Source organism: Marinomonas sp. A3A (assembly GCF_018336955.1).
GTDB classification, from domain to species: Bacteria; Pseudomonadota; Gammaproteobacteria; order Pseudomonadales; family Marinomonadaceae; genus Marinomonas; species Marinomonas lutimaris.
Genome location: NZ_CP025532.1, coordinates 2,208,276 through 2,323,618, shown reverse-complemented (window position 1 = coordinate 2,323,618; position 115,343 = coordinate 2,208,276). Strand labels below are relative to the sequence as shown.

Sequence of the window (115,343 nt, the reverse complement as noted above, 5' to 3'; positions counted from 1 at the left end):
AGCCACCGATTAGTGTGCTAGCCGACAAAGTGTCTTCTATTTTTGTACCAAGCGTAGTCATTATCGCTATTTTGACGGCACTTTTGTGGTTTAACCTTTCTATATTTGGTGTGGGCAATGAATCCGTCTTCTCATATATGTTGGTAACGACCATCTCGGTACTGATAATTGCTTGTCCGTGTGCTTTGGGGCTAGCAACACCTATTTCTACCATGATAGGGATTGGTAAAGCGGCAGAATATGGTGGCCTTATTCTAAACGGTGAAGCCTTACAAAGAGCGAGTGAATTGACCGTTGTCGTGCTGGATAAGACTGGCACGATTACAGAAGGTAAACCGAAAGTCGTTAATGAAATATTAAGTGAGCAAGTTCATAAAGGTTTGGTGGCACAAGTCGTTTCAGCTCTAGAGGCGCGAGCCAATCATCCTTTGGCGGATGCTTTATTGGAGCATTGTCAGAAGGATGCAGCAGAAAAAGAAAGTGTTGCTCTCGATGAGTTTGAGTCACTGGTTGGTTTAGGTGTGAGAGGAAGTATTGAAGGGAAGGCTTATTATCTTGGTAACGAGCGCCTGATGAAAGAAAAGGGCATCTCTATAGATTTGCTCGCTTCTGATGATCTACATAATGCAGCAACCCGTGTCTATCTCTCGGATGAAGCTGCGTTAATGGCTGTTTTTTATATTGAAGATCCCATTAAGGAAGGCGTCAAATCGGCTATTTCGAACTTCAAACAACAAGGCCTCAAAGTTGTCATGCTGACTGGCGACAACCCAGAAACGGCTGCTTCAGTTGCCAACATGGTAGGTATTGAAGATTATCATGCGCAACTGATGCCAGACGATAAACTGAACTGGGTTAAGAAACTTCAGTCTCAAGGTGACGTGGTTGGAATGGTTGGTGATGGCATTAACGATGCGCCAGCTTTAGCTCAGGCAGATGTGGGCTTTGCGATGGGAGCAGGAACCGACATTGCGATGGAAAGCGCAGATATCACTTTGATCCATAATGACTTAAACGGCGTCGCAGATGTTATTCAGATAAGTACCGCTACGTTAAGGAATATCAAACAAAATTTATGGGGGGCATTTGCTTATAACAGTTTAGGTATTCCTATTGCAGCAGGGATTTTATTTCCGTTTACGGGATGGTTGTTGAGTCCAGTTATTGCTGGTGCTGCAATGGCCCTCTCGTCTGTAACGGTTGTCACTAATGCTAATCGACTTAGATGGTTCCGTATTTCTCGCTCTAATCTAGAAAGTACTGAGGAGGTTAAATGAGCATACTCATTAATGCGCTAGGTGTTTTGCTAATCCTATTTGTTGTCTATTGGTTTTGGTGGCCAACCCACCAGAAGCAGACTAAAAAGCACAGCAAGAATAAGTAAAGGCATCTTTCAATAAGCAATGGCTCAGCAAGTGTTGTAAAATAACCTCGAAGATCAATAAGCCAAGAGCACAAGCTCTTGGCTTATTTCGTTTTCAATCTTAAATCGTCACTCTTGTTTATTAATCTTGAATCAAATATCGGAGCTTTTATGCTTGCTTATCAGTGGGGGATTTTTGCCATTGCCCTGGGTACTTTCGGAATAGGGACAACTGAATTCATGCCCATGGGCTTGTTACCAGTTATTGCTGATGGCGTGAATGCATCCATTCCGGCTGCGGGTTTATTGATTAGCGCCTATGCTGTCGGTGTCATGATAGGTGCGCCATTAATCACTTTATATTTAACGCGTTATAGCCATAAAACGTCTTTGCTCGCCTTAATGGTGGTTTTTGTCGTTGGTAACATACTTTCTGCAATTTCTGTTAATTACGAGACCTTCTTGGTATCACGAATTATTACCAGTCTTTCCCATGGTGCTTTTTTCGGGATTGGTGCTGTTGTCGCTATGAATTTGGCACCTTTTCATAAAAAAGGCTCAGCGGTAGCGTCGATCTTTTTGGGCTTAACCATTGCCAATATCGTTGGTGTTCCGATTACCACTTGGTTAGGGCAAAATTTTGATTGGCGTATTTCATTTGCAGTGACAGCTTTATTGGGTGTGGTGGCTTTTTTCGGTATTAGCCGCAGCTTGCCCGTTATGCCACGAGCTGAAAAGCCTAATGTGAAATCAGAACTTAAAGCGATCATGCAGCCAGCAGCACTGCGCGCTTTTGCGACTACGGTGATGTGTGCAGGTTCAATGTTTACGCTTTATACCTATATCGCGCCGATCATGCAGACATTGGCTCAAGCTTCAGATAACGCTATTGCAACCATGCTAATGCTGGTCGGCATTGGTTTTACCCTAGGGAACTACATAAGCGGAAAAGTGACCGATAAATCGCCAGATCTTGCCTTGTTTGTTTTTTTAGGATTACAGGTGCTTGTTTTGTTGATGTTTCGTTTTACCGCAACGACGCTAATTGGGGCTGGCGTAACAACTTTGTTATGGGGTGTTGTTATCTTTGGCAGCGGACCGCCATTACAAATGCAGGTAATGAAAATCGCAGATCAAGCACCAGGCTTAGCATCTTCTATAAATATTGGTGCATTTAACTTAGGAAATGCTTTAGGGGCGGCTCTGGGTGGATTGGTCATTAGTATTGGTTTCAGCTTTGATTGGATTCCAACCGCGGCAGCAGTGTTGTCTTTCCTCGCACTTGTTATGGTTTGGTTGAATCGTCGTAAATCTAACAATATCACTAAAGATAATCTAGAAGAAAAGTCTGTTTAAAATGTTATAGCGGAAAAGAGGTGCTGAACGTGCCTCTTTTTTTATGCTATAACTTCAAGCGTAGTATGAGTGAGTAATTCGCTCGCAGACTTAAACCAATGTAATGGATGTACAGTTTGACCGCATTAAAAAGTAAATTCCTAAAACTCAATCGACTTATTTTATTTTTAGCACTAACCGCCACTGTTTTAACCTTTGTAAATAGCTTTTATTCGAATTACGAAGTTCAAAAAGCGCAATTGATACAGCAAACAATAGAAGTTAATAGAGCCTATGCCAGTAAATTATCTGATACGACAGAGGTGTTCATTACTTCTTCCAAGCAGCAACTTGTTTATGCGGCAAACTCACTGTTTGACAAAATGAACAATGAAGAACGTTTAAAGGAAGAGGCCAATAGGCTTAAATTTCAAACTGATAGTTTTAATTCTGTGGTCATTAGTGATGCATCAGGTCTAACTCAAGCGGCTTCACCAGAGACTCTAGATTTAGTCGGAAGACGGCTTACCTCTGCCGGTAGTTTAGAAGCTATAGAGGAAAAAACGCTACTTATTAGTAGTCCATATCTTTCTACTCTAAAGAATTTGATTGTTTTCCTTTCTGCTCCTGTATTTGATTTTCAAGGAAATTATTTGGGTTTTCTCGGTGGGTCTATCTATTTAAAAAGCCCTAACATTTTGAGCGAGATATTGGGTGAACATAATTACAAAAATGGCTCTTATATCTATGTGATAGACCAAGACAAGCAGGTCCTTTATCACCCTGAAAAAGATCGAATTGGTTCATTTGTCGCCGAAAATGATGGTGTTGATGAAATTGTCGCCAAAAAAGAAGGAGGGTTGTTACTGACCAACAGTAGAGGGATTGATATGTTGGCAGGTTTCTCAACTATTCCTAGTACTGGCTGGATTGTCGTTACACAGAGTCCTTTAGAGTCCACATTAGTGCCTTTAACAGGCATTATGGAAAAAGTTATTTTACGTACTTTGCCCATGGCTTTAGCCGTTTTTCTATTTATTTGGCTATTTGCCCGAGCGATTTCTCGACCTCTTCAGCAGTTAGCTGATAGAGCGAGATCACTTGATAGTCCAACTGTGAATGAAGACATAGAAAGTATAGACTCTTGGTACGTGGAAAGTTTAGGTCTTAAAAAAGCCATGTTGAGTGGTGTAAAGCTTATCCATAATCAGATTGGGGAGCTTAAGCGAGACGCCGAAACCGACCCATTGACTGGTGCAAATAACCGCAGAGCTTTTGAGTTTAAACTAAAGCAGTTAGCCTTACTTGAAATGCCTTTTTCAATTTTAGCCTTGGATATTGATTATTTTAAGCGTATCAATGATAGCTATGGTCATAGTGTGGGCGATGATGTTCTTAAACAGCAAACGCAAATATTGAACCGGTTTTGTAGAGATGGCGACATGGTCGCCAGAACTGGCGGTGAAGAATTTGTGTTGTTATTGAAGCAAACTTCTTTAGAGGATGCTTTTATAATAGCAGAGCGGTTACGTGTCGCAATTTCTGATGAAACATTTGACGTCGTTGGAAACATTACGGTTTCAATTGGTATTTCAACGTGGTCAATATCAGACGGTATCAGCATAGAGAGAACGCTTTCATTAGCTGATAAAGCACTTTATCAGGCTAAAGAACAAGGTAGAAATCGCTGTATTATCGCATGATCTAAACGGTATTGGATTTTTAGGAAGAGGGTGTTTATGGTAATTCATAGACACCCTTTTTTTATCTAATCTCAAATACCAGTTTAGTAGATATACAATCAGCTCAAAACGTGATCAATAGGTTTGATTTGAGGCGGTAGATCAGTTTTTCCAAGGGCTCTATGAACATCTCGCTCAATGATTCGAACCATTGAATCGGTTGGTAAGTCATTTACATCATTGCCAAACGGATCTTCTAATTCATTGCCAATTGCATCTAATCCAAAGAACGTATAGCTGATTATTGTCGTAAATATAGGTGCTAGCCAACCTAGCGGCTCAGCCATTGCAAATGGTAACAGCAAGCAAAAAACGAATGTTGTTCTATGTAATAGAAGTGTATATGGGAATGGTAGTGGCGTATTTTTGATTCTTTCACAGTTGGCCTGAGCTTCAGATAATCCTATTAAGCGTCTTTCAAGTTCTAAATAGCGCCATTCACTTATAACACCAGCGGAAGCTAGTTTTGAGCATTTTTCACCTATCTTGCTTAAAATTGTATCTGCAGGATTATCGATAAAAGTGAGCTTATCATCAGTTATCCATTTGTTAAGGGAGATAGACTCATTATTGCCTTTTAACTTTGAATTGAGAGCATGGGCAAAGGCACAAAGCATTTTTAATAGTTCCTCGCGAGTTTGTGTATTTGATATCACAATGCTTTCGCGGCAAAAAGCACGTACTTCAATAATGATTTTCCCCCACATTTTTCTGCCTTCCCACCATCGGTCATAACATGAACTGTTCCTGAAGCTCAAACGGTAATTAACAACACACGTAAAGCTATGCGTTTGGCAATCGAGCCTTTAAGCGTCGTAAGTATAACTATCCAATTTGGATTTGGGCGAACAATCATAGGAAAGCCTAAGAGTAAGATACATTTAATAAAAAAGTTATTTGTCAGGCCAAGACTTGCTGAATTTACTCAGAATAAACATTCAGAGGGATGATTGTTTAGCATTTCAATAGAAGGATGAGTTGGCTCGCGAATGATAGAACCAGCGATCGTGGGTTCCAAGCATTAGTAATCATTAGCTGAAAATAGTCATTATGCGTATAAAACATATATTTATACTATTTCCGATAATAACATTTATCGGAAATAGTGAATGTTATTCTAATCCTATTAAGTGGCATATTTCTAAATTGTGCAAAAAAATAGCTCGTTAAATCGTTTCGTCATTTTTTTGTAACGCAATTCTTTCATTATGAGTTTTTAACTTTTAAACAATCTACTTTTGTATAGGTATTCTTATGAACAAAAACAAACTGATTATCGCTGCTTTGCTTGCTGGATCTCTTAGCGCTTGCTCTTCAATGTCTTCTGACACATCTGCTGCTTCAAAATACGATGTCGATGGATTCACTACAAAAGTTGAAGATGGACGCCTTTGGGTTTTTGAGGAAGGTTCTAAGGAATTAGAGTTCTTTAAAGAACATGGTGAGCCTGCCAAACAGTATACAAATATCGGTGCTGGCCCAGACGGTATGACGGTTAAATCCGCAAGCCAAGAAACTTTAGATAAGTATTTGTCTGCTACTAAAAAATAAGTAATAAAGACGACTCAGCTAATATACTTACGGTTAACCCCATATAAACTTTGTTGAGTTTATATGGGGTTTCTGCATTCTGGGCTATTTAGAGCTAGATGCCCTATTTAGAATTTAACCAACTCTGTAACTCAACCAGTGAACGGATTTGGTGAGTTGGTGTTATCTCTTTTGGATGCTCTTTGTTGTGATGGTTAAGCCAGCATGTATCAATGCCAAAGTTGTTTCCTCCTAAAATGTCTGACTCCAAGGTATCGCCAACCATAAGTACGTGTTCTTTGTTTGGTGAGCCCATTTGTTCAAAAGTATGTTCGAATATTTTAGGGTGTGGTTTAGCAACACCAACGGACTCTGAAGTAACCACGGGTGCGAAATATGGTAAAAAACCTGTTCGCTCTAGTCGTACTGCTTGTAACTGGACAAAGCCATTGGTGATTATGCCCATCTTGATATTGTTTGCATGCAAATACGACACGAGTTCTACCGCGCCTGGTAATGTCTTACAGATTTCCGCCATGGAATCTAAAAATTGCTTGTTAAGCTCTTTGGCGCTGATGGCTAGTCTGTCGCTCCATAATTTAAAACGACGTGTTTGTAGTTGTTCTGCATTAATCTGATTATTTTGATAATCCACCCAAAGCTGTTTGTTTACAACCTGGTATTCATCGTATTCAACTTTTTCAAAAGTGACACCATGTCGGGCAAACATGTGTTTTAAACCTGCGAAATTATCGAAATGAAAAAGCGTTTCGTCGGCGTCAAATAGGATCCATTTATATTTCATTGTTTCTACTTCTGTGCTCTTAATTTATGTACATTAATAATGTTCAGGATGAATTGCAGGCGCTAACGCAAGCACTAATGCTTGGGTGTACACGCTTTCTCTTGTCGCTACGTGATTGGTAAACAAGCCTATGGCGCCGCCTTTTTGTCGAATGTTATCAGTATTAAACAGCTCATCCATTACTTGCCCTAATTCTTCATTTGCTTGTAAGCGTTGATAAACCTTATTTGGCAGAGGTAAATTTGCTGAACGTCCTGTCATTAAATCGCCATTGCTAGCTAAAACAGCAACATAAGCAAAGGTCGCTGCGCCCTCCTCGAATTCATCGACGCCACCTTCCATGGCAACAAAGAAGTTCATATCGTTACTAGTTCTATGTTCGGAGCAATATCTGGCACGGTTTTGTGCACCAAGGCGAGTTTCCGCTTCTGTCATAGGTTGATCGGCAACACCAGACGGCGCATGCATCTCTTCACAATGAATGATGTGATTTGGAAATGCCTGCGAAAAAGCCTGTCTTGCCGCATTTACTTTGACGGGATTAGTTGATCCAACACAAACTCGAATGACAGTAGAGCCTAGTTTGATGGTCATTTACGCCTCAATTTCAAAAATAAAAAATAAAAAAAGCCGCTATGTTGTGAATAGCGGCTTGGTATTTAGTCTACTCTAGGCCTACGCTTGCCCTTTAATAATTGGCGTTGGGCAAACCACGTCGGCATTTTGCGCTCTGTGTCTTAGCAAATGATCCATAATGGTCAAAGCTAGCATTGCTTCAGCTATGGGCGTAGCGCGAATACCTACACAAGGATCATGACGACCTTTGGTAATCACTTCTATTGGATTACCAGCACGGTCGATACTTTTGCCTGGGATAGTGATGCTCGATGTTGGTTTTAGCGCCATGTGAACAACAATATCTTGTCCAGATGAAATACCGCCCAATACCCCGCCAGCGTGATTGCTTAGAAAGCCTTCAGGCGTCATTTCGTCTCGGTGTTGGCTGCCTTTTTGCTCAACAACATCAAAACCGTCACCAATTTCAACCCCTTTGACGGCGTTGATGCTCATGATGGCTTTAGCAATATCAGCATCTAATCGATCAAAAACAGGCGCTCCTAAACCAGGCATCACATTTTTAGCGATAACCGTGATTTTCGCACCGACAGAATCGCCTTCGCGACGAAGTGCAGTCATATATTCCTCAAGTTCCGGAATAGCATCGGGGTCTGGGCTAAAAAAACTGTTTTCATAGACTTGGCTTAAATCTTTGACTTCCAGTTTGATTGGACCAAGTTGTGACAAGAAACCTTGGATTTCGATACCAAATTGTTGCTTCAAGTATTTTTTGGCAATGGCGCCAGCAGCTACACGCATGGCGGTTTCACGAGCGGATGAGCGACCGCCACCACGATAATCGCGGAAGCCGTATTTTTGATCATAGGTGTAATCAGCATGAGCAGGACGGAAAGTATCTGCGATGTTGCCGTAATCTTTTGAGCGTTGATCTGTATTTTCTATTATTAAGCCAATTGGTGTGCCAGTAGTTTTGCCTTCAAATACACCAGACATAATTTTGACTTCGTCAGCTTCACGACGTTGTGTTGTATGCTTCGATGTACCAGGTTTACGCAGATCCAAATCGCGCTGTAAATCTGCTTCGCACAGCTCAATGCCTGGAGGGCAACCATCTACAATGGCGCCAAGCGCAAGACCATGACTTTCACCAAACGTGGTGACTTTAAAAAGTGTTCCAAATGTATTACCAGACATAGTTTATTTCTGCTCTTGTAATAGTTCGCTAAGTTGTTCTTTAGTTAGGATAAAAACACCATTACCACCCTGCTCTAATTCGACCCACATAAAAGGAATGTTCGGGTAAGCAGCTTGTAAGGCTATTTCGGTGTTTCCTACTTCGTATACTAATATACCGCCATCTTGCAGATAATGCGCGACTTGGGCTAAAAAATCATGGGTAAAATTGAGGCCATCTTCACCTGATGTTAAAGCTAATTCCGGTTCATTATGGAATTCCGCTGGAGCATTTTTAAAATCTTCGGCATCCACATAAGGTGGATTGCAGATAATTAGATCGTATTTTTTACCCGCTAAGCTTTTAAACATATCTGAATGAATAGCATGGACTCTGTCTTCGACTTGATGACGCAGAATATTCTGATTGGCAACTACTAATGCGTCTTCACTGATATCTGAGATATCGACTTCTGCGTCTTCAAACACTAAGGCAGCAGCAATGCCTAAGCAACCAGATCCGGTACACATATCTAAAATATTCAACGGATAGTTTTTAAGCCAAGGTGCAAATTCGCTTTCTAATAGAGAAATAATCGGAGAGCGCGGAATCAATGTGTCTTTGGTGACTTTAAACGGTAGTCCCATAAACCAAGCTTCCCCTAGAAGGTAAGGCAATGGCTCACGTTTGGTTATGCGAGTTTGCACTAGCTTAAGAATATGTTTCTTTTCATTGTAGGTCAGCGCGCAATCCAACATATCACGATCAAAGTCGAGTGGAAGTTTTAATGCGCCCATAACAAGATGAATGGCTTCATCCCATGGGTTGTCTGTGCCATGACCGTAAAATAAGTCGGCCTGTTTAAAGCGGCTAAAGGTCCAACGAATGAAGTCTTTGATGGTGGATAAATCACGAACGGCTGATTGTTTGTAGCTCATCTTCTCTTCTTAATTATGAATGCGCGGGTATGGCGAGTAACGCATTATAACGGTTATTGTTTCGTGCCTCTATCTTTGCGTTGCATGGTTTTCACTGAGCTGGTTAATGCATCGAGCTTTTTTGTCATTTCTTGCCACTTTTTCGCGTCTTCTTTTGTTTTGTTATGTTGAACTTCGTCTAGCGTGGCTGTTAGTTTCGCATTTTCCTCAACTAGCTTTATGAGCTGGTTATCTTGCTTGGCAAGATCTACTTCTTTTTGAGAAAGGTTGATTCTGAGCTCGGTGATTTCTTTTTGCTCTTGTTTGATCTGGGTGGTCAGCACTGCGTTTTGAGCAATCACCTCTTGGTACCTTTGTTCACTGAATGCAAGTTTCTGTTTAAATGTTTCTGCTTCGTCACTTACTTTCTTGTGCTCTGACGTTAATGAGTCATGTGCTGCTTGTAATTCGATTAATGCTGAAGATAAAGATAGATAACCGCTTTGTGTTGCTTCTTGCTTGAGTATTTGGTGTTGCTCAATTTCGGATGATTTCTCATCGAGCAATTTTCCGAGATTTTGAGTTACTTCTCTTGAGAAACGTTTAAAGACAGGAAGCAATACATCATTGAGTTCGCTTAACTCATGTTGTTGCTGTTCTTTGTAGGCTTCTTCCCAGTCAGTGATCGCATTTAGGAAGGTAGTGTTTGAGCAGCGCCGACCGTCCTTTTGTAGGAAATATTCGGTTAAACGAGGAATATTTGGAAAGTTGTTTTTTTCTATCAACTCCCAGCAAGCTTGGTGAATTTCTTCTCTTGCTATGTTTGCTTTACGAGCCATAGTTCATCCTACTGGTCGTTTAAGATTTAAATTAAATAAATAACGAAATTATTTTATCAAACTTATCTTTTTTGTAAAACAAGATGGCGGAATTATTGCAGCTTTCATTTTTTGCTTTGGTATATTTTAGACAATAAAAAAGCTCCCGTAGGAGCTTACTGATACTGAACTGATCTTAATGTCGAGCTGATGTTTATTGAATGCTGGTAGTATTTATGACTCTTGTTGCCATTTCAACACCAAACTCTTTGGCTAACTCTTTCCAAGAATCTTGTTTTGGCTCATAAACAACAGGCTCCGCATCGGGAAAGCGTGAGTCTAATATTTCGTTTACGCTTGCTAAGCCATCAATCAAACCAATCTTAATTGCTTGTGAACCGGTAAATACCATACCTGAGAACACATCATCCGTAATAACAAGTCTATCGCCGCGGCCTTCTTTGACTGCATTAATGAACTGTTGATGAGTTTCATCTAGTACTGCCTGCCATTTTACTTTTGCTTCTTCAGTCATTGGAGCAAATGGATCAAGAAATGCTTTGTTACGACCTGCCGTAAAAGTGCGTCGCTCTACACCAATCTTTTCGAGTAAATTACTTGCATCAAAACCGGAGGAAATAACGCCAATAGAACCAACTAAGCTGGCTTTATCTGCGTAGATTTCATTTGCGGCGGACGCTATGTAGTAGCCACCTGAAGCGGCCATATCTTCAACAACTACTAGAACTGGAATGTCTGGATAGTTTTGCTCTTTGGCGCGGATAGCATCGTAAATAATGCCCGAATGAACAGGACTTCCGCCTGGGCTGTTCATTTCAATGACCACACCTTTGAGACGAGAGTTCTGGTAAGCTGCATCAAGCAAGCTAACAAACTCAGAGGATTCAATCTCGTTATCGGCACCGATAACGCCCCGCATTGGAATCATAGCAACTACATCACTTTCTAAACTAACGTCTTGAAAGTTAGATTTTGCAAACCAGCCACCAACTACCGCCAAGAAGATGGCAAGTGTGGTAAAACGAAAGAAGATTCTCCAACGTCTAGCACGACGTTTTTCAATAAGGTTTTCGCTGAGTGTTTTTTCTAGTAAGGACCAAATCTCTTTATTTGGATCTGTTGTCTCTATTTCGGGCTTTTTCTCAGTATGTGCATGCTCGCTTGAGGTTTCGTTAAGCGACTGTTTGCGGTCTTCGTCTTCTGTCCAGCTCATTTTCTATAACCCTAAAATGTTTGATAATTGATTGAAATCGTTTATTAGCGCGTGCGGTTGGCAAGCTCTTAGTCGTTCTTCTTGATGTGCGCCATAAGTTACCCCAATGCTTTTTATTCCAGCATTGGTTGCCATGTTTAGATCGTATTCCGTATCGCCAATCATAATGGCGTGCTCTGGCGAAATATTTAGCTCTGCTAATATTTGCTCTAGCATTAAAGGGTGTGGCTTTGAAATCGCTTCATCGGCGCAGCGAGAAGCAACAAAGTAATCTCTTGTATTGGTTAGAGACATTACCCTTTCGAGTCCTCGGCGACTTTTGCCAGTTGCTACCGCCATTTGCATGCCTGTGGCTTGCAGTTTATTCAGTACATCTATTACGCCAGGGTAAGCCAATGGCGGGGTTTGATCTGACGCGACATAAATAGTCTTATAGTGTTTGATTATTGCATTTTGCTCATTGGAAGATAGTTCTGGCCAAACCGTGTTGATGGCTTTATCTAAGGATAAACCAATGATGTTTTTTATATCGTCTTTTGTTCTTTGCGGTGCGTTTGCCAACTGTGCAGCTTGTAACATGCTGTGACATATATTGTCGATGGAGTCGAATAAGGTACCGTCCCAATCAAAAATTACCAACTTAACCATAGATACCTCTTAAGAATAATTCAGCGAAAGTGTACCATAACCGAAAATGACAAAATAAGGATTGGTAATGACTACTGGTTATACGTTAGAGCAACTTTCAATTGATCAAAGTGTTGAATATCGCAAAGTGGTTACACAAGCAGATGTACAAGCTTTTGCAGACGTGACAGGCGACACAAACCCCGTTCATTTGGATGCTGAGTATGCAGCGACAACCTCGTTTGGCAAGCCTATTGCTCATGGCATGCTAACCGCTGGCTTTATTTCGGCAGCCATTGGGACTAAATTACCAGGGCCTGGCTGTATTTATTTAGAGCAAACGTTGAAGTTCCGCTCTCCCGTTTTTGTTGGACAAGAAGTGGTTACCAAAGTAACGATTACAGATATTAACGAACGCCGTCGTCGTGCAACACTCAAAACAGTGTGTGAGTGTGATGGTAAGGTTGTGGTGACAGGTGAAGCTACGATAATGTTGCCTGCATAAGGGATCTATTAAACAGTAATGATGCTTAAAAAGAGCATTGCTGATGCGGCAATGCTCTTTTTTTCGCGCTGTGTAATAGTACTTGTTTCACAAGGAAAGTCGTGGCGTAAGCTTTTTACGCCCTTTTTGATTAATCACTCTTATTTGCATCACAATTTTTAGGCAAAGCGTGTGATCGTGAAAATATGCGGCATTTTGTAAAAAAGGCTGTGATTTACCGAAGTGCAGGCCTATATTTATTAGACAGATCAAGGACTAGGTGTTGCCATGAAAATTCAATTGCTAATGATCATTGCGGTTTTTATATCGTCTATATTGACGATATCTCAGCGCGCCAATGCTCAAGAAGTAAATCAGTTTCGCTGGCTAGAACCTACTATAGAGCAAAGATGCGATGAAATCGTTGTCCCAGATCAAGGCAATGGATCAGATAACAGTTTTGTTTTATTTACTTCATCCCAAAACCACGTACCTACTTTAACTTCTACGGCTTTTTTAAGTTATCGTTTACCTGTTATTACTAAAATTAGTACTAGCATAAACCCAAGAGCCCCACCGTTTTCATTGATATAACCCATCCAATTGCTGTTTATATTTTATTCTTTACTGGGGATTTATCATGAAAACTTTAACTTATGTATCTACAAAAGACGTTAATAATCTAACTTGGCCTGCAACTACAGAGAACATAAATCTTTATTCTCCTGCATTGTCTGTATTTACTGACTTTCAAACCGCTGGGCCGCGAGTTATTGAATCTAATACTCGTGCAGATGAGCTTGTTCAATTAATGAGAAAAGAACACGTACGCATGAAAATAGTGGTAGATGCGGACAATCATTTTGTCGGCATTATTAGTCTCGAGGACCTATCTGAAGATGTGTTTATCAAGCAAGTTGCTAACGGGTTTAAACGTTCAGAGTTGATGGTTGCTGATTTGATGAGAGCGAAAGAAGTGTTACTTGCTCTATCGTATACATCTCTTAAGCATTCAGATATTGAATCACTTTTGTTTAGTCAGCGTAACAATAAGCTGCAGCATTTACTTGTTATTGATGAAGATACCAAGGCTATTCGAGGTTTGATTTCATCTAACGATGTTGCCCGTCAGCTTCGATTGGATATTGATGTTGCTTTCTCTAGTTTTGCACATACTTACCAAAGCGCTATTCTTGGTCAAAAAGAGCCTGCAAAAAAGTTAAAAGTAGCTTAACTCACGATCAATTTTTTGAGCTAGTTACTTAAAAGAAGCCCAGATTATTAATTAGATAATCTGGGCTTCTTTTTGTTTGCTCTTCTTTCTTATCTTTTTATGGGCCTTTCTTTTCGATCCAATAGTAATAAGTACCCCCTTCTTGTTCCTGCTTAGTAAGCTTGTGGCCAAGAAACTGGCAGAACTTCGGAATATCTCTCGTTGTGGATGGATCTGTTGCAATAACCTTCAATATTTCTTTCGCCGAGAGTTTTCGCATCTCTACATGAAGCATCATCACGGGTTCAGGGCAAAGTAAATCTGTTGCATCAAGTATGGCTTGGTGTTCCATAATATTTCTCTCTATTTAGATGTTCTTTTCTAGCCAGTTTTTAGTGTGAATAGCTAACTCTAAAACGGTGTCTTCTATGTTTTTATTGTATTTTTTTAGTGTTTTAAAGTCATGATCCGCGCCTTCTATCCACAGAATTTCTATATTCTCAGGCAATGATTGCTGACTAACCCAATCATAAGAACCAAGTTGATCTCTGGTACCTTGAATAATTAGGCATGGTGCCTTTAGCTCAGCAAGAAAAGACAGTCGGTGTTTCTCCGGTTTTCCAGCAGGATAAAAAGGAAAACCAAAACACACGACCGCCTTTACCATAGCTAGATTCGTTAGCTGTGTGGCCACTCGCCCCCCCATGGATTTTCCAGCCACAACACAGCTGCTGTTATGTTCAATATACTCAGCATATTCAGGAACAAGGGTGGGGAATTTGGGTGGTGGCCTCTTCTTTCCTGAGCGCTCTTGCTCTTTCATATATGAAAAAGTAACAGGTATAACTGCTTGTTGTCGTTGCTCGGATATGGCTTCACAAAGTTGCTTTAAAAAAGAGTTGCTGTGGCCAGCACCAGCACCGTGTGCAAGATATAAAGGAAGAGAATTCATGCTCATAAATTTCAAAAATACTATTAGACCAGATCCGATGAATGGTTAAAACCTTACTCGATATATTATTGCAGACTCTACAGTAAAAGGTTTTATCTACAGTATGAGAATTCTTGATCTGGGTCAGCAAATGACTTTTCACTAAAGTGTAAACTTCTATTAGAAATTTTAATAGGAACGCATCATGATCTGGGATTCTTCACTTATCGCTAAGTACGATCTATCCGGGCCCCGTTACACTTCTTACCCGACAGCACCGCAATTTGACGCAAGTATTAGTAAAATTGCGCTTATTGATAAAATGTTAATGCCTTCCGAGGCGCCTCTTAGCCTCTATTTTCATATTCCCTTTTGTGCCAACCTTTGTTACTACTGCGCTTGTAATAAAATTGTAACTAAGCAGTACGAAAAAGGGGCCGAGTACGTTGAGTTACTGGGCGAAGAAATGAGATTGCGTAGTCTGATGCTTGACCATTCAAGAGAAGTGACGCAATTGCATTTTGGTGGCGGCACGCCTACTTTTTTGACGGAAGAGTTAATTGACGCGCTGTTTGATAATATCCAGCAGCATTTCAACTTAATCAATGATGGCACGCAGGATTACAGTGTTGAAATTGATCCTCGGGAGATCAGTCTATCTAAATTGAAGCTGTTAACAAAAAAGGGAATTAATCGAATTAGTATTGGTGTGCAGGATTTTGACATCAAGGTTCAAGAAGCTATTCACCGTGTTCAGCCTGTTGAGATGGTAGCCACTCTTGTTGACGATGCTCGAAAATTAGGCATTAGGTCGATTAATTTCGATCTAATTTATGGCTTGCCATACCAGTCTATCGAAGGTTTTAAAAAGACCTTGGAACAAGTGATTCAATTATCTCCTGAGCGTATATCGCTTTTTAACTACGCCCATTTACCTGATAGATTTCGTGCTCAAAGACGAATTTCAGATGAAAGCTTACCTATATCAAGCATGAAGCTTGAGCTATTGAGGATGAGTACAGAATATTTAATCTCTGCTGGTTATGAATATATAGGCATGGATCACTTTGCAAAACCAACAGATAGCCTAGCGATTGCTCAAAAGCAAGGTCAGCTACAGCGCAACTTTCAGGGTTATACAACGCATGCTGGTACCGATTTGGTTGCTTTTGGCGTTTCCGCTATTAGCGATTTAAATGGTGTTTATATTCAGAACCATACAGACTTATCAATTTATAGGAGTAGTATTGAGAAAGGCCAATTGGCAATCGCTAAAGGTTATATTAGTGATCTGGATGATAGAATCCGTCATCAAGTGATAATGACATTAATTTCTCAATTTGAGCTGAATGTTGTTGTTATTGAAAAGAAATACAATATTGATTTCTTTGAGTACTTTTCTGAAGAGATGGAAAGGCTAACTCCCATGGTAAAAGATGGTATGTTAGATATTGACTGTAGTGGAATGCAGACCACTATTAAAGTAACAGAACGCGGTAGATTACTAATTCGCTGTATTTGTATGGTCTTTGATAAATACCTTAATGGCGCCATAAAATACTCAAAAGTTATATAGATCGAGATCAGGGAGATTTACATGTCAATGACACACACACAGTCACGATTCAACAGCACCCTTACTTCGCAGTGTCAAAATTGTAGCCTAAGTGCTCTTTGTCTCCCAATTGCATTGGCTGATGAAGATATTAATAGATTAGATCAGATTATTGAGCGCAAAAAGCCACTTAAAAAAGGTGAGTTTTTGTTTCGCCAAGGCGATACATTTGATTCTGTTTACGCTGTTCGCTCTGGTACTTTAAAAACATTCAACATCACATCAGTTGGCGAAGAGCAAATCACAGGTTTTTATTGTCCTAGTGAATTGGTCGGTTTAAGCGGGATTGATTCAAATGTCTATCCGGTTTCTGCAAAGGCACTGGAAACCACTACAGTGTGTGAGATTCCATTTAGTCACCTTGAAGAGTTATCTTCACAGATTCCTTCTTTGAAACATCAAATATTTAAGGTGATGAGTCGAAAAATATCCGATGATCAACAGATGATGGTTTTGTTGGGGAAAAAAAATGCCGATGAGAAAGTGGCATCTTTCTTATTAAACCTATCTAATCGATTTAAAAAACGTGGCTATTCCGCTAGTTCTTTTCGCCTTTCCATGTCTCGCGGGGAGATTGGTAACTACCTTGGATTAGCAGTTGAAACAGTTAGTCGTGTCATTACACGTTTTCAAAAAAATGAACTAATACATGTTGATGGGAAAGAAATTGAGATTGTTGACTTCCCCGAAATGCAAAAACTCGTGGGGGTTGCGAGTGATTGTGGTAAAATCGCCAATATTTGATTGATATAATGAGGCTCAACTGGAATGCTTTACGACGATTTTTACGTTAAATCACTAATACAAACAATAGAAGACTGGCCAAAACAAGGTATTAGCTTCCGAGATATCACCCCTATTTTCAGTGACCCTAAAGGTATGAGAATGGTCGTTGATGCCTATGTACATCGCTATATCGCAACGGATATCACTCATATAGCCTGTATCGATGCCCGTGGTTTTTTGATTGCAGCGGTTCTGGCTTATGAACTTCAAAAGCCTCTTATCTTAGTGCGTAAAAAAGGTAAGCTTCCAGGAAAGACTATTTCACAAAAATATGCGCTGGAATATGGTGAAGCAGAATTAGAAATCCAAGAGGGAGCTGTAAAAGCGGGCGATGAAGTATTGTTGTTTGATGATCTGATTGCGACTGGCGGCACCCTATTTGCTGCAATCAAGTTATTGACTAGTCAAGGCGCAAATATCAAAGAAGTCGCTGCTATTATAGATTTGCCAGATTTGGGTGGAAGCCAAAAACTAAGAGACAGTGATATACCTGTTTTTAGCCTTTGCGCTTATGATGGCGAGTAAGAATTGAACGAATAATAAAAAAGGTGGCCTCAGCCACCTTTTTTATTATTAAGCGTAAATAATTTACTGCTATTAAAAATCTACTGTTGCGCCAACAGAAAGACCTTTATCGATTTCTTTACGAGAATCGTCTTCAAATACAGTCACTGTTTTACCATAACTAATGAATGCACGAGCGTTACGCATTGTCATATATTCAGCACGGAATTCGTAAGTGTACATGTGGTCAAGATTTGAAATAGCCAGTACTTCCGGCGAGTAATACACAGAGCCATAGATACTCACACGATTTGCTTCAGGTAAGGTGTACCGATACCAGCCACCTAAAGCAAGTGCAACAGATAGGTCATCATTCTTCTCTGAATCTGCATCAATAGCGTATAGTCGAATACCAATCCCTGCTTGAAGTGGGCCACTTGTGTCTGAATCCTCTACCGTTACACCAATATGTCCAGTTGAGGTATTTTCATCATCATTATGAGTAATTCCGCCATTTACGCCGAAAGCCCCCATATTTAAGTTGATATTACCTTTCACTGTGTCGTTTGTTAAACTAACTCCAGCGGATGACGCATTTACGATAGAAGATCCTAAAATGCCGGCGGTTAACAATAGTGCTTTATGTGTTAGGTTCATTTCTATTACCCTATAGTGAAATAATATTTAATCGGTCAAATGCCTCAGGTGACTGCTTCAACCCCTTGAAGTCGAATAACTTTGTGTCTGCCAAATGTGATGGAACAACATTTTGTATAGCAGAGAACATGGTTTCTGTTCTACCCGGAAATTCTTTTTCCCACTTTTGCAACATGTCTTTTACGACCTGTCTTTGTAGGTTTTCTTGAGAGCCACACAAGTTGCAAGGAATGATAGGATATTCCTTCATTACCGCGAAGGATTCAATGTCTTCTTCTTTGCAGTAAGCCAAAGGACGGATAACAATGTGTTTTCCATCATCGCTTAATAACTTTGGCGGCATAGACTTTAATTTACCACCAAAAAACATATTCAAGAATAATGTTTCCAGAATATCATCTCTGTGATGGCCAAGTGCAATTTTAGTCGCTCCAATTTCCTCAGCAAAACCGTACAAGGAGCCACGGCGCAAACGAGAGCATAAACCACAAGTAGTTTTACCCTCTGGCACAATTTCCTTTACGATACTGTAAGTGTCGCGCTCTAAAATGTGAAAATCCACTCCTAGCTCTTCCAGATAAGCAGGTAAAATATGCTCGGGGAAACCAGGTTGCTTTTGATCTAAATTCACAGCAACGATACTGAATTTTATAGGTGCGCTAGCCTGAAGATTTCGCAAAATCTCAAGCATAGTGTAAGAGTCTTTTCCTCCAGATAAACACACCATTACTTTATCGCCTTCTTCAATCATATTGAAGTCAGCAATAGCTTGGCCTGTTAATCTGCGAAGGCGTTTTTGGAGCTTGTTTAGCTCTAACTTTTCTTTAGGTCGAGTAGATAAATCCATCATAAGTACGCTGTAAACAAAACGCGCCTATATTACTATAAGCATGAAGCTATCGCATCAAAAATGGATAATATAAGGCAAAAGTGTATAAAAAATCACTATCTTACTGTTTTGATGGGTTGTCAGTTATCTTTGCTTATAAATTGTAACGTTGAACGACAGCCTTTGCAGATGTATTCAACACCACTTTGAGCCCTAGTATGGCGCCGTTTAGTGAATTGGTGTTTTTGGCAGGAGCAGCGGTATTCATAAGCCTGTTTTTGCGGTGGAACATCAAAAGTATGCGTTCTACTTGGTCGGATACCGTATACCTTCAGCATGACTGCCTGCCACTCTTTTCCGTGAGGCTTCACCGTGTTGCCATAGATTTGAAACACAACAATATGAGCTACTTCATGTGGAACAACGGTGCCTAAGAATTCAACTGGGTCTTGCTGATACATAAAATGGTTAAAGCGCAACTCATTTTTTTGCAAATGAGCTGTACCTGCAGCCCGTCCTCTTTGCTTTAAATTGCATGTTGAGCGTTTAAATTTATTACCAAAAAACGCATCGGCTTTATCAAAGCAGTGATTAGCTGTTTGAGCAATTACGCTTAGCGCTTCTTCTTCGTAGTTTAAGCTTGTCTGTCGAGAGGTTAAGGACATGCTGCAACGGCCTCTTTTGGTTCTACCTCATGGAGAATTTTTAATAGAGCCTCTGCAAAGTCGGCTACCTTCTCTTTTGATAAACCAGTCAAACGACTTAATGACGCAATCGAATTTGGCTTATGTAGACAAATTAACCTAAGTTGAGTATCACTCAAGTCCAACTTTTCGTAGTTGTATTTCCAAGCTAAGATTTTATGCCAATTTATGCTGTCGATTGCAAGATGCTCTTCCTGAAGTGTCGGATAGTAATGCTCAGCAGGAATAATTATTTGTGTTTTTCCTTGAAGTACACTGCGAGATTTTTCGTTGATGTGTACAGTAAAAGCACTAAACACCCCAAGAGTGATGTACTCATATGCTATTAAGTGCCTGATAACAGATTTCCATTGCACCTCGCTCAGTTCTTTTCCTTTGCCAAATAGCGGCAGAAACTCGGCTTTAATTGCACTAACAGGTTTAGATTTTTTCCCGAGTAAGATTTGGATAAGTAATGAAAAAGGCTGAAGTCCTTTTGTGTGATAAATCAGAGATAACAGTTTCTGGCTAGCTGTCGTCATATTTTGTTCAGATTTGTTGGAAAGGCATCTATCGCAATGCTGACAAGCCGGAATGCTTTCATTAAAATGTGATAATAAATTTTGTCGACGGCACCCTCTCCCTTCTAAAATGCGAAACAAACTGCCCAAATGTTGTAATTCTTTTTCTGCTGCCAAAGGCTGCATTGCAGCTAGTTGTTGTGCTTGAATCATATCTTGCAAACCATAGAGCAACAAAGACTTAGCGGGTTTTCCATCGCGTCCAGCACGTCCAACTTCTTGGAAATAGGACTCAGGGCTACTTGGCAAGTCTAAATGAACAACAAATCGCACATGAGCGATATCAATACCCATACCATAAGCGGTAGTTGCAACCATAATGGTTCCTTGTTGCTCTGCAAATATCTTATGATGCTTTTGTTTGTCTTCTTCTAGCATGGCTGCGTGATAACTTAAACTTGACAATCCAAGCTCGCTTAACCAATTTGCCAGCTCTTCGGTTTTTCTTCTTGACCGGCAATAAATAATCCCTGTCTCTCCGGGCACTTCGTGATGGAGGAAATACAAAATCTGCTGCTTGGCTTTACGTTTTTGAGCTATTTGTATTTTTATATTGGTGCGATCAAAACTGTTGCGTAAAACCAGGCAATTTTTAAGTTGCAATGACTCTTGAATCGTCATCATGGTTTTTTGATCAACGGTACCCGTAAGCGCAATAATAGGAATGTCAGGAAAAGAAGATTTCAGCTGACCAAGTTGGCTGTATTCAGGCCTGAAAAAGCTACCCCACTGTGAAATACAGTGGGCTTCATCGATGGCGAATAACGAAATATCAAAGCTGTGCAAAAAGCCAATAACCGATGGTTGAACAAGCTTTTCTGGTGATAAGTACAGCAAGTCAATATGCTGGTGTCGCAGCGCCCATACCAGGTCATCTTGTTCGCCTGGGTTCAAGGTAGAATTCAGAAACTTAGCGCGTATACCTTTTTTATTTAATTCTTCTACTTGTTGTGACATTAGAGATAATAAAGGGCTGACAATGACAGCAACGCCATTTCGTATCAATCCAGCGGCCTGGTACGCTAGAGATTTACCGCCACCAGTAGGTGCTGCTAGCAAAACGTCTTGTCCTGCGCATAAAGCATCGATCGCCTGCTCTTGCAAAGGGCGATATTCAGAGTAGCCTAGACGTGAAAGTGTGTGCTTCTTTAAATTCATTTGCGAATTATCCCTTAACACAGCGCTTTCTGCATCGATTTTTCGCCTTCTTTTCGCTAGAATCAGTCACTTAATTTGTATTAGGGAAACATTTACATGGCACACCAACCTCTTGATGATCTTGAGTTAGAGACGTTAGAAAATTTTTTGGAGTCGGATCAAGTTCATGAGGAATGTCAGAACTTCGTTATGGCTCATGGCTTCTTAACGGCACTGTCTATTTGCCCTGTTTTGACAGCCGAAGATAAATGGCTACCGGTTATTTTTGAAGACACACCAAACTTTGAAAATGAAAAACAAGAAAGGCAAATACTTCAGTATCTATCACGTCTGTTTGTTGATATTCAAAAAGAGTTAGAATCAGAAGATGGCTTTATGGTGCCTTGTGAGCTTGAAATGGGCTCTTCACCAGAAGAACTAAGTGAGTTGCAGGAATGGGCTACCGGTTTTATGGAAGGCGTATTCATGACTGAACAATACTGGTTTGAGTCTGAAAAGGAAGAAGTTGTTGCAGAGCTTTTGTTGCCGATTATGGTAGCTTCTGATTTGTTTGATGATGAAGAAGTTGTGCAAATTCGCGAAAGCGAAAAGCTAACTAATTCGTGTATTGCTCAAATCCCAGAAGTGGTTACTGATTTATTCTTAGTTTTACGTACTGAGCCTGAAAAGCGTCCATTTCCAAAGGCTCAACCTAAAGCGAAAGGCAATAATAACAAGAAGAAAAGTGGTAAAAAATCTTAATCTAAATCTCCTGCTTGCATCCCTATTATTGCAAGCAGGTACTTCTTAGAGCAACAAGAGTAATGTCATCTAATTGCTCTGATTCACCCAGATATTCGGCTAGCTTTCTTTCAGTTATTTGCTGTGCGGATATTAGGCTTTTTTCTGCGTATGCGTTTGAAATAATAACTCTGGCTTGATTGTCTCCAAGCATTTCATCATGACAATTTTTAAGCTCCAAAACCCCATCCGAGACAATAATCAAGGTGTCTCCCGCGTTTAATTTATTGCTTTGTAAATCTGCTTCGAACTCACTGCCCGAAAGAATACCAAGCGGCATATGATTGGATTGCAAATAATCCACTGAGCCATTAGAACGTCGTATAAAAGCATTAGGCATTCCACCTCCCCAGTAAGCAATGTCACCACCCGGTGTCATGAGAATTAGATAACCAGCACAAAACATATAATCGGGCAGTATACTGAAAAGTATCCGATTGATTCGGACTGCCAGCTCATTTACGCAAAGCAAATCATCTACTGCATCGAAGAATGTCTGCATAACTGGCAACGCTCCAATCGAAGCCGGCAAACCGTGACCAGTGAAGTCTCCAACAAACACAAGACGAGCGCCATCTGAGCGGGTTTTAACTAAGGCTAAATCTCCATTAAAGCTGGCCGCAGAAAGCCTAGTAATAGCGACTTGTTCGGAGTTTTTTTCACTTCGCGTTTGAATATGATCAAGGACATGATGAGCCATTTCATGTTCTCGCTCTATCATGGTTTGATAATAGGTTAGAGCTTTGTTTTTACGGTACATTTCTTTCATTAGTTCGACATGGCGCATATGCGTTTTAAGTCGAATATTGAAAAGTACTTCATTGAATGGCTTGGGAATAAAATCGTCAGCGCCAGCCTTAAAGCACTTGTCCATAACAGAATCAGCGGTATGAGATGCTAGGAAAATCATTGGTACAAAACGACTTCCAGATAAGGCTTTCAGTTTTTGGACCAAATCATAACCACTGCCGCCTTTCATAATGACGTCCAAAGTAACGATATCCGGATCATAGCTTTCGAAGGCAATAAGGGCCTCTTCATAACTGGCCACACTTTTGACCGTCACACCCTCTTTTTCTGCGCATAGGGAAATAATTTCGCGATAAACGGGCTCACTGTCTACGCACAATAATTTCATCTGTTTGGCCTTTATTGAATGTCAAAACGTTTATCAAAACGAGATATCATGAGAATGTTTTTAATAAAGGAATTGGCCCCTGATAGCTGAATGTTGCTGTCTGGGTCGATGGCATTGCGCATGCTCAATAACATACCAAGTGCTGCACTATCTAAGTACTCGACCATACTCATATCAACTATATAGGTTTTATAAAGTTTAGTTAGATCGGAGTAGCCCGCTCTAAACTCATTAAATAAAGAGAAATCAAAACTTCCAACAATAGTTATCGTTGCAATATCTTTAGCGTCATCAACAGTGATTGAAATACTCATTAGCTAATCGAGTTAGGGTTATTTGCCCTGCTCGCCTCCGTGGCATTTTGGCGATGAAGGAGCAAGCGCATTGCGCTCGCTCCACTCTTTAATTGAGTATAGATGCATGGCAAGAGCGTGAATCTTTGTCATCTCGTCTTGTAATACAGCATAAACAAGCTGATGGCGTTGAACCAGTCTCTTACCTTCAAAAGCATCGCTCACTAGAACCAGCTTAAAATGTGACTCGCTTCCTGCAGGTACATTATGCATATAACTCTCATTTTCGAGCGTCATATGATGTACATCCAATTTTTCATTGATACGTTGATCTATCTGATTTTGTATGATCATGCCATTCTCTATCAAGCTGGAGTTGCTAAGTTGTCCAATTGTCCATTTAGTAACACTTGGCCTTTTTCTTTCGGGTAAGCTACGTCAATAGATACTGCTCCGCCTTCACGCCACACACTAATGATAGTATCCATATTAGCAGCCATAACAGCACGTTTATCATCTGGCGCTGCAGCGATAACCTGCAAGCCGATGTCTTTCATGAAGCCCATACAAGTAGACGTCTTCACCATGTCTATCTTGTTGAAGGCCTCATCGAACATCGCCAGAGAGAAACCACCAACGATTTCGCCTTCCATGGTTTCATGTAAGCGATAGGTCGTAGACAAAGCCGCAGCAATCGCCAAGTAGAATGGGATTTGATGCTCACCACCAGAACCGGTTTGAATTCGTTGGCTCAGAGTTGTTTTCTTATTACCTTCTGCGTCTAAAATGTCTACTTCGAAGTTATAGAATTTACGATAGTCTGCAAGATCTTGTTGTTTTTCATCGTCAGATATCAGCTCCTGAATCGATGCAATAGCGCGGATATGATCAGGGTCATTGCTTAAATGTGGATCAAATAATCCGCCTACATTAGCTTGATCTTGCGCACTGAAACGTTCAACAAGATCCAAGATGTCTTTCATATCGCCATTTGGATAATAACGGAATTGATAGATTTCTTGGTTGAATGGACGACGCTTTAAGCTGTGGTTCAGCTCGCGAATAATGTGTGCTACCTGGTCAAGAGAGTCTTTCAGCTTAGATACATAGTCAGAACGGAAGGTTTCTTCCGCTTCTTTACGAGCCAGCTCCGCACGCTTAGCGTATTTAGCTAATTCAGTTTCACTCAAAATTTCAATTTGATAAGAAACATAGTGTTCAAACTCTTCAAATTTAGACTCCAAATAATCCAACTGGACATCATTGTCTAAATTTGCATGGTGATATTTGCCATAATGATCCGCCACTTCCTTACGAACCTTCTGATCAAAACTACGCGCTTTTTCACTGGCCTTGTCTGCTCGACTAATGGCTTCTTTATAGATGGCTGCGCCATTTACCATGCTACCCTCTAACAAAGAGTAACGCTCGCTGGCAAATTCAGCATCGTATTTTGGATTTGATGTTAAGCGATTACGTTCTTCATCAAGAGCGGCCAATGCTGAGCTTAGCTGACTTTTCTGTGTATTTAATGCACCAAATTGTTCCGCTATTTGTTGACGCTCTCGATCTAGCTTTTTCTGATCCAGTTCAACATTTGCGATACGGGATTTAAGTTCTTCAATACGTTCTTGTAGTTCCGTGTCGTCATGCTTTTGCAGTTGCGAGATTTCAGCTTCCACCGACTCTAATTCTTGAGTTAAACGCGTAACGGTGTGGCTGGCGTTACCAATACTTTCTGCATCAAATTGGTTGTTTGCCATCACGCGACCAAGCAAAGAATCCGCTTGTTCAAGACGTTGATCTGCCTTGAGGAAATTCATCAAGTCGCCACTTAGACTGGCAAGTTGTTTTTCACGGGATTCACGCATGCCTTCGGTATTGATGCCGACCATCATGTGCGGCACAAAGCGAATCGTAGAGATGGTACCGGCCAGTTTTAACATGCCGTCAGCCGTCATCGCGCTGTCTTCTCGTAGCAGTTCACGCTCAGTGTCTACTGGCTTGATACCACCCAAACGACGATTTAGATAAGCTTGAGCATGGTCATTGTTGCAACGAATAAAACGCAATGCGGAATTATGATCACCACGATTCAACCATAGGCGAGTTTGTGTGGTATCGATAACTCGACATCCCATTAATTGACGTCGATGAGCACGGAATATACGAATCGACTCTTCTGCGTCTTCAGGTTCAACAATTAACGCTTCTCGTTGAGCGCCCAGGTAACCTTCAATAGCATCTTGCCACTTTCTGTCGGTTACTTCAGCTAAATGGCTCAATGGTGTTGCGGTAATATTGGCGTCTTTTAATAATGCAATCAGACGTTTTGTATTTTGAGAAAGTGGGCTTACACCACCCTTCAAAGAAGAAACATCCGATTCTAGTTGTTTGCACTCGTCTTTTAAATTCAGAATCGTACGGTTTAACTCTGAACGCTGACCAAAAACTTGAGATTTCTCTCTGTCTAAAATTGCATTTAAGGCAGCTAATTTTTGAGTTAACGGTTTCAGATTGCCTTCTACGCGCCCTTCTTCCGTGATCAAACCATTGAATGCAGCGAATTCTTTCACCAAGGTATTGGCTTCTTTCGAGAGCAAATCTTCAAAAGAATTCAGCGCCGACAACAACAAGGTTAATTGACGAACTTGCAGGATGGCTTTTTGATCTTGTTGACCCTGTAGAGTGAGTAGCTTTTTATTTTGCTCTAACTGCTGAAGTTTCAAGCCAACATCAGAATGCTCGTACTGTTGCTCAAAACGCAGTAGTTGTCCTTGCAGTTGTTTTAATAAACTACCTTGCGTTGCTAGCTCTTCTTCTATTTCTTCTTCACGCTCTTTTTGAAGCTCGTATTGATCTTGAATGTCGTCTTGTTTACTGCCTAGCTCATCAAAGCGAGCTTCGGTCGCTATCCATTGATAGTTGATTGCGCTTTGCTCTTGCTGGTGCTTTTTCTCACAGTCTTGCTGAATGAGTTTTAAATCATCAATACGCTTGGAGACTTCAAGGGTTTTGGCTTCTAAGTGACGATATTCATTTAGAGATTTTTGATAAGCGCCAACTTGCAATGGGGCTTCTGCTAAAACGAAATCCTGGACAAAGCGCGTTGGTGAGGCAATTGGTACGAACTTCAGAGCATTTTTGAAGTTTTTAAGGAAGCTGTCCAATGTGATCAAATGATCTGGGCTTGGGCTAAGCTCTTCAAGATAGCGGTTTATGTATTGAGTCGCTGACGCGCTGCCTGATTTGATATAAGGATCTAGGCAGACCTTTTTCATCGTTTCACGCACTTCAATCCATGGCTTCGCTTTGTAGCTTTTGCCTTCCATCGCGTCAATAAAATCTGATTTTCTAGCGCCAAAATTGGAAAGTACAAAACGCCCAAGTACATCTTCTTCAGGGGAAGCTAATGATGCACTTAATGCTAAACCTACTGTGGATTCTTTACCTGTAATGCTATCTTCGAAAACCAACGCTAGATAACTTGTTGCATCTTGTCTTGGTTGTGTTCCAAAGGCTTTAGCATTGGCTTGACCTGAGTCGATCATCCCTAATATATAAGAGCGAATGCTACGCCCACTGGCTTTACCATCGTTTGCGCTGGCGTTGTAATTAAGGTGACGCTTACTAGCACCCGTCAGTACAGTTTGAATCGCATCAAGCAAAGAGGATTTACCTGAACCAGTTGGTCCGATAATCGCGGTATTACCACGAATATTAATTTCTTCTGCACCAAGTAGGTACCAATTTACTAATACGATTCGATTTAACTTTTTCATATTTTGGCCCTAGTCTTGATTGGTTTCTTGCGTTGTTTCTGTTTCAGCATCTGAATCGGCAACTTCATCTTCATCTGGATCTGTACCATTGAATGATTCTAACTGTCTTAGATACGCCTCGGTTACGATCAATCTGACCACCGGAGTAATGTTGATCATTTGATTCTTGCTATCTTCTTCATAAGACTTGCCACGAATAACGATGCCATGACGACTAAATAAGGCCAGGATGTCTTTGAAACGAGTTTCATTTGGAATCTCACGCTTAACCAATTGCACGAATCTGTCGAGTATGGTGTGAGTGTTGGTTGCGACAAAGCCATTATCGACTTCGAAGTTTTCTATTTTTTCTTCGTAAATTTGACGAAGAACCAATAAAAATAGCGTCTCGTCGGTTTTCAAACGGACAAAAGCTTCTTTCTGGATTGGTAAAACACCAGCAAGTCGTTCGTTCTCGTTAATGTAGAGTTTCATGCCTAGCGCATCGAATAAGTTATCGAAGTAATCTTGATAAGACTCTAAAAGCAAATAATGCTTACGTTGGCCATGTTTGTAGGCGCTGGCAAATTGATTCGCAATCACAAAGTTTGCTGTCTGTTGGAATTCTTGAGCGTCTTTTCCGGACTCTTCAACGACTTTTTTTAATTCTCTAAGCATTACGCTTTGCTCCTACGCACTACAGTAAATTCCCGACATTCAACGAAGTTATGTACATCCAAATATTCATTAGTAAACTGTACTTCAAATAAATCTTCTATTTTTTTAGCACTCACACCTAGTGAACCGACATAGCGTAAATGGTCAAAACAAACAAAATCTTCTACCGATTCAATGGTGAAATCTAAAATATGTTTACTATCGCCTGAAGCGATTTGTGTATCTAAATAGCTTTGCATTTTTGGAATGGTAACTTGTCGGGCTTCATGGAAGCGACGCTGCTGGTCACGCATTTTAATCGCATCCGCAGACACTTCTGATGGCGTCATGACTCTAGGTGGTGGTGGCTCACGGCGTTTTGTTGGTTGTGCCGCTGAAGCCATACCAACAAAACGAGAGCCAATAACTTCTTTTAAAATAGGCAACTTGTCGTATTTCGCTACATCAGTAACGATACCCGCTATTTTATTGGCCATACCAGGTCTAGAACTGTCCATGTAGCGCGCCGTATCAGCTGCACGTTTTTCCAAACGATAGCGGTATTCATCGATACGCTCTAAGCGCTGCTCTATGTTGCTAAAGGTTTGAATGATGTCACGGCAATCTTTTTCGACCATGGCTTGCGCTTCGCCCATGGTAATCAGTTGCTGATCAACATAGCACTGAGCAACCTGCCCCATGGTTTCTGGGTTGCTTAAAAACTCTTGAGTTAACTCAAGAATTTGGCGTCTAAATCGAAACGGGTTGTTACTGGTTTTGATCGTTTTATAGTCAGCGATCAAGATACCCTCAACGAATAAATCAAAAAAACCTGCCACAATAGCTTTAGGGTCTCGGCTTGCAAACAACTCTCGTTGTAGGCTGCGTATGCCAAGCAATATTTGGTTCAAATGTGCCGAGAAATCCCTAGAAGCTTCCGCTGATTGGCGTAATGTTACGCCTCGCTCTTTGGGATGTTTAGCAACGGATTCTAAATTACTAAGAATGCTCAAGACGGTTGCGCCGTAGTTGCGTTTACCGTGACGACTAATTTCTACTAGAGAGCGAAGCAACATGGAGATTTGCGGTGTCATTAATACACTGACACGATACAACTCCTGCTCTTCAACCAGCCACCCAGTATTAACTAAGCGATGGTAGATTCTTAAAGCATAATCATGGATGGTTTTAGGGGAATCAAAGGATTCTTTTTGATCATCATGCCAAGCAAGCGTATCTAACTTATGCAACGTGTCTTCAATCGACTCGATAATGGTCGATTTGTCTTTTATTGGATCTTCGGCGTGATCATAAAAAACTTCGGCAAGATCATTTAATACAGCTTCAATCAATGCTCTATTAGAGCCGCTTAATGCCTGAAATATTTCATCAGGTAAGTGTCTAAATAGCATTCATCCGGCTCCATGAATTAACGAAAACTAATGGCATGTCTAAACCTTACCTAAATGATTGGCAACGACCGTTTGCATGGCCTGTTTTACTAACGCATCATCTCCAATTGGAGGTAGCAACTCTATGTGCAGTTCGTCTGTTTGCAAGGCTGTTATTTGCGCTGGTACGTCATGTCTTAGATGCCGCCCCACCGCTAAAAATAGTGGCAAAACAGCAACATTACGAACCTCTGTACCAAGCATCGCGACGACATCTTCCAATGATGGTGATGTAAGTTCCATATAAGCCAAACTTACATTGTCTTCACCATAGGTTTGCGACACCTGATGATAGAGTGATTCGAAGGGCTCTTTCCAAAGAGGATCAGGGCTTCCATGAGCGAGAAGTATGATGTGATCGTATTCTTTGCTTAGCATTTTGGTACCTAATGTTTCTCGATTCCCCATTTTAGCCATCCTATGTCAGAAAAAGAAGGTGCAGAGCAAAAAACCTTAAAATCTTCTGACTAAAACAGGCAAAAAAAAGATTATCAGGTAAATTTAGGAAGTTATTGATCCTATTTCATTTTTTATACGTATTACAACCATTATCGCAATACATGGAGCACGATGAAATGAAGGTTTTATTATCTGGAGCAACAGGCTTTATTGGTCAATCTTTACTCAAGGTGTTACTAAAAGATGATCATCAGATTTATGCTTTAGTGCGAAAATTTAATAAGCAACTAGATGCTAGCGTTACCCAACTGACATTGGAGATGTTAGAAACTCTAGACGATAAAATAGATGTGTTCATCAATCTGGCTGGTGAGAATATTGCTAGCCAGCGCTGGACAAAAAAGCGTAAAACGGCGCTCTTTGAAAGTCGCGTGTCTCTAACAAGCAAGATAAAGAATGCATTAAAGCACCCGCCAAAGACTGTCATTTCAATGTCGGCTGTTGGTTATTATGGCGTAGCAAGAAAGGAAACTTTTTATGAAAACACACCACCAAAATCAGGATTTTCTCATGAGCTCTGCGCTGCATGGGAAAGTTCTGCAAAGGCATTTGCGAATTATGATACAAGGGTTGTGATATTTCGCTTAGGGGTTGTATTGGGTATGGGGGGGGCGTTAGAAAAAATGCGCCTACCATTTTTATGCGGTTTAGGTGGGCCTATCGCTGGCGGTGGACAATGGTTTTCGTGGGTACACATAGCCGATGTGTTGAACGCAATTACGAATGCTATGTTTGATGAGTCATATAAAGGGACTTATAACTTGGTAGCGCCGCAACTAATTGAACAAAAACACTTTGCAAAATCCTATGCAGCGTCATTGAAACGCCCTGCTATTTTACCGACACCTAAATGGCCACTGGATCTCATTTTTGGAGAAATGGCGGCTTTATTGACGGAAGGTGCGAAGATAATCCCTCAACAGTTAGAGAAGCAAGGCTTTGAATTTGAATTCGATAATATTGAGGATGCGTTATCGGATATTGCGAAACGTTACTAAAAAATTGACTGTTACTCAGCCTGTCAGCGTTTCTTTTTCAATACCGGTAAGCCTTTGTCATCATTCAAGGTGTTTGTGCAGACCGGGTAAGTAATGCATCCCCAGAAGTAGCCATTCTTACTCTTTTTTCTGACTAAATAGTGCCCACAAGCACGGCAAGGGTATTTTTTTGTACTTGAAGGAACACCGTTGTCATCTTCTACCGTTACTTTGCATTCGGGATAATTAGAGCATCCCCAAAAGGCATTGTCTTTGAATGTTTTTCGTCTTAACGGAGACTGGCAGGCTGGACAAAGATAGCGCTTTGCCCTAACTGGCTTGCCATTTTCATTATTCGCCGTGTAGTTACAGACTGGATAGGATTCACACCCCCAGAATGCGCCATTAGCACCTTCTTTTAAAATCAATAAACTCTCGCATTTTGGACAGCGATAGCGAATTTTAGCTGATTTAATATGAGCATCATCGTCCTGTTCTAGGAACTCTTGTTCCCAGTTACTAGATGATGTTGCGGGGGCTTTGCTGTCTTTTTCCTGCACAAGGCTACTCTTTGGCTTTACTACAAGGTGCACTGTCTTTTTTGCAATCGTCCTGCCCAGCAAGACGGCGAATTTTTGAGGCGCCTTCTCTTGCACCATCTGCGGTTGCTGTACCTGCCTCCTTCATTTTCTCCCAGACAATAGCACCTGTTTCTTTAGTTTTTGTAGATGCCTTACTGCCAAATTCAGACGCTTTCTCACCAAATTCTGATGCTTTTTCTGCGGTAGTATCGGCTATTTCGGATGTTGTGGTTTTGGTTTTTTCCCATATTTTTTGCGCACCATCCTTTGCTTTATCTAGCGTACTTTCTTCAGCCTGAGCCAAGGTGGAAATAAGAATAAGCGAGCAAAAAATTGCTTTTATATGTTTCATCACACTGCCTCTTTGTTTTCAAGCGGTGAAAGATTTAACCAATCAAAAAGTTTAGAAATATCGCTAAGCGCACCAAGTTGCGGGTAACGTAATAGTGTTTCGTCTGTTACTTGTTCGTGGTCCCAAGTACTGTGATAAGGAATATGAAGTGCTTGGGCACCAATATCAAGAACAGGAAGAATATCCGATTTCAAAGAATTACCAATCATCAAAAAATGTTCTGTAGAGATCTTGTGGCGTTGAAGTATTTGTTGATAAGCGTCAGATGTTTTATCACTAACAATTTCAATCGCATCAAAATACTCAGCAATACCTGATCGTGCTAGTTTGCTTTCCTGATCAAGCAAATCTCCCTTAGTGATAACCAATAATCGAAACTGCCCTTTTAGTTGAGACAGTACGTGTTCTATATTAGGCAATAGCTCAACAGGAGAAGCCAGCATGCATTTTGCTAGCTGTATTATCTCATGTATTTCATTGCCAGAGATGCGACCTTCTGTTAATTCAATAGCTGTTTCTATCATCGACAAGGTGAAGCCTTTGATACCATAACCAAAATGCTCTAAATTATTAATCTGCACTTCACCTAAATGAGCACGAATGTAAGCTTCGTCATGATATGGCAGAAGAAGGTTTATAAACTCATCTTGGGCGTGAATGAATATGTCTTCATTTCGCCAGAGTGTATCGTCTGCATCAAAAGCTATTGTTTGAATGTTAGAACGATTCAACGTCATTTTATGTCCATTGTTTAGTGTTTGTCTCTATCAAGTCCACATACAGTGCAACTTGATCCGGTGTATCGTTTAGTGCTGGAATGTAATCAAACGCCAATCCGCCATTGTTTTTAAACTCATCACCTAGTTCTAGGGTCACTTCTTCGAGCGTTTCTATACAATCAATTGAAAAAGCGGGACTGATGATGTTGATTTTCTTTATGCCCATAGAAGGAAGCGCCTTTAAAGTGGCATCAGCATAAGGCTTTAACCATTCTTCACGGCCAAATCTAGACTGATAAACATGAGTCCATTCATGATCACCAAGCTCCAGTTCTTCAGCAACCAGTCGACTTGTTGTTTCACAGCGTCGAGCATAAGGATCGCCATTAGTAACATAACGCTTTGGAATGCCATGGTAAGACAAAACAAGGTGGCGCCTTTCTCCTTGCTTATCCCACTGGGCACGCACAGAATTGGCTAACGCTTGGATGTACATAGGATGATCAGCGTAATCATGAAGCAACTGTAACGAAGGCCAATGAGGGCATTTTTTGAGCGACTTCATTAATCTGTCGTACGCCGCAGCCGTTGTAGTTGCTGAGAATTGTGGGTACATGGGGACGACAATGATATTTTTAACGCCCTGTTCTCTCAATTTGTTCGCCGCGGTTTCGACACTTGGGTTGCCATAAGTCATTGCAAGTTCAACGGGAACGGTTTGCCCTGTTTTTCCTGATAAAGCTGTTTTTACCTTTTCTTTTAATCTCTCGCTTAATACTAAAAGAGGCGAACCTTCATCCATCCAAACTTGCTGGTAAATTTTGGCTACTTTTGGTGGGCGTAGCGTCAGGATAATGAGATTAAGAATTGGCTTCCAAATTAAAGGGTTTAAATCTACAACACGAGAATCAGACAAGAACTCTCTAAGATAACGGCGGACTTCGGGTGTCTGCGGAGCATCTGGTGTCCCCAAGTTCATCATCAATACGCCATAGTCGTTCTTGTTTTTCATGTTATACCTTTTGGTTTGAATTCTTAATGCATTATAAGCCAATAAAATGGGGGCAATAATGAAAATACCAAGCTATTTAAGGCCAGGTATTGTTTAGTTTCGTATCTAAAGGGAAAGATAGTGTCAGTTTTATTGTTTAACTATGAAATATGAGAAGGTAAAGTACCGACCAGCGCGATAGCTCGCTATGTAATCCATATGCGAATCAATGAGCAGGTAATAAAAACAACAAAGCTGATAGATAAGACACTCTTGTCCAAGTCATTACCTAGATTGCGACTTAGCCAGTAAAAGAAAAAATGACTGAATGACAAAATCATCATGGAAGGCAAATGTACCGCACCAGCAAATCCTGCCATATTCATGTGATCAAATGTCTGCGCTGGATAAATAAAACCGACCAATGCTGCAATAGAAGCAAAAACAACAAAGCCATCGGATGTGCCTTGATGTTGTTTCTGATCTACTTTTTTTAATGAGCATAGCAAACTGGCAAGCACTCGACCGCAATTACCTGATAGAAGAGACAAAACCCCAACAAATAAGCCAATGGGTAAATGAGCTAATTTCCCTATTTTTACAGTGTTAATGCTTCTTAGCTGTGGTCGGAAGACAATATTCAAAACAGTAATTAATGATATCAATGAGAAAGCAATTTTGAATACGAGCAAGCTACTTAGAGACAATAGCTGCGCTCCTATCACCCCACCCATAGCAATACCTGGAGCGAAGTTAATTAGGTGCTGGGAGTCAACTTCTGCTTTCTTCATTGACGTTATCCAAGCGTAAAGATGCGTTGGAATAAACGCAGCAATGCAGGTTGCAATGGCAGGAAGCATAAGATCTTGAAAAGAGAAATTAAAAACGGGTAAGAAAAAATATAAAGCTGGAATGGCAATAAGTGATGGCGCTATTTTTATAACGGAAGTAGCTGACCCTGTTGCTGCGCCAATGAAAAGTAGTAAAAAAAACATTTCGATAGTTGGCATAAGATCCAAACAACTCCTTTAGCCACGACTCTCTAGCCATGAGTAAGACAACAAAAAAGCAGGCACTGGCCTGCTTATTTAGTACACTAAACTTGTGCTAAATTATTACTCTTGTTCAACAACGCTACGCATGCGATCCTGAATCAATGTTGCTAATTTATCAGGTTGGAATTTTGATAAGAAATCATCACAGCCCACCTTTTGCACCATTGCTTTATTGAAGCTACCACTGAGTGATGTATGCAAAACGATATAAAGATCTTTTAGTCTAGGGTCTTCACGTACTTCGCGAGTTAAACGATATCCATCCATTTCAGGCATTTCTGCGTCGGTGATCATCATCAGGAGTTTTTCTGGAACAATTTCCCCCCCATCAGCCCACTTTTTAAGGGTCTCTAAACCACGCTTACCGTTGGTTGCCTCATGTACTTTTATCCCCAGAAAGTCTAATGTGGAGCGACATTGAGCCAGAGCAACCGATGAGTCATCCACAATTAAAACCTCTAAACCTTTTGCAAGGGATAATAAGTCTTTATCAATGACATGATCACTGATACTACCGTCATAAGGTGAAATTTCGGCCAAGACTTTTTCAACGTCAATAATCTCAACAATGCGGTCATTAACTCTAGTTATCGCGGTTAGATAATGCTGACGCCCTGTACCATCTGGTGGAGGCAAGATTTCATTCCAATTCATATTGATAATACGATCTACTTCACCAACCATAAATCCTTGAACGGTATTATTGTATTCGGTCACAATTAAATTACATGGCTGAGTACGGTCAATCGGTCTCATGCCAATAGATTCAGACAGGTCGATAACAGGAACCGTCCTACCACGAAAGTGTGTAACACCAGCCACAGACGGGTGTCTATGCGGCATCAAGTTCAACTTAGGCAGCATGACTACCTCTTGAACTTTAAAAACGTTTATTGCAAACATTTGCATTCCACCAAGGCGGAACATTAAAAGTTCCAAGCGGTTTTCACCCACTAACTTGGTTCTTTGGTCTACAGCGTCTAGCATGCTTGCCATATATTACTCCAAACATTTTTAAATTAAGGCATTAATCCATTATAACCATGATATTCTATAAGGCTAAATCTTACAGTATTTTTTTGTGTTCACTATTTCTTACAAGGACTCTTAATGAAGGACGACGACGTACTTTTTTGCCGTAAAGCGGTTGTAAATCGACTCTCAGAAACAATCGCTTATTACATACTGCATCCAAGTATTGAAGAACAAGGTCACGACGCTTCTTTTTTAAGCTCCTTGTTTGTCGATGTCAATCTTACTGAAATTACACAGCAAAAAACTATATTTTTTCGCACTAGCTTAGTCGAACTGGCCGCCCTTCCACTACCAACAAATATCCATATGGTGATTTTTTTAAATGCCAATGAATTGGCTGAAAAGCATCTTGAAACATTATCTGAGTTTCGTCTACAAGGCTACCAACTTGGCATTATAAATCCTAACCCTGAAAAATTTTCTGCTGATTTATTCAGTATTTTTTCTTACGTGCTATTTTCATTAAACCATCTATCTATTGATGATGTTGTTGCCCGCATTAAACATCCAGTTTTATCTTCGAAAACCCTTTGGGTGAATAAAGTTGAAAAGGCGGAACAATTTATGCGGCTCTTAGAAAGTGTCCCCGAGGGACAATTTAGTGGAAACTTTATCAATAAAGCGACGTCAGTCAAAGGTAAGCGGATTTTAGCGCATAAAGCCATTTTAATTGATTTATTAGTGGCATTGAATGACCGTGAATCCTCACCTCGAGTGTTGGCTGAATATATTGAACGAGATCCAACGCTCACCTATCGAATCATTAAACTTACACATTCAGTGATTTATCGCAGTCAATTTAATGTCTCTAATGCTCAGCGAGCTATCGAAATAATTGGCGTTAGAGATCTTATTAAATGGGTTGGACTCGTTATGTTAGGCAGCGTATCAGGTAAGCCTGATTGTTTGTTTTCGATGGCGGTTTCTCGCGCTTGCTTTTGCCAAGGTCTTTCTGCCGCGCTGTTTCCTAAATTAGATGGTGCTTTTTTAGTAGGACTTTTTTCCTACCTACCTAGTTTCCTAGATGAAGATCTGCTGACGCTTTTGAAAGATTTACCGCTCGATGAAAATATTAAAACAGCGTTATTAGAATACAAGGGGAATCTGGGCAGTGTTTTAAAAATAGTGATTGCATATGAAGCAGGCCGTTGGGAAAAGATTCCTTTTGATCACCTAGAAAGTAAAAACTTATCAAAACAATCATTGAAAGACCTTTATATACAAAGCTTAAAAGAGGCCCGTCAGATGGGAGTAGTATGATAGATATCGGCGTAAATATTAATCATCGTTTTTTTCTAGACGATTTAGATAAAACACTTAAAGACATGCAAGACGTTGGCGTGAATGGCATGATTTGCATTGCATCTGACTTAGAAGAAAGTAAAAAAATCCAGCTCTTGAGTAAGCGTTATTCGGCACTATGGAATACCTTAGGTTGCCATCCTCACCAAGCAAAAACATGGAATACAGAAAGTAAAGCTCAGGTTTCCGCTCTTATCCAAGAAGCGAAGCCAGTTGCCATTGGTGAGACCGGGCTTGATTTTAATCGTAACTACTCAACGCCAAAAGAACAATTTTATGCATTTAGTGAGCAAATAGAATTAGCAACTGAACACCAGCTGCCCTTATATCTCCATGAAAGAGATGCTCATATGGAAATGGTAGACATACTAAAACAGCATCCTGATTTGGCGCAAACGTCTGTGATTCATTGTTTTACCGGAAGTCGAGCTGAGTTAGATCGGTATTTAGAACTAGGGTTGTTCATTGGTATTACTGGCTGGGTGTGTGATGAGCGTCGAGGTGCAGACTTACAAGCTTCCATCCCTCATATTCCACTGGATAGATTGCTTCTTGAAACCGATGCGCCTTATCTATTGCCGCGTAATATCCGACCGAGACCTAAGAAGAATCACCCTAAATATTTGCCTTGGGTGGCTCAAGAAGTTGCAAAATTAAAAGGCATCTCCGTAGAAGAGCTAGTCCAAATAACTATCGACAACACAAAAACTGTATTCGGAATTCGAGCTTAACCCCTCAACTAAAAACTACAGTAAAGAGATTTGCTGCGACAGTAAGCTTGCCATACTAGTTTTAAAAAAAGGCAGGATACTGTCGGCGATGGGCTCTATCTGCTTTTCGATGTAATGCTCGTAATCCAAATCGATCAAATCTTCAGCACTTTCATATGGCACGACACCAGAACGCTGATAAAGGTAATAAACACGCTTTCTACCTTTGTTGTATTCTAAGGGAAGTCCCTGTTCTGCTCTTTTTTGATCAATCATCGCCGCCGCTCTGACATGAGGCGGCTTATTTTTAGTGTAGGAAGACAGCGGTCGACTCAACTGTTTGCTGTAAACCAATTGGTCGTCATAGTCACCCGCTCTAAGTTTTGTAATGGTCTCTTGAATATAAGTTATTGGATTTTCATCACCAAATACTTTCTCAAACAAAGTTCTTTGAAATTGTCTTGCTAAAGGCGTCCAATCGGTTCTGGCCGCTTCCAAACCTTTAAATACCAGTTCGCCCTTTGATTTTCCTGCATAACGTTTTTTGCTGCCTTCTTCTTGCCCACGTATAGTTGGCATGAAGAAACGCTCGTAAACCCGTTCAAATTCAAGCTCTAAGTGTGAGTCAAGCTGAGCGTACTCTTGGCACCAATTTGATAGGCAAGCGTTAATCTCATCGCGCAACTGTTCACCTTGTTTTTGAGGATCTTCTACTCCGCTGTTAAGCGTAACAAAGAGAGAGTCTGTATCGCCATATATCACTCTAGCGCCACGCTCCTCCATCCAAGTCTGAGTTCTGCCTAACAACTCATGACCACGCATGGTAATAGAGCTTGCCAATTCGGCATGATAAAAGCGACAAACGTTTGACCCCAGCACACCGTAAAAAGAATTCATAATGATTTTAATAGCGTAGCTCAAAATGCCATTACCTACTCTTTTGGCTTCTTCTCTTGCATGAGCAAGTTCACCGACTAATGAGGGCAAAATAGCTTGTTGGCGATCAAAACGAGCACCCAAAAAACCAGGAACGAGCTGTTCTGCTGGTGTTTTATCCTTAAATAAAGGCGCTGAGTGTTGGGCTGTTATACGGGCTAAAGGATCAACGTGAAAGGTTCGAATAATACTGGGATACAAACTTTTAAAATCGAATACCAATACATTTTTATACAGCCCAGGTATTGATGACATAACAAAACCACCAGGGCTAGCAACAAAGTCATCGTCATTCCAAGCAGGTGCAACCCAACCAGCTGAATGCAATCGAGGTAAATAGAGGTTTTCGAAGGCCGCGACTGAACCGCCTGTTTGTTCGAACGGAATACCAGTTAAATCGACGCGTGTTTGCTGTAACTCTATGAGCTTGAGTTTTTCAAAAATGCGCATAACAAGATCGCAGTCTTGAAGATTGTAGGCAACAAAGGCATTGAGATCTTCTTTGTGCAGTCTTTCTATTTCTTGCCAGCGTTCGCTGCCATGCAATAGTTTGCCATCATCAAGGATTTCTTTACTGACGTTATTTAGACTATAAGACTCAAAGTGATAACCGCCCACTTTCAATAAAGTAATGCCGTCTAACGCCACTCGTCCGGGAATGCTTGCAAAGTACTTGCCTTGGTTATCTGATGAGCGGATATTCCAATTTTCACCATTAACACCAAATGCTGGACGAATCCCTAAAATCTGACAGCGCTGGTCAATAAATTGCAAATCAAAGCCGATTAAATTCCAACCAATGAAAATGTCTGGTGAATACTTTTTCACATAACGAATAAACGCCAGTAATAAGCTTTTTTCATCACTGAACCGACGAATGATTGAAGACGTGGTTTCTTGGTCGGTGACAACAAAAGCGACACGCAGATCACGTGACGTAATACCAATAGACAGTAATGTATTGGTTGAAACGGATGTTTCGATATCTAGTGACCAGACATTCCAATCTGGTTGCCAATCGCCAGCGATCACCCTAGCTTGGCGAAATGTTTGATAGCTTGAATCAGGGACGCCAATAAAACGCACAGCACCGCGAATGTTTCGCTCCATCAAATATCGATTATGAGCCTTAATATCTTCTTCAAAAACAGAGAAGCCATTACGTTTCACCAAGCTAATCATCTGCTGGTGGAGCGCCAGACTAGTACTTTGAACCAACACAACTGGCTCGTTATTAAATGACTTCAATGCGGATTCGGAACACTGTACGCCCGTTACGTCGGCTGGAAGACTATCAAGCGGGGCATCGGTGAAAAATACGCTAAGCTGCCTATCCGGAAGGACTTTTACCGTTCCTTCCGGCGTTTTTATAAAAAGGCTCATTTCAATGTGGCCGCTAACATCTCGTGTATGACGGCTCACAATATAGCCAGTTCTTTCTACAAACATCTAAACAGCCTAGTATTTTAAAAGTGCTTATTCTATTAAAAAAACCTTATGCAGCGTATTTTAATTACAACCCACGCAGTAAAAGCATGGGTGGCACTTTTAGCACAGTCCTACTAGCAAATATACCAATCGTTGAGATAACAACAACACCTATGGTTGGCCCTAACAACCATAATAATGGATGAAAACTCGCCTCGGCATTGAATACAAAAACCTGCAAGCCTAATAAGCAGGTTTCTGCGCCTATGGTAGCAATGAGTCCTGCAAAGAATCCAAGGGCGCCAAATTCAACCAACAGTGCCTGTCGTACTAACGCACCTCTCGCTCCCAGTACTCGCAATAACGCGCCTTCTTCTAAACGTTCTTCTAATGTTGAGCGTACGCTGGCCAATAACACCAAAGCGCCAGCACTTAGTATACAAAACAACACTAATTGAATAGCTTGAGACAGCTGCCCTATTATGGTCTGGATTTGTTTTAAAATATCGCCCACATTCAAGATAGAAACCGTAGGGAAAGTCGCCATAGCTCGATAAAAAGATTGTGCTTGGGTATCATCCACAAACAAGCTGCTAACAAAGTTGGCAGGATAATCCTCTAATGCACTCTTAGGTAGAATTAAATAGAAGTTAGGTTGCATTGACCCCCAATCAACAGTACGAACGGACGTAATTGGCAAGGTGACAATATTGCCACCAATATTGATAGTCAGCTTGTCACCTATGTCTAAGTTAGCTTCCTTAGCAACTCGTTGCTCAATCGATAGGCCTTCTGCTGCGAAATCCCCTTCGACAAGTTCATTGCCCTTACCAAGAGAGTCTGACCAAGTTAAGTTTAGCTCTCGTTCATAAAGCTCAGGCTCGCCCTTTTCTTCAGGATAAAGGGATTGTACTGTTTCATCGTTCACTGCTGTTACTCGACCACGTACCATGGGATACCAATCGGATTTTTTGAGACCTAGTTGAGTTGTCTGATCATTAATTTGTTCAATTTGCTCAGCTTGTACATTAAATAAATAATGGTTTGGAGCGTCTTCTGGAAGCTGTTGCTGCCAGTCAGCAATCAAGCTTGACTTCACGCCAATCAGAATCAAAGTTAGCATGATAATTAGTGTGAAAACCAACAACTGAAATAGATTTGGTATCAACCTTCTGTATAACGAAGCAAGACCTATTTGCCAACCGCTGGTGGCTCCTGACGTCAACGAACGGCCAAGTTTAAAGGCCAACCAACCAATAGCAGCAACAAACAGTGCAATGCCCAAAATGGCAGCAGTCATAATGCTTGGAAGCAAAAAGCCATTGGTGTACAAGCACATCAGCCCAAACATACCGATGAAGCCAATCGCATAAATCGCAAAGCTATTGAGTTCAATTTTGGTGTTAGGTTGTAACACTGATAAAGGCGAAATCTTAATAAGGTGTGACATTAGTGGCAGACAAAAAACCACCATAGATATCATCCCTGTCGCGGCACCTAGCCATAAACGACTGATGGATGGTTCTGGTAATGTGGTTGACATTAGCCCAGACAGCAGAGAAGCAATAATTTCTTGCATTCCCCAACCAATACCCAAGCCAATCATGGCGCCGACAATAAACAACGCGAATAGTTGTAGAAAGAACAACTTGCCCAATAATTTCGGTGTTGCACCAAGTGTTTTTAAAATGGCGACTTGCATCAAATGGCGTTTTACAAATCGAGCGGAAGCCAGTGCCATGGCAACGCCAGACATAACAACAGCTAAAGTGCCAGCAAGTAATAAAAAGGACTCTGCACGGCCAATGGTGTCACCGATACGCTCCCCGCGCTGTGTTGGTGTTTGCCAACGCTGGCCTTCATTTAATTGTGGGGTAATCCAATTTTCATACTCGTCAAGCGAGGCTCTATCTCCTGCAAGTAAAAGGGAGTAGCGTACTCGACTACCAGGAATAATTACGTTGGTTGCCGCTAGATCTGCCATATTCATTACAGCACGGGGCGATATTGCAAAAGCGGAAGTGCTGGAACCTGGGTCTCTCACCAAATATTTGGTTACTTTAAGCTTAGCATCGCCTACTTCAACCTGATCACCAAGGCTAATTTTAAGCAAGCTAGCCAAGCGTGACGACACCCAAACCTCACCTTGTTTTGGCGTTTCGGTCGAACGCTGACCGGCACCAAATAAAACATCATCGACCAGATAAGCACCTTTTAAAGGGTAGCCATCACTAACCGCACTTAATTGCGAAAGCTGAAGCGAGTCACCTGCGAACATCATGGTGGTAAAAGAGGTTCTTTGCGCGGTTTGCAAAGAAAGCTCATTTGCCTGTGCTTCCCATTCTGCTGGAATAATATCATCTGAGCGGATTAAACGATCCGCGGCTAATAGATTGGCAGACTCTTGCTCAAAAGATAATTGCAAGCGGTCAATAAATAAACCTATTGATGTGACCGTGCTCACTGAAATAACCAAGGCCAATAGAAGAGTGAACAAGTCACCACTACGAATATCTCGGAACATTAAGCGAAAGGCAAAACTCATAAGGATTTTTCCGTTAGCTGACCTGCAGACATGACCAATTGACGGTCGCACATTTTGGCAAGCTCATTATCATGAGTCACCATCACCAACGTTGTTCCTTGGGATTGGTTAAGGTCGAACAACAACTTGATAATAAGTTTACCATTTTCTTCATCAAGGTTGCCTGTAGGCTCGTCCGCGAACAGTATTTTTGGGTTGGAAGCAAAGGCTCGAGCAATGGCGACACGTTGCTGTTCACCACCTGAGAGCTGATTTGGGTAATGGGTTAAGCGGTGTGACAAGCCAACCTTTTCAAGTAGAGCTTCCGCTTTTTTGCGCGCATCTTTATCGCCTTTTAGCTCAGCAGGCAACATGACATTTTCAATGGCTTGAAGACTTGGCAAAAGATGGAATGATTGAAAAACAAAGCCAACGTATTGGCCACGAACAAGTGCCCTTTGCTCTTCTGATTGACTAGAAAACTCTTGATCATAAAGAAAAATATCACCGGACGTATTTACATCTAATCCAGCTAGCAAACCTAATAAAGTAGACTTGCCAGAGCCAGATGAACCGACAATGGCCACGGACTCACTTTCCTTGATTTCCATATTGATTCCTTTCAATATGGTTAAATTCCCTGTATTCGACGTCACTGTATGAGTTAAATTAGATACTTTAATCGCGGTGTTTCTAGCCATGATGATTCACTCTAAAAAGGTTTGATATGTTTTTAAAAAAGCAATTAATACAACTATGTACAATAATCACGCTGCTATTCATTAGTTCATTCGTTTCAGCTTCTACTTTACTCGTTATGGGTGATAGTCTCAGTGCGGCGTATAACTTACGACAACAAGATGGCTGGGTTAGTTTACTGAAAAATCAACTTTCTCAATCGCACCCTGAAATACAGGTTATAAATGCCAGTGTTAGCGGAGAAACAACACAAGGTGGCCTATCTCGTTTTAATGATCTTTTAGCTACCCATAAACCAGATATAGTGGTGTTAGAGCTTGGTGCTAATGATGCATTACGTGGTTACCCTTTAGATCAGACCACACTTAATTTGGAAAAAATGATTGAGCAAGCTCAAAAAAGTGGCGCCGTGGTGTTATTAATTGGTAACCAGATTCCGCAAAATTACGGTAAACGCTATACGCAAATGTTCTTTAATTTGTACAAAGACATTGCGAGCAAGTACAGCCTCGCCTACCTCCCCTTTATGCTTGAAAATGTCGCCCTAAACAAAGATCTAATGCAAAGCGATGGCTTGCATCCTAATAAAGCAGGTCAACCAATCGTATTGCAAAATATACTGCCACATTTGCAGCCACTATTAGACAATATTAAGTAGAAAAAATAAGGAAGGTTCAATGAAAGCGGTTTTCTTAGATAGAGGATCATTCCCTGCGCAGATAAATATTCAATTGCCCGTTCAAATTAGTGATGTGGTGACATATGAAAACACGCCACTTGAACTCGTGGCAGAGCGCATTAAAGATGCAAATATCGTGTTGACCAATAAAGTGATGGTTGACGCTACTGCGATCAATGGCGCGGCGGATTTAAAACTCGTGCAAGTCATGGCGACAGGTATGAATAACGTAGATCTAGAAGCCTGTAAGAAGAAAAACATTACCGTCCAAAATGTGACCGATTACTCAACAATAAGTGTGCCTGAACATACCTTTGCTATGTTGCTAGCACTTAGAAGAAATCTAGCATCTTATTTAGATGCGGTAAAAACTGGACGATGGGCATCTTCTGAATATTTTTGTTTTCTAGATTATTCTATCAAAGATTTATCTGGCTCGACTATGGCCATTGTAGGAGGCGGCACATTAGGCAAAAAAGTCGCTGGCATTGCTCTGGCTTTCGGAATGAAGGTGGTCTTTGCTGATCGCAAAGGAGCGATAAACACTAGATCTGGTTACATCAAGTTTGAAGAGGCCTTACAGCTCGCGGATGTCATCAGTATCAATTGCCCGCTGACACCAGAAACAAAAGATCTAATTAGTGACGCTGAGTTTTCGTTAATGAAACAGAGTTGTCTACTACTAAATATTAGCCGCGGTGGTATTGTAGATGAGCATGCACTAGTTCGAGCTTTCAAAAATAACGTCATTGCAGGCGCTGCTTTTGATGTTTCAACACAAGAGCCTATGCCACTAGATCATCCACTTCAAATGCTTACTAAACAGCCAAATTTTTTGCTGACGCCACACATTGCTTGGGCCAGTGATGAAGCAATGCAAACTTTGGTGGACATGGCAATGAATAAAGTAACTTCTTTTATAGATAAACCTTAATGACTTTAAATATTTTATTTCAAGACGAACACTTGGTTGCCGTCAACAAACCTGCAGGTCTGCTTGTGCATAGAACTCATTTGGCCAAAGATGAGGAAGACGCTGTAGTTCAAAGGTTAAGAGATCAAACTGGGAGATGGGTCTTCCCTGTTCATCGGCTTGATCGCGGAACGTCCGGGGTATTGGTGATGGCATTTAGCCCTGAAGTAGCAAGGCATCTTGCTATTCAATTTTCAGAGTCTAAAACACGGAAAACTTATCATTGTTTAGTGCGTGGATATTGTGAAGAATCAGGTGTGATTGATTACCCTCTTGCGAAGCTTAATGAGCAAAAAGGTCGATCTCGTTTTAAAATTGAAGGCACAGAAAGGGAGGCTGTAACAAGCTTTACTCGATTAAAGCAGTTTCAACTTCCTTTTCCTGTAAGTCGTTATGACAGTATGCGTTTAAGCTGGCTAGAAGTTACCCCAAAGCAAGGCAGAAAGCATCAAATTCGCCGACATTTCAAGCATCATTTGAATCCTCTAGTTGGTGATTCTTGTTATGGTTGCCGTCACATTAATAAAGTTGTCAAAGAAATTTGGCCAGAGGATTTTAGATTGATGCTGCATGCTTCATGTCTTGAATTTACTCACCCTATAAGCGAGCAAATCATTACCTTAAAAGCCGATTTTAGTGACGAAATGACTAATATTCTTAACAAACTTGAATGTTATCTAACCTAGCTATTTTATAGTAAGAGTCTTCTGTGACTGACCAGCGGAACACCCAGCAGTCATGGATTTCGGGGGCTAAATTTATCGCATTTTTTTGTATTTCATTCACTTCAAAACCACAAGAAAGCAGCACTTTCATTGAAGCTTTATTGTGGTCTGCCACTTGCGCATATACTTCTTTGACGCCGTTGCTCGCCCAAAGAAGTAATAAGTGTTTTAGCACGTATTGAGCAATACCTTGATTAGTGAAATTCTTAGCAATCCGATAAGAGACTTCTATTGATTCGCTGTTTAATAATTGTCCATTAAATCGTCCAATTAAGACATCATTAGGTAGGCAGACCAAATATTGTAAATTCTTTAATTTACTTCTGAGTAAGCTTTTGAAGTACATCTCCGTTTGTTGCTGTAATACTTGATTCGGTAAGAATTGCGAAAACCATCCTCTGTTACGAAACTCAAAGAGCAAAATACTCCTAAGGTCTGCTTCAGTTGCTTGTCGAATTTTAAGTATTTTCTTCATATCAAACACGTACTGTAAACTGGTGATATCGTTAGCTTAGTGTAGATTTTCACTAAATGCCGAATTTAGCATTATTTATCTGATTCGCTTTTATTGAAATGATAAAATACTTAATTTCAACGGATGTTAGAGGTTGTGAGAACCCATGAAGAATCGAAACTTAGTCTATTCAACGGATCAAGGTCGACTTTGTCCCGTATGCGAGCACCCTGTTTCTGGGTGTGAATGCAAAAATGAGAACGTTGTTGGTAACGGAAAAGTCTTGATTGCCCTCGAAACCAAAGGTCGTAAAGGTAAAGGCGTTACTGTTATTACTGGCCTTCCGCTTGCTGAAGAAGCACTAAAAGTATTGGGTAAAAAATTAAAAACTCAGTGCGGTACCGGTGGCGCTGTAAAGGATGGTCAGATTGAGATACAAGGAGATAACCGACAAAAAGTCAAAGAGTTACTTGAAAAAGAAGGTTTTTCTAGTAAATTTACCGGTGGCTAATGGCTATTATAAATTATTAGTCTTACTATATTCCTGTTTTCAATAATGAAAAAACATACTAAGTCATTATAAAATCGAAGCCGTAATGTTACCGAGCTTTCGCGCTCTTTTATAAAACATGAATTGCCACCAACGAAATGGGACGTCTTGGTGGTAACTAATGGCAGCAGAGGTTCCGATGTTCCAGAATAATATTAAGCAAGCTAATAAGCTAATGCGCTCAGCAATACCCCTTATGGTGAAGCTGGATATTCCGCCAACCCCCTATAACTATGGGATATGGTATGAATATGCTTCAAATAGAAGCCCAAAACTTAACCAAGTTGTTGATCGTGCGTTACGTCGGTTTGGCAGCCTGCCCGCTTTTGTATCTCAAGAGCTATTCAATGAATTTTTATTACCTGAAGAGTTTCAGTACGCTCACCGCCAGGATTCAACATTAAAAAGCCTTACTACTAATTTAGAAACGGACACTACAAGTATTTCTAATGAGCTTGAAAAGTTTAACGGCACACTGCGTAGCGCAAAAGCGGCACTTAAAAATGCCAATAATGCCGCCCAAGTCGAAAAACTAGCACTTTTTTTAGAGCAAGGTGCTTTTAAAGCCAATCAAGCTATTGAAAATTTTAGTCGCTCGCTACTTTCTGCTCAAGAAGAGTTAGCTACGCTTCGATCTGAATTGTTAGATGTGAAGAAAAATACGGAACTTGATGCAATTACCTTATTGGCTAATGAAAAAGGTTTTGAACGATCGTTATTCTCTCTCGTGCCTTATGCTGAGGATGATTTAACCCTCTTGTTAATAGACATTGATGACCTTGCTGAGATTAATCAAGAATATGGTAAAAAAGTAGGCACATCGCTTATTCGATACATAGCAAAGCTTTTACTTGGGTTGTTGCCAGAAAATGGTTCTATTGCTCGTCTTAAAGGTGGTCGGTTTGCCATGCTATTAAGTGAGACAGAGTTAAGCGTTGCATCTCAATTAGCTGAATTTATTCGTAATGAAGTATCAATTCAAAAAATACGCTACAAAAATACTAAGGTGCTACTGCGACAGGTGACTGTTTCCATAGGAGTAGCCACTTTATTCGGTGACGAAAGCCCTAACGAGCTAGTTGAGCGTTCACAACATTATTTATTGTACGCAAAACGATCTGGAAAAAATCGTATTGCTCATCATGAATAAAAAACTACTATATTTAAGGCAATGCCATGAAGGACAATTTGGAGCAAAAAGATCGCGATCATTCTGAAGTTCGTGATTACGAATGTGATATGCAGGGAATTGTTAACAACGCTGTTTATCAAAACTATCTAGAACATGCTAGACATAAATTCATAAAATCTAGAGGATTAGACTTTGCTGAAATTACCAAACAAGGAATACACCTTGTATTGATAAAAGCTGAGTTAGAATACAAAAGGTCCTTACAAAGCGGCGATTCTTTTTACATTCAAACAAGTGTAGAGCGCATATCTAAGCTTAAACTTGCCTTTCTTCAAAAAATTTATCGATCTTGCGATGATCAATTGATGTTAAATGCCAAGATGACGATAACTTCCACAACAAAGGAAGGCCGACCTATACTTTTTGAAAAAGCTGACCTTTTATTTGCAGATTAGTGTTGTACCTTGTTAGATATTACTAAATGTACTATTCAACAAGTCGTATAAGGAAAATTATGCAGGTATTAGCTGGTCCAATATTGCGAAGAATGACCCCAAATCAGCTCACGTTCTGGTTAATGACTACAGAGCCTGTAACTGTTGATTTGACATTGTATAAAAGCGAAACAGCACTATTTACCCTACATAAAACTCAAACAGCTGAATGCCATACTCAGTTAAAAGCGGGCGATAATCTTTTTATACAGTTGCTTAATATCAAACTAGAAACGGCGCTACCCACGAATCAGCCTATTCATTATGACATTCAGCTTAATGGTCTTGATTGGGCTCATTGGGCTGAAGATCTTGTTTATCCCGATCAGCCTCTGCCATTTTTTATCTTGCAGCCTAAGATAAAAAAAATTCTACATGGTTCGTGTCGTAAGCCTCATCATCCTAGCAAAGACGGGTTACTGAGGGTTGACGAGCTGTTGCAAAATACCACCCCAACAGACTGGCCAAGTATTTTGATGATGAGTGGAGATCAAATTTATGCTGATGATGTCGCAGGTCCAATGCTGTGGGCCATTCATCAGTTAATCCCTCATCTTGGTATGCCTGACGAAAAGTTACCTTGTGTAGACATTGAGAGTTCCAAAAAGCTTCACCAAGAATCCTCTTACTACTATGCAAGAGAAACACTTCTACCAGAAAATGAAGTGAATCGAGGTATGATTGATCAATTTTTTGGTGGTGTACGCAAGCCTGTATTTACGACTGACACAGCCCAAAATCACTTAATTTCTTTAGCCGAAATGCTCTCCATGTACGCCCTAGTTTGGTCACCTAAAGGGTGGGATTTGTTATTAGAACGTAGTGGCTGGTCTGAACCATCAGGTTTGTCTGATGAGCAAAAAAAAGACTTTTTGAAACATATCCCTATTCTGCAAGACTTTGTAAAAGGTTTATCTAAAGTACGTCGCGCTCTTGCGCATATTCCAGCAGCGATGATCTTTGACGATCATGATATTACAGATGATTGGAATCTTACCGCAGCCTGGGAGCAAACGGCCTATAACCACCCTTTCTCTGCACGCATTATTGGTAATGCCCTACTTGGCTATCTAGTTTGCCAAGGCTGGGGAAATGCGCCTGAACGTTTCTCTGAGGGATTAATTAGCGAAGTACAAAAAGTATTTAATAACCCAGGCAGAGAAGAACATGATGAATTAATACAAGAGCTCTTTCGGTTCTCAAACTGGCATTATACTTGGCAGACGACACCACCTCTTGTTGTGTTAGACACCCGCACCCAGCGTTGGCGCTCTGAGAAATCTCTGGAGAACCCTTCGGGACTAATGGACTGGGAAGCGTTAACGGACTTGCAGCAGCAACTGAAAGGTTTAGACGCGGTTGTGTTGGTATCACCAGCACCTATTTTCGGCGTGAAGTTAATTGAAAGTATCCAGCGAGTTTTTACTTGGATTGGCAAACCCTTAATGGTAGATGCTGAAAACTGGATGGCTCATCCAGGCTCAGCTTACGCCTTAATGAATATGTTTCGACACAACAAAACCCCAAAAAACTTTGTCATTCTATCTGGAGATGTACACTACTCTTTTGTTTACGACATTCAGCTACGTGGTATCCAACAAGGATCTGACTTGTGGCAAATTACCAGTAGTGGAATTAAGAATGAATTTCCTAGCAAATTATTGGATATATTTGATCGCTTAAATCGCTGGCTTTATTCACCTAGATCACCATTAAACTGGTTTACTCGACGTCGCAGCATGAAAGTTATTCCCCATAAACCAGAAACAGCCGCTCACGGTGAGCGCCTTCTGAATGCAGCAGGGATTAGTTTAGTGACATTAAATGATGATGGCTCGCCATCAGCCGTTGTGCAAATGTGTTCTGATGGTCGTGACATACACTTCACACTTTCTGAACAAGATGCCACTTGGGAGTAAATACAACAATTTCAATAAATTAAAGGCGAAAAAAAAGACATCAGATGATGTCTTTTTTCAAATAATGGCGGTGAGCAAGAGATTCGAACTCTTGATGCCTTTCGACATACACGCTTTCCAGGCGTGCTCCTTCGGCCACTCGGACAGCTCACCAAAACCTTTATACGCTCTGCGTAATTTGTGCGCGTATTCTAGTTATGAGGAAAAAAGATTGCAACTAGTTTTTGTCAAATTAGTCTTAAAAATTAATCTCTTACCCATTTTAAGTGATTAGCAAGTTTTACCTCAGGTATAGATACCGGCTGCTCTTTAGGCGTTCCCGCATAGATTAGACCAATTATTTGATCATTTTCCTGTAGCGATAAAAGCTCTTTTGTTTTTTGAGTGAAACAGGCAGGGCCACTTCGCCACATACCACCATAACCAAGAGCATTTAACCCTAATAAAACTTGCTGAGCCGCTGCAGAGGCAGCCATAATCTGTTCTATTGGGGGGACTTTAGGATGATCTTGTATTCGAGCATAAACTAATAAGACTGCGGGAGCTCGATATGCCTTTTTAATAAAGGCCTCTTCTTTACTTTCTGGCATCGAATCAACTTCAGATAAAGCATGATGCCAATAAATCTGGCCCAACTTTGAGCGCCCTTCTCCTTCAAAAACACAAAAGCGCCAAGGCTTGAGGTTGCCATGATCTGCAGCTCGACTAGCGGCTTCCAAGATAGACTCCCATTCAGTTTCACTTGGCGCTGGCAAATCAAGTGCCGGCTGCGATACACGATTACGCATAAATGTTATAAATTCTTTACTCATAAAATAATTATTTCCGCTAACATAAGAAAAACAGCAAGCTAAAATGATGATTGGCTATAGCTTAATGATAATGGATATCACATCTATGACTTTAGGGCCTAGGAGTTTTTATGTCAAAGTGGTTGATTTGGGCGTTGCTTGAGTTAAGTACCTTTCTTTTATTGGCCAACTGTATTTTCTTATGGCTATCTCGCTCACTTGTTAAAAAAAACATAAAAAAACAATCTGACACGACCCCCCCTCTAAAAGCACAAGAAGATACTGATGAGATAGATGACTCTAAAGTTTATAAGGGATTAGCTCACTATTTGGACTTACAAATTAATTTTGCAGCAAGCTCCATCGTACCTGGTAAGCTTGATCAACATGAAATAAATAGAGTGAAAATCTGGGGGACAGTCCTAAAGGCTGAAAGGGCTATTTTATTAAATCAAGTTAGTGAAAAACCAAAACCAATTTTAAATCGCTTTTTATCAAGCTTACTGTACGCATTGTCAGCTCCGAAACTACAAACAACCAATCCTGAAGAATTGCATCAAAACCTAAAGGAGATGGAAGAAGAATTCTTTCAGGCTGCAGAAATACTCATCACTAAAGAGTCCCTATTAAAAAATCAAGCCTTATTAAACGAAGATTTACGCAAAAATATTGAACGAGCAACAAAGCGCATCAAGCAATTAGGAATAAAAAAAGCAGAACAACAGCGCCTAGAAACTGAAATTGATAATCTACAGAAAAAAATTAAAAAACTGGAACAAAAACAATTTGAACACACAGGAAGCAGTACAGAATTTAATTTACAGATCCCAACGGCTCAAACACAAGAAAAGGCAATACGTAACGCTTCCTTTAAACAAATCTTAAGCTTAAGTAGCCTTTCCGATCGGCAAAAAATGGTGATAGACCAACTAAAAAATGAAATAGATAAGGCCTATAAGAATAACAATTCACATGCTGCTCTTGAGGCTCAAAAAGTTGCTGTGACTAAAATGGAGCGAATGTCGGAAGAATCCCAAGCGGTTATTTTGCAGTTAGAAGCTGAGCTAGAAACGTCTGATTTGTCTATTGCCTCCTTAACTCAAGACATTAGTATTAAGGATGCCAAATTAGCAGAATTAGAAAAACAATTAAGTAGAAGCAATGAAACGGCGATTGGTAATCTACAAGCCTTAAGTATTAACAAAAAAGAAGCCCTTGGCTCATTGCGTGATGGCTTAAATACAGCTCTTGAAAGCATGTCAACAGACAGTCTGATCGAACAAGATAAAGATGCGAAAATGTTAGAGCGATTGTTGCATGAGTCAGAAACGTGCGTAACTTTATTGGCACAAGAATTGGAAACCGCAGAAAACACCAATAATCAATTGAAGCAAAAATTAGAAAACCACTCTCTAAGTGATTCTAATAGCTTAAGAAGCCAGTCAAAACCTCTTGCGGAACAGAGAGAGAAAAATAGGCAATTAGCTCAAGCGACAACAGAACTAAAAAACAAATTATCAAAGATGGTATCAAGTAAGGATTATCAAGCACTCAGAGTAAGGTACAATAAAAAGAGTCTTGAATGTGATCGGCTGCAATTGGCGTTTTCGGATTTGGAAATGAAATATTTAGGGACACTAAATAATTAGCAGTCCCTAAAATTGAAGCGAGATTATTTTACTTGAAAATCAAGCATACGCTGCAAAGGAATCAGAGCTTTAACTCTGGTTTCTTCGGGTACATAAATCTCACCAGAATTATCTCTTAATGAGTTACGAAGCATCTCTAAGCTGTTTAATGCCATCCAAGGGCAATGAGCACAACTACGGCAGTTTGCCCCAGAGCCCGCTGTAGGAGCCTCGACAAAACGCTTATTTGGTGATGCCTGCTTCATCTTGTAAAAAATACCCCTGTCGGTAGCGACAATAAAGGTATCGTTAGGCATATTTTTTGATGCATTTAATAGCTGGGATGTCGAGCCCACAACATCGGCTACTTCAACAACGGCTTCAGGAGACTCTGGATGAACCAGCACTGCAGCGTCCGGATAAATCGCTTTTAAATCTAAAATACCCTTTGCTTTAAACTCCTCATGAACAATACAAGCACCGTCCCAAAGAATCATATCCGCTCCGGTTTCGCGCTGGATATAACCACCCAAATGCTGATCAGGTGCCCAAATGATCTTTTCACCCTGCTCCACAAGATGGTTAACAACATCTAAGGCGATACTAGAGGTTACAACCCAATCCGCTCTCGCTTTAACTGCAGCAGAGGTATTTGCATATACAACCACTTTTCTATCTGGATGCTGATCGCAAAAAGCTGAAAACTCTTCAATTGGGCAGCCAATATCCAGCGAACATGTTGCTTCAAGAGTAGGCATTAGGATCGTTTTCTCTGGGCTCAGAATTTTCGCAGTCTCTCCCATAAACTTAACACCGGCAACCACAAGCGTCTTGGCTTCGTGATTTGCGCCAAAGCGCGCCATCTCTAGCGAGTCGGCTATTATTCCGCCAGTCTCTTCCGCGAGCTCTTGAATAGCATCTTCAGTGTAATAATGAGCAACTAAAACAGCATTCTTTTGTTTGAGCAAAGATTTGATTTCGTCGCGAATTTGATCGTTGTCGACAGATTTTATTTCAAGAGTTTTTTCAGCTTCAGATAGATACTTTTGAACCGTATCGCGAAGTGCTGCTTTATTGAAAAGTTCGGACATATCATTACCCCTTAAGAAACTGGGAGCGGAATGAGTGTTTTTTTGGTGGGTCGTACTGGATTCGAACCAGTGACCAATTGATTAAAAGTCAACTGCTCTACCAACTGAGCTAACGACCCAAAAAATCACAAAAGGAATAAAAAACATGTTGGTGGGTCGTACTGGATTCGAACCAGTGACCAATTGATTAAAAGTCAACTGCTCTACCAACTGAGCTAACGACCCAACGGGTTGCGTATAATACAGAGCCCGCTGAGGATTGCAAGTTATTTAATTTTACTTAAATATCCTGCCGCTAGTTTAGCTGCTTTACTATCGGGAAAACGCCTAATAACATCCTGTAGATAGGATTTAGCTTTTGCACTGTCACCAAGCTGATCACTTACGGTGCCTAGCTTATACAATGAGTCTTGCTCTTTGCTGTGTCCAGGAAAGTTCTGGATTACAATAGTAAATGCATCTATTGCTTCTTGAGATTTACCTTGCACCAGTTTAACTTCTCCCAACCAGTAATAACCATTTCCTGTTAAGGAGTTGTTTGGGTAGTCCTTTACAAACTTCGCAAATGCAGTCTCTGCTTCGTCAAAATTTCTCTGACGAATCAAATTATAAGCATCATTATAGGCTTGCTGAGCTTCAGTTGTGGCAGGCTGCAAACTAATAGGAGCTAGAGGTGAAGGCACTAGCGAATTAGTTGCTTTATTGTTTTTTTCTACTGATGTCTGTGTGGCTGGTTGCTCCACTTTTGGTGCTGGCGCCGATGAATATTTTGGTTCATTTGCGGATGCAGACATAAGCAACGATATTCGCTTATCCAAATCGATGTAACGATCTCTTTGGCTCTCTTTCATTAGCTTTAACTCATGACCTTGACTTTCCAATTGTCCACGAAGGCTTTGAACCTCCTGTTGCAGTGTTTCTAATTGAAAAAGAAGATCGGCAGCAGCGTTTGGCGAAAGACCGCCATTCATTTGCTGAGCTTCAGCTAGCGCAAATGGCGCTGTGAAACACAGCGCCATTGCAAAAGAGCGAACTCTTACGCTTTTAGAGATCATTTTTCGTAACGAACTTCAACTCGACGGTTTAACTGCCAAGCATTGCTGTCATGACCGAAGGCAACAGGAACTTCTTCACCAAAGCTTACTGTTTCGATTTGAGAAGCAGCAACACCTTGGATTGTCAAATAACGACTAATTGCTTTAGCACGACGCTCACCTAGAGCCATGTTGTATTCGCGTGTTCCGCGCTCATCAGCATGACCTTCTAAAACGACGCGAGCATCTGGATTTCCTACCAAGTATTCAGCATGTTTAGCTAAAGCTTCACGAGATTCTGGACGTACAATTGACTTATCGAAGTCAAAGTAGAATACAGTCTCTACGCCAGCCAAAGAATCCATGCCGTTGTTGTTAGAAGCATTTTCGTCAACGATAACACTAGTCATTGCATCGTCTTGGCCTGCACCAAATGCCTGATCAGAATTTTCAGTTGTATCATTTGCTTGTTCAGTTGTATTGGCATCTTCAGCAACAGTTGAAGAATCAGTATCTGTTGCTGTTGTGCTACAACCTGCAATCCAAGCTGCAGACAAACCAATTACAGCAAACTTACCTAGTTTTGTTACACTCATTATTCACTCCTCAATGTCTTTATTTGAAATACGGGGACCAAGATGGCTCTCGTACATCTCCGTCTGCTGATGGCAACCTGTATTTTACAAGCCCATCAACGGATACTACGGCTAAGATACCCTTTCCTTGATAGGTTGTGGCATACATCACCATGCTACCATTTGGCGCAATGCTTGGCGATTCATCTAAATAAGTCTCTGTGAGAATTTGAACTCGGCCTGTTTTCATATCCTGAAGCGCAATATGATAATTACCATCGTTCTTCTGAACCGTCACAATATAACGGCCATCTGGCGTCATTCTTGCTCTGGTATTTAGATCACCTTCAAAAGTGACCCTCTCTACACGCTTACTATTTACATCTAGTCGATATATCTGCGGGTTACCGCCTCGATCAGATGTGAATACAATTCCCTTACCATCTGGTTCCCAGCTTGGTTCGGTATCAATAGCATAATGGTTGGTCATACGCTCCAGCTTTTGTGTCGCGATGTCTAAAGTATAAATTTCAGGATTATTATCTTTAGATAGTACCAATGCTAATTTTTTTCCATCTGGCGACCATGAAGGTGCGCCATTTAATCCTCTAAATTGTGCAATTTGCTGACGCTTACCTGTCGCTAACTCTTGAATAAAAATATTAGGACGTCGATTTCTAAACATTACATAGGCAATTTTTCGACCATCCATACTCCAAGATGGAGACAATATAGGCTCTTTTGACTCAACTACAACTTGCGGCCGATGCCCATCTGCATCTGCAACCTGTAATTTGAACAGCGGTGCTTTTTTATCACCCTCTGCAGTAACATATAATATTCTAGTACTAAATGCGCCTCTTGTCCCTGTCAATAATTCGTAAACTTTGTCACTAATATAATGAGCAGCATCTCTAAAGTTTTTTGAACTAACATCAATAGAGCTATGTTTTTGTACAGGCTTTTGACTTAAAACATTTAATAACTCAAAACCAATTCGGTATTGATTATTAGGTAATTTTTTAACGGTGCCAATAACAACATAATCACTTTTCAAAAGCCGCCAATCTCTATAAAAAACATCTGCCTCTTTCGTTGGCATACTCAGCATATTAGAGCGCGGAATAGCTTGAAATAAACCACTGCGAGCTAAATCAGCCTCTACAATTTGAGCAACATCTTCAGGTAGTGCATCTACACCATCATAACCAAAAGGAACAACGGCAATAGGAAGAAGCTGGTCAGCACCACTGGTTATTTCAATAACTAATTGAGCTCTGGCTGAGCTTATAAATATTAAGCAAGTGAATAAAACACTCAAGTATTTTTTAAACATCATTAGTTTCTCAAATCTTGCGGGTTAAAAATCAAATCTACCTGACGAAAGTTTCTCTCAAAAACATAAGAGTCTACTTTTGCCAACTCATCTATCTTTCTTACCTTATAAACGGCATCCACTGCTCTTTGGTCAAATAACGCATCACCGCTGCCTGCAGTTACTTGAACATTCATTACTTCCCCGTTAGGTAAAAAATAAATACGCAACTGGGTTTTCATATTATTTCGAGCGCTTGGCGGGCGAATCCAAGCAGCAGTCACTCTATTATTGATTAATCCACTGATAGATTGAACCATTTGCGCTTCATCTGCCGCTCTTTGCTTCGCCTCTTCGGCAGCCGCTTTAGCTGCAGCCTCTTCTGCTTTTTTCTTCTCAGCTAACCTTGCAGCTTCCTCTTGGCGCTTACGCTCTTCTTCAGCCAAGCGATCAGCTTCAGCTTTACGAGCAAGCTCTTTCTTCTGTTTTTCATTGGCTTCTTTTTCAGCTTGGCGTTTTTTGTCAGCCTGTTCTTGAGCTAACCGTTTGCTTTCTGCTTCTTGTGCAATTCGCTTTTGTTCTGCTGCTTTTTGCTTTCTTTCATTTTCTTGCTTTTGCGCTTCTTTTTCTTTTGCTTCTTTTGCCTGCCTAGCTTGAGCTAGTTGCTTCTGCTGCTCTTCAGCCGCTTTGCGCTCAGCTTCTTTTTTTCTACTTTGCTCTGCTTCCTTTTTCTTTTGCTCAGCTAAAGCAGCCGCCTGCTGTTTCGCCGCTCTTTCATCAGACTCTCTTTTGCCTATTATGGTTTGAGAGACATCAACAACGGTAGCGTTAACGATAGGTGGTCTTTTAGGCCTTGGGGGCTCATCGTCACTAAAGTCAATAGCAACCAATCCAGCCACAACAATGCTTGCATGTAAGCCTATGGCCAGTACTGTTGGAATACTATAATTGTCACTACGTAACCATTTCATTATTTGTTATCCGGCTCGGTTACTAAACCAACATTTGGAACGCCAGCACCTTGTAGCGTTACCATAAGCCCAATGACATCACCATAAGAGACATTTTTATCACCTCTCACTAGTACGGACATCTTAGGATTTTGGCTCAATACTTTTCTAACTCGGTCTTGCAATTGAGCTAAAGCGATAGATTCTTGCTTACCACCTACATCTAAATAGTACTGACCTTTTGAGTCAACAGAGGCAATCATGACATCATTTTCAGAGTCTTGAATGGGTGATGCGTTTGCATTAGGCAACTCAACATCAACACCTTGCGTAAGCATTGGAGCAGTAATCATAAAAATAACAAGCAGCACCAACATGACATCAATATATGGAACGACATTGATTTCAGCCATTGGACGACGTTTATTTCTTCTTCTTGAGCGAGCCACTATACAGCGCCTCCCTCTCTCACATGCACCTTACGGTGAAGGATACTGGTGAATTCGTCAGCAAAATTTTCATAGCTAGAGCCAAGAGATTCCGCAGTAGAGGAAAAACGGTTATAAGCAATAACGGCAGGAATCGCTGCTGCTAGGCCTATAGCTGTTGCTATAAGAGCTTCAGCAATGCCTGGTGCAACAGTTGCTAATGTTGCCTGCTGAACTTCTGCAAGCCCGATGAAGGAATGCATAATCCCCCAAACGGTACCAAACAAACCAATGTATGGACTGGTTGAGCCCACAGTTGCTAAAAATGGTAGATGTTGATCCAGTTTTTCCTCTTCTCGATAAAGCGCCACACGCATTGCTCGTTGAACACCATCCATGATGGCTTCTGGATCAACGTTATGACTCTGTCTTAAGCGAGTAAATTCTTTGATGCCAGAAGTAAAAATATTTTCCATCCCCTCAACTTTACGGCCCTCTTGCGTTAACTTACGATACAGCTGACTAAGATCTATTCCAGACCAAAAGCTTTCCTCAAAAGCAGTGCGCACTTTTTTTGCTTCTTTTAAAACACGAATTCTTTGAAATATTACAATCCACGAAAAAATGGAAGCCGCTAGCAGTATCAACATAACAAGTTGAACAACAAAACTAGCACTGGCGATAAGTCCCCAAATTGACATTATTAACCTCTATTTGAAATCTGAAGGTAGTTGGTAATTAAAATGTTCGTAAGCACGCTTCGTAACTTGTCGACCTCTCGGCGTCCTAATTATAAAACCTTGCTGAATCAAAAACGGCTCTATGACGTCTTCAATAGTATCTTTATCTTCACCTAAAGCGGCGGAGACGCTATCTAGACCAACCGGTCTTCCGTCAAACTTTTCTATCATAGTCAATAACATACGTCTATCTAAGTGATCGAAGCCTTGACTATCTACACTTAACATATCCAGTGCCCTTTGAGCAACCTTTTGCCCTACAAGCACCTCTCCACTTACTTGCGCAACATCCCTAACGCGACGTAATAGGCGATTCGCTATCCTGGGGGTGCCTCTCGATCTTCTGGCAACTTCGAAACAGCCTGGATTATCAAGCTCCATCCCCATTTTTCCCGCAGACCTAGCGACTATTGTTGTTAATGATTCAACATCATAAAACTCTAATCGTTGCACAATACCAAATCGATCTCGTAATGGTGACGTTAGCAAACCGGCCCGTGTAGTTGCTCCGACAAGTGTAAACGGCGGGAGTTCAATTTTAATTGATCTTGCCGCAGGCCCTTCACCAATCATGATATCTAACTGGTAATCTTCCATTGCAGGATAAAGTACTTCCTCAATAGCTGGACTTAATCTATGTATTTCATCAATAAATAGAATGTCGCCTTCATTTAAATTTGTCAGTAACGCAGCTAAATCCCCCGCCCTCTCAAGAACGGGGCCAGAAGTCGTTCTTACCTCAGCGCCCATTTCATTTCCAATGATATGGGCAAGGGTGGTTTTACCCAACCCAGGAGGACCAAATATTAAAGTATGATCTAATGGCTCACTACGCTGCCTTGCAGCTTCGATGAAAATCTCCATCTGCTCTCGAACAACGGGTTGACCAATGTACTCCGCAAGCGCTTGTGGACGTATTGCGCGATCTACCTGTCTATCATTACCTTTAAGTTCCGCAGAAATAATACGATCTTGTTCAATCATGTTTTATTTCCTCAGCATTCCTTTCAAAGCAGCCTTGATAACATCTTCACTATTAGCTGCATCCATCGGAACACCAGCAATTGCCTTAGCAGCTTCTTGTGGCTTGTAGCCAAGAGAAATGAGTGCCGCTTCTGCTTCTTGTCTAGGGTCCGCTTGAACTTGACGCAATACTGCAGGTGTGGAAAACAAGTCAGTTTTCGCTGCCTGACCAAGCTTATCCCTTAATTCAATAATAAGTCGTTCGGCTGTTTTCTTGCCAACACCAGGAATGCGAGTAAGAGCCGTAACATCGGACTCTTGAACGTTAGCAATCAGCTCTTCTGAAGACATGCTGGACAAAATTGCTAATGCCATTTTTGGGCCGATACCATTTACTTTAATCAGAATGCGAAATAAAGCGCGTTCATTCTTATCTATAAAGCCATAAAGTGTATGAGAGTCTTCTTTAACCAACAGGTGAGTAAATAATGTCACCTGACCTCCGACTTGAGGTAAGTCGTAAATAGTGGTCATTGAAGCGCTCACTTCATAGCCAATACCATTTACATCAACCATTAACTCTGGTGGAGTCTTTTCTATCAAAGTGCCGACAATTCGTCCGATCACAAAGTTTTCCTTACATCTTGTTCTGTCCAGCGCTTAGAGGTGCGCCCTGCTCTCTTTCCGACGCCGTATTCCAGCCCGCCAGAAGTTCGCGTGTTAGCATGACACAAAGCAATGGCTAAAGCATCAGCCGCATCAGCTTGAGGCTTAGAAGTTAAATTCAATAAAAGCTGCACCATCATTTGCACTTGTGCTTTATCTGCATTACCGTTGCCGACAACAGATTGCTTAACTCGTCGAGCGGCATATTCGTGTACTTCTAATTCTTGCAGAGATGCCGCTACAATAGCTGCGCCTCTTGCTTGACCAAGTTTTAACGCTGAATTCGCATTCTTAGCCAAAAACACTTCTTCTATAGCAAATTCGTTTGGCTTGTATTCTTCCAAGAGAGCTGAAACATTTTGAAAAATATATTTAAGCCTAACTGATAGCGCTTCATCCGGTAATCGAATGCAACCACTGTTAACATATACAGATTTACCATTTGTCACATCAACAATACCAAAGCCCGTTACTCGTGAGCCTGGGTCAATGGCTAAAATCCTGGTCGTGGGCATAACTTTTTTGTGCCTTATATAATTACTGTATATTTCAACAGCCCTTTACAAAGTATGCAATGCCAAAATACAAAAAAGGCCACTAATAAGTGGCCTTTTACGTTTTTCTTTCAATCTCTTAACATAACTTACTGTTTTAGAATAAGTTTAAGAGTTATTTCTATCATTCAACGACTGGTTTTCTGACGCGAATATTCAATTCTTTTAGTTGCTTCTCGCTTACTTCACCTGGCGCTTGAGTCAATAGACACGTTGCACTTTGCGTTTTAGGAAAAGCAATAACATCACGAATAGAGCTTGAACCTGTCATTAGCATCACAAGGCGATCTAAACCGAATGCTAAACCACCATGTGGTGGCGCACCAAATTTCAATGCATCTAACAAGAAACCAAATTTCTCTTCTTGCTCATCTTTGCTGATATTCAACAATTCAAAAACCGTTTCTTGCATTGAAGATTGGTGAATACGAATAGAGCCACCACCTAGTTCAGTACCGTTTAGCACCATGTCATAGGCTTGCGAAAGTGCAGTCAAAGGGTTTGCTTTCAGCTCTTCTGGAGAGCATGAAGGCGCAGTGAATGGGTGGTGAATCGCTGTAATTCCGCCATCACTGGTTTCTTCGAACATTGGGAAGTCAACAACCCACAATGGTGCCCACTTGCAAGTATAAAGGTTCAAATCTTCGCCTAGCTTGCAGCGCAATGCTCCAAGAGCTTCATTAACCACTTTAGCTGAATCTGCGCCGAAGAAGATCAAATCACCATCTTGCGCTTCTAAACGCTCAAGTAAAGCGGCACGAACTTCAACTGGAAGGAACTTAACAATAGGAGACTGCAAGCCTTCCTCTAGGTTAGACTTATCATTCACCTTGATATATGCCAAACCTTTCGCACCGTAAATAGAAACAAACTTGGTATAGTCGTCAATTTGTTTACGAGTTAACGCATTACCGCCTGGTACTTTAAGAGCTGCAACACGACCTTTTGGATCGGTAGCAGGACCAGAGAATACTTTAAAGTCCACATTAGCCATCAAGTCAGATACTGACACGATAGTTAGTGGAATACGAAGATCTGGCTTATCGCTACCATAAGTTTCCATTGCTTCAGAGTAAGGCATGCGTGGGAAAGTGCCCAAATCAACATTCATTAGCTCTTTAAACAGGCTAACAATCATCTCCTCAGTCATCGCCATGATATCTTGCTCACTCATAAACGATGTTTCAATGTCTACTTGAGTGAATTCTGGTTGACGATCAGCACGCAAATCTTCATCACGAAAACATTTTGCGATTTGGTAATAACGATCAAAGCCAGACACCATTAACAATTGCTTAAACAACTGTGGAGACTGAGGCAATGCAAAGAAACTACCCTGTTGCGTACGGCTAGGCACCAAATAGTCACGCGCACCTTCTGGAGTAGCGCGAGTCAGAATTGGCGTTTCGATATCTAGGAAACCATTGCCATCTAAGTAGCGACGCAATACAGATGTCACCTTTGAACGGAAGCGCATTTTTTGCTGAATTTCAGGACGACGTAAATCGATAAAACGATTTTTTAAGCGAACGTCTTCACCTACCGATTGGTGTTCATCAAGCTGAAATGGTGGTGTTTTTGCAGCATTAAGAATTTCTAGTTCAGTTCCTAATACTTCAATTTCGCCAGTATTCATATTTGGATTTACTGTGCCTTCAGGGCGAGCTCGCACTAAACCTTTAAGTTTGACAACAAATTCGTTCCGAACACTGTCTGCAAGAGCAAAACTTTCCGCGCGATCTGGGTCGAAAACTACTTGAGTAATACCTTCGCGGTCACGAACGTCTAAGAAGATAACGCCGCCGTGGTCACGGCGACGATGAACCCAACCGCATAGGGTAATTTCTTGTGAAATGTTAGAAGCATTTAACTCGCCGCAATAATGGCTGCGCATAATTTCTTTCCTATTACTTTCTCAGTAAGAGAGTGATTTTTTCTTAGAACGTTTTCTATTCGATCAGCAATGTTAACTGAATTTTAGACTCCGAATAGAATAACAGAATATTTTAAGGCAAAGCATTATATGCGAACAGAGTCTGACTCTCTAGGGTCTGAACCAAATTTGTCAGCTACAATATACGCTTTATGCAATAGTGGTTATTTCATAAGCGGTTTGCTTACCGTTTTGAGGCAGTTCAACCTCATCTCCAAGCGTCTTACCAAATAACATCTTGCCTACAGGCGTAGAAGTGGTCACAAGATAAACAGTCTTTTCAGATATTTCGATATTGAGCCCACCGGCACAAGGTGAAATTAAGAAATATTTTTTAACGTTATTTGAAGATTCAAGTTCAGACAAGGTGACAATACACCATAAGCCAATGACGTTTTCTTCAGTAAATATAATTGGTTTCGCTTTATCAAAAAGTAGCCAATCTTTTTCGCATTCCAGCACTCGCTGAGATTGTCCATGAGCTAAATAAGAAGCCTCTAAGCCAAAAGTATCGTACTTATTCTCTGCGACACTTTCTTCATTCGTTGCAGCTTCATGAGCCTGTTTCGCTGCCCACTTTGCAGTTTCATAGCGACTTAACAATGCAGCGGTAACCGCTTTATATACATCGTGCTTATTCATATCACTCTATCTACTTAATGCTAACCCAAGCATTGTAACTATTAACTTCTATAAGAAAAACACCCTCCCTTCCTTTGGTTAGTATTTTCACCACAAACTCAGTTGACAATATCAACTTAATTCACTATATTGATAATCATTCTCACAATTTGAAATTTAAAAGCAGGAGCGTATGAAGGAAAAAATTGGCGAGTCGCTTCACAAACTGATGCACAACTATCGCCACCAAATGCGTGAAGCGGCATCAACATCAGGTATCGCAATTCCCGTAAGCCATATACGATCACTAAAGTGCATCAAAAACATTAAAAACTGCAGCGCAAAAGACATTTCGGACAGGCTTTCACTTGATAAATCTCAAATTACTCGCGTTCTTAAGGAGTTAGTCGGTGCCGGTTATGTGATAAAGGTCCGCTGTCCAGACAATCATCGCAGCCAGTTATTAAGTCTGACACAAATAGGCAGCGAATTACTCGAAAAGCTTATGATGTTAGATCAATTAGCAGTCGAAAAAATGACTAAATATTTAACCGCGCAACAAATAGAAGATTTCATACATATTTCAGAGATTATGGTAAATAACCTTGACCAGTCTCCATCATGTGACAAACAAAATTAAGGAGCCCGTTATGAGCAGACCACAACCACGAGAGTTAACGGTTATTAATAAATTACATGTTACCCCTAATATGTTGCGAGTCACCTTAGGGGGTGACAATATTAATACCATTCCTGAAGATCAGGAAAGCGGCTATGTTAAACTTATTTTTCCAAGAAAGGATCAAAAGCCCCTATTACGTACTTATACTATTCGACATCAACGAGCTAATGAAATAGATATTGATTTTGTCTTGCATGAAGATGGTGGACCAGCATCAACATGGGCAAAAAACACTCAACCTAACGACACAATTCTTGTTGGAGGCCCTGGTCCCAAAAAACTCATTGAAGAGTCAACTGACTGGAAAATACTAGTGGGTGATATGACGGCCTTGCCAGCAATCAGTGTCAATTTAGCAAAGCTTCCACAAGACTCAAAAGGGTATGCTGTACTTGAAGTAATTTCAGAGGATGACATTCAGCCTTTAAAGCACCCTACCGGCATTGAGCTTAAATGGGTAATTAACCCCCACCCTGGCGAAAACGCCAACTTACTATTGGATCAAATTCAGTCACTATCATGGCATCAAGGCAGTGTTTCTGTTTGGGTGGCTTGCGAATTTAGCAGCATGAGAATGCTACGTTCATTTTTTAAGAATGACAGAAATATTGAAAAAGAAAATTTCTATATTTCTAGCTACTGGAAATTAGGCAATAGTGAAGATCAGCATAAAGAAGTGAAGCGTGTTGATTTAGAAGAAACAGTGTAATAAAACCTTTATTTCAACAATAAAAAAGCCAGCCCATAGAGCTGGCTTTGTTACATTTCTTTCGTTATAGCTGAACGCTTTCAACAATTAAATCCACGACGTCATCTAGTGCGGATTCGGTGATCTGAGAATCCGCTATCGCCGAGTCGGCCACCAAAAAGGCAACACCTGTCTGACGAATTAGCGCCGATTCTTGCGCTGTCGCATCCGCTTTTACCAAAGCAACAATACCTTGGCGTAACAACAGGCGTTCAAGCGCATCACTTTGCTTCAACACGCTAGCTGCCAAGGCGATAACTGCAGGTTTTTGACCGAGTCGTGCGGCACGATCTTCCGCACTAACTACAGTGTCTTGATCTAGCTCAGCAACAGCCTCTTCAACCATACCTGCACCAACTGTTACGTTAGTTAAGCGGTCAATAATAATCAAAGCACCAGTGAAACGGCTATCTGTGTATTCATCAAATGCAACAGGTGCATCGAACTGAATGACTGCATCGCCGATACCATTTAGTTCCAACGCATCTATTTTGCTAACTTCAAGCGTATTAACGTCAACACGATGGTTAAAGTGATGAACTTTACCAGGAACCGTTTGCGTTCCTAATTTGAAGTCATACAACTTACCAGGAACCAATGGATGATCAGCCATCCACACAATGGAAGAGCGAAGCGTAGTCGCAATCAGAGGCTCTTGACCAATGTGCGAAAGCATGTCGCCACGACTAATATCGATCTCATCTTCAAGTGTAATAGTGACAGCTTGACCTGCTTTTGCTGCCTCTAAATCACCATCAAATGTCACAATTCTTTCAACTGTAGAGGTTTTACCTGAAGGCAAGGCTACAACTTTATCACCTGGCTTAACGACGCCTGCAGCAATGGTTCCAGAAAAACCACGGAAGTCTAGGTTAGGACGGTTAACATATTGAACTGGGAAACGGAAAGAGTCACGCTTCACATCACGATTAATTTGCACCGTTTCCAAAATCGACATTAATGGGCCGCCTTGATACCAAGGCGTGCTTTCTGACGCATTTACAACGTTGTCGCCACGCAATGCTGACATTGGAACAAAATGAATATCTTCAGGTTGACGATCACCAAGCTGGCCAACAAATTTTAGATAGTCATTTTTAATTTGGTTAAATTTTTCTTCGGAGAATTCGACCAAATCCATTTTGTTAATTGCAACCACAACATGCTTAATGCCCAACAAAGAAGCAATATAGCTATGACGGCGGGTTTGGGTTTGAACGCCATAACGCGCATCGATCAAGATAATGGCAAGATCACAAGTGGATGCACCGGTCGCCATGTTACGGGTATATTGCTCATGCCCTGGAGTATCGGCAATGATAAACTTACGTTTTTCAGTAGAAAAATAACGGTAAGCTACATCGATTGTGATGCCCTGCTCGCGCTCTGCTTGGAGGCCATCGACTAACAAAGCCAAGTCTACCTCTTCACCCTGGGTGCCAGACTTTTTGCTGTCACGCTTAACCGCGTCTAGGTGATCTTCATAAATCAACTTAGAGTCATGAAGCAAACGACCGATTAGTGTACTTTTTCCATCATCGACATTGCCACAAGTAAGAAGACGCAATAAGTCTTTTTCTTCATGTTGTTTCAGATAACCAAGTATGTCTTGGCTGATCAATTCTGATTGGTGAGACATTCTTTCTTTACTCCAAACTTAGAAATAGCCTTGTTTCTTCTTCTCTTCCATTGACCCAGATGAATCATGGTCAATCATTCGCCCTTGACGCTCTGAACTTCTTGTCAGCAACATTTCCTGAATAATTTCAGGTAGGGATGCTGCTTCAGATTCAACCGCACCCGTTAATGGGTAGCAACCTAGAGTACGGAAGCGAACAGACTTCATCTCAGGGACTTCACCGTTTAACGGCATACGCTCATCATCAACCATGATCAAAGTACCATCACGTTCAACGACTGGGCGTTTTGCAGAAAAGTAAAGAGGAACAATTGGAATGCTTTCCAGATAGATATATTGCCAGATATCAAGCTCAGTCCAGTTAGACAATGGGAAAACACGGATGCTCTCGCCTTTGTTCACTTTACCGTTATAGATATTCCACAATTCTGGGCGCTGATTTTTTGGGTCCCAGCGGTGTTGCTTATCACGGAAGGAGTAAACGCGCTCTTTTGCGCGAGATTTTTCTTCGTCACGGCGGGCGCCACCAAAAGCAGCATCAAAACCGTATTTATCTAGAGCCTGTTTAAGACCTTGAGTCTTCATTACATCGGTATGCTTTGAGCTGCCGTGTGTAAAAGGCCCAATACCTTGATCAATACCTTCTTGATTTTGATGAACGATAAGTTCTAAGCCAAGCTTAGCAACTAGCTCATCACGGAAAGTAATCATTTCCTTAAACTTCCAACCGGTATCCACGTGCATTAGTGGAAATGGTGGTTTGCCAGGATAGAATGCCTTCATGGCAAGGTGCAGCATTACAGCTGAGTCTTTACCAATCGAATAAAGCATTACTGGATTATCAAATTCAGCTGCTACCTCACGTATAATATGAATACTTTCGGCTTCTAGCTGTTTTAAGTGAGTAAGTCTTGCCTCTGTCATAATTTCCCATCTCTGTTGTCAGGCTTCAGCATTTTTAAAACTATAACATGCCTTTAGGTTATAAAAAGCATCCCATCTAGACTTTAGTAGAATATGTATATTAAAAAAGCTTTATAAGTAAAACCTTTTTAAGGGTAATTGAATTAGATCTTAAGGAGGAATAGAGAACATATTAGAAAAAGAAAAGGCCGATAAATCGGCCTTTACGCATGTAATTTAGGAAAAATTTACTGAGAGCCGAGTTGCTGCTCTAGCATAAGCTGATTAATCTGCTTGCGCAGACGAATAATTTCGCCATTAACTTGTGTTCTAAACGCATCACTAGAGTTGATAGCATCTTGATGCTTAGCCAAAGTGTCTTGAATATTCGCCACATCGGTAGAGCTAGTATCAGCAGTGCGTTTTTCGATGGTCGATACTTTTTTCTGAAGAGCAGTCAGATCTTGTAGAATTTGATCCAAACTTAAGGCTTGCGCTTCGTTCTGCCCTGCTTGAGCTGCTATGGATTTTTCAGATGCTTGCAATTGTTTGGCTTGGGCATCTTGTTTTGCTGCTACTGTTTTTACTGTTTCATCTATTGAGGCAACAGTAGGAACAAGTTTATTGAAGCCAGCTTCAACTTCATTAAAGGCTTCTGCTTGAACAGCTATACGTTTCGACTGAGTCGAAATAGTGTCACGCATTGAAGAAAGTTTCTTCTGAAGCTCCTCAATCGCAGCATCATTACTCTCTATGGACTTTCTATTGGTATCATAAGAAACACCCCAGAGTTTACGAATTTCACTTTCGTGATTTTTCAATGTCTCTTCTAAGGTTTCACCCTGCTCATTAGCGGACACATCAGCAGCAAGGAGCTGATGATCTAAATTTTGTATCTCACTCTTGGCACCGTACAGATCGTTGCGCAACTGCATATTTTGCTGCCACAGCCAATATCCTGCACCTGCCGAAACGAGCAACAAAAGTATTAATAAAAAATAGATACCGACAAGACTTTGTTTTTTGTGTACAACACTAGGGGCATGAGCTGGTCTTGCTGGCGTAGGGGTCGAATGACCTTTTGGTGCGGTTGCACTAGGTCTTCTATTGCTGACTTCATCTTGATCCAGAGTCAGGCTTGGGATCTCAACATCATCGTCTCTTCGCATGGAAATCTTATATAGTCGCTATTAACAGTAATTATGGAAAATCGTTCTAGAACAAACCTAAATAATATTATCTTAAGTCGTTCGGTGCTACTATATAAGCACCATTAACTGCTTGATAACAAGCATTTTTCGTTAATTAAAAGCAAGGAGAATTGAAATGGCTTTTGAATTACCCGCTCTTCCTTATGCTAAAGACGCACTAGAGCCTCATATGTCTGTTGAAACGCTTGAGTACCATCACGGCAAGCATCACAACACTTATGTTGTTAAATTAAACGGCTTAGTTCCTGGTTCTGAATACGAAAATAAAACGCTAGAAGAGATCATTGTATCTGCTCCAGCGGGCCCTGTTTTCAATAATGCAGCTCAAATCTGGAATCATACTTTCTTCTGGAATAGCCTAAGCCCTAACGGCGGTGGCGAGCCTACTGGTGCTCTAGCTGATGCAATCAATGCAAAATGGGGTTCTTTCGCAGAGTTCCAAGCCGCTTTTGATGACAAAGCAGTAAACAACTTTGGTTCTAGCTGGACTTGGTTGGTTAAAAACGCTGATGGCTCTCTAGAAATCGTAAATACAAGCAATGCTGCAACACCTATGACAAATGGTCAAACGGCTATCATCACCGTAGATCTTTGGGAACACGCTTACTACATTGATTACCGCAATGTTCGCCCTGATTACTTAAAAGGTTTTTGGGCACTAGCTAACTGGGAATTCGCGGCAGCGAACTTCGCAGCTTAATTCTATTTTTTATTAAATTAATAATAGAGTAAGACCAGTCAAAAAACGCGGCAATAGCCGCGTTTTTTTGTCTAAGATTCTTCTGTTTTCATTTCAGCCAATACAAAGAGTTTTGCCTGAATAAACTCTGAATGAGGCATAAACAACAACTCGCTGATAGTTCGAATGCGATGATCTTCATAAGAATCAATATCACCATCAGCAAGTGCAACACGCCACAGAGCTTTTAATAGCAACATTTTTTGTTCTAAGGTTGCCGTTTCGTTAATGACCTTAGTAAATTGATAGAGATCATTCGCTGCATCTACACCCGAACGAGCTTCCTCATAAAGAGTATCTATATCATCCCCTAACTCACTTACTTCACGAAGAAACCGTTTTACCTGATCTTCTTCCATTTCGTTTATTTCATTATCAGCCAGCATCACTTCCATAAGTAAAGCCGCTACGGCTTTCTGATAAGATATTTGCTCACCCTGCTCTACAGGAAGGCTAAAAAGACTCTTTAAAGCATTTAACATTTTTTCTCCAAAATATACTCACGTAGAGCTTCAATTAAGATATTAGGAAACTGTCTATAGTCTAGATATGGACACCAAATATACGGAAGACAAACAAAGGAAGTATGTACGTCTCCGACTTCTTGAGCAGAATCTACAACTGGCAGTTCGTCTCTAAATGTATTGCCGACAATAAAAACCAAGCCCCTATAGTCACCAAGTTGATCAAAAGAAAACGCAATGCCAACTTTATTTAAAAGCTCTTTATCGCGAAAGACTTTCCACGAATCATATGTCGGTGCTGCTAGCTTCGCCATGATAGTAAATATTTTACGCCAATGATTACCATTCAGTTCGATTAAGAGAGATACATCCGGTTTCTCTAAAAACGATATATCGACAGGGCTTGGTAAAGCAGGCCTGTTTGGTAATAGAAACACGTAGTCAGCTTCATTTGGGCAGGCACCTATCCACAAGTCATTCATTTGACACTCCTTAATTTAATAAGAATACAGCGAGCACTTTTTTATATCTGCCAGACAATAGGTAAAGACTGTGCAATTGCCGATAACTCCCACATACCAATCAAATTTAGCCATACGCAGATCAAGTAAACACAAAATAAAAGTGTATTAACAATAATACATTAGACTTTTCTTATTTAATTAAATTAGAATAAACTTATATAAACCTAAAAGGCTTCAAACATGGATACTATTTTTAACCCGCTGGTCGGTGGCCTTCTGATAGGTCTCGCCACAGTCATTTATCTTCTGAGTGTAGGCAAAGTCATCGGCATTAGCGGAATACTATCTCAAGCGCTCTTTAGTAAAGAGCGTTTTTTGCCCTTTCTATTCATTGCTGGGCTCATCATCGGTGGTAGCGCATACGGTATTTTCACTGAGCAAACCGTTGCTTTTCCTGAAACAAGGAGCCCTCTTCTTTTAATCATATCTGGATTACTCGTCGGTTATGGAACAAGGCTTGGAGGTGGTTGTACTAGCGGGCATGGCGTTTGTGGGATATCGCGACTTTCCCCTCGCTCAATAATCGCCACTTTGGTCTTCATGGCTGCCGCAATTATCACTGTTGCAGTCCTTAAATAGGAGAATGGTTATGTACGCAATTATCACGCTCGTAGCAGGTTTATTATTTGGTCTGGGTTTAGCTTTTTCAGAAATGACGAATCCTACTGTCGTTATTGGTTTCTTAGATATTTTTGGCAATTGGAATCCTTCCTTAATTATCGTAATGGCAAGCGCCATTGCCGTCGGCATGATTGGCTATGCTATTAAAGGAAAACGTTTAGCACCTTTTCTAGCCAGTAAATGGCAAGTTCCAACACTTCGTAATATTGACGCAAAACTCATTATTGGGTCGTCACTTTTTGGTATTGGTTGGGGGATTAGTGGTTACTGCCCTGGACCTGGATTAACAGCTTTAGTGAATAATCCAAGTGAAGGTTTTTACTTTATGGCGGCTGTAATTGCTGGCAGTGGGTTACATTATTTCCAGACTCGCAACATACAAAAGTAGTGCTAGAAATCCCTAAATAAAAAGGAGACTTTTGTAGTCTCTTTTTTTTAGTCTAAAATATGAAAAAATACTTGACCCAAGACGCCTTGCGTCTTAAATTTCGCCCGCGTCATTGCTGAACATAATCCGCACCGCTTCAACTGCTGCGCTAGTCGCTTAAGGCTTTATAGCCGGATAAGTAACAGCCATAAGTAGGACGGGAGAAGGTAAAGACGTTTACTTATTTAATCGGTTTATGTTTTGCATAATTAAGGAGCCTCTAGCCCATGACTATTGACGTCAATTCTTTTTACACACCTGAGCGTTTTGCCCGTTTTAAAGCGTTTGCTGAAACTAAAGACACCCCTTTTGTTGTTATCGATACAGACATTATTGATGAAGCTTATACTGAACTTACAAAAGGCTTTCCTGTTGCTGATATTTTTTATGCCATTAAAGCAAACCCAGCACCAGAAATTCTGACTCTACTTCGTGACCGTGGCTCAAACTTTGATGTGGCGTCTCGTTATGAGTTGGACAAACTATTTGCAATCGGTGGCATCTCACCTGATCAAGTTAGTTATGGCAATACCATCAAGAAAGCAAAAGACGTTCGTTACTTTTACGAAAAAGGCGTGCGCATGTTTGCGACAGATTCTGAAGCCGATTTGCGTAACATTGCAAAAGCGGCTCCAGGCTCTCGCGTTTATGTTCGCATCTTGACTGAAGGCACAGTAACGGCTGATTGGCCACTTTCTCGTAAATTTGGCTGCCGTCCAGATATGGCGATGGACTTACTGGTACTTGCAAAAGAACTTGGTCTGATCCCTTACGGCATTTCTTTTCACGTTGGCTCTCAGCAGCGTGATATCGGTGCATGGGATGCTGCAATCGCTAGTGTTAAAGTAATCTTTGAGCGTCTTAAAGAAGAAGATGGCATCGTTTTAGAAATGATCAACATGGGTGGCGGATTCCCTGCAAACTATATTGCTCGTACTAATGACCTTGCAACTTATGCGGAAGAGATTACTCGTTTCTTGGAAGAAGACTTTGGAACAGATTTGCCTCGCATCATTTTGGAACCTGGCCGCTCTTTGATCTCTAACGCAGGCGTTCTAGTAAGTGAAGTCGTTTTGATTTCTCGCAAATCACACACTGCGCTAAATCGTTGGGTCTTCACTGACGTTGGTAAATTCTCTGGCCTTATTGAAACGTTAGATGAATCGATCAAGTACCCGATTCATGTTGAAAAAGGTGGCGAGTTAGAAGAAGTTATTATCGCAGGCCCTACCTGTGACAGTGCCGATATTATGTATGAAAACTACAAATATGGTCTACCACTGAATTTGGCTATTGGGGATCGCATGTACTGGCTATCAACTGGCGCCTACACAACAACTTACAGCGCAGTAGAGTTTAACGGCTTCCCGCCTTTGGCTTCTTACTACTTGTAAGTACTTTTTGTAAGTAATTTGCCTAGATAGCAATAAAACGTAAGCCTCAGAAATTGATTTTCTGGGGCTTTTTTATTGGAATGATCTTATTGCTAAGTAATAATAAGGTCTAACTAACAAAAAACTTAAAAGGGAATTTTCATGCAGTACACCCTAAGTGAACTCGTCATCTATCCAATAAAATCCATCCAAGGTATCTCTTTGCCATCAAGCCATGTTGAGAGTGCCGGTCTTTATGGTGATCGACGTTATATGCTGGTAAAATCTGATGGCGAATTCATTTCCGGTCGAAAGCACCCTAATCTAACATTAGTAACGGCCAAGCGAGCTAAAAGTGATGCATGGCATCTTTCTCATCCAGAAATACCCAACGATCTTATTATAGATTCATCGACCTTTTCCAGTAACCACACAGAAGTCACAGTGTGGGACAGCACAGTTAATGCACAACTTGCCCAAGAAGAGGCCAATGCGTGGTTTAGCGAGGTAGCAGGCGAAATTGTAAAGCTGGTTTATTTCAGCGAAAAATCAGAACGCTTTACAAACCGTAGACCGGAAGTCCCTGTTGGTTTTGCTGACGGCTATCCTTTTTTATTGACGACAGAAGCTTCACTAAATGAACTTAATCGAACTTGTCCAGAAAAGATTCAAATGGCTCAATTTCGTCCAAATTTAGTTGTTAAAGGGAATAAGCCGTTTGAAGAAGATAGCTGGAAACGAATTCGTATTGGTAAAGTAGAATTTGAAAATGTTAAGCCTTGTGATCGTTGTATTTTCACAACATTGAATCCAACTACAGCGCAACGAAGTAAAAAAGGTGAGCCGCTTAAAACACTAGCCAAGTTCCGCCTACTCGGAAAGGAAAGTATTACTTTTGGCCTTAATATGATCGCGCTGAACACTGGAACGGTTAACGTAGATGACAAAGTTGAAGTTCTTGAATACAAAGAACCAGAAGTGTATGTAGACAAACGTAAGGCTTAAACACTTTAAGCCTCTCTCATCTTTTTCCACCATTAAAAATACATAAAAAAAGAAGGCGCTCGGCCTTCTTTTTTTAACAAAATATAGCTTCTTAGCTTAGGCTTCTATTTTAGCCAAGTACTCATCGTATGTACCGTGGAAGTCGACGATGCCTTCACTAGTAACTTCTACAATGCGAGTTGCCAAAGAGGACACAAATTCACGGTCATGACTGACGAAAATCAAAGTACCAGGGTAGTTTTCAAGTGCCAAGTTCAATGACTCGATGGATTCCATATCCATGTGGTTAGTTGGCTCATCCATAACTAGAACGTTAGGCTTTTGCAGCATCAACTTACCGAATAACATACGACCCTGTTCACCACCAGACAGCACTTTTACAGATTTCTTAATGTCGTTTTGTGAGAAAAGCAGACGACCTAACGTGCCGCGAATCACTTGCTCATCATCGCCTTCTTGTCCCCATTGCCCCATCCATTCGATTAGATCAACGTCTTTTTCGAATTCATGAGCATGATCCTGTGCGTAATAACCAATATTCGCATTTTCAGACCATTTCACATCCCCTTTGGTTAAATCGGTATCACCCACCAAACATTTTAGTAGAGTAGTTTTACCAATACCGTTTGGACCGATAACCGCAATACGCTCCCCTACTTCGACCATCATGTTTAAACCACTGAACAGCTCTTCATCGTAAGACTTGGCAACGTTCTCAATTTGCACCGCCATACGATGTAGTTTTTTCTCTTGCTCGAAACGGATGAATGGATTCTGACGGCTTGAAGGTTTAACTTCTTCAAGTTGGATCTTATCAATCTGTTTAGCACGAGATGTCGCTTGTTTAGACTTAGATGCGTTGGCAGAGAACCGGCTAACAAACGATTTTAGTTCGTTAATTTGCGCTTTTTTCTTCGCGTTGTCAGACAATAGACGTTCGCGAGCTTGAGTCGCTGCAGTCATGTACTCATCATAGTTACCAGAGAACAAACGCAATTCGCCGTAATCCAAATCTGCCATGTTAGTACAAACAGAGTTCAAGAAGTGACGGTCATGGGAAATGATGATCATGGTGCAATTACGCTCTACCAAGACACCTTCCAACCAACGGATAGTATTGATGTCCAAGTTGTTTGTTGGCTCATCCAACAAAAGAATTTCTGGGTCAGAGAACAAAGCTTGAGCAAGCAAAACTCGAAGCTTTAAGCCCGGAGCTACTTCACTCATCAAACCATAATGCTGCTCTGTAGGAATACCAACACCTAGCAATAGCTCTCCGGCACGCGCATCAGCAGTGTAACCGTCCATTTCAGCAAATTCAGCTTCTAGGTCACCTGCACGCAAGCCATCTGCTTCCGTCATTTCTGGGTTAGCATAAATAGCGTCTTTTTCAGATTTGATCGCCCAAAGCTCTGTGTGACCCATGATAACGGTGTCAATAACAGAATATTCTTCGTAAGCAAATTGATCCTGTTTCAATTTACCAAGACGCTCATTAGGATCTTTGGAAACATTGCCTGAGCTTGGTTCCAAATCGCCACCTAGAATTTTCATGAAGGTGGATTTACCACACCCATTCGCACCGATAAGACCGTAACGTTTTCCTTCTCCGAATTTCACAGAGACGTTTTCAAAAAGAGGTTTTGCACCAAATTGCATGGTGATGTTGGCCGTCGTTAACAAAGTATTCTTCCGTTTATCATGAGGTAAATAATTGTGCTCTTAATAGACTAAATCGTCAGAGCAAAGCTGATGCGCGCATTATCGCACAGATTAGCTCGACTCTTTAAGGGTGAAAATGCTTATTACTAAAAAAAGCTCGAACTTACTGTTACAGATAGAGTCCAAAAAGTTGTAAATAGCATACAAAACAACACTACCTGTTTAGCATGAATAAGCCTAAAACTAATATAGCTCACTCGGCTATCAAGCAATTCATTTTTGGGCCGATGATATAAAAGAACTCATATCGACGGAGAGAGAAATGAAAACCGTCCTAGTAAAAGAATCACAATACGATATATCGCCAGCACATTTGAAAGAAGGCTCTATTTTTGGTGCTTTATCAGATACATCTATACAGTTCCTGTTAGATGAAGGTATTTTGCACAAAGTAGCTAAAGGTGATGAGGTTTTTTCTTATGGCAGCAAGGGTGGCAGCTTTCATACAGTACTGCATGGTAAGCTGGATTTTTATAAGCAGCATGGTGATAAAAAATTACGAACTAGAACCATTTGCTTTGGGGAAGCAATCGGCTTTGTCTCAATGATTGCCTTACATGAGCGAGCTGGTAGCCTTTACGCGTTAGAAGAATGTTTATTGTTAGAAATATCGAGTCAGTTATTTAGCGACTTCCATGACAAGTATCCATTCGATTTCGGGATTTTGCTGATGAATCTATCACGCGATATGGCGAGAACCATCCGTGTGTTAAGTAATGCTATGGTTGAAAGTGACGTGATAGTGAAACAGAACTAAAACTTGACGAGATAGGCTGACACGATGCCTGCCTATCTCAGGGTATTATTTTATTGCAGCAACAACGGATATTTCAACCAGCAACTCAGGTCTTGCCAATCGGGCTTCTACACATGCTCTAGCTGGAGCATGTCCTTCAGGAATCCACGCATCCCAAACAGCGTTCATCGCTGCAAAATCCTTCATATCACGAAGATAAATAGTAGCTGATAAAATATAGGATTTATCGGTAGCAGCCTGTTCCAACAACACATCCACTTTATCTAACATTGTGCGTGTTTGCTCAGTGATGTCCGTATTTGCATCAGCACCAACTTGGCCGCAAAGGTATACCGTTTCATTGTGCTTAACAATACGACTCATGCGTTGACCAACTTCCATGCGCTCAATGGTTGCCATAAAAACCTCTATTAAATTGAGAGTGAAAAAATCATAATTTTATTATTAGAATATGCCCCACAAGATTTTCTAAAAAATCACAGGGCGACTAATATAAAACGACAAAGCATTAAAACTCCAGCCCTTTTTGCGCTTTTATTCCTCGTTTAAATGCATGTTTTACTTCTTTTATCTCGCTGACTGTATCAGCCAATTCAATCAGAGCATCTGAAGCGCCGCGACCAGTGACCACAAGATGCTGATTCTCAGGACGATTCATCAAGCCATTAAGTACATCATCTTCAAGTAAATACTCATAATGCAATAAGTAGGTTAACTCGTCGAGCACCACCAAATCGATACTTGGATCGGTCAACATAGCGGCGGCTTTTTCCCATGCTTGTAGTGAGGAAGCAATATCAGATTCACGGTTCTGCGTTTCCCAAGTAAACCCCGCTGGCATGATTTCCCATTGCACGTTTGCTTGCTGCTTGAAGAAATCGATCTCGCCTGTGTTCCATTCACCTTTTAAAAACTGAACCACTCCAACCTTCATACCATGGCCCAAAGCACGAGCAACCATACCCAACGCAGAACTCGATTTACCTTTGCCATTACCTGTCAAAAGAACAAATGTACCTTTGTCTTCTTGGGCTTTAGCAATACGTTTATCAACATGTGACTTAATAGCTTGCATGCGTTTTTTATGTTGATCTGGATCTTTAATGGCTTTTGACATATAAATACCCTTTTTAAATAGAAAAAACCTAAGCTGCGCGAACTAGCGACACAGATTAGGCTTGATCAAAAAAAACTATAAAGAAAAATTAAATACGATCGTCTTCAGGATCATAACCAAGATTTGGTGCTAACCAGCGTTCAGCTTCATCTTTACTCATTCCTTTACGCTCTGCATAGCTATCCACTTGATCTGGGCCGATTTTACCGACGCCAAAGTAAGTAGCATCTGGATGAGCGAAATACCAGCCGCTTACCGCTGCTGTTGGCAGCATGGCAAAGCTCTCAGTGATCTCCATATCAATTTTTTCTTTTACATCCAACAAGGCCCAAAGCTTTGCTTTTTCAGTGTGATCAGGACAAGCTGGATAGCCTGGCGCTGGACGAATACCTTGGTATTTTTCTTTGATCAATTGCTCGTTGGTTAGCTCTTCAGCTGCTGCATAACCCCAAAACTCTTTACGCACTTTTTCATGTAAATACTCTGCCGTCGCTTCGGCTAAGCGGTCTGCAACTGCTTTGATCATAATAGAGTTGTAATCATCATGATCTGCTTCATATTTCGCCACAATAGGATCAATACCAAAACCCGCAGCACAGGCAAAAGCACCAATATAATCCGCTACGCCACTTTCTTTTGGCGCCACAAAATCCGCCAAGCTGTGGTTATATTTACCCGGAGCCGTTAACTCATTCTGAATTCGAAGGAAAGACAAACGTTCGACGACTTCGCTACGAGATTCATCTGCATAAATTTCAATATCGTCATGATTTGCTTGGTTAGCAGGGAATAAACCAACCACTGCGCGAGCTTGCAAGCACTTAGTAGCGATTACTTCATCTAACATCTTCAATGCATCTTCGAAGACACGCGTCGCCTCGACACCGACTACTTCATCGGTAAGAATGCGCGGATAAGCGCCAGCCAATTCCCATGTTTGGAAGAATGGCGTCCAATCTATGTAATCTTTAACCTGATTAAGATCGATATCGTTTTCCGTTAACACTGTGATGCCAAGCTTTTTAGGCTGAACCACGTTATTACCATCAAATGTAATCGGAGCTTTATTCAGGCGAGCTTTGTCCAAAGAGACGCGACGGCCTGCTTTGGCACGATCTTTATAGCGAATTCGGGTCTTCTCGTAATCAGCTTTAATTTCATCGACAAACTTCTGATAGCGCTCTTTGTCTTTGCTTAACAAAGCACTTGCTACACCAACACTTCGAGACGCATTGGTCACATGAACCACTTGATTGCGCTTGTAGTTTTGTTCAATTTTTACTGCAGTGTGGGCTTTTGATGTTGTCGCACCACCAATCATGATGGGTAAATCAAAACCCTGACGCTCCATTTCTTTTGCCACATGCACCATTTCATCAAGCGATGGCGTGATCAAGCCAGACAAACCAATCATGTCAGCACCGACTTCTTTTGCGGTGCGCAAGATTTTTTCAGCAGGCACCATAACGCCAAGATCGATAACTTCGAAATTGTTACATTGCAGCACAACACCAACGATGTTCTTACCGATATCGTGTACATCGCCCTTCACCGTCGCCATAACGATCTTGCCATTGCTAGACGACGCGGTATCCATGTTAAGGCGTTTTTCTTCTTCGATAAAAGGCATTAGGTAGGCAACGGCTTTTTTCATCACTCGTGCTGATTTAACCACTTGAGGCAAGAACATTTTACCGGAACCAAACAAGTCACCGACTATGCTCATTCCATCCATCAATGGCCCTTCAATTACTTCTAAAGGACGAGCAAAGGCTTGACGCGCTTCTTCCGTATCGTCATCAATAAATTCAGTGATGCCTTTAACCAGTGCATGACTAAGGCGTTCAGACACAGGTAAACTACGCCATTCTTGAGTTTCTTTTTCTGCTACTTCGCCTGTTCCAGCAAACTCACCAGCCATAGCTAGCAAGTTGTCTGTTGCATCTGGTGTACGGTTAAGTACTGCGTCTTCTACGGCATTACGCAATTTGGTTGGGATATCTTCATACAAGGCAAGCTGCCCTGCGTTGACGATACCCATCGTCATGCCTTGTTTGATCGCGTGATATAAGAACACCGCGTGAATCGCCTCACGAACAGGGTTATTACCGCGGAATGAGAAAGACACATTAGACACACCACCCGACACCTTGGCATAAGGTAATTCACGAGTGATATCACCTGTTGCTTCGATAAAGTCCAAGGCGTAACGGTTGTGTTCTTCAATACCTGTCGCGATAGCAAAGATATTCGGGTCGAAAATAATGTCTTCGGGTGGAAAGCCTACTTCATCGACCAAGATGTGATAAGAGCGTCGGCAGATCTCTATTTTACGCGCCCGCGTATCCGCTTGTCCTACTTCATCAAATGCCATAACGATAACCGCAGCGCCGTATTTCATTAGCTTACGCGCTTGTTCGCGGAATTTATCTTCGCCCTCTTTCATACTGATAGAGTTAACGACGCCTTTACCTTGGATCCATTTCAAACCCGCTTCAAGGATTTCCCACTTCGAAGAATCCAGCATGATAGGCACACGAGAAATATCCGGTTCAGACGCGATGAGCTTAAGAAAGCGCTCCATCGCCGCTTGTGAGTCCAACATGCCTTCATCCATGTTGATATCAATGATCTGCGCACCGTTTTCTACTTGCTGACGAGCCACATCCAAAGCGGTATCAAAGTCACCTTCTTTAATCAGGCGCTTAAACATGGCTGACCCGGTGACGTTGGTTCTTTCACCCACGTTCACAAACAAGCTATTGCCATCGATATTAAATGGTTCAAGTCCCGACAAACGACAGGCTTTTTCGATTACAGGAATGACACGCGGTGTCGCGTCTGCAAACGCTTTTGCAAAGGTTTCAATGTGCGCTGGCGCGGTACCACAACAACCGCCGATGATATTCAAAAATCCAGAGTCAACCCAACCCTGAATCTCTTCAAGCATCTCTTCTGGTGATTCATCGTATTCACCAAAGGCATTCGGCAAACCAGCATTAGGGTGAGCAGATACGTGAGTATCGGCAATGCGTGAAAGCTCTTCCACATACTGGCGTAACTCTTTTGGACCTAAAGCACAGTTCAAGCCAACAGAAATAGGTTTAGCGTGAGAAATAGAATTCCAGAAGGCTTCAGTGGTTTGGCCAGATAAAGTACGACCAGAGGCATCTGTGATAGTGCCAGAAATCATAATTGGATAACGAACACCGCTTTTCTCGTAATAGTCTAATACTGCATAAATAGCGGCTTTGGCGTTCAAGGTATCAAAGATAGTTTCGATTAAAATGATATCAACGCCACCTTTAATTAAACCATCAACGGCAGTCGTATAAGCTTCGACTAACTCATCAAAATGTACATTACGAAAGCCAGGATCGTTAACATCAGGAGAAATGGTACAGGTGCGGCTAGTCGGGCCAACAGCCCCAGCCACAAAGCGTGGTTTATTTGGATTTTGTTTAGTGAATTCATCTGCAGCTTCACGTGCTAAACGAGCGGATTCGAAGTTTAGCTCATAGCTAAGATCTTCCATGTGATAATCAAGCATGGAAATGTAATTGGCGTTGAAAGTGTTGGTTTCAATGATGTCAGCGCCAGCAGCAAGATAGCTAGAATAAATGTCTTTGATGATCTTTGGCTGAGTCAAAGAAAGCAGGTCGTTATTGCCTTTTAAGTCACTATTCCAATCAGCAAAACGTTCGCCTCGATAATCTTGTTCTTCTAATCTATATCCCTGAATCATGGTGCCCATGGCGCCATCTAGAATCAATACGTTTTCAGCTAGTCGTTTCTCAATAATAGAATACGAATCGGACTTTACCACTCTCACCACCTCAAAAAAGAATATGCAAACGTACTATACCGAAAAGTGCAGCTTTGCGCGTTGAAAAAAAGTAATGAGGAGTTGAATGATCCGAGGGAAAAAAAATGCGAAGCCAACAAATCAATGCTAGCTTCGCAGTTTTTGTAATCTAGTAATGGTTTTAAGAATTTAGCTCTTGATTGCTTTTTGATTTATTAACACGACCAATAAGAAAACCGCCTAACAAACCAAGCAAAATAGCGCCCCCCCAATAACCATACTTCTCAAACAAATTAGTATTGATTAAAGATAAGGTTTCATTGCCTCGGTAAACTTGTCGTTGAATCGTTTGATCTTGGAAAGCAATTTGCTGACTAACAAATAAATTAACTTGAGCTTCCGGCTTTTCGTTTAAACCAGCTACGCGCCAACGCCATTGCAAACGACCATTTTGCACAACTGCACTCGCGACTCGATCACTGATCATTTGAATATCACTGTCTGTTACTAATTCCGCTTGATAGACCTGACCGGAAAGCGAAGGACTGACGTCAGCAGAAACCAAAATTTCAAAATTGTTATGTAAAGCGATTTCATTTGGCACTTGCCACTTTACGTTCTGTAATGCAGAGCTCATTTGCGACTGCAAAGCTTCTATTGCGGCAGTAACTGATATACCGCTATTTTCTTTTACTTCTAAAGCCTGTTGTGTGCTGGCCAAACGTGCAGACAAAGCACTAAGTTCAGCCTGGCTAGCGGCGAGTTGCTCTCCAGTAGCATTAAGTTGAGCGGTTAGCTCCGCATTATTTTGTTGCGCTTGAGCCAGCTTATTATCAAGATCTTTCCAGCGAGCTTCATAATCTGCGCCTTCATCAAGCACAGATTCTAATTTTAAGATGTCATTTTTGTATTCTTCAATAAGCGCTTTTTGCTCGACCAGTTGATTTTTTAAGTTAGCCAGCTCAATACGCATTTGCGCATTTTCACGCTCATAATTAACATCGTCATTGGCAAGGGGTAATGGTTTTGTGTCGATTATTGGCTGTGCAGATTCCGGCTGCCCACCTCCCAAAGAGCGAATTTTATCCCACAACACTTGATGCTGGGCTCTCGCATCAGACAAAGCGCCACCTAGCATGAGATTCTCTTTCTTAAGCGCAGTAAGTCGTTTTTGGTTAGCTTGATTGTCTGCCTCTAAATTGGCATATTTTTCCTGTAGCTCGGTATTCTCACCTAATAGATCAAGGTAGCTTTGCTTGAAGCCATCTTGGGTTGTGGGCATGTTTTCTAAGCTTGACACCTGCCGCTTTAGTGAAGAGTTTTCATTTTCCAACTGACCGATACGACGCGTAAGTAAATCATTATCTAATTTTAACGCGGCATAACGTGATTCAAGCGATTCACGTAATTTTTTTTGTTCTTCTAATGCCGCTAAAGATTTAGCGCTCGACGGTGATTTCTGCAAGTTGGCAATGATAATGTCTTTATCATCAAGAGATTTATTTAAGGAAGCAAGCTGCCTTTTGTTATCAGCAAGTTGCTTTTGAAGGGAATCAATAAGAGATTTTTTTGACTCTACCTCTTTTTCTAATTCTATTTCTTTTACGCTAACAACTGTGGTTTGAGACGTAATTGGAGATACTGATTCGGCAGAACTCACAGCTGGCTCAATCATAGAGTCAGTCTGCTGGCGTGACGATGTCGTGCAGGCTGACATCATTAGGCCCAATGTAACGGGAATCAAAATCGTCGCATGTGCTTTCATGTTTCGCTCCTTAATAAACTCAAGGTCGACAATAGGTTACCTCTCTTATGCCAGATTTAAGTATAGAATGCAAAGAAGTAGTAAAGACAACTCTCTAAACAATATCAAGCAAACCATAAAAAAGCCCTTGTGGAAAAATCCGCAAGGGCTTTAAATCACTTAAATATGTGCTTTCTAAGTTTTAAGCAAGGCTTTTAGAAATCACTTCATAAACATCTTTAGACAAATCTTCCGCTAAAATTCGCTCAAGTTCCGCTTTCATTTTTACACTTAGCTCTGGCTGCAATTTTTTCCAGCGAGTTAATGGTGTACAAAGACGAGAAGCAATTTGCGGATTGCGTTTATTTAATAAAATAATTTGGTCAGCTAAGAAATGATAACCGCTGCCGTCTGCCTTATGGAAACCTGCAACACTCTGTCCAAAACCTCCAAGTACAGAACGAACTTTGTTTGGATTCTTCAAATCAAAGGCCGGATGTTCCATCAAGCCTTTAACAGTAGACAAAGCAATTTTTTGCTCTTGGCTAGCACTTAGCATTAACCATTTGTTCACAACCAATGGTTCCTCTTTCCACTGCTCATAGAAAGCAGCCAATAGGTCTGCAGCCTGCTTGTGCTGTGAGTTAACAGCAATAGACAACGCAGCAAATTGATCTGTCATGTTATTTGCAGTCTGGAATTGCGTCACAACCTCTTGTTGAGCAAGCTCATTGTTTGTCTCAACCCAGTAAGATAAAGCAATGTTCTTCAATGAACGATGCGCTATATCTTTCGCAGTCGCTTGGTAGTCACCTTGGATTTTATGCTCACGATACACTCGTTCAAAATCCGTTGACAACGCATGAGCCAACTGAGCTTTTAAATATTGGCGTGCTTGTTTAATGGCGGCTGGATAAATTGGGTTCGCGAGTTCAGACAAATACGCCTGGCTAGGTAAAGCCAAAATCAATGCAACCATCGCAGGGTCTAGCGTTTCATCATTTAATAAGGCTTTAAAGCCATGGACCAACTGAGAATCAATCGATAATTCTTTTCCTTCAATTACTTGATTGATTAACGCTGTAAGCTCATTAACCGCCAATTGTTGCGATGCACTCCAGCGATTGAAGCCATCAGTATCAGCAGACAACAACAGCAATAAATCTTTTGAAGAATAGTCGTAGCGTAATTTCACTGGCGCCGAAAAGCCACGTAGCAAAGATGGCACAGGCTTCGCAGTTAAACCGCGAAACTCAAAAACTTGCTCACTAGATTTCAAATGCAGCACATGATCTTCTGCAACAATGCCATTCACTTCTGCTGATAAGGCTGCGCCCTGCTCATCAAGTAAACCGACACGCACAGGAATATGCAGGGGTAATTTTGTTGGTTGACCAGGAGTAGCTGGTGTATCTTGTTTCATCGTTAACCGATATGTTCCTGTTGCTTCGTCAAAGCTATCAATCACTTTGACAATCGGCGTACCTGCTTGGGAGTACCAGCGTTTGAATTGAGAAAGATCCACCCCGGAAGCGTCTTGCATCGCAGCGACAAAATCATCACAAGTCACAGCTTGACCATCATGACGATCAAAATATAAATCTGAACCTGCTCGAAATTTTTCAGCGCCTAACAATGTATGAATCATACGGACAATTTCTGCGCCCTTTTCATAAACAGTCAGAGTATAGAAGTTAGATATTTCAATGAAAGACGCTGGGCGTACAGGGTGTGCCATTGGACCTGCATCTTCAGCAAACTGCGCCGTTTTCAGGAAAGAAACGTCTTCTACGCGTTTTACGGTTTCTGAATGCATATCAGCAGAGAAGGTTTGATCACGGAAAACAGTAAAACCTTCTTTTAAGCTCAACTGGAACCAATCACGGCAAGTCACACGATTGCCGGACCAGTTATGGAAGTATTCGTGAGCAACAATGGCTTCTACACGCAAATAAGTATCGTCAGTTGTTGTTTCTGGGCTGGCTAACAAACAAGATGAATTGAAAATATTCAGCCCTTTGTTTTCCATGGCGCCCATATTAAAGTCATCAACGGCAACGATCATAAAAATATCCAGATCGTATTCACGTCCGTAGGTTTCTTCATCCCAACGCATAGAGCGTTTTAGTGCTTCCATAGCGTAATCGACTTTATCGATGTTATGAGACTCAGTGAAGATTTGCAGCTTAATTTCGCGTTTGCTTTGCGTGGTAAATACGTCATTTTTTACCGTAAGATCACCCGCAACCAAAGCAAAAAGATAAGCAGGTTTAGGGAATGGATCGTGCCATACAACAACTGTTTTACCCTCGTCCGTTTTTCCGCGTTCGATTTCATTACCGTTAGACAACATAACAGGGTAACGAGATTCATCGGCAATAATGGTTGTGGTAAACACAGACATCACATCAGGACGATCTAGGTAATAAGTAATATGGCGGAAACCTTCGGCTTCACACTGGGTGCAGAACATAGAAGACGAACGATATAAACCTTCTAAACGTGTGTTGTTTTGCGGCTCAATTAAGGTTTCACAGGTCAGAATAAATTCATCAGCGGTCGCAGTAATAATCAGTTTATCTTCACTGATGCGGTATTCTTCTGGAGGCAAGGCATAGTCATCCATAGCAACACCAATCAATTTAACATCTTCGCCACCGTCTAGAATCAAAGGGGCTGTTGATTTGCCAAATGCTGGGTTACGGCGCATATGTAAACGCGAAGTGACGATGGTTGTTGCTTCGTCTAGATCAAATGTGAGCTCTGTTTTATCAATGAGAAAAGGAGGAACTTTATAGTCTTTTAAATAAATCGCTGAAGGTTGACTCTCTTTCATGTGCTCTCTCCTAAAAGTTCAATGTCGCTTGATAACCGGTGTATTTACGAATGTTTATCACGCCAGTGTCTAGCATCCAATATTGGCCTTTAATTCCCATCAAAGTGCCTTCGATGAGTGGCGTTTTTTCTGCGTTAAGGCTAGTGATTTTGGTCGGATATTCTAAGACTGGGTAGGTAAATTGATGAGTTTCATTTTCATCGGACAAATCGGTGATGGACTGCAAGCCAAATTCATTTTGCAAGGAATCTAAACCTTCATAAAGTCGATCGATTAAACGTTCTTGCTCATGCTCAAGGTCCATCTCGATTGATGATCCTTTGAGCATATTGCGCCAATTGGTTTTATCCGCCACTTGGGTTTTAAATAAGGTTTCGACTAAACCAGACATTCGTCGGTTTTGTACTCTAAACAAGGCTCTAGCCTGGGTGGCACCCTGATCTATCCAACGCGTGGGTAATTGATCACCACGGGTAATACCTACTTTTAACGCTGATGAATTGGCCAAATAAACATAATGGCTTTGCATGCAATACTGCTCGGCCCACTCAGGTTCCCGACACGTTCCTAAGTGAAAATGGCATTTTTCTGGGCTCATGATGCAAGTATCGCAGGCGGCTAACTTTCGAAAGCAATTAAAGCAAAAACCTTGGCTGAACGATTTTTTGGTCACCTTGCCGCAATTTACACAATGAATCGTGCCATCAAGATGCAAAGAAACTTTTTCACCTAACAAATCGTTAACCAGTACACGATCGTTTCCTAGGTTCAAATGATAATACACTTGGCCATCACGAACCTCAGTCGACATTTTTTTAAGGTTACCCTGTAACATCAAACTTGTCCCTCGGGACCATCGCCAACCCATTTAATGGTATCTTGCTCTTTTGTTGGATCTTTTTTGCCGACGTTTTTGTGGCCTGTGGTATCGATGTAACCAACACGATCTTTTTCTTCTTTATTGCTGTAGTCATAAGTTATAACAGCTTGAAGACATAATTCTGTTTGATCAGGCGTTAATCTCACACCATTGGGCCATTTACCAAGTTCTACTGCTTGTTTCAGTCTGACGTACACTTCAGGCGACATATTGTCGATCATTTCTTTAAAATTCATTTTTCGTATCTCCCTGCGTTCAAGCAGGCCGTTGTTAAAATCTGATAAGTAAAATATAAGTTAAAAGCCCAGTTTAATTAACTCTGACGGCGTTTGGTTGCGAGCCAATAGATAACACCAAGCACTAATCCCGACAACAAACCAATCGTATGTGCGGTATTGGCAATACTACCAAGTCCTAACATTGCAGGAAAAGGTGTATAACCTATACCCAGCCAAATGACAAAAAACACCATCAATTGTTTACTGATAATGATTGGCCAACGCTTGCTTAAAATAGGCAACAGCCAAGCAAAACCAATTAAACCGTACACCACACCAGATAAACCACCAAACAAAGGGTAACCACTTATCTGATACTGTAAAACGTTACTTAGTACAGCAATGATGACAACACCAACACTCCAAACGGCCGACCCTAGAATACGCTCTAATTTACCGCCAATATCCCAGACCCATAAGGTGTTAAAGACAATATGGAGCACACTAAAATGCAATAATGCTGGAGTAAAAAAACGCCAATACTCACCTTTAGAGAAGACTTCTGCTAAATCATAAAAGTAAATATGCCCATTTTTAATATCGAATGGACTGATAGAAAAATAGCCAACTGTCTTGATGTCTGCACCAAGTTGAGTAATCACCGCCACAAGCAAAGTTAGCAATAATAAGATTGTCGTTACTGGAGACAGTTTGAGCTGAGAAAGAATCCCAGCTCTAGAGGTTGCTCTAAGTACAGAAGAAGCTGTTTTAGCTTGCTGCAACAACGCTGGATCGTCTTTCCAAATCGTCATAAGTTGTTCGACTGCGGGTAATTGGCTTGGATCCAACAACCACAATTCATTATGACCATCTTTGAAAATAATTTGGTGTGCCACTTTATGGTGCCACAAGGCTTCGGTTAACCCTTTAGGGTCTTCTGTTTCTTTGAACTGATAGACAAAATACATGGAGCCCCTAAAGAGGATATTTTTATAAAGTGATTAAAAATTTAACTATAACCCAACGGTTTAAGGTCGGTAACTGGATTGCCAACCTAGCTTGTCACGACACACGTTATAAAAATCATGATTTTTAGGGTGTATTAGTCGAATTCCCCCCGTCTTTTTAGTGATGTGGATCTCATCCCCTGGCGCCGCTGTAATATTAAGCTGGCCATCGCAACTGACGCTCGGGTAAGTAAGGTTAGATTCACACACTACGATGCGGATTCTTGCATTTGCATCAATCACGATAGGTCGATTACTTAACGTGTGCGGATGCATAGGCACTAAAACCAAGGCATCCAACTTAGGCAGCATGATAGGACCACCAGCAGATAGTGCGTAGGCAGTAGACCCCGTTGGTGTTGCCACAATCAAACCATCTGATTTTTGGTTCATTACAAATTGATCATCAATGAAAAGATCAAAACGAATCATTCGTGCGGATTTACCAGGATGGAGAACCAAATCATTAAGCGCAATGCCCTCGCCACTGGGACGATTTTGACGCTTAATTTTTGCTTCAATCATAAAGCGCTTCTCTTCATGGTATTCACCACGAAAAATAGGATCTAATTCTTCTTGAAGATTGTGCGGAGAGATATCCGTTAAAAAACCCAACGTACCTCTGTTGATCCCCAATACAGGAATGTCGTAATTACATATTGCTCTAGCAGCGCCAAGGAAACTGCCGTCACCTCCCACCACCATGACCATGTCACAATGATCACCTAACTCTTTTAGTGCCGATGATGCAACTTTCACTCCCGGCATCATGGTCGCCAATTGGTCTTCCAGCACCGGCGCAATGTCTTTTTCTTGAAGATATTCCATCAGTTTCTTAACCGTATCAAGAATCTGAGGTTTATCTAATCGAGCAATAATACCAACACGTCTAAAAAGACTCATGTGTCATTCTCTTCCCGTCTATCGATGTCAACAAATCAACCCACTTAAAGTATGTATAACGGTTTTTATTTTCATGTGGGTTTTACATAAGTTGGGCCACTTTAACATGAAGACGTCGACTATCGCCATCTCGTTAAGAGTACGTAAAGGGATTAGTATCTTTTGAAAACCCTCGCCAGCCTTGTAAACCACCAGTGTGAATAAATAATGTACGCTTATAAGGCCAACAGCCATTTTGCATTGCTTGAATAACCGCAAACATGCTTTTACTGGTATAAACAGGATCAAGTGGATAATTGGGGTTTGCACGGGCAAATTTTGATATGAAGGACTTTAGAGCTGGACTGTGTTTGGCATAACCACCTTCGTGACAATCGGCATGAAAAAACAACTTTGCATTTAAGCTCTCTTTCGACATTGACTCGGCTGCTAGCTTACTCGCTAAGTCTAAAATCAAGCGTCTTTGAGCGGGCTCACCTTTAAGTGCGCTGAATACATGTAAATCAGGGGTGTTGATATTTGACAACAACCCTGCTGCGGTTGTCCCCGTTCCAGACGACACCACCCACGCATCGTATTTATTATCAATAGCATTAATGTCATTCGCCCAATCATGACAACCCATTGCTCCAAGCACCCCACCACCGCCTTCTGGAATCCAGTAAACATTTCCGTAGTGTTCATTTATCTCATTGACTATTTGTGAACTCATTCCAAGCCGATAATCTGATCTTGAAGAGGGCCATAATTCAACACCATTTTTGACCATATCCTTTAAAGTAGGAGTCAATTTAGGCTGTAACTCCCCCCGAACAACAGCAACGGCTTTAAAAGGTAAAATTCTGAGTGTCATACCAAAAGCATGAAGATGATTTGAAAAAGGTCCACCAAAGGTCGCGATCACAGAGGCGTTTTGTTTTTTTGCCGCCTTAAGATGATATTGGAGCTTGTGCCATTTATTGCCAGGGGCATTGGGGTGCTCAAGGTCTCCACGATAAATGTCTAATTCAAAGCAGCCTTTATGGGTACTTTTCTCTTCGAATAAAGATAAGTTAATAGAGTGAACGAAGGACACAATTAAACCCAGTTATAAGATAAATAGAATGAAAGCATAGGATGTAACTTATTAAAAGCAACAACAATGTCGCAAAAATTTGCGACTGAGCTCTCAATTAGAGCCCCTTACCAATACCAAGAAACGAATTTCCTCATATGATTTGATGAAAAATGCGTATTTACGCCGAATACTCCATTAAAATCACCAATTCAAAAGCAATTAATGAAGCCTAGGATTAAAGCTCATACACAATCATAAAAGGAATTAAACTATGATAAATGAGCTACACTCCCCTAGCCCCCGCCTGAATCATTTAACCATTACCCAAAACCTGATTGATGCAAATAAACCAGAGAATTATCCAATAATTGGACATTCGGCAGCCATTAAGAAAGTGAAAAAGCAAATAGAGTTTGCTTCAGAGCTAGTGTACGTTATCTTCATTTCGGGTGAACATGGTTGTGAAAAAACAACGGTTGCTTGGCATATTCACCACCTGAGTAGTGATAAACCAGGTAAATTCATTACTATTCCAGCCAATATAAACAACTCAACTTTTTATAAGGATAACCTACTTAAAAGCATTGTTCTTGCTAAGAATGGGACACTTTATATTGAAGATGTCGATGATTTATCCAGCGAAAAAAAAGACGAATTGATTTTCTTATTTGCATTAGAAGACTTTTCTAAAAAATTAAAAGAAAACAATATTCGCTTGATCATTTCTTGCGTTGAACCATTATTTATACAGGAACATCGTCAATTCATCGCTGAACTCATGGGACCAGTAACTCCACAGTTCAATTTTCACCTTCCACCGCTAAGAGAACGGATAGAAGATATTACTGACCACATTGGCTTTATTCTATCTGGCTTACAAGCTAATATAGATGTTACAGATTCAGCGTTGGCCTTGCTACATCAATATAATTGGCCTGGAAATATTGTTGAGCTGCAGAGACTTATTCTCTTTTTGGCATCATATTGTGACGAAGAAATTACAGAAAAGGATATTCTATCATTAGGTATCATTGACAATACTTTACAATTCAGCCAACAAAATATAGTAGACAAAATTCTAAGTCAAAATCTAGAATGCTTTAAATGTATGCACGCAGGCATTTACAAAGCTCTTTTATTTCTAAGTCAGCACTATCTTGATGAGATATCTCTAGATCAATTGGCCAGCTCAGCATACACCAGCCCTTCTCATCTTTCTTACCTATTCAGAAAGTATTTGCATATGCCGTTTAAGACTTTACTGAATCATACTAGAATTCATTTTGCGAAACTTAAAATTGATGCATCTCCTGTTACAAGTATTACCGATATTTGCATGCAATCAGGTTTTAGCGATCTCAGTCATTTTGAAAAAATGTTTAAACGCTATATAGGGTGTACACCAAGACAGTATAGAACAAAACAAAGGAAGCGTAACGAAACTTTTTTATATTGACCGAGTTAGCCCTTCCCTCTGTTGTTTATTCGCAGAGGTTTAAAAATAAGCACTCTCACTCTATTATAAAAATAATAGAGTGAGAGCAATACAAATGATAAAAATACTAGGCCAATACCACTGCTTTAAAAGTAGCGAGTTTTTTTGACTCATTGTCTCTATGTCTATTTTAGAAGTATATAACAAAGAGCCGATAGCAATAAGAATAATTTGCAAATAAGAAATAAAATAGAAATACTCAATAAATACTACACCCTGAACGTTCAATGATTCTCTCAAAGCAACGTGAGATATTACTAAAATAAAGAATAGAGATGCGCTGTATTGTAATTCAGTTGCGGTACTAAACCCCCATAATGCTTGTTTCTTTTTGTCTTTTGTCCAAAGAAGCAACATGCAATAAGTTAAAAAGCTAATGACACATAACGGCATTACATGACTAATCAGTGGCCCTACCAGCCCTCTTTGTACAGCAATATTGTATCTCAGTCCTAGAAACTGATTATCTGGATATAGAGATACACTATGATAACTAAAGTAAGCCTGCTCAATTTTCCATCCACCAGTAGCACGAGCTCCCGTCATAATTCCTGGAAGCGATTGTATAGCCATACTATTGTATGAACTAAATAATGGGGTCAATATCGAATTCTCAACTGTAGCTGGAGCTAACAGTGTGAGAGTCAATACATCCTGGTCGAAAGGAAAGGCATGATAATCCATCGACTGCTTTAGTTTGACCACGAAATGCCACTCCTGAATATCGTCCAGCTGACGCTGTAAATGCCATGTACTGCTTATAGCATCTTGTATTTGTACAGGAGGTGACGAATCAGCATTCCCTATTACCACCACATTACCTGACAAAGTTATTTCACTAGCATCTGTTAGTTGAATATGATGTATCTCTATGTGTATCGGTTGGGACACTTCATCTAACTCTCCTACTACATTTTCCTTGGAGCGTCGCCAAGCCAGTTCTGTACTCTCTCTATCCACAAGCAAGGTTTCTCCCTCGTGAAGAGGGATATCGTCTAATGCTTCATACCAGAGAGTAATCAAAAAGCTAAGCAAACTCGCAGAAATAACCACGAATATGCGACGAGTAATGAGATTAGGTTCTTCAGGAAATCGCCAACTACCCAGTAGTATGACGCCTCCGGCTAGAAATAAAAAAAATACACTATCCCATTGCCAGTAAAACATACCATCTCTGTTACGGAGTTCCTCTGCATCAATAATCAGCCCTAAGTCCGCATCTAGGCTTTGAACATAACTCAACACCATCCACAACTCCTTCCCTGTAACAGGGTGACTGAATGTCATTAATTGCCCTCGTTGTAGCTGCTGAACAATGGGGGTTAAAAGATTATTGTGACCCGCGAGAACGAGCAATGCATTGGTCCCTAATAACCTTGAATCGGGATAGGCAAGTAGTGTTCCTGAACGAGCAATAAGTACACCAAACCCCTGCGCTCCTAAATTCAGCCTTAAAACAGCTTGATTAACTCCTTTCGTTATACTTTCACGAGTTTGGGGGTCTTGAATGGATAGCAATTCATCTTCATTAAACTCTTTGTTATCTTGAATGAAGATTTTTTTCAAATCTTGTTCAATTTGCTGCATTGCTTGCTTACTTTGCATGACAAGATGCTGCCTTATTTTCACATCTACGTTTTCCTGCCAATAAAAAGACCATAGCATAAGAGCGCCTGCCAATAACCAAAGCAATACTGCTAGCCATCTTAAATGATTACCATTAATTGGAAGAATTTGTTGCGCTATTTTCATCTTCTTCCTCTCTATTCCATGAATATTTTTTCGCAAAGGTAAAACCGTACATGCGGTTAAATATGTAAAACAATATTTGGATACACAATCCACTGATAACAAAAATTAGCACCACCACAAAATAGACTTTTAGCATCATGCTAACATCCCCTTTTGAGGCAATATAAGCATTGGCTGTTGCCATAATTTCAGGAACACCAATGACAGATGCCGTGGTAGAAGCCATCAGAATGACAATGAAAAACTGCTTAAACGTGGCTAGTGAAAAGTGTGTTTTCCCTCTTAGTATTTGCTCAAATACATCACTGTAATAACCAATTACTGGAATAGAGAGTGCAAGCACGGCTTTGGTAAATGGTGTGATAAACCAAATAGCACCAAGAACATCCAACTGTGATGGCACTATTAACGTAAAGTAGAATAACAAAACAAAACTCGGGACATTACAGAATAATGATTTGAGAATTTTAAGTGCAAATATCAACAACTTATTTGAAAGAGTCGACATATAACCCAATAAAAAGCTTATAGGGCTCCCAATTGCCATCGCTAATGCAGCAATCGCAAGGTTATAAGTAAATGCATCTAGAAATATCTGCACAACAGAAAAAGGGAATTCATTCCACATTACACATCCTCCTGTGTTAGCTGTAATATATCTTCAGAATCAGGTGATAAATAATCTTCCAAACGGTGGACTACATAATTGATTAATGCTACAAAAAGCATCACTTCGGTATAATAAAAGAGCGCTAAAAGCGTCATGAGTAATAGCGGATGACCAGATCCAGACACGAGACTATTTATGACCAGCACGGCATTAGGTGATGCTAAGACGCTTGCAATGCCTGCTGCTTTAGCTAAATTCACCAGATTCGCTCGGACCCCTACTTGATGCTGCAAATACAAATTTAACAAAGAGGATTTAGCAGGATAGCCAGCGGAAACTAGATTGTTAATTCCTGCCGCAGTATATAAAGACAAAATTATTAACGACACAGCACCACCACTAAATAAATGTGTTTTATCTGGGGCAATTAAGTAAGGCAATGCGCCGAAATACACCAGATACAACATCAAAATAGGTGGAATAGAACTTTGTACACTAGTAACAAAAGCAACAACATGACCCAACCCCCATGGGCTCTTCAATGTTAAAAAGCTAAATAAAATGGCAAGTCCTTGGGCTAATATCACAGCGAACAAAGTAAAAAATGCAGTATTTAAAAGGGACTGTATTAACCTTTGTGTATCAAAGTTATCAAATGGCCAAAAAGATGAATACTGTATACTAGTGAACTCTAATGGTTCAGGGAGGCAGTCTCTATTTTCCGCTGTTCGTACCTGCCCAACATCACAATGCCATCTTCCCTGCTCATCTTTTTCTAACCACTTAGATCGCTGAGCTAGTAGATATTCTCGCTCAGGTAGCTGCCACTTATTGGCTAAGTCTACCAATCCACCGGAGCGAATATAGGTTTGCAAATAATGAGACAACCAATGATTCAATGAAATCGATTCTTTATCATTGCGTGTCACAATAGACCAATAAACAGGAAGAATCGTCTCTAGGCCCAATTGGTATGCATGCCATTCCGGTTGGTTAGCAAGGTGGAATAAAATACCGCTGTCATAAGCCCAAGCAACACACTTGTTAGTTAATAAGGCAAGCTCAGCATCACGATTACTCATCATAATCACCGGATTGATTCTATAGCTTTGCACAAGTACTTTATTAAAATAGGCACCAGCAGTAAGGCAAACAGGCTGGCCTATCAGGTCAGACCACTGATATACAGGACTGTTTTTTTTTTCATCAACACCTGCACCCCACTTTTAAAATAATGGGGCTGTACCATATTTACCTGATGGCGACGCTGGATCGTATCTCCTACTGTGGCAATCAATATATCTACGTCTTTGTCGTTTAATTTACGAAAGCGATTAGCAGAACTGACGGTTTTAAACTCCACAGCGACTTCGTCTGAGTCTTGCCCAATTGCTTCTGCAATTTGCTGAGCTAGATCGGCTTCAAATCCACTATTCCCCCCCGAATCGTTAAGCATTCCCCAAGGGGGATAGTCAACCTTTACCCCCACAACCAATCGCCCAGAGTCACGAACTTTATCAAGTAGTTCTTCAGCATGAACCTGAGTGCTAATTAATAAAGCAATAAACCACCATAAAATAGAAGGTATCTGTCTCATAATGGCCTCCTTGCTTCCACTAAAATACCGTACCCAATCCATGCGGGGAGAATTTCGCATAGCATCCAATCTAGACGAGCCAGCCATGAATAACGGATAACCCATTTTTCTGGGAAAAAGCTTTCGGCACTCACTCGCCTAATCACAAATCCTACATCTTCAAGCTCTTCGATTAATTCCTTACAAGTATAAAGATGGTAGTAAAGTGATATTTTTTGTGAGTCGCCTCCTCGCTCATAACAAATACCCTCTTTGGTCTTAGGCGATCCAAGTAACCATACTTTTAGTTGTAACCACCAAAAGCGACGTAATCGATTAGGAACTGATACGAGCAAATGTCCATAACCAGATTTTAAATGCTCGAATAACCAACTGAGCACTTCACGACGATTTTCCTTACCTTCGATATGGGCTAAAACGCCAAACAAAAGTAAAGCCACATCCACTTTAGATGTATGTAATAAGGCACGGTTTAAGGTGTTTCGCGAGCTAAACAAAGAAACACGAAACAGATAAGGCTGCAGTTGATTCTTCGCCTGCTGAATGGCCACCTCACTTACATCAAAGCCAATTGTACGAGCCAATGTGTGCTCTAAAACTTGCTGTAAATAGCGCCCATTCCCACACCCATAATCTAGAACGTTCGACGTCTCCGTTAATGGAGCCGTATGAGCAAGAACGCGATCCGTTACATTGGGATTAGCCTTGGGGTAACGGTTGGCATAAAGTCCATTCCCATAATATTCATTGTATGCTTTTGCGATATGTGCATGATTTGATTTGTCCATAAATTACTCCTTGTGTATTTAAAATGAATCAATTAGTCGCATCCGTGCACTATTGAGCATGCTGCTCATAAGCATTTTTAAGTTTTACGTCATACTGATTTTTCGCATACGCACTGCCGTTGTAATAACGAGCGAATGTTGGCCAATCTTTTTGCTGTATTGCATCAAGCAAGAACTTGTTAGATTTGATAAAGTTCACAAATGCAATTAAATGATGGGTTTCCGCTAGGAACATATCGCGTACAAAGGACTCTACTTCAGCATAACCAGCGGCTTGATGATTAAAGCCCATAATTTGATAACGACCATAGGAAGCAGATTGCAGAGCAGCATTACGGTTTAACATCATGGCTTTTTGCAAACGCATGTATTCCTTTATTCCACCGATATAAAGTGAACGATTCCAATTTGGCGACGAAATATCAGGATGAGACTCGTCATATTGATGATTGGTTAGCTTAGAAAAATGCTGAGCTTCAAAGAGTAAGCAAGGAGTTCCATTTGAAAAGTAGCCAGAGCCAGACGATTCCACATCAGACACCGCTTTAATGGCTGGCACCTCACAAGCCAATAGTTGTGATGCCTGCTGATAAGCTTCTTCAGTAATACCTTCTTGCGGCACGATTTTAGGTAAAAATAAACTTATCTCATCCGTTTGCTCACCAGATAAAGCATTATTTATAGCTTGATAACTTTTACCATCTACATCGATCCGCATATCAGGATTTTGATAGCCAAGTAATGTTTTTTGCATCAAAGCAATGGCCTGACAAGTCTTAGTCCTTGCCGGATATTCTCCTATGCTCCCATCCTCGATAAGAGGCGTTTTCAAACCTATTTTATTGGCGATTAGATTCAGGGCTTTTTGTACATTCAACACGTCATCATGCTGATTTACGCCACTTACACCAACCGTTGCTGATAAGGTTAATTTATCCATGTCTCTCTCCTTTTATTGATAAATAGGACCTCAACACTATTGTCAAACTGGCTCAGCTTGATCGGTGAAAAAACGCAAATTTCGGGAGAAAAAGACGGATCTTTGGACACGTTAATGAGGGCGTTTAAAACAAGTCAAATCGCGGATAAAAGTTAGTTCATTCAACCAAGTTTTATAACGTTAGCTTCTCTAATCTGAATCTATAGTTATGTCGCCCCTTCGATACAAAGCACACAGTTCTGATAAGTTGATTCAACTCGTCGCCACACTTTGAAAGAAAGGACGTAAGGAGATTAAACAACAGAGCAAGGTGATGTCAGACATAACGATAGAAATAACAAAGCAAACAACGCTGCTCTGTTATTACCCAAAAATTGAAAATCAAGGAGAAATACTATGTCTGGATTAGTTTCAATGGCCCAGCAATTTAGCGGTTTACCGATGAAATCTTTACTCGGTGCACCACTGAAAGCCGCAACGGATGCCAATGGCATGATGGCGCGTACTCAAACGCAATTTATGTTGAGCACCTGCTTCGATAAAAAGGGGGATGATCTAGAGCCTATTATGGTCTCTTTCAACATCACTCGCTCTATTGTGAAACAAGATGGTACCGCTGCGACACCACCCACCGCAACGGTGAAATTTAACTTGCCCCTACTCACTTTGATTCCGCTGAACTCATTGGCTGTTGATGATGTAAAAATTCACTTTGAAATGGAAGTGAAAAGCTCCACATCAAAAGATAATGAAAGCAGCAATGAACAAGAAACAGCGGCTAAAGCTGACATTACTGCGAAATATAATGCTGGCCTGTTTTCTGTTGAGGTACATGGTTCTGTTTCCCATAACAGTAAATCAACCTCTTCTCAGAAAGAACATTACGAAGCCTCTAATCAGGCAAAATATGAAGTAGATGTACATGCCGGTCAGCTTCCGTTGCCAACGGGTGTCACAACTATCATCAATGCCTTCACTAAAAACATCGACCCAATCATGTTGAAAGACGATAGTGCAACACCACCTCCTGCTGGCGGCTAATTCCTCAGCTTAGTGGAAGTAGGTTTAGCCTGCTTCCACTACATTTTTTGACTCATTTCATTGACGCAAAGGGCAAACATCATGATTGAATTTCAAGCATTAATGCGAGCAATACATAAAAGTGTAAAAGACGCTGCAAAATCAGTTGAAGGTGAAACTATCGACTTTATTAAACGTTTTTTTGATGAAGAAGAAAGAAATGATCCCAAAGACCCTCATAATACTGAACCAGTATTAAGACCAAAAACCTGCTCGATGGAATTTCCCAGTCGTACTGCAGATGGCATAGAAAATGTCACTGCCGAAATTCCCATTTTGGCTCTGTGTCCCATTTCTTCCCCTAGAATTACAGAAGTTAAATTTTCAACAGAACTGGAAGTCACTACAAATACCGACGGAAAACTGATGGTTTCCTTTCCCGATCCTAACAAGAAGAAAAGTCTCTTAGGTGGTAAAGGAGAGAAACAGGAATCGTCAAACACTCGGATAGAAATCACACTAACAGGAAGTGAACCACCTGAAGGGCTAAAACGACTAATTGAAGGTTACGAACGAACATTAAGAGCGCAAATACCAGGTTAGGTGATATTCAAATATGGATTAGAGGTAGGAAAAAAATTATGGCAACAAAAAATATTGCTAACCAATTTTCAGGATTGCCCATGAAGGCTCTCATTGGCGCGCCATTAAAAGCTGCGACCGATGCGAACGCCATGATTGCCCAATCCCAAACACAATTTATCATTAACAACTGCTTCGAAAAGATCTCTGAGGATGACGAAAGCCTACGGCCCATTATGATAACCTTTCAAATGGAAAGACAAGTACTCACAGCTCAGGGGACGTACAGTAAATCACCCGTTAAAATGGATTTTTCGATTCCGTTGATGACTCTAATACCCATTAACTCACTGGCGATTGAAACTCTAAAAATCTCTTTTCAAATGGAAGTCAAAAGCTCACGTGAGTTCACTAGAGAAACTTCTAGCGAGCGACAACAACGTTCCAATGCGAAAGGAATATCAAACAATTACAAAGCTCATGAATTTGATACTGAACTGCACGGTACATTGTCTAGTAAAGGGAAGGATTCTGGTAATGCCTCATCTGGCGCCAACTATGAAGTCAGTCTTACCGCAGGTCAATTACCCTTACCCAAGGGCATGACGGCCATTCTGGATATATTTACTAAAAACATGGTTCCGTTACCCACCAAAGACTGAACATAAATAGTAGATAAAAGGAGAATAAAATGAGTGTCAAAATCCAAATTAATTGCCCTGACTGTCATTCGCCTATTTTTATGGAGTCTATGTTGCTCCTAGCGGGACAAAGTTTCAAATGCTCAAACCCAGAATGTCGCACCGCCATTTCTCTTTCCCTTTCGGAAAGCGAAAAAGTGGCTCAAGCGTTCAATAAATTTGAGCACATACGTGAAAATGCTGTTAATCAGGCTAGGCAAGTGTCATAAAATCCCCTAATAGCCTACATCTATGTAGGCATCATGGATAAAAGCTTGCTATTCGAGGCAAACACTGCATCTCAATAGAGACCTATTGATGAAGTGCTTAACAAAGAATACATGCTTTTAGACCATGCCCTTGGGGGCCCCAGAGAAATAGTTACTCATCTTTACGATATTTCAAAGGCACTACCGTACCTTCAACATCACGTCTTAATTGCCGATTTTCTCTGAAAGCCTGAGACTTAGATGACTATTCATACAGTCCCTAGGATCAATAACCAAAGCGCATATTGAATCAGGTCCTTTAATATGTAAGTGATTATTTAACTAAGGGCCATGCTGGCAGAAATATTAGTCTATTAAATAAAAAGCCAGTCATAAGGTATGACTGGCTTTGGTGAGTAAATTCAATGATATCAGATAGGCTTTACTGTCACTTATTTTGGATAAAGCCTTGTCACAACTTTAGTAAAGCCGTTATCTATAAGTGCCTGTTTAGCAGTTTGACCCGTTTTTTGCCACGTCATCAGCACACCATTGTTATCAATATAGATATAGTGCTGAATTTGGTCTTTATTAGGACCTACACCATTATCTGTCATAATTCCGTATATTCCAGACCCTAGATTATTACTTGTACTAGACCAAAGCTGATCCATGGTTTTATAAGGGCTGTAAATTTCGATCATCATTTCCATACGAAATTTTCTAAGAACATAATCACAGATTGCTTCAGGTATGAGCGCAAACCCAGTTTTTTCACTCCAGTCCCAATGATTTTCCTTTAATAACTGGTCTAGAGATATTTGATATTTTGCACCAAAGTCTCCAGTAAAAAGTAAAGATTGTTTAAGCGCTGTCGCAACATTTGCATTAAGTTCTAATCTGTCGTGGTCTATTTGTATTCTTAGCCATTCATCAGCAAATGCCGTACTTGTACCATAAATACGAATGAAATCACTCAGCGTTAATTTATGGTTATCGATCAACATCTGGATCATTGATGTAAAACCACAGATACCTTTTTCATCCTGAGAAATTTGAGATTTATCTGTTATAGGCATAATTTTTCTCCTTTTATCTTGGTTAGCATGTTTATAGGCATCATTCAAAATACGATTAATGATGACTACATAAACAAGTCTATATAAAAGAAAAATTGAAACTCGGAGTTAACCACCTAGTTTTCGGCGCAACGAGTCATGTGGCATTAATGTATTACTTTACGAAGTCAGTTAAATATCAACTACCTGTCACTTGCGAGAATTTCGAAAATTTGATTTTCATAGGTAACATTTTTACTCATGATTGTACGCATTATATTAATTCCTATGAAATTTTAGCGTATGTTCAGCAATTTTTTTCGCATCAGAAAATTCACTCTAACAGGCGTTTCTTTGTTAAAATCTGCGCACTCATCATTTGTGGAGATGAAACATGATTCCAAAGCTTTCTGAAGTCTCACCCATTCAGGCCAAATACCTTTCTTTCATAGAACGCCTGAAAGCTTCAGGATTCTCAGGAGACACCAATCCTGATTACGCCAACCGCGTTGTTTTGTCGACCGATAACTCAATTTATCAAGTATTACCTCAAGGAGTTATCTTCCCAAAGAATACCCAAGATATTCAGTTGTTGGTGCAGTTATCTAACCAAGAAGAATTTAACGATGTTGTGTTAAGCCCTAGAGGTGGCGGCACTGGCACCAACGGTCAGTCGCTGACGGATGGATTAGTGATTGATCTATCCAAGCATATGAACCGTATTTTGGAAATTAACCCCGAAGAAGGTTGGGCTCGTGTTGAAGCTGGTGTGATAAAAGATCAGCTTAATAAAGCGATTAAGCCCCATGGTTTGTTTTTCGCACCAGAGTTATCTACCAGCAACCGAGCGACTATTGGCGGTATGATCAATACCGATGCCAGCGGACAAGGCTCGGTAATGTATGGAAAAACGCGAGACCACGTTCTTTCACTCAAAACCGTATTGTTAGATGGGCATCTATTAGAATCTTCTCCTATTGATGACGAGACACTTACTAACATCCAAAGCGGTAGCGATTATTCTGCCCACGCTCACCGTGTTGTTGATAACATTCAGAAAAGCAAAGCCCAACAAATTAAAGAAACCTTCCCTGAACTTAACCGCTGTTTAACCGGCTATGATTTGGCTCACATTCGCACAGAGGATGGCCAGTTCAATATGAACTCGGTGCTTTGCGGATCCGAAGGCACGTTAGGTTTTATTGTCGAAGCCAAGGTAAATCTTCTGGCTATTCCGACTTATGCGGCTCTGGTCAATATTCGCTATGACAGTTTTGAAGGCTCGCTTCGTCATGCACGTGAACTGCTCGCCGCCAAGCCAACCTCTATCGAAACTGTCGACTCTAAAGTGCTTAGTCTTGCAAAGGGCGATATCATTTGGAATTCTGTTGCTGAGTTTTTCCCAGAAAAAGCGGGAGAAAATATCCAAGGGATTAACCTTGTTGAATACACCGGCAATGATGAACAAGACGTTGCTAACAAAATCAAAGTTCTCACTGACAAACTTGATGCCTTAGTTGCGCAAGGCGGAAGCAGTACGTTGGGTTATACCATTGCCATGGGGCACGACAACGTTAACAAGCTCTGGGCAATGCGTAAAAAGTCGGTTGGTCTGCTCGGTAACGCCAAGGGAGAGAGACGCCCTATTCCATTCGTTGAAGACACCGCCGTGCCGCCTGAAAACCTTGCAGACTTTATTATGGAACTTCGCGCCGTTCTAGACAGCTATAAGGTTCAATATGGCATGTTCGGTCATGTGGATGCAGGTGTTCTGCATGTTCGACCTGCGCTTGATCTTAAAGACGAATCCCAAGAGCACATGATCCGCGAAATCACCGACAAAGTAGTTGCGCTAACGCAGAAATACAATGGCTTACTCTGGGGTGAACATGGTAAAGGCGTTCGCTCTGAATACGCCCCCGCTTTTTTCGGCGAACTTTATCCTAGCGTTCAACAAGTGAAAGGCGCTTTCGATCCAAGAAACCAATTAAATCCTGGTAAAATCGCCACGCCGTTTGAACTCGGTGCGGATCTATTAAAAATCGATGCAGTACCGTTACGTGGCCAATTTGACCGTCAGATTCCATTGCAGAATCGTGATCAGTTTCAAGAAGGCATGTACTGTAATGGCAACGGCGCCTGCTATAACTTCGATCCCAATGACGCCATGTGCCCTTCCTGGAAAGGCACCCGAGATCGTCGTCACTCGCCAAAAGGTCGTGCTTCATTAATGCGCGAATGGCTACGTGGAATGAGCCAACAAGGCGTTGATACGGTTAAAGCCAGCAAAGACGCCAAAGACAGCAACTTTCTTTTCAGCTTCTTTCCAAGACTTAAAAACACGCTAGCGAAACGTCGCGGAGACTATGACTTCTCCAACGAAGTACATGATTCTATGATGGGCTGTTTAGCTTGTAAGTCTTGTGTCGGACAATGCCCAATTAAAGTCGATGTTCCAGAATTCAGAGCAAAATTCTTGGAGCTTTACTACAGCCGCTATTTGCGACCTGCCAAAGATTATCTTATTGGCTCGTTAGAATTCATGATGCCAACCATGGCGATATTTCCGCAGCCATACAATTGGTTGGTAAGCCGTAGTTGGGTGAATCACTTCAGTAGCAAATACATAGGTTTGGCCGATAACCCCAAACTGAGCAAGCTCAATTTGAAAAAAGAAATGTCTCGCCGTGGCATTCGCCTAGCGACACCTCTGGCTATTGAATCGTTAAGTCCCAAAGACCGCACCCGCGCTGTAATTGTGGTGCAGGATGCTTTCACCAGTTACTTTGAAACCGAATTGGTACTAGACACTATGGAAACTCTAAGTCGTCTAGGCTTCCAAGCTTATCTTGCGCCTTATATGCCTAATGGCAAACCATTGCATGTACATGGTTTCATGAAAGCTTTTAACCGCACTGCTCGTAAGAACTTAGATATGCTGCAAAGCTTGGCATTCTATGGCTTGCCATTTATAGGCATTGATCCTTCGATGACGCTGACTTATCGTTCAGAATACACCAAAGCTTTTAGTGATACTCGACAAATACCTAACATCCAGTTGATGCAAGAATGGCTAATGAAGAAAAGTGCGCATCTTATTAAGCAACCTTTAATGTGCGATGACTCGACTTACCACCTAATGACCCACTGCACAGAAAAAACCAATGCGGCAGCGTCAATTCAAGACTGGCAAAAAGTCTATAGCATTTTAGGACTTGAACTAAAAGTCGAAAACGTCGGATGTTGTGGTATGGCGGGGACTTATGGTCATGAAACCGCCAATAAAGAAACCTCGAAAACCATTTATGACTTGTCTTGGAAAGAAAAAGTAACCGACCCTGGTTTACTCGGAAAGCTAGTGGCAACAGGCTATTCTTGCCGTAGCCAAGCAAAACGTTTTGATGATGTCGCCATTCCTCATCCAGTGCAGGCAATCTTGAAGCATCTCAGAGAAGCACGCGTCGAGTAATTTTTAAATGCTTAAAGCTTATCAATAAGGCTCGGTTATTCGAGCCTTATCTATTTTTATTGAAGGAACACTATGTTATTACATGACAGCGCCGATGAACTTGGCCCAATTCGCATTTTTGATGATGGTCAATACCGCATTCTGTCTTTTGCCGAAGGTGATGAACAAAGCCGCATTCGCCTTTCTACGCCACATATTTTGCAGCACGAATACACTCAAGCCATGATGCTACCCTTGTTGTTTTGTGAGCCAAAACGAGTGTGTATCTTAGGGCTTGGCGGTGGCACTTTGCTTAATGCGCTTCATCATACGGTTCCTGCTATTCATATCACCGCTGTAGAACTACGCCAAGAAGTCATGGACGCTGCGGAAATGTATTTCAAATTACCCAGAGGCAAGCGCATCAACTTAGAAGTCGCCAATGGCATCGACTATATGGCAGAAGGCTTGCCGAAAAAAGTCGATTTGCTGATGACGGATCTTTATAACACTGAAGGAATGGACCGTGCGGTTCTCCAAACAAGCTTCATTGAAAACTGCGCCAAAAACATTAAAGAAGATGGTTGGTTAGCCTTAAACTGCTGGATTGATCAAAAGAATAATCATGACCTCACCGCCGTTATTAAGCAGCACTTTAACGATGTCAGAGCCTTAGATACGGGAAGTGGTAACTGGGTTATCATCGCAGGCAAAAGAATGAACAACAATAACGCTAAAGAACTAAAAGCCGCTGCACAAAAGCTCAGTGATAAAATGGGCTTTCAATTAGGCAAATGGCTGTCTAGGTTGTCAGAGATTTAATGTCACTTACCTTATTATCTGAAAACAAAAATGCCGCTTGTCTATTTATAAGAACAAACGGCATTTTTTAATGACAGGTTCAATCTAAGTAGAATATAGACTAACTACCTAGCACACTATCTACTAAAGCTTTCGCCTCACTTTCTAGTGAGGCAAGATGCTCTTCTGATATAAAGCTCTCTAAATAGATTTTATAAACGTTTTCCGTACCTGATGGTCTAGCAGCAAACCAGCCATTTTCAGTAGATACTTTCAGTCCACCAATAGGCGCATGATTACCTGGAGCATGAGTCAGCACTGAAATGATTTCTTCACCAGCCAGCTCGGTTTGCGTCACGTCTTTTACATCCAACGCACCCAATAATGCTTTCTGTGCTGTGGTAGCAACAACGTCAATACGCTTATAAAATGGCTTACCATATTTAGCAACTTGCGTTTCATAAAGTGTCTGTGGATCTTTACCTGTCACAGCTAAAATCTCGGCTGCTAGCAGCGCCATGATAAAACCGTCTTTATCTGTCGACCAAACGCTTGCATCTTTGCGAAGAAAAGACGCACCCGCGCTTTCTTCACCGCCAAACGCCATAGAACCTTCGTACAACCCTTCTACATACCATTTGAAGCCAACCGGCACTTCGCAAAGTTTTCGACCAAAACCTGCAACAACACGATCTATCATGCCGCTTGAAACAAGCGTTTTACCAAATTGAATATCTTGTGGCCACAGCTTTCGGTGCTGGGATAAGTACTCAATAGCAACCGCTAAATACGCATTTGGATTCATCAATCCAAAGCCTGCACACACAATGCCATGACGGTCATAATCAGGATCGTTACCCACTGCAATATCGAAGTCATCTTTTAGCTTTAACAAACCTTGCATGGAGTAAGGTGAGGAACAATCCATGCGGATGCGTCCGTCTTTATCACGTGGAACAAAGCAAAATGTAGGATCCACTTCATTATTTACCACAGTAATATCCAAGCCATATTTTTTCGCAATAGGTTCCCAGTAATGAATCCCTGAGCCGCCCATCGGGTCCACACCAATGCGAATCTTTGCATCAGCAATGGCTTTCATATCAATGACATTTTCAAGATCATTCACATAATGATTAATGTAGTCAAAAGGCTCTATTAAACCGCTGGCTTCCACTTCATCTAAAGAGAAGCGTTTTATGCCTTTAAGGTTTGCCTCTAGTAATTCATTCGCTCTTTTTGCTACCCAATCGGTAATATCTTTGTCTGCTGGGCCACCTTTGCTGGAATTATATTTAATACCACCATCTTCTGGTGGATTGTGAGAAGGCGTAATCACAATGCCATCACTAGTGTCTGTTTGTATTTTGTTGTGTGTTAACACAGCATGGGAAATAACCGGCGTTGGCGTATAGCCGCCGTTTAACTGAGTTCGTACACGAACACCATTGGCCGTGAGCACGCTCACTGTCGTTTGAAAAGCGGCTTCCGATAAGGCGTGTGTGTCCTTACCTAAATACAATGGACCAGTAATGTTTTTGGACAAGCGATATTCCGCAATCGCCTGAGCAATGGCTAGGATATGACTTTCGTTAAAACTGGTTAATAAAGCACTACCACGATGACCGGATGTGCCAAAGCTTACACGTTCATCTGGATGAGTGATTACCCGTGGCTTTTTTGTGTAATAAGCTGACATCAGCTCTGGAATGTTTACAAGGATATCGTGAGAAGCAAGCTGCCCTGCTTGAGGATGAATTGCCATATTTTAAATGCCCTATTAAGTCATTGAAACCGATGCAATTAGTCTCTCTTATAATCACATCTGTTTCAATGACTTAACTTAGGTATTACTTAACTTAGACAATTTATTCTGTATTGAAAAGAATCAGTAATTTGATGTCCAAATTAACGTTTACGAAGGATCAAACTACCTATTGAGTAACCTGCACCAAATGAACAAATCACACCAATATCACCTACAGCCAAGTCTTCATGATACTTAGCAAAAGCGATGATAGAGCCAGCAGAAGCGGTATTCGCGTATTCATCAAGAACCACTGGCGCCTCTTCAAGCGTGGCATCTCGGCCAAGTAGTCGCTTGCTAATCAATAAGTTCATATTGATATTAGCCTGATGTAACCACCAGCGTTTTAATTGTGACACTTGAATACCTTGGCTCTTCAAATGGTTTTCAATATGATCTGCTGCCATCGGGCAAACTTCCTTGAATACTTTTCTACCATTCTGATGAAACAACATATCTGCCGAATAAGGGTCTTCATCGGTAACACGAGTCGTATAACCAAAATTAGAACGGATATTATTCGAGTACGAAGTTATACACTTAGTGCTTAGTACATCAAAAGAATGCGTGGACTGACAAGTTTCGCTGCTTTCAACCACCACTGCGGTTGCTACATCACCAAAAATAAAATGCGAATCCCTATCCATGTAATTGACTTGAGGCGATGTCAGTTCAGGGTTAATAACCAACACACCTTTTGACGATCCCGCTTTGATTGCATCAACGGCCCGCTGCAAACCAAAAGTAGCGGCCGAGCAGGCAACCAGCATATCAAAACCAAAACCTTCGATACCTAATGCCGCTTGCACCTCAATGGCAATCGCTGGATAAGAGCGCTGAGTATACGCGCAAGACACAATAACCATATCGATATCGCTGGCTTTTTTGTTTGCTGCGGCTAACGCTTTTTTCGCAGCGGCGATAGCCATTTCAGCTTGATGAGACATTTGTTCATCGCTGCGCACTTCCAAAATAGGACGCATACGATTAATGTCTAATGCCCCCTCTTTTGAATAAATGTAGCGGCTTTTTATACCCGATGCTTTTTCAATAAAAGCGGCACTAGAAAGAGGTTTAGCGTCTATTTCTCCTTTCTCAATAGCATCAGAATTTTTAGCATTAAATTGTTCAGCCCAAGCGTTATAACTGTCTACCAGTTCTTCATTACTAATTCTATGTGCGGGTGTCCAAAGACCAACACCGCTAATGACGACAGAAGAGTTCATAGAGTTATCCTTTTTCTTATTATTCAAAAAGTATCAATTTATTTTTTTAAATAGTGATTTAAAGAGTATAGATGGGATTGTGGAATAGATTACCTAGACAGTCCACAATTAGTAATAATAAAGGCGCCATATTATTCAAAATACTTATATCTGGATATGGCATTATTCACTGCGTCACACCATACTACATACAAGCGAGTGATTGTTTTAATAGAAGAAAGCAGTATTTTATAAGACACATGGAATGCTTGAACAGATTCAGACTAAGCGAGCCTTTATGACAAATAACAATGCATTAATATTATCTGGTGGTGGCGCTCGTGCGGCATATCAAGTGGGCGTTTTATCAGCAATGGGGAAAATGCGCCCTAAACATACACCTCTCCCTTTTCCCATATTATGTGGCACATCAGCTGGGGCGTTAAATGCCACTATGCTCGCCTCTCATGCTGATAATTTTTCCAAAGCCGTATCTTCACTGGCTTTTGTCTGGCGTCACCTAACGCCAGATCAAATATACACTGTAGGCCGATGGCCTGTGGCCAGCTCTCTCACCAAAACTCTATTATCGTTATTCCATCTCCATAATCACGATAACTCTATCGCACTGATGGATAACTCGCCGTTAAAAGAACTACTCACAAATCATTTAGACTTTTCAAGAATAAACCATGCTATTGATAAGCAGCAGTTAAAAGCCTTGGCCATCACTGCCATGAGTTACAGTACTGGTGAATCGACTACTTTTTTCCAGGGCACCCCTGAATTACAGGCATGGCAAGGAAATCGCCGAAAAGGCGTGGCGGCCAGTCTAGGTGTCGATCATCTACTAGCATCTAGTGCGATTCCAACAATATTTCCCGCGCACAAAATCCATAACCACTATTATGGCGATGGTGCGATACGGCAGAAATCAGCCATTTATCCAGCCCTTAAATTAGGCGCAGATAAGCTGTTTATCATTGGTGTAAGTGGCAACCGAAGCGCTAAGAAATGGGCAACACAAGAAAAAGATGTCGATACGAGTGCGCCAAGCATGGCGCAAATACTCGGCCAATTGTTAAACAGTGCGTTCATTGACAATCTTGAAGATGACATCTATCAGTTAGAAATAATGAATAGCCTTATTCGGGACCTTCCAAAAGATAAACAAGCCAATCACCAAAACCTTCCTACTGAGACATTAATTATTTCTCCATCAGAAGAGTTGAATGAGATAGCTCACCATTACATAACTACGCTGCCTAAAAACATTAGAATTCTGTTAAAAGCAGCAGGAGGCTCAACCAGGGAAAAAATCAGTTCTGCCGCGAGCTATTTGCTCTTCACCCCACAATATTGTCGGGCATTAATGGATTTAGGGTATCAAGATGCTATGTGGGAGAAAGATAGAATTATCGCTTTCTTTGAAAAGAATAATTAACCACTAAATCAATACATGTCTGCGGTCTTTAATAGCGCCGGATGAGATCACCCATGAAGTCAGACGCTGCATGTTTTGGAAGCCTAGAGAACTACAAAGCTCGATGCTGCCTTGATTTTGGCTGTTGTCTTGATGTTTAACAGCATCAAGTAACTGGCTCATTTCATTAGGATAAGACTCCGTTAGGCGACGAATTAGTTGCGCTGTCACGCCTTCACTAGGCTCTATGATCTCGCATTCGTTTCCAAGTATTTGCTCAAACAGATGCTTAACCAATGGATAATGTGTACAAGCCAATACCAAGGTATCGATATTTTGTGCGAGCATTTCTTGGCTTAATTGCTGAATTGTTTGCTTAACTTTTTCTTCTGTTTCTGGCCAGGCATCAATATCAAAGGCTAATGTTGAACTGGACATAATAGAAACATGACTGTCCGCTTTCCATAGATCAATCAATTGATTTAAGCGCGGGCTTTCTGCCGTTACTGGTGTTGCAAGTACCGCCACTCTGCGTTTTTTACTAAGGCGAAAAGCAGGTTTTACAGCAGGCTCGACACCAATAATCGGTAGCGAGGTACAAGCTCGAAGCGCATCAATAGCTGTCACCGTGGCGGTATTACAAGCAACAACAATTGCGCAAACCTTTTCATTTTCAAAAAAACGTCCGACTTTCACAAGTCTATCTTGTAACTGCTCAGCGCTTTTGCTGCCATATGGCGCAAAGGCATCATCAGCCAAGTACACCAAATCAAGATAAGGGTGTTTTTGATGTATGGCATTAAGGATGGTTAAGCCTCCAGCCCCAGAATCCATCACGCCAACTTTCACTTAAGTATCTCCATACCAAGAGGCAACTGGACCGGCTCTCGTTCCAGCTGAACACCATATTTATCATAAACGGATTGCTTTATTTGCGCTTCCAGTTCCAGCAAAGCAGTAGCGTTGGTTTCTGAATGATTTACTAACACCAAGGCTTGTTTTTCATAAACTCCCACGCCTTGATATTGTTTACCTTTCCAGCCAGCTTGGTCAATCAACCACCCTGCTGCCAATTTAAAACCCTCTTCAAATGGAAAAGACACTAGGTTTGGAAAACGATCTTTTAGCTCATCATGCTGAGCCGGACTAACAATCGGGTTTTTAAAGAAACTGCCGGAGTTTGCTAGTACTGCAGGATCTGGTAATTTTTCATTTCGAACATGACACACTGTATCAAAAACGGTCTGAAGGCTTGGCTTTCCTTCAATTTGTTCGGACAAGCCACCATAGTTTAATAATAGTTCTGATTGTTTTTTCAAAGACAGCTCAACCGAAGTAATGAGCAACAAGTTCTTCCATTGGCCTTTAAAATAACTGTCTCTATAAGCGAAACCGCAGTCTTTACCATTTATCCAGTAAACATCACCAGTGTTTCGATTGATGACCTGAACACGGGCCAAGACATCTTTTATTTCAACACCGTAAGCGCCGATATTTTGTACTGGAGCCGCACCGGTAGTACCTGGAATTAAAGCGAGGTTTTCAATTCCATACCACCTTTGAGCGACAGCGTATTCGACTACTTTATGCCAGTTTTCACCAGCCGCAACCGTCAAACTCACAAGATTTCCCGCGTGCTCTCTTGCGCTAATACCAGATAATCGATTAATAATAACAAGACCAGATACATCGGCCGAAATAAGCAAATTACTGCCACCGCCAATCATGGTCACGTTTTTTTGAAAATGTTTCGCCCAAGCCAATAAGGCTTTTAAGGAATCTAAAGTATCTGCTATTGCAAAATATTCAGCAGAGTAGTCAAAACGAAAGGTATTGTAAGTTGCTAGGGAAACATTTTCTTGAATGGAGTTTTCAATGCGCTGCGCAAAGGCATCTTCGGTATTGAATCGCATTTTCATTGTCTAGTTTAATCTTCTCTATTGGAATGAAGGTGATGCACAAACGCGTCGGCAATATTCGTAAGGTGCTTTCTCATCTCAGAAAAACCTTCGTCGCCACCATAATAAGGGTCCGCCACTTCACCAAATGCAGCATGATCATAAAACTCGCCAAACATAACTAATGTCGCTTTGCTGTTTTTAGGTTGAATTTTCTTAAGGTTAGACAGATTTTCTCTGTCCATCGCCAAAATCCAATCAAACTCATCAAAATCGGCCTTAGTAACTTGTCTAGCTTGTTGACGGCTGATGTCAATGCCAACCTGATGAAGCGCTTTAATTGACCGTGCATCTGGCGGATTACCTACGTGATAAGCCGCCGTTCCAGCTGAATCAAGCTCTAAAAATACATTATGCTTAGCCGCAACGTTTTCTAAAATACCTTGCGCCGCGGGTGATCGACAAATATTGCCTAAGCATACCGTTAGCACTTTATAGGATCTCATTTTGCCGAACCTGACTCTAAGCGCTCATCAGTAGTTAAGGTGCGCGCTTCTGTTTCTAACAAAACAGGAATACCATCGCGAACTGGATAAGCCATTCCACCCACTTTGCTGATCAATTCAGTTCCGTCTTTGCTTAACGTCAAAGAAGCTTTAGTTACAGGGCAAACAAGGATATCAAGTAAGGTTTTATTCATGGGAGTAATCCATTTTTAATAAGGTTAAGTTTTTCTAAAAATGCTTGCTGAAAGCTTATTGGCAATACCAAAGACACGGGTAAATACCAAACATTTGAATTCGATAACTCAAGAGATTGGCATTTAACTGCATCTTTCTCTGTCATCACCACTGCGCCATCAATAGGAACGTCAGTTTCTTCAAACGCATGATGATCAGTAAACCATTGATGAGTGATGTTGTTCTTGTGTAATCCTAAACGCTCTAGGGTTGCCATAAAGCGCTCAGGATTACCGATTCCCGCCATAATATGCCAATTTGAATTTGCTGCAAAAACGTCATGGTAATCTAGACTCTTACTTCCATCCAGTGACACCAATTTAGTGGGCACTAATGGTGCTAGCGTAATAGGCAAGTTTAAGGCCTCTAGAGGCTTAGTCATCGACTCAGAAATACTAACCACAAAATCGACTTCAGAAAGACGCGTAATAGGCTCTCGCAATGGACCTACAGGTAGCAGATGCCCATTCCCAACGCCACGGGTGGCATCTAGCATCGCGACTTCAATATCTCGATTGAGCTGATAATGCTGCATACCATCATCGCTCACTACAACATTCACATCTGTTGTACTCAATAGAAACTTTACCGCTTCATCCCTTTTAGGGAAAACTACCATAGGACAAGCCGCTCGGCGAGACAGCATGACAGGTTCATCCCCCACATCTTGAGGCAGACTATCTGGGTAAACATGGGTCGGCGTTTCAACTTTTGCACCGTGGCCACGAGAAACAATACCTGGACGATATCCATGCTCGACTAAGAGTTTGCACAGAGCCACAACCATAGGTGACTTGCCAGTTCCACCCACACTAATATTACCGACAACAATAACTGGAACGGGGGCTTTATATGATAATTCAGGGTGAGATAAAAACGCTTTGCGCTTATTCACTACTGCTTTTTTTATCAAAGGCTGCAGCGGCCGAAATACATTTGTCCAACCGTAACGAGCATACCATGAGCGTGTAAATAAAGACTCTACACTCACTGGGCAGGCTCTTTTTGAGCAGTATGCGCAAGTTTCGTAATACCAAGGCTTGCGGCTGCATCGTATACTCTTAGAACCATGTCATAAGAGGCCTTTGCGTCAGCGGTAATAATAAGTGGTCGAGTATAATCGCCTTCACTTACTTCTTTTAAGCCTTGGATCAAGGTGCTTACTTTTTCATTAATCAATGTCTGACCGTTGATAACATATTGACCATCTGCAGTAATTACCAACTCGACATTCTTAGAACGATCTGAACTTGGGGCATTTGATGTTGCCGTTGGTAAATCAATTGTCAACTCAGTACTTTGATTAAAAGTCGTGCTGACCATAAAAAAAATAAGCAATAAAAAGACGACGTCAATCAGAGGCGTTATATTGATTTGAACGTCATCTATTTTTTGACGACGAAATTTCACTGTGCGACTCCTGACTTATCTCGATCACCGTGTAGCGAGTCAATCAATTTGGTAGACTGCTGCTCCATAGTAACAACCAGCTCATCGATTCGACGACTGAAAAAACGATGAAAAATCAAAGCCGGTATCGCGACACCAAGGCCTGCTGCCGTTGTTAGCAAAGCTTCAGAAATACCGCCCGCTAATAAAGCAGTATTGCCTGCGCCACTTTCCATCAATACTGAAAAGACTTTAATCATGCCTACAACAGTACCCAGCAAGCCGAGTAACGGTGAAATCGCTGCGATAGTGCCTAGCGTATTCATAAAGCGCTCTAATTCATGGATCACATGGCTAGCGGCTTCTTGAACACTCTCTTTCATTGCTCCACGACCATGTTTTGAATTTAGTAGTCCTGCTGCAAAAATAGACGCCAAACCTGTTTTAGCCTGCATTGAGCGAATATACTCAATAGTCATTCTGTCATCTCGTAATCTCGCCATCACATCCGACAAAAGACCATTTGGCGCAACCCCCGCTTTGCGAAGCGTCCAAAAACGCTCAATAATAATAGCCAGCGTTAGGATGGAACACGCCATTAAGGGCCACATGAAAAAACCACCAGTTTGAATAAAGGCTAACACTTCGCTCTCCAATTTAAGTTTGAACGTAATTTAACACACTCTCTAACTTTTCTACACGTTTGCAAGTGTCAGATTTTAAGAGAAAAAATGAATAGATACAGGATGAATGACGCAATGAGATATAGTCACCTTGGAAATAAAATGCTAAGGATTCACCCGGCGAAATTACTAACCAATCTACATTAAGTGCATCCAGCATCACTTGTGTTTGTTCTGACTCCTCTCTTTTAAACATTACCCATTCAACACCATGATCTAACAGCATTTGTGGCGAGAGGTTTTTTACCGAACTGGGCGATAGAATGTAAGCATGCTGTCTATCCACTTTTAAATAAGAGCCAATCATTAATCGCGAAAGATCTATGCCAGTCCACGAATCGGACAACAAAACGCCATTTCGGTCAGACAGAGTCAATGTGTTTTCTCTATTCGCCAGTGTTATATCTGCATTTGAAACATTAAACAGCATGGAAGAAAATAAAATACACCAAATCCCAAGCGCACTTACAACACCTCGCTTTAAGGGGCTCTGATAGACCCAACAAGCAATTAACAGCAGCATAATAAATCGTGGAACACTCGATACAAATTGCTCAAAAAATAGTAAAGGCAAGTTAAAAGCAATCCACTCAACAGGTATGATTACATAATTAAGTAACCTATCTAATAATTCGTAGCTATGGGTTGACCCTATAGCCAACGCCTCCAAACCAGAAACCATCCCCCATGGAAACCACACAAAAGCCGCAAACGGAATCAACAACACATTCACTAAAATTGAGACACTAGAAATAGCATCTTGCCAGCCGAGTATTAGCACCATTGAAGCGGTACTCAGCATAACCTGCACCATAAATAATCTGGGCACTTTAGTAGATGTTTGACAGTAACCGATTAACAGATACACCATGCTAAAAGACAGCCATAAGCCTGGACTTAGCACTGTCCTTGGGTTAGATAAGAGCACTAGCCATAAAGCAAAAGTAATAATGCTATAAGGCGAAACTTTCAAAGCCAACATGCGAGCGCATAAATAAACACTGAGCATAATAGAAGCCCTTACAACTGGCTCGCCCCAGTGTGTTATATAGGCATAAGTAAATAGTAAAGGCATGACTATGATGGCATCAAAATGCCAACGCGTAAGACCAGAAAGCATTATTTGGCTGGGCAGACATCGCCAAACCATTCGACTTATCAAGCAACCAATCGCGAACATAAAACCGGTGTGCAACCCTGAAACGACA

Annotated in this window: 115 protein-coding genes and 3 tRNA genes (2 of these 118 cut by a window edge); 38 read left to right on the top strand and 80 right to left on the bottom strand. The window is 41.0% G+C overall.

Features of this window, described 5'->3' with window-relative positions; all coding sequences use genetic code 11:
• The 3 genes from CYL31_RS10810 to CYL31_RS10800 form a co-directional block, all read left to right on the top strand.
• A protein-coding gene (locus CYL31_RS10810; protein WP_249411556.1) for a heavy metal translocating P-type ATPase crosses the window boundary here: on the top strand, positions 1-1,277 show its 3' end. Its footprint begins 1,324 nt before the window's first position; 1,277 of the gene's 2,601 nt are visible here — the last part of the coding sequence; the start codon falls outside the window, past its left edge; it ends in the stop codon at positions 1,275-1,277.
• 257 nt (positions 1,278-1,534) lie between these two features.
• Complete coding sequence (locus tag CYL31_RS10805) at positions 1,535-2,719, top strand: MFS transporter (protein WP_212915273.1); 1,185 nt, start codon at positions 1,535-1,537, stop codon at positions 2,717-2,719.
• A gap of 116 nt (positions 2,720-2,835) precedes the next feature.
• Positions 2,836-4,401 carry a sensor domain-containing diguanylate cyclase gene (locus tag CYL31_RS10800; protein WP_212915272.1) on the top strand — a complete coding sequence of 522 codons (1,566 nt, stop codon included), beginning with the start codon at positions 2,836-2,838 and terminating at the stop codon, positions 4,399-4,401.
• A gap of 98 nt (positions 4,402-4,499) precedes the next feature.
• Here CYL31_RS10800 and CYL31_RS10795 read toward each other — a convergent pair whose 3' ends face one another.
• The gene (locus CYL31_RS10795; RefSeq protein WP_502845428.1) at positions 4,500-5,147 is read right to left on the bottom strand and encodes a bestrophin family protein; all 648 of its coding nucleotides are present in this window, start codon (positions 5,145-5,147) and stop codon (positions 4,500-4,502) included.
• Between the two features lie 547 nt (positions 5,148-5,694).
• On the opposite strand from CYL31_RS10795, the gene CYL31_RS10790 reads away from it, so the two are divergent.
• Positions 5,695-5,991: a hypothetical protein gene (locus CYL31_RS10790; RefSeq protein ID WP_212915270.1), complete on the top strand. Its 297-nt coding sequence runs from the start codon at positions 5,695-5,697 to the stop codon at positions 5,989-5,991.
• 103 nt (positions 5,992-6,094) lie between these two features.
• On the opposite strand, the gene yjjG is transcribed toward CYL31_RS10790, so the two are convergent.
• The 7 genes from yjjG to CYL31_RS10755 all read right to left on the bottom strand — a co-directional run bounded on the left by yjjG (position 6,095) and on the right by CYL31_RS10755 (position 12,145).
• Positions 6,095-6,775: a pyrimidine 5'-nucleotidase gene (gene yjjG / locus CYL31_RS10785; protein WP_212915269.1), complete on the bottom strand. Its 681-nt coding sequence runs from the start codon at positions 6,773-6,775 to the stop codon at positions 6,095-6,097.
• A 33-nt stretch (positions 6,776-6,808) separates the two neighbouring features.
• A complete protein-coding gene (gene yjjX / locus CYL31_RS10780; protein WP_212915268.1) occupies positions 6,809-7,369 on the bottom strand; it encodes an inosine/xanthosine triphosphatase in 561 nt (186 codons plus the stop codon).
• Positions 7,370-7,450: 81 nt separating this feature from the next.
• Positions 7,451-8,548: a chorismate synthase gene (aroC, locus tag CYL31_RS10775; RefSeq protein ID WP_212915267.1), complete on the bottom strand. Its 1,098-nt coding sequence runs from the start codon at positions 8,546-8,548 to the stop codon at positions 7,451-7,453.
• A 3-nt stretch (positions 8,549-8,551) separates the two neighbouring features.
• Positions 8,552-9,466 carry a 50S ribosomal protein L3 N(5)-glutamine methyltransferase gene (gene prmB, locus CYL31_RS10770; RefSeq protein ID WP_212915266.1) on the bottom strand — a complete coding sequence of 305 codons (915 nt, stop codon included), beginning with the start codon at positions 9,464-9,466 and terminating at the stop codon, positions 8,552-8,554.
• Between the two features lie 53 nt (positions 9,467-9,519).
• Entirely contained in the window at positions 9,520-10,284 is a 765-nt protein-coding gene (locus tag CYL31_RS10765; RefSeq protein WP_212915265.1) for a hypothetical protein, read from the bottom strand.
• 193 nt (positions 10,285-10,477) lie between these two features.
• Positions 10,478-11,497, bottom strand: coding sequence for a signal peptide peptidase SppA (gene sppA / locus CYL31_RS10760; protein WP_212915264.1), 1,020 nt, complete (start codon positions 11,495-11,497; stop codon positions 10,478-10,480).
• A 3-nt stretch (positions 11,498-11,500) separates the two neighbouring features.
• Positions 11,501-12,145: an HAD-IIIA family hydrolase gene (locus tag CYL31_RS10755; RefSeq protein WP_212915263.1), complete on the bottom strand. Its 645-nt coding sequence runs from the start codon at positions 12,143-12,145 to the stop codon at positions 11,501-11,503.
• Positions 12,146-12,212: 67 nt separating this feature from the next.
• Between CYL31_RS10755 and CYL31_RS10750 the strand changes: the two genes are divergently transcribed.
• The 3 genes from CYL31_RS10750 (at position 12,213) to CYL31_RS10740 (ending at position 13,842) form a co-directional block, all read left to right on the top strand.
• Positions 12,213-12,629 (top strand): MaoC family dehydratase, encoded by a 417-nt coding sequence (locus tag CYL31_RS10750; protein WP_212915262.1) that lies wholly within the window; start codon positions 12,213-12,215, stop codon positions 12,627-12,629.
• 267 nt (positions 12,630-12,896) lie between these two features.
• On the top strand, positions 12,897-13,202 hold the full coding sequence (locus CYL31_RS10745) for a hypothetical protein (RefSeq protein WP_212915261.1): 306 nt from the start codon (positions 12,897-12,899) through the stop codon (positions 13,200-13,202).
• A gap of 46 nt (positions 13,203-13,248) precedes the next feature.
• Positions 13,249-13,842: a CBS domain-containing protein gene (locus CYL31_RS10740; protein ID WP_212915260.1), complete on the top strand. Its 594-nt coding sequence runs from the start codon at positions 13,249-13,251 to the stop codon at positions 13,840-13,842.
• A 97-nt stretch (positions 13,843-13,939) separates the two neighbouring features.
• On the opposite strand, the gene tusA is transcribed toward CYL31_RS10740, so the two are convergent.
• Both tusA and CYL31_RS10730 read right to left on the bottom strand, forming a co-directional pair.
• Positions 13,940-14,173, bottom strand: coding sequence for a sulfurtransferase TusA (gene tusA, locus CYL31_RS10735; protein ID WP_212915259.1), 234 nt, complete (start codon positions 14,171-14,173; stop codon positions 13,940-13,942).
• A 15-nt stretch (positions 14,174-14,188) separates the two neighbouring features.
• On the bottom strand, positions 14,189-14,779 hold the full coding sequence (locus CYL31_RS10730; protein WP_212915258.1) for an alpha/beta family hydrolase: 591 nt from the start codon (positions 14,777-14,779) through the stop codon (positions 14,189-14,191).
• A 178-nt stretch (positions 14,780-14,957) separates the two neighbouring features.
• Between CYL31_RS10730 and hemN the strand changes: the two genes are divergently transcribed.
• The 3 genes from hemN to CYL31_RS10715 are packed head-to-tail and all read left to right on the top strand — an operon-like array spanning position 14,958 to position 17,678.
• Positions 14,958-16,328, top strand: coding sequence for an oxygen-independent coproporphyrinogen III oxidase (hemN, locus tag CYL31_RS10725; RefSeq protein ID WP_212915257.1), 1,371 nt, complete (start codon positions 14,958-14,960; stop codon positions 16,326-16,328).
• Positions 16,329-16,349: 21 nt separating this feature from the next.
• Positions 16,350-17,111, top strand: a complete 762-nt coding sequence (gene fnr, locus CYL31_RS10720) for a fumarate/nitrate reduction transcriptional regulator Fnr (protein ID WP_212915256.1) — start codon at positions 16,350-16,352, stop codon at positions 17,109-17,111.
• Between the two features lie 24 nt (positions 17,112-17,135).
• Complete coding sequence (locus CYL31_RS10715; RefSeq protein WP_212915255.1) at positions 17,136-17,678, top strand: adenine phosphoribosyltransferase; 543 nt, start codon at positions 17,136-17,138, stop codon at positions 17,676-17,678.
• Between the two features lie 72 nt (positions 17,679-17,750).
• Here the strand turns inward: CYL31_RS10715 and CYL31_RS10710 are convergent, their stop codons facing one another.
• The 4 genes from CYL31_RS10710 to CYL31_RS10695 all read right to left on the bottom strand — a co-directional run bounded on the left by CYL31_RS10710 (position 17,751) and on the right by CYL31_RS10695 (position 21,565).
• Positions 17,751-18,314, bottom strand: coding sequence for a YfaZ family outer membrane protein (locus CYL31_RS10710; protein ID WP_212915254.1), 564 nt, complete (start codon positions 18,312-18,314; stop codon positions 17,751-17,753).
• A 10-nt stretch (positions 18,315-18,324) separates the two neighbouring features.
• Positions 18,325-19,164, bottom strand: a complete 840-nt coding sequence (gene ttcA, locus CYL31_RS10705) for a tRNA 2-thiocytidine(32) synthetase TtcA (RefSeq protein WP_212915253.1) — start codon at positions 19,162-19,164, stop codon at positions 18,325-18,327.
• 119 nt (positions 19,165-19,283) lie between these two features.
• Positions 19,284-19,808: a SprT family zinc-dependent metalloprotease gene (locus CYL31_RS10700; RefSeq protein ID WP_212915252.1), complete on the bottom strand. Its 525-nt coding sequence runs from the start codon at positions 19,806-19,808 to the stop codon at positions 19,284-19,286.
• Positions 19,799-21,565: a RecQ family ATP-dependent DNA helicase gene (locus tag CYL31_RS10695; RefSeq protein WP_212915251.1), complete on the bottom strand. Its 1,767-nt coding sequence runs from the start codon at positions 21,563-21,565 to the stop codon at positions 19,799-19,801. The genes CYL31_RS10700 and CYL31_RS10695 overlap by 10 nt, the downstream gene beginning before the upstream one ends.
• Positions 21,566-21,661: 96 nt before the next feature.
• Between CYL31_RS10695 and CYL31_RS10690 the strand changes: the two genes are divergently transcribed.
• Complete coding sequence (locus tag CYL31_RS10690) at positions 21,662-22,306, top strand: YecA/YgfB family protein (protein WP_212915250.1); 645 nt, start codon at positions 21,662-21,664, stop codon at positions 22,304-22,306.
• A 25-nt stretch (positions 22,307-22,331) separates the two neighbouring features.
• Here the strand turns inward: CYL31_RS10690 and CYL31_RS10685 are convergent, their stop codons facing one another.
• The 7 genes from CYL31_RS10685 to CYL31_RS10655 are packed head-to-tail and all read right to left on the bottom strand — an operon-like array spanning position 22,332 to position 30,053.
• Complete coding sequence (locus CYL31_RS10685; RefSeq protein ID WP_212915249.1) at positions 22,332-23,483, bottom strand: fused response regulator/phosphatase; 1,152 nt, start codon at positions 23,481-23,483, stop codon at positions 22,332-22,334.
• An 11-nt stretch (positions 23,484-23,494) separates the two neighbouring features.
• On the bottom strand, positions 23,495-23,797 hold the full coding sequence (locus CYL31_RS10680) for an STAS domain-containing protein (protein ID WP_212915248.1): 303 nt from the start codon (positions 23,795-23,797) through the stop codon (positions 23,495-23,497).
• A gap of 18 nt (positions 23,798-23,815) precedes the next feature.
• Positions 23,816-24,130, bottom strand: a complete 315-nt coding sequence (locus CYL31_RS10675; RefSeq protein WP_212915247.1) for a BolA family protein — start codon at positions 24,128-24,130, stop codon at positions 23,816-23,818.
• Between the two features lie 11 nt (positions 24,131-24,141).
• The gene (locus tag CYL31_RS10670; protein WP_212915246.1) at positions 24,142-27,558 is read right to left on the bottom strand and encodes an SbcC/MukB-like Walker B domain-containing protein; all 3,417 of its coding nucleotides are present in this window, start codon (positions 27,556-27,558) and stop codon (positions 24,142-24,144) included.
• A 9-nt stretch (positions 27,559-27,567) separates the two neighbouring features.
• Positions 27,568-28,215: a DUF4194 domain-containing protein gene (locus tag CYL31_RS10665; protein WP_212915245.1), complete on the bottom strand. Its 648-nt coding sequence runs from the start codon at positions 28,213-28,215 to the stop codon at positions 27,568-27,570.
• Positions 28,215-29,606, bottom strand: a complete 1,392-nt coding sequence (locus CYL31_RS10660; protein ID WP_212915244.1) for a Wadjet anti-phage system protein JetA family protein — start codon at positions 29,604-29,606, stop codon at positions 28,215-28,217. Before CYL31_RS10660 ends, CYL31_RS10665 begins: the two co-directional genes overlap by 1 nt.
• A gap of 39 nt (positions 29,607-29,645) precedes the next feature.
• Positions 29,646-30,053 carry a sirohydrochlorin chelatase gene (locus CYL31_RS10655; protein ID WP_212915243.1) on the bottom strand — a complete coding sequence of 136 codons (408 nt, stop codon included), beginning with the start codon at positions 30,051-30,053 and terminating at the stop codon, positions 29,646-29,648.
• A gap of 167 nt (positions 30,054-30,220) precedes the next feature.
• Here CYL31_RS10655 and CYL31_RS10650 point away from each other — a divergent pair, with 167 nt between their 5' ends.
• Positions 30,221-31,102 (top strand): TIGR01777 family oxidoreductase, encoded by an 882-nt coding sequence (locus CYL31_RS10650; RefSeq protein WP_212915242.1) that lies wholly within the window; start codon positions 30,221-30,223, stop codon positions 31,100-31,102.
• Positions 31,103-31,125: 23 nt separating this feature from the next.
• On the opposite strand, the gene CYL31_RS10645 is transcribed toward CYL31_RS10650, so the two are convergent.
• From CYL31_RS10645 to CYL31_RS10620, 6 genes are all read right to left on the bottom strand, one after another.
• On the bottom strand, positions 31,126-31,641 hold the full coding sequence (locus tag CYL31_RS10645) for a DNA topoisomerase family protein (RefSeq protein WP_212915241.1): 516 nt from the start codon (positions 31,639-31,641) through the stop codon (positions 31,126-31,128).
• A 4-nt stretch (positions 31,642-31,645) separates the two neighbouring features.
• A complete protein-coding gene (locus CYL31_RS10640; protein ID WP_249411555.1) occupies positions 31,646-32,014 on the bottom strand; it encodes a hypothetical protein in 369 nt (122 codons plus the stop codon).
• Positions 32,014-32,751, bottom strand: a complete 738-nt coding sequence (locus CYL31_RS10635; protein WP_212915239.1) for an HAD family hydrolase — start codon at positions 32,749-32,751, stop codon at positions 32,014-32,016. Before CYL31_RS10635 ends, CYL31_RS10640 begins: the two co-directional genes overlap by 1 nt.
• A 1-nt stretch (position 32,752) precedes the next feature.
• A complete protein-coding gene (gene hemH, locus CYL31_RS10630) occupies positions 32,753-33,745 on the bottom strand; it encodes a ferrochelatase (RefSeq protein ID WP_212915238.1) in 993 nt (330 codons plus the stop codon).
• Between the two features lie 185 nt (positions 33,746-33,930).
• Positions 33,931-34,734 (bottom strand): sulfite exporter TauE/SafE family protein, encoded by an 804-nt coding sequence (locus CYL31_RS10625; RefSeq protein WP_212915237.1) that lies wholly within the window; start codon positions 34,732-34,734, stop codon positions 33,931-33,933.
• A gap of 105 nt (positions 34,735-34,839) precedes the next feature.
• Complete coding sequence (locus CYL31_RS10620; RefSeq protein WP_212915236.1) at positions 34,840-35,775, bottom strand: chemotaxis protein CheV; 936 nt, start codon at positions 35,773-35,775, stop codon at positions 34,840-34,842.
• A gap of 114 nt (positions 35,776-35,889) precedes the next feature.
• Between CYL31_RS10620 and CYL31_RS10615 the strand changes: the two genes are divergently transcribed.
• The gene (locus CYL31_RS10615; RefSeq protein WP_212915235.1) at positions 35,890-37,074 is read left to right on the top strand and encodes an EAL and HDOD domain-containing protein; all 1,185 of its coding nucleotides are present in this window, start codon (positions 35,890-35,892) and stop codon (positions 37,072-37,074) included.
• Positions 37,071-37,847, top strand: coding sequence for a TatD family hydrolase (locus tag CYL31_RS10610; RefSeq protein ID WP_212915234.1), 777 nt, complete (start codon positions 37,071-37,073; stop codon positions 37,845-37,847). The genes CYL31_RS10615 and CYL31_RS10610 overlap by 4 nt, the downstream gene beginning before the upstream one ends.
• A 15-nt stretch (positions 37,848-37,862) precedes the next feature.
• On the opposite strand, the gene CYL31_RS10605 is transcribed toward CYL31_RS10610, so the two are convergent.
• The 3 genes from CYL31_RS10605 to CYL31_RS10595 all read right to left on the bottom strand — a co-directional run bounded on the left by CYL31_RS10605 (position 37,863) and on the right by CYL31_RS10595 (position 43,415).
• The gene (locus tag CYL31_RS10605; protein ID WP_212915233.1) at positions 37,863-40,211 is read right to left on the bottom strand and encodes a DNA polymerase II; all 2,349 of its coding nucleotides are present in this window, start codon (positions 40,209-40,211) and stop codon (positions 37,863-37,865) included.
• 64 nt (positions 40,212-40,275) lie between these two features.
• Positions 40,276-42,735: an ABC transporter permease gene (locus CYL31_RS10600; RefSeq protein ID WP_212915232.1), complete on the bottom strand. Its 2,460-nt coding sequence runs from the start codon at positions 42,733-42,735 to the stop codon at positions 40,276-40,278.
• The gene (locus CYL31_RS10595; protein ID WP_212915231.1) at positions 42,732-43,415 is read right to left on the bottom strand and encodes an ABC transporter ATP-binding protein; all 684 of its coding nucleotides are present in this window, start codon (positions 43,413-43,415) and stop codon (positions 42,732-42,734) included. Before CYL31_RS10595 ends, CYL31_RS10600 begins: the two co-directional genes overlap by 4 nt.
• A 26-nt stretch (positions 43,416-43,441) precedes the next feature.
• On the opposite strand from CYL31_RS10595, the gene CYL31_RS10590 reads away from it, so the two are divergent.
• Genes CYL31_RS10590 through CYL31_RS10580 form a run of 3 tightly spaced genes read left to right on the top strand, consistent with a single transcriptional unit; the run spans position 43,442 to position 45,751 of the window.
• Entirely contained in the window at positions 43,442-44,071 is a 630-nt protein-coding gene (locus CYL31_RS10590; RefSeq protein WP_212915230.1) for an arylesterase, read from the top strand.
• Between the two features lie 19 nt (positions 44,072-44,090).
• On the top strand, positions 44,091-45,026 hold the full coding sequence (locus CYL31_RS10585) for a D-2-hydroxyacid dehydrogenase (RefSeq protein WP_212915229.1): 936 nt from the start codon (positions 44,091-44,093) through the stop codon (positions 45,024-45,026).
• A complete protein-coding gene (locus CYL31_RS10580) occupies positions 45,026-45,751 on the top strand; it encodes a pseudouridine synthase (RefSeq protein WP_212915228.1) in 726 nt (241 codons plus the stop codon). The genes CYL31_RS10585 and CYL31_RS10580 overlap by 1 nt, the downstream gene beginning before the upstream one ends.
• Here the strand turns inward: CYL31_RS10580 and CYL31_RS10575 are convergent.
• On the bottom strand, positions 45,723-46,265 hold the full coding sequence (locus CYL31_RS10575; protein ID WP_212915227.1) for a GNAT family N-acetyltransferase: 543 nt from the start codon (positions 46,263-46,265) through the stop codon (positions 45,723-45,725). The genes CYL31_RS10580 and CYL31_RS10575 overlap by 29 nt on opposite strands.
• A gap of 145 nt (positions 46,266-46,410) precedes the next feature.
• Between CYL31_RS10575 and yciH the strand changes: the two genes are divergently transcribed.
• From yciH to CYL31_RS10555, 4 genes are all read left to right on the top strand, one after another.
• On the top strand, positions 46,411-46,755 hold the full coding sequence (gene yciH, locus CYL31_RS10570) for a stress response translation initiation inhibitor YciH (RefSeq protein WP_212915226.1): 345 nt from the start codon (positions 46,411-46,413) through the stop codon (positions 46,753-46,755).
• Between the two features lie 160 nt (positions 46,756-46,915).
• Positions 46,916-47,944 (top strand): GGDEF domain-containing protein, encoded by a 1,029-nt coding sequence (locus CYL31_RS10565; protein ID WP_212915225.1) that lies wholly within the window; start codon positions 46,916-46,918, stop codon positions 47,942-47,944.
• A 26-nt stretch (positions 47,945-47,970) separates the two neighbouring features.
• On the top strand, positions 47,971-48,381 hold the full coding sequence (locus CYL31_RS10560) for an acyl-CoA thioesterase (protein ID WP_212915224.1): 411 nt from the start codon (positions 47,971-47,973) through the stop codon (positions 48,379-48,381).
• A gap of 59 nt (positions 48,382-48,440) precedes the next feature.
• Positions 48,441-50,339: an alkaline phosphatase D family protein gene (locus tag CYL31_RS10555; RefSeq protein WP_212915223.1), complete on the top strand. Its 1,899-nt coding sequence runs from the start codon at positions 48,441-48,443 to the stop codon at positions 50,337-50,339.
• A gap of 65 nt (positions 50,340-50,404) precedes the next feature.
• Here the strand turns inward: CYL31_RS10555 and CYL31_RS10550 are convergent.
• A tRNA-Ser gene (locus tag CYL31_RS10550) sits at positions 50,405-50,492 on the bottom strand.
• A 92-nt stretch (positions 50,493-50,584) separates the two neighbouring features.
• On the bottom strand, positions 50,585-51,151 hold the full coding sequence (locus CYL31_RS10545; RefSeq protein ID WP_212915222.1) for a nitroreductase family protein: 567 nt from the start codon (positions 51,149-51,151) through the stop codon (positions 50,585-50,587).
• A gap of 110 nt (positions 51,152-51,261) precedes the next feature.
• Between CYL31_RS10545 and CYL31_RS10540 the strand changes: the two genes are divergently transcribed.
• A complete protein-coding gene (locus CYL31_RS10540; protein ID WP_212915221.1) occupies positions 51,262-52,779 on the top strand; it encodes a coiled-coil domain-containing protein in 1,518 nt (505 codons plus the stop codon).
• A gap of 23 nt (positions 52,780-52,802) precedes the next feature.
• Here CYL31_RS10540 and nadA read toward each other — a convergent pair whose 3' ends face one another.
• The 14 genes from nadA to CYL31_RS10470 form a co-directional block, all read right to left on the bottom strand.
• Positions 52,803-53,849 (bottom strand): quinolinate synthase NadA, encoded by a 1,047-nt coding sequence (nadA, locus tag CYL31_RS10535; protein ID WP_212915220.1) that lies wholly within the window; start codon positions 53,847-53,849, stop codon positions 52,803-52,805.
• A 43-nt stretch (positions 53,850-53,892) separates the two neighbouring features.
• Positions 53,893-53,968: transfer RNA gene (locus CYL31_RS10530), tRNA-Lys, on the bottom strand.
• Positions 53,969-53,998: 30 nt separating this feature from the next.
• Positions 53,999-54,074: transfer RNA gene (locus CYL31_RS10525), tRNA-Lys, on the bottom strand.
• A 41-nt stretch (positions 54,075-54,115) separates the two neighbouring features.
• Positions 54,116-54,904 (bottom strand): tol-pal system protein YbgF, encoded by a 789-nt coding sequence (gene ybgF / locus CYL31_RS10520; RefSeq protein WP_212915219.1) that lies wholly within the window; start codon positions 54,902-54,904, stop codon positions 54,116-54,118.
• Positions 54,901-55,479 carry a peptidoglycan-associated lipoprotein Pal gene (pal, locus tag CYL31_RS10515; protein WP_212915218.1) on the bottom strand — a complete coding sequence of 193 codons (579 nt, stop codon included), beginning with the start codon at positions 55,477-55,479 and terminating at the stop codon, positions 54,901-54,903. Before pal ends, ybgF begins: the two co-directional genes overlap by 4 nt.
• A 19-nt stretch (positions 55,480-55,498) precedes the next feature.
• Entirely contained in the window at positions 55,499-56,797 is a 1,299-nt protein-coding gene (gene tolB, locus CYL31_RS10510) for a Tol-Pal system beta propeller repeat protein TolB (protein ID WP_212915217.1), read from the bottom strand.
• Positions 56,797-57,744: a cell envelope integrity protein TolA gene (tolA, locus tag CYL31_RS10505; protein ID WP_212915216.1), complete on the bottom strand. Its 948-nt coding sequence runs from the start codon at positions 57,742-57,744 to the stop codon at positions 56,797-56,799. Before tolA ends, tolB begins: the two co-directional genes overlap by 1 nt.
• Positions 57,744-58,172 carry a protein TolR gene (gene tolR, locus CYL31_RS10500; protein WP_212915215.1) on the bottom strand — a complete coding sequence of 143 codons (429 nt, stop codon included), beginning with the start codon at positions 58,170-58,172 and terminating at the stop codon, positions 57,744-57,746. Before tolR ends, tolA begins: the two co-directional genes overlap by 1 nt.
• Entirely contained in the window at positions 58,172-58,852 is a 681-nt protein-coding gene (tolQ, locus tag CYL31_RS10495) for a protein TolQ (RefSeq protein WP_012069892.1), read from the bottom strand. The genes tolR and tolQ overlap by 1 nt, the downstream gene beginning before the upstream one ends.
• 9 nt (positions 58,853-58,861) lie before the next feature.
• Positions 58,862-59,875, bottom strand: coding sequence for a Holliday junction branch migration DNA helicase RuvB (gene ruvB, locus CYL31_RS10490; protein ID WP_212915214.1), 1,014 nt, complete (start codon positions 59,873-59,875; stop codon positions 58,862-58,864).
• Positions 59,876-59,878: 3 nt separating this feature from the next.
• Complete coding sequence (gene ruvA / locus CYL31_RS10485) at positions 59,879-60,481, bottom strand: Holliday junction branch migration protein RuvA (protein ID WP_212915213.1); 603 nt, start codon at positions 60,479-60,481, stop codon at positions 59,879-59,881.
• On the bottom strand, positions 60,478-61,035 hold the full coding sequence (gene ruvC, locus CYL31_RS10480; protein ID WP_212915212.1) for a crossover junction endodeoxyribonuclease RuvC: 558 nt from the start codon (positions 61,033-61,035) through the stop codon (positions 60,478-60,480). The genes ruvA and ruvC overlap by 4 nt, the downstream gene beginning before the upstream one ends.
• 163 nt (positions 61,036-61,198) lie before the next feature.
• Complete coding sequence (aspS, locus tag CYL31_RS10475) at positions 61,199-62,968, bottom strand: aspartate--tRNA ligase (RefSeq protein ID WP_212915211.1); 1,770 nt, start codon at positions 62,966-62,968, stop codon at positions 61,199-61,201.
• 189 nt (positions 62,969-63,157) lie between these two features.
• Complete coding sequence (locus tag CYL31_RS10470) at positions 63,158-63,649, bottom strand: GreA/GreB family elongation factor (RefSeq protein ID WP_212915210.1); 492 nt, start codon at positions 63,647-63,649, stop codon at positions 63,158-63,160.
• A gap of 172 nt (positions 63,650-63,821) precedes the next feature.
• Here CYL31_RS10470 and CYL31_RS10465 point away from each other — a divergent pair, with 172 nt between their 5' ends.
• Positions 63,822-64,268: a MarR family winged helix-turn-helix transcriptional regulator gene (locus CYL31_RS10465; RefSeq protein ID WP_212915209.1), complete on the top strand. Its 447-nt coding sequence runs from the start codon at positions 63,822-63,824 to the stop codon at positions 64,266-64,268.
• A 10-nt stretch (positions 64,269-64,278) separates the two neighbouring features.
• On the top strand, positions 64,279-65,019 hold the full coding sequence (locus tag CYL31_RS10460) for a siderophore-interacting protein (RefSeq protein ID WP_212915208.1): 741 nt from the start codon (positions 64,279-64,281) through the stop codon (positions 65,017-65,019).
• A gap of 64 nt (positions 65,020-65,083) precedes the next feature.
• Here CYL31_RS10460 and cysN read toward each other — a convergent pair whose 3' ends face one another.
• The 3 genes from cysN to CYL31_RS10445 all read right to left on the bottom strand — a co-directional run bounded on the left by cysN (position 65,084) and on the right by CYL31_RS10445 (position 68,769).
• Entirely contained in the window at positions 65,084-66,697 is a 1,614-nt protein-coding gene (gene cysN, locus CYL31_RS10455) for a sulfate adenylyltransferase subunit CysN (protein WP_212915207.1), read from the bottom strand.
• A gap of 18 nt (positions 66,698-66,715) precedes the next feature.
• Positions 66,716-67,621: a sulfate adenylyltransferase subunit CysD gene (gene cysD, locus CYL31_RS10450; RefSeq protein WP_212915206.1), complete on the bottom strand. Its 906-nt coding sequence runs from the start codon at positions 67,619-67,621 to the stop codon at positions 66,716-66,718.
• Between the two features lie 227 nt (positions 67,622-67,848).
• The gene (locus CYL31_RS10445) at positions 67,849-68,769 is read right to left on the bottom strand and encodes a hypothetical protein (RefSeq protein ID WP_212915205.1); all 921 of its coding nucleotides are present in this window, start codon (positions 68,767-68,769) and stop codon (positions 67,849-67,851) included.
• Between the two features lie 157 nt (positions 68,770-68,926).
• Between CYL31_RS10445 and CYL31_RS10440 the strand changes: the two genes are divergently transcribed.
• Positions 68,927-69,511 carry a superoxide dismutase gene (locus tag CYL31_RS10440; protein WP_100185804.1) on the top strand — a complete coding sequence of 195 codons (585 nt, stop codon included), beginning with the start codon at positions 68,927-68,929 and terminating at the stop codon, positions 69,509-69,511.
• Positions 69,512-69,582: 71 nt separating this feature from the next.
• Here CYL31_RS10440 and CYL31_RS10435 read toward each other — a convergent pair whose 3' ends face one another.
• Positions 69,583-70,032: a tellurite resistance TerB family protein gene (locus CYL31_RS10435; protein WP_212915204.1), complete on the bottom strand. Its 450-nt coding sequence runs from the start codon at positions 70,030-70,032 to the stop codon at positions 69,583-69,585.
• Positions 70,026-70,496, bottom strand: a complete 471-nt coding sequence (locus CYL31_RS10430; RefSeq protein ID WP_212915203.1) for a DUF6942 family protein — start codon at positions 70,494-70,496, stop codon at positions 70,026-70,028. The genes CYL31_RS10435 and CYL31_RS10430 overlap by 7 nt, the downstream gene beginning before the upstream one ends.
• Positions 70,497-70,718: 222 nt before the next feature.
• On the opposite strand from CYL31_RS10430, the gene CYL31_RS10425 reads away from it, so the two are divergent.
• From CYL31_RS10425 to CYL31_RS10410, 4 genes are all read left to right on the top strand, one after another.
• Positions 70,719-71,117, top strand: a complete 399-nt coding sequence (locus CYL31_RS10425; RefSeq protein ID WP_212915202.1) for a YeeE/YedE family protein — start codon at positions 70,719-70,721, stop codon at positions 71,115-71,117.
• A gap of 10 nt (positions 71,118-71,127) precedes the next feature.
• On the top strand, positions 71,128-71,547 hold the full coding sequence (locus CYL31_RS10420) for a DUF6691 family protein (RefSeq protein ID WP_212915201.1): 420 nt from the start codon (positions 71,128-71,130) through the stop codon (positions 71,545-71,547).
• A 266-nt stretch (positions 71,548-71,813) separates the two neighbouring features.
• Positions 71,814-72,980, top strand: a complete 1,167-nt coding sequence (locus tag CYL31_RS10415; RefSeq protein WP_012069876.1) for a type III PLP-dependent enzyme — start codon at positions 71,814-71,816, stop codon at positions 72,978-72,980.
• A gap of 141 nt (positions 72,981-73,121) precedes the next feature.
• Positions 73,122-73,964 (top strand): MOSC domain-containing protein, encoded by an 843-nt coding sequence (locus CYL31_RS10410; protein WP_212915200.1) that lies wholly within the window; start codon positions 73,122-73,124, stop codon positions 73,962-73,964.
• Between the two features lie 96 nt (positions 73,965-74,060).
• Here the strand turns inward: CYL31_RS10410 and CYL31_RS10405 are convergent, their stop codons facing one another.
• A complete protein-coding gene (locus tag CYL31_RS10405; RefSeq protein WP_212915199.1) occupies positions 74,061-75,647 on the bottom strand; it encodes an ABC-F family ATPase in 1,587 nt (528 codons plus the stop codon).
• A 301-nt stretch (positions 75,648-75,948) separates the two neighbouring features.
• Here CYL31_RS10405 and CYL31_RS10400 point away from each other — a divergent pair, with 301 nt between their 5' ends.
• Positions 75,949-76,443 carry a cyclic nucleotide-binding domain-containing protein gene (locus CYL31_RS10400; RefSeq protein WP_212915198.1) on the top strand — a complete coding sequence of 165 codons (495 nt, stop codon included), beginning with the start codon at positions 75,949-75,951 and terminating at the stop codon, positions 76,441-76,443.
• A gap of 45 nt (positions 76,444-76,488) precedes the next feature.
• Here the strand turns inward: CYL31_RS10400 and CYL31_RS10395 are convergent, their stop codons facing one another.
• The 10 genes from CYL31_RS10395 to CYL31_RS10350 form a co-directional block, all read right to left on the bottom strand.
• Positions 76,489-76,842: a RidA family protein gene (locus CYL31_RS10395; RefSeq protein ID WP_212915197.1), complete on the bottom strand. Its 354-nt coding sequence runs from the start codon at positions 76,840-76,842 to the stop codon at positions 76,489-76,491.
• Between the two features lie 109 nt (positions 76,843-76,951).
• A complete protein-coding gene (cobO, locus tag CYL31_RS10390) occupies positions 76,952-77,560 on the bottom strand; it encodes a cob(I)yrinic acid a,c-diamide adenosyltransferase (RefSeq protein ID WP_212915196.1) in 609 nt (202 codons plus the stop codon).
• Between the two features lie 88 nt (positions 77,561-77,648).
• Positions 77,649-81,386 (bottom strand): methionine synthase, encoded by a 3,738-nt coding sequence (gene metH / locus CYL31_RS10385; protein WP_212915195.1) that lies wholly within the window; start codon positions 81,384-81,386, stop codon positions 77,649-77,651.
• A 160-nt stretch (positions 81,387-81,546) separates the two neighbouring features.
• A complete protein-coding gene (locus tag CYL31_RS10380; protein WP_212915194.1) occupies positions 81,547-83,130 on the bottom strand; it encodes a coiled-coil domain-containing protein in 1,584 nt (527 codons plus the stop codon).
• Between the two features lie 181 nt (positions 83,131-83,311).
• The gene (pepN, locus tag CYL31_RS10375) at positions 83,312-85,945 is read right to left on the bottom strand and encodes an aminopeptidase N (RefSeq protein WP_212915193.1); all 2,634 of its coding nucleotides are present in this window, start codon (positions 85,943-85,945) and stop codon (positions 83,312-83,314) included.
• 10 nt (positions 85,946-85,955) lie between these two features.
• Positions 85,956-86,780, bottom strand: a complete 825-nt coding sequence (locus tag CYL31_RS10370; RefSeq protein WP_212915192.1) for a DUF2797 domain-containing protein — start codon at positions 86,778-86,780, stop codon at positions 85,956-85,958.
• On the bottom strand, positions 86,780-87,061 hold the full coding sequence (locus CYL31_RS10365; RefSeq protein WP_212915191.1) for a YeaC family protein: 282 nt from the start codon (positions 87,059-87,061) through the stop codon (positions 86,780-86,782). Before CYL31_RS10365 ends, CYL31_RS10370 begins: the two co-directional genes overlap by 1 nt.
• Before the next feature lie 77 nt (positions 87,062-87,138).
• Positions 87,139-88,011: a rhomboid family intramembrane serine protease gene (locus tag CYL31_RS10360; RefSeq protein ID WP_212915190.1), complete on the bottom strand. Its 873-nt coding sequence runs from the start codon at positions 88,009-88,011 to the stop codon at positions 87,139-87,141.
• Positions 88,012-88,071: 60 nt separating this feature from the next.
• Positions 88,072-88,953: an NAD(+) kinase gene (locus tag CYL31_RS10355; protein ID WP_212915189.1), complete on the bottom strand. Its 882-nt coding sequence runs from the start codon at positions 88,951-88,953 to the stop codon at positions 88,072-88,074.
• Between the two features lie 133 nt (positions 88,954-89,086).
• A complete protein-coding gene (locus tag CYL31_RS10350) occupies positions 89,087-90,028 on the bottom strand; it encodes a 1-aminocyclopropane-1-carboxylate deaminase/D-cysteine desulfhydrase (protein ID WP_249411554.1) in 942 nt (313 codons plus the stop codon).
• A gap of 253 nt (positions 90,029-90,281) precedes the next feature.
• On the opposite strand from CYL31_RS10350, the gene CYL31_RS10345 reads away from it, so the two are divergent.
• Positions 90,282-91,466, top strand: coding sequence for an AraC family transcriptional regulator (locus CYL31_RS10345; RefSeq protein ID WP_212915188.1), 1,185 nt, complete (start codon positions 90,282-90,284; stop codon positions 91,464-91,466).
• 63 nt (positions 91,467-91,529) lie between these two features.
• Here CYL31_RS10345 and CYL31_RS10340 read toward each other — a convergent pair whose 3' ends face one another.
• The 6 genes from CYL31_RS10340 to CYL31_RS10315 form a co-directional block, all read right to left on the bottom strand.
• The gene (locus CYL31_RS10340) at positions 91,530-93,257 is read right to left on the bottom strand and encodes a hypothetical protein (protein ID WP_212915187.1); all 1,728 of its coding nucleotides are present in this window, start codon (positions 93,255-93,257) and stop codon (positions 91,530-91,532) included.
• Positions 93,226-93,885, bottom strand: a complete 660-nt coding sequence (locus tag CYL31_RS10335) for an ABC transporter permease family protein (protein WP_212915186.1) — start codon at positions 93,883-93,885, stop codon at positions 93,226-93,228. Before CYL31_RS10335 ends, CYL31_RS10340 begins: the two co-directional genes overlap by 32 nt.
• On the bottom strand, positions 93,885-94,949 hold the full coding sequence (locus tag CYL31_RS10330; protein WP_212915185.1) for a type 2 periplasmic-binding domain-containing protein: 1,065 nt from the start codon (positions 94,947-94,949) through the stop codon (positions 93,885-93,887). The genes CYL31_RS10335 and CYL31_RS10330 overlap by 1 nt, the downstream gene beginning before the upstream one ends.
• An 83-nt stretch (positions 94,950-95,032) precedes the next feature.
• Complete coding sequence (locus CYL31_RS10325; protein ID WP_212915184.1) at positions 95,033-95,464, bottom strand: transporter substrate-binding domain-containing protein; 432 nt, start codon at positions 95,462-95,464, stop codon at positions 95,033-95,035.
• Complete coding sequence (locus CYL31_RS10320) at positions 95,461-96,252, bottom strand: class I SAM-dependent methyltransferase (RefSeq protein ID WP_212915183.1); 792 nt, start codon at positions 96,250-96,252, stop codon at positions 95,461-95,463. The genes CYL31_RS10325 and CYL31_RS10320 overlap by 4 nt, the downstream gene beginning before the upstream one ends.
• 49 nt (positions 96,253-96,301) lie before the next feature.
• Positions 96,302-97,192 carry an N-acetylmuramidase family protein gene (locus CYL31_RS10315; protein WP_212915182.1) on the bottom strand — a complete coding sequence of 297 codons (891 nt, stop codon included), beginning with the start codon at positions 97,190-97,192 and terminating at the stop codon, positions 96,302-96,304.
• 396 nt (positions 97,193-97,588) lie between these two features.
• On the opposite strand from CYL31_RS10315, the gene CYL31_RS10310 reads away from it, so the two are divergent.
• From CYL31_RS10310 to CYL31_RS10295, 4 genes are all read left to right on the top strand, one after another.
• Positions 97,589-98,233 (top strand): DUF2589 domain-containing protein, encoded by a 645-nt coding sequence (locus CYL31_RS10310; RefSeq protein ID WP_212915181.1) that lies wholly within the window; start codon positions 97,589-97,591, stop codon positions 98,231-98,233.
• An 81-nt stretch (positions 98,234-98,314) separates the two neighbouring features.
• Positions 98,315-98,815, top strand: a complete 501-nt coding sequence (locus CYL31_RS10305; RefSeq protein ID WP_212915180.1) for a DUF2589 domain-containing protein — start codon at positions 98,315-98,317, stop codon at positions 98,813-98,815.
• An 80-nt stretch (positions 98,816-98,895) separates the two neighbouring features.
• On the top strand, positions 98,896-99,456 hold the full coding sequence (locus CYL31_RS10300) for a DUF2589 domain-containing protein (RefSeq protein ID WP_212915179.1): 561 nt from the start codon (positions 98,896-98,898) through the stop codon (positions 99,454-99,456).
• A 29-nt stretch (positions 99,457-99,485) separates the two neighbouring features.
• On the top strand, positions 99,486-99,704 hold the full coding sequence (locus tag CYL31_RS10295; protein WP_212915178.1) for a hypothetical protein: 219 nt from the start codon (positions 99,486-99,488) through the stop codon (positions 99,702-99,704).
• Positions 99,705-100,135: 431 nt separating this feature from the next.
• On the opposite strand, the gene CYL31_RS10290 is transcribed toward CYL31_RS10295, so the two are convergent.
• A complete protein-coding gene (locus CYL31_RS10290; RefSeq protein ID WP_212915177.1) occupies positions 100,136-100,762 on the bottom strand; it encodes a hypothetical protein in 627 nt (208 codons plus the stop codon).
• 373 nt (positions 100,763-101,135) lie between these two features.
• On the opposite strand from CYL31_RS10290, the gene ydiJ reads away from it, so the two are divergent.
• Both ydiJ and CYL31_RS10280 read left to right on the top strand, forming a co-directional pair.
• Positions 101,136-104,210: a D-2-hydroxyglutarate dehydrogenase YdiJ gene (gene ydiJ, locus CYL31_RS10285; protein WP_212915176.1), complete on the top strand. Its 3,075-nt coding sequence runs from the start codon at positions 101,136-101,138 to the stop codon at positions 104,208-104,210.
• Positions 104,211-104,282: 72 nt separating this feature from the next.
• Positions 104,283-105,011 (top strand): spermidine synthase, encoded by a 729-nt coding sequence (locus CYL31_RS10280; RefSeq protein ID WP_212915175.1) that lies wholly within the window; start codon positions 104,283-104,285, stop codon positions 105,009-105,011.
• A gap of 100 nt (positions 105,012-105,111) precedes the next feature.
• Here the strand turns inward: CYL31_RS10280 and pgm are convergent, their stop codons facing one another.
• Both pgm and CYL31_RS10270 read right to left on the bottom strand, forming a co-directional pair.
• Positions 105,112-106,755 carry a phosphoglucomutase (alpha-D-glucose-1,6-bisphosphate-dependent) gene (pgm, locus tag CYL31_RS10275; RefSeq protein WP_212915174.1) on the bottom strand — a complete coding sequence of 548 codons (1,644 nt, stop codon included), beginning with the start codon at positions 106,753-106,755 and terminating at the stop codon, positions 105,112-105,114.
• A 143-nt stretch (positions 106,756-106,898) separates the two neighbouring features.
• On the bottom strand, positions 106,899-108,023 hold the full coding sequence (locus CYL31_RS10270) for a beta-ketoacyl-ACP synthase III (protein WP_212915173.1): 1,125 nt from the start codon (positions 108,021-108,023) through the stop codon (positions 106,899-106,901).
• Positions 108,024-108,300: 277 nt separating this feature from the next.
• Here CYL31_RS10270 and CYL31_RS10265 point away from each other — a divergent pair, with 277 nt between their 5' ends.
• Complete coding sequence (locus tag CYL31_RS10265) at positions 108,301-109,446, top strand: patatin-like phospholipase family protein (RefSeq protein ID WP_249411553.1); 1,146 nt, start codon at positions 108,301-108,303, stop codon at positions 109,444-109,446.
• Between the two features lie 3 nt (positions 109,447-109,449).
• Here the strand turns inward: CYL31_RS10265 and murI are convergent, their stop codons facing one another.
• The 8 genes in view from murI to CYL31_RS10225 are tightly spaced (at most 14 nt apart) and all read right to left on the bottom strand, a layout consistent with a single transcriptional unit that may run on beyond the window.
• On the bottom strand, positions 109,450-110,274 hold the full coding sequence (gene murI, locus CYL31_RS10260; protein ID WP_212915171.1) for a glutamate racemase: 825 nt from the start codon (positions 110,272-110,274) through the stop codon (positions 109,450-109,452).
• Positions 110,271-111,338, bottom strand: a complete 1,068-nt coding sequence (murB, locus tag CYL31_RS10255) for a UDP-N-acetylmuramate dehydrogenase (protein ID WP_249411552.1) — start codon at positions 111,336-111,338, stop codon at positions 110,271-110,273. The genes murI and murB overlap by 4 nt, the downstream gene beginning before the upstream one ends.
• 14 nt (positions 111,339-111,352) lie before the next feature.
• Complete coding sequence (locus CYL31_RS10250) at positions 111,353-111,829, bottom strand: low molecular weight protein-tyrosine-phosphatase (RefSeq protein WP_212915169.1); 477 nt, start codon at positions 111,827-111,829, stop codon at positions 111,353-111,355.
• Entirely contained in the window at positions 111,826-112,023 is a 198-nt protein-coding gene (locus CYL31_RS10245; protein WP_212915168.1) for a Trm112 family protein, read from the bottom strand. The genes CYL31_RS10250 and CYL31_RS10245 overlap by 4 nt, the downstream gene beginning before the upstream one ends.
• Positions 112,020-113,054 (bottom strand): tetraacyldisaccharide 4'-kinase, encoded by a 1,035-nt coding sequence (lpxK, locus tag CYL31_RS10240; RefSeq protein WP_212915167.1) that lies wholly within the window; start codon positions 113,052-113,054, stop codon positions 112,020-112,022. Before lpxK ends, CYL31_RS10245 begins: the two co-directional genes overlap by 4 nt.
• Positions 113,051-113,473: an ExbD/TolR family protein gene (locus tag CYL31_RS10235; protein ID WP_212915166.1), complete on the bottom strand. Its 423-nt coding sequence runs from the start codon at positions 113,471-113,473 to the stop codon at positions 113,051-113,053. The genes lpxK and CYL31_RS10235 overlap by 4 nt, the downstream gene beginning before the upstream one ends.
• Positions 113,470-114,096, bottom strand: a complete 627-nt coding sequence (locus CYL31_RS10230; RefSeq protein WP_212918802.1) for a MotA/TolQ/ExbB proton channel family protein — start codon at positions 114,094-114,096, stop codon at positions 113,470-113,472. The genes CYL31_RS10235 and CYL31_RS10230 overlap by 4 nt, the downstream gene beginning before the upstream one ends.
• A gap of 13 nt (positions 114,097-114,109) precedes the next feature.
• Positions 114,110-115,343, bottom strand: partial view of a ComEC/Rec2 family competence protein gene (locus tag CYL31_RS10225; RefSeq protein WP_212918801.1) — the 3' portion only. It continues 701 nt past the right edge of the window; the window shows 1,234 of its 1,935 coding nt (coding positions 702-1,935); the start codon falls outside the window, past its right edge — the gene reads right to left on this strand; its stop codon occupies positions 114,110-114,112.

Excerpts from the sequence above, each read along its gene's own strand:
- CYL31_RS10805 (WP_212915273.1), top strand. The coding sequence starts at position 1,535 with ATGCTTGCTTATCAGTGGGGGATTTTTGCCATTGCCCTGGGTACTTTC.
- CYL31_RS10795 (WP_502845428.1), bottom strand. The coding sequence starts at position 5,147 with ATGTGGGGGAAAATCATTATTGAAGTACGTGCTTTTTGCCGCGAAAGC.
- CYL31_RS10790 (WP_212915270.1), top strand. The coding sequence starts at position 5,695 with ATGAACAAAAACAAACTGATTATCGCTGCTTTGCTTGCTGGATCTCTT.
- yjjG (WP_212915269.1), bottom strand. The coding sequence starts at position 6,775 with ATGAAATATAAATGGATCCTATTTGACGCCGACGAAACGCTTTTTCAT.
- yjjX (WP_212915268.1), bottom strand. The coding sequence starts at position 7,369 with ATGACCATCAAACTAGGCTCTACTGTCATTCGAGTTTGTGTTGGATCA.
- aroC (WP_212915267.1), bottom strand. The coding sequence starts at position 8,548 with ATGTCTGGTAATACATTTGGAACACTTTTTAAAGTCACCACGTTTGGT.
- prmB (WP_212915266.1), bottom strand. The coding sequence starts at position 9,466 with ATGAGCTACAAACAATCAGCCGTTCGTGATTTATCCACCATCAAAGAC.
- CYL31_RS10765 (WP_212915265.1), bottom strand. The coding sequence starts at position 10,284 with ATGGCTCGTAAAGCAAACATAGCAAGAGAAGAAATTCACCAAGCTTGC.
- sppA (WP_212915264.1), bottom strand. The coding sequence starts at position 11,497 with ATGAGCTGGACAGAAGACGAAGACCGCAAACAGTCGCTTAACGAAACC.
- CYL31_RS10755 (WP_212915263.1), bottom strand. The coding sequence starts at position 12,145 with ATGGTTAAGTTGGTAATTTTTGATTGGGACGGTACCTTATTCGACTCC.
- CYL31_RS10750 (WP_212915262.1), top strand. The coding sequence starts at position 12,213 with ATGACTACTGGTTATACGTTAGAGCAACTTTCAATTGATCAAAGTGTT.
- CYL31_RS10745 (WP_212915261.1), top strand. The coding sequence starts at position 12,897 with ATGAAAATTCAATTGCTAATGATCATTGCGGTTTTTATATCGTCTATA.
- CYL31_RS10740 (WP_212915260.1), top strand. The coding sequence starts at position 13,249 with ATGAAAACTTTAACTTATGTATCTACAAAAGACGTTAATAATCTAACT.
- tusA (WP_212915259.1), bottom strand. The coding sequence starts at position 14,173 with ATGGAACACCAAGCCATACTTGATGCAACAGATTTACTTTGCCCTGAA.
- CYL31_RS10730 (WP_212915258.1), bottom strand. The coding sequence starts at position 14,779 with ATGAGCATGAATTCTCTTCCTTTATATCTTGCACACGGTGCTGGTGCT.
- hemN (WP_212915257.1), top strand. The coding sequence starts at position 14,958 with ATGATCTGGGATTCTTCACTTATCGCTAAGTACGATCTATCCGGGCCC.
- fnr (WP_212915256.1), top strand. The coding sequence starts at position 16,350 with ATGTCAATGACACACACACAGTCACGATTCAACAGCACCCTTACTTCG.
- CYL31_RS10715 (WP_212915255.1), top strand. The coding sequence starts at position 17,136 with ATGCTTTACGACGATTTTTACGTTAAATCACTAATACAAACAATAGAA.
- CYL31_RS10710 (WP_212915254.1), bottom strand. The coding sequence starts at position 18,314 with ATGAACCTAACACATAAAGCACTATTGTTAACCGCCGGCATTTTAGGA.
- ttcA (WP_212915253.1), bottom strand. The coding sequence starts at position 19,164 with ATGATGGATTTATCTACTCGACCTAAAGAAAAGTTAGAGCTAAACAAG.
- CYL31_RS10700 (WP_212915252.1), bottom strand. The coding sequence starts at position 19,808 with ATGTCCTTAACCTCTCGACAGACAAGCTTAAACTACGAAGAAGAAGCG.
- CYL31_RS10695 (WP_212915251.1), bottom strand. The coding sequence starts at position 21,565 with ATGAATTTAAAGAAGCACACACTTTCACGTCTAGGCTACTCTGAATAT.
- CYL31_RS10690 (WP_212915250.1), top strand. The coding sequence starts at position 21,662 with ATGGCACACCAACCTCTTGATGATCTTGAGTTAGAGACGTTAGAAAAT.
- CYL31_RS10685 (WP_212915249.1), bottom strand. The coding sequence starts at position 23,483 with ATGAAATTATTGTGCGTAGACAGTGAGCCCGTTTATCGCGAAATTATT.
- CYL31_RS10680 (WP_212915248.1), bottom strand. The coding sequence starts at position 23,797 with ATGAGTATTTCAATCACTGTTGATGACGCTAAAGATATTGCAACGATA.
- CYL31_RS10675 (WP_212915247.1), bottom strand. The coding sequence starts at position 24,130 with ATGATCATACAAAATCAGATAGATCAACGTATCAATGAAAAATTGGAT.
- CYL31_RS10670 (WP_212915246.1), bottom strand. The coding sequence starts at position 27,558 with ATGAAAAAGTTAAATCGAATCGTATTAGTAAATTGGTACCTACTTGGT.
- CYL31_RS10665 (WP_212915245.1), bottom strand. The coding sequence starts at position 28,215 with ATGCTTAGAGAATTAAAAAAAGTCGTTGAAGAGTCCGGAAAAGACGCT.
- CYL31_RS10660 (WP_212915244.1), bottom strand. The coding sequence starts at position 29,606 with ATGCTATTTAGACACTTACCTGATGAAATATTTCAGGCATTAAGCGGC.
- CYL31_RS10655 (WP_212915243.1), bottom strand. The coding sequence starts at position 30,053 with ATGGGGAATCGAGAAACATTAGGTACCAAAATGCTAAGCAAAGAATAC.
- CYL31_RS10650 (WP_212915242.1), top strand. The coding sequence starts at position 30,221 with ATGAAGGTTTTATTATCTGGAGCAACAGGCTTTATTGGTCAATCTTTA.
- CYL31_RS10640 (WP_249411555.1), bottom strand. The coding sequence starts at position 32,014 with ATGAAACATATAAAAGCAATTTTTTGCTCGCTTATTCTTATTTCCACC.
- CYL31_RS10635 (WP_212915239.1), bottom strand. The coding sequence starts at position 32,751 with ATGACGTTGAATCGTTCTAACATTCAAACAATAGCTTTTGATGCAGAC.
- hemH (WP_212915238.1), bottom strand. The coding sequence starts at position 33,745 with ATGAAAAACAAGAACGACTATGGCGTATTGATGATGAACTTGGGGACA.
- CYL31_RS10625 (WP_212915237.1), bottom strand. The coding sequence starts at position 34,734 with ATGCCAACTATCGAAATGTTTTTTTTACTACTTTTCATTGGCGCAGCA.
- CYL31_RS10620 (WP_212915236.1), bottom strand. The coding sequence starts at position 35,775 with ATGGCAAGCATGCTAGACGCTGTAGACCAAAGAACCAAGTTAGTGGGT.
- CYL31_RS10615 (WP_212915235.1), top strand. The coding sequence starts at position 35,890 with ATGAAGGACGACGACGTACTTTTTTGCCGTAAAGCGGTTGTAAATCGA.
- CYL31_RS10610 (WP_212915234.1), top strand. The coding sequence starts at position 37,071 with ATGATAGATATCGGCGTAAATATTAATCATCGTTTTTTTCTAGACGAT.
- CYL31_RS10605 (WP_212915233.1), bottom strand. The coding sequence starts at position 40,211 with ATGTTTGTAGAAAGAACTGGCTATATTGTGAGCCGTCATACACGAGAT.
- CYL31_RS10600 (WP_212915232.1), bottom strand. The coding sequence starts at position 42,735 with ATGAGTTTTGCCTTTCGCTTAATGTTCCGAGATATTCGTAGTGGTGAC.
- CYL31_RS10595 (WP_212915231.1), bottom strand. The coding sequence starts at position 43,415 with ATGGCTAGAAACACCGCGATTAAAGTATCTAATTTAACTCATACAGTG.
- CYL31_RS10590 (WP_212915230.1), top strand. The coding sequence starts at position 43,442 with ATGTTTTTAAAAAAGCAATTAATACAACTATGTACAATAATCACGCTG.
- CYL31_RS10585 (WP_212915229.1), top strand. The coding sequence starts at position 44,091 with ATGAAAGCGGTTTTCTTAGATAGAGGATCATTCCCTGCGCAGATAAAT.
- CYL31_RS10580 (WP_212915228.1), top strand. The coding sequence starts at position 45,026 with ATGACTTTAAATATTTTATTTCAAGACGAACACTTGGTTGCCGTCAAC.
- CYL31_RS10575 (WP_212915227.1), bottom strand. The coding sequence starts at position 46,265 with ATGAAGAAAATACTTAAAATTCGACAAGCAACTGAAGCAGACCTTAGG.
- yciH (WP_212915226.1), top strand. The coding sequence starts at position 46,411 with ATGAAGAATCGAAACTTAGTCTATTCAACGGATCAAGGTCGACTTTGT.
- CYL31_RS10565 (WP_212915225.1), top strand. The coding sequence starts at position 46,916 with ATGGCAGCAGAGGTTCCGATGTTCCAGAATAATATTAAGCAAGCTAAT.
- CYL31_RS10560 (WP_212915224.1), top strand. The coding sequence starts at position 47,971 with ATGAAGGACAATTTGGAGCAAAAAGATCGCGATCATTCTGAAGTTCGT.
- CYL31_RS10555 (WP_212915223.1), top strand. The coding sequence starts at position 48,441 with ATGCAGGTATTAGCTGGTCCAATATTGCGAAGAATGACCCCAAATCAG.
- CYL31_RS10545 (WP_212915222.1), bottom strand. The coding sequence starts at position 51,151 with ATGAGTAAAGAATTTATAACATTTATGCGTAATCGTGTATCGCAGCCG.
- CYL31_RS10540 (WP_212915221.1), top strand. The coding sequence starts at position 51,262 with ATGTCAAAGTGGTTGATTTGGGCGTTGCTTGAGTTAAGTACCTTTCTT.
- nadA (WP_212915220.1), bottom strand. The coding sequence starts at position 53,849 with ATGTCCGAACTTTTCAATAAAGCAGCACTTCGCGATACGGTTCAAAAG.
- ybgF (WP_212915219.1), bottom strand. The coding sequence starts at position 54,904 with ATGATCTCTAAAAGCGTAAGAGTTCGCTCTTTTGCAATGGCGCTGTGT.
- pal (WP_212915218.1), bottom strand. The coding sequence starts at position 55,479 with ATGAGTGTAACAAAACTAGGTAAGTTTGCTGTAATTGGTTTGTCTGCA.
- tolB (WP_212915217.1), bottom strand. The coding sequence starts at position 56,797 with ATGATGTTTAAAAAATACTTGAGTGTTTTATTCACTTGCTTAATATTT.
- tolA (WP_212915216.1), bottom strand. The coding sequence starts at position 57,744 with ATGAAATGGTTACGTAGTGACAATTATAGTATTCCAACAGTACTGGCC.
- tolQ (WP_012069892.1), bottom strand. The coding sequence starts at position 58,852 with ATGTCAATTTGGGGACTTATCGCCAGTGCTAGTTTTGTTGTTCAACTT.
- ruvB (WP_212915214.1), bottom strand. The coding sequence starts at position 59,875 with ATGATTGAACAAGATCGTATTATTTCTGCGGAACTTAAAGGTAATGAT.
- ruvC (WP_212915212.1), bottom strand. The coding sequence starts at position 61,035 with ATGCCCACGACCAGGATTTTAGCCATTGACCCAGGCTCACGAGTAACG.
- aspS (WP_212915211.1), bottom strand. The coding sequence starts at position 62,968 with ATGCGCAGCCATTATTGCGGCGAGTTAAATGCTTCTAACATTTCACAA.
- CYL31_RS10470 (WP_212915210.1), bottom strand. The coding sequence starts at position 63,649 with ATGAATAAGCACGATGTATATAAAGCGGTTACCGCTGCATTGTTAAGT.
- CYL31_RS10465 (WP_212915209.1), top strand. The coding sequence starts at position 63,822 with ATGAAGGAAAAAATTGGCGAGTCGCTTCACAAACTGATGCACAACTAT.
- CYL31_RS10460 (WP_212915208.1), top strand. The coding sequence starts at position 64,279 with ATGAGCAGACCACAACCACGAGAGTTAACGGTTATTAATAAATTACAT.
- cysN (WP_212915207.1), bottom strand. The coding sequence starts at position 66,697 with ATGTCTCACCAATCAGAATTGATCAGCCAAGACATACTTGGTTATCTG.
- cysD (WP_212915206.1), bottom strand. The coding sequence starts at position 67,621 with ATGACAGAGGCAAGACTTACTCACTTAAAACAGCTAGAAGCCGAAAGT.
- CYL31_RS10445 (WP_212915205.1), bottom strand. The coding sequence starts at position 68,769 with ATGCGAAGAGACGATGATGTTGAGATCCCAAGCCTGACTCTGGATCAA.
- CYL31_RS10440 (WP_100185804.1), top strand. The coding sequence starts at position 68,927 with ATGGCTTTTGAATTACCCGCTCTTCCTTATGCTAAAGACGCACTAGAG.
- CYL31_RS10435 (WP_212915204.1), bottom strand. The coding sequence starts at position 70,032 with ATGTTAAATGCTTTAAAGAGTCTTTTTAGCCTTCCTGTAGAGCAGGGT.
- CYL31_RS10430 (WP_212915203.1), bottom strand. The coding sequence starts at position 70,496 with ATGAATGACTTGTGGATAGGTGCCTGCCCAAATGAAGCTGACTACGTG.
- CYL31_RS10425 (WP_212915202.1), top strand. The coding sequence starts at position 70,719 with ATGGATACTATTTTTAACCCGCTGGTCGGTGGCCTTCTGATAGGTCTC.
- CYL31_RS10420 (WP_212915201.1), top strand. The coding sequence starts at position 71,128 with ATGTACGCAATTATCACGCTCGTAGCAGGTTTATTATTTGGTCTGGGT.
- CYL31_RS10415 (WP_012069876.1), top strand. The coding sequence starts at position 71,814 with ATGACTATTGACGTCAATTCTTTTTACACACCTGAGCGTTTTGCCCGT.
- CYL31_RS10410 (WP_212915200.1), top strand. The coding sequence starts at position 73,122 with ATGCAGTACACCCTAAGTGAACTCGTCATCTATCCAATAAAATCCATC.
- CYL31_RS10400 (WP_212915198.1), top strand. The coding sequence starts at position 75,949 with ATGAAAACCGTCCTAGTAAAAGAATCACAATACGATATATCGCCAGCA.
- CYL31_RS10395 (WP_212915197.1), bottom strand. The coding sequence starts at position 76,842 with ATGGCAACCATTGAGCGCATGGAAGTTGGTCAACGCATGAGTCGTATT.
- cobO (WP_212915196.1), bottom strand. The coding sequence starts at position 77,560 with ATGTCAAAAGCCATTAAAGATCCAGATCAACATAAAAAACGCATGCAA.
- CYL31_RS10380 (WP_212915194.1), bottom strand. The coding sequence starts at position 83,130 with ATGAAAGCACATGCGACGATTTTGATTCCCGTTACATTGGGCCTAATG.
- pepN (WP_212915193.1), bottom strand. The coding sequence starts at position 85,945 with ATGAAAGAGAGTCAACCTTCAGCGATTTATTTAAAAGACTATAAAGTT.
- CYL31_RS10370 (WP_212915192.1), bottom strand. The coding sequence starts at position 86,780 with ATGTTACAGGGTAACCTTAAAAAAATGTCGACTGAGGTTCGTGATGGC.
- CYL31_RS10365 (WP_212915191.1), bottom strand. The coding sequence starts at position 87,061 with ATGAATTTTAAAGAAATGATCGACAATATGTCGCCTGAAGTGTACGTC.
- CYL31_RS10360 (WP_212915190.1), bottom strand. The coding sequence starts at position 88,011 with ATGTATTTTGTCTATCAGTTCAAAGAAACAGAAGACCCTAAAGGGTTA.
- CYL31_RS10355 (WP_212915189.1), bottom strand. The coding sequence starts at position 88,953 with ATGAGTCTTTTTAGACGTGTTGGTATTATTGCTCGATTAGATAAACCT.
- CYL31_RS10345 (WP_212915188.1), top strand. The coding sequence starts at position 90,282 with ATGATAAATGAGCTACACTCCCCTAGCCCCCGCCTGAATCATTTAACC.
- CYL31_RS10340 (WP_212915187.1), bottom strand. The coding sequence starts at position 93,257 with ATGAAAATAGCGCAACAAATTCTTCCAATTAATGGTAATCATTTAAGA.
- CYL31_RS10335 (WP_212915186.1), bottom strand. The coding sequence starts at position 93,885 with ATGTGGAATGAATTCCCTTTTTCTGTTGTGCAGATATTTCTAGATGCA.
- CYL31_RS10330 (WP_212915185.1), bottom strand. The coding sequence starts at position 94,949 with ATGAGTAATCGTGATGCTGAGCTTGCCTTATTAACTAACAAGTGTGTT.
- CYL31_RS10325 (WP_212915184.1), bottom strand. The coding sequence starts at position 95,464 with ATGAGACAGATACCTTCTATTTTATGGTGGTTTATTGCTTTATTAATT.
- CYL31_RS10320 (WP_212915183.1), bottom strand. The coding sequence starts at position 96,252 with ATGGACAAATCAAATCATGCACATATCGCAAAAGCATACAATGAATAT.
- CYL31_RS10315 (WP_212915182.1), bottom strand. The coding sequence starts at position 97,192 with ATGGATAAATTAACCTTATCAGCAACGGTTGGTGTAAGTGGCGTAAAT.
- CYL31_RS10310 (WP_212915181.1), top strand. The coding sequence starts at position 97,589 with ATGTCTGGATTAGTTTCAATGGCCCAGCAATTTAGCGGTTTACCGATG.
- CYL31_RS10305 (WP_212915180.1), top strand. The coding sequence starts at position 98,315 with ATGATTGAATTTCAAGCATTAATGCGAGCAATACATAAAAGTGTAAAA.
- CYL31_RS10300 (WP_212915179.1), top strand. The coding sequence starts at position 98,896 with ATGAAGGCTCTCATTGGCGCGCCATTAAAAGCTGCGACCGATGCGAAC.
- CYL31_RS10295 (WP_212915178.1), top strand. The coding sequence starts at position 99,486 with ATGAGTGTCAAAATCCAAATTAATTGCCCTGACTGTCATTCGCCTATT.
- CYL31_RS10290 (WP_212915177.1), bottom strand. The coding sequence starts at position 100,762 with ATGCCTATAACAGATAAATCTCAAATTTCTCAGGATGAAAAAGGTATC.
- ydiJ (WP_212915176.1), top strand. The coding sequence starts at position 101,136 with ATGATTCCAAAGCTTTCTGAAGTCTCACCCATTCAGGCCAAATACCTT.
- CYL31_RS10280 (WP_212915175.1), top strand. The coding sequence starts at position 104,283 with ATGTTATTACATGACAGCGCCGATGAACTTGGCCCAATTCGCATTTTT.
- pgm (WP_212915174.1), bottom strand. The coding sequence starts at position 106,755 with ATGGCAATTCATCCTCAAGCAGGGCAGCTTGCTTCTCACGATATCCTT.
- CYL31_RS10270 (WP_212915173.1), bottom strand. The coding sequence starts at position 108,023 with ATGAACTCTTCTGTCGTCATTAGCGGTGTTGGTCTTTGGACACCCGCA.
- CYL31_RS10265 (WP_249411553.1), top strand. The coding sequence starts at position 108,301 with ATGACAAATAACAATGCATTAATATTATCTGGTGGTGGCGCTCGTGCG.
- murB (WP_249411552.1), bottom strand. The coding sequence starts at position 111,338 with ATGCGATTCAATACCGAAGATGCCTTTGCGCAGCGCATTGAAAACTCC.
- CYL31_RS10250 (WP_212915169.1), bottom strand. The coding sequence starts at position 111,829 with ATGAGATCCTATAAAGTGCTAACGGTATGCTTAGGCAATATTTGTCGA.
- CYL31_RS10245 (WP_212915168.1), bottom strand. The coding sequence starts at position 112,023 with ATGAATAAAACCTTACTTGATATCCTTGTTTGCCCTGTAACTAAAGCT.